Genomic DNA, 115343 nt, shown 5'->3' on the forward strand with positions numbered 1-115343 from the left:
GATAAATATCTTAATGCCGATGAGGATACGGACTTACTCGTTTATCAACCAATTAAAAATATTGCTATTAATATTGAAAACGCAACATTAAGTGGAGAAATAGATACTTATCCTTCCACCTCACTTACCCCTTTTGAAGGAAAACTCAATCTAAAATCTGGCATTTTAGAAGAGCAACAAGATAAAACCACCTCAACCTTATTATTAGAAAAATGGCAGAAAACAGAGTTTGATCTTTATTTTTCTATCGTGAATAAGTTATTTAAAGCTAATTTATTGAAAGATAAACAATCTATTTCTTGGTCATTAATTAATGATTGGCTCTATCCTGAAGGAGAACTTAACCCTTATTTAAAAGAAAACGGTGATAATTACACCATTCAAATTAAAAAAGAGGGAGATAAAACTTGGCTGAATGATGAAATATTACCGCCAATCCTAGAAGAAACCTTAACGCCAGAACAACAATAATCTCCTCTGTAAGTGCGGTGAAAAAATTGATAAATTTTCCACCGCACTTGACTTTACAAATCACAAAATCCCCCTACAATAACCGCCTTTACGCATTTGCCTTGAGTGAATGCCTGACTTGTAATCAGACACAAAGAGAAATTTATGACAACCACATTCAAACCCGAACTGCTTTCCCCGGCAGGTTCATTAAAAAATATGCGCTATGCTTTTGCTTATGGTGCAGATGCTGTTTATGCAGGACAACCACGCTATAGCTTGCGTGTTCGCAACAATGAATTTAACCACGCCAATTTAAAAATTGGGATTGATGAGGCACACGCTTTAGGTAAGAAATTCTATGTAGTGGTTAATATTGCCCCACACAATTCCAAATTAAAAACCTTTATTAAAGATCTTCAGCCTGTGGTGGAAATGAAGCCAGATGCCTTAATTATGTCTGACCCCGGTTTGATTATGCTTGTGCGTGAACATTTTCCTGATATTGACATTCATCTTTCTGTGCAAGCCAATGCCGTGAACTGGGCAACGGTCAAATTCTGGAAACAAATGGGCTTAACTCGTGTGATTTTATCGCGTGAACTTTCCATTGATGAAATCGCCGAAATCCGCCAACAAGTGCCAGATATGGAAATTGAAATTTTCGTACACGGTGCGTTGTGTATGGCGTATTCTGGGCGTTGTCTGCTTTCAGGTTATATTAATAAGCGTGATCCAAATCAAGGCACTTGTACCAATGCGTGCCGTTGGGAATATTCGGTGGAAGAAGGCAAAGAAGATGAAGTGGGTAATATTGTTGGTAATGAAATTCCCATTAAAAATGTTGCCCCAACCTTAGGCGAAGGGCAAACCACAGATAAAGTCTTCTTACTTGCCGAAAGCCAACGACCAGAAGAAAAAATGTCTGCCTTTGAAGATGAACACGGTACCTATATTATGAATTCCAAAGACTTACGCGCCGTGCAACACGTTGAAAAACTCACTCAAATTGGTGTGCATTCGTTAAAAATTGAAGGGCGTACGAAGTCTTTCTATTATTGTGCGAGAACAGCTCAGGTTTACCGTAAAGCCATTGATGATGCGGCTGCGGGCAAACCTTTTGATGAAAGCTTAATGGATACGCTTGAAAGCCTTGCTCATCGCGGTTATACAGAAGGCTTTTTACGCCGCCATACGCACGATGAATACCAAAATTATGATTATGGTTATAGCATTTCTGAGCGTCAGCAATTTGTTGGTGAATTCACCGGTGTACGTAAAGACGGTTTGGCCGAAGTGGCAGTAAAAAATAAATTCTTACTTGGTGATGAGGTTGAATTAATGACCCCAAAAGGCAATATCGTATTCAAAATTAATCGTATGCTTAATCGCAAAGGTGAAGAAGTCGAAGCCGCCTTAGGCGATGGGCATTTTGTTTTCCTCGATGTACCAGAGGATTTGGATTTGAATTATGCCTTACTAATGCGAAATTTGGTGAACACCAACACGCGTAACCCTCACGCTGAGAGCAAATAATCACTTCCATTGGCGAGCAAATTAGCTCGCCTTTTTCTTAGCTCGACTTAAATTTTAAAATTTTATTACAAATTTGTTAATAAAATGTTGCAAATAACATTTTTATCCGTATAATCCTCTGCATACCCTAAAAAGTATGACTCCAAATATTTTCAGCCCTTTCCTAGAAAGGGCTTTTTTTTCACCTTATCTCCATAAAAATGCCACAAAAAATCACCGCACTTTCATTTTGTCATCTTTTTCTACGAATAAGCCTCCAACTTTAAAGACTATTTTTTGACCTCTATCACATTTTTCAACATTTCATATTCCTTCTTTTTAAAATTTCATTACAATCTTTAACATTCCATTAACAAATAAAGCCAAATTTTATATGGAGCATCTTATGAGCTATCACTACTCTCCTCTACCCAGTGTAGAACCCGAACTTCGTAAAATAATCAGTGCGCATTATAGCTGTACAGAACAGTCTGCAGTAAGCCAACTAGTCCAAACCTTAGATTTCACACCACAACAAGAATCATCCATTGAAAAACTCGCCCGAGAATTAATCAGCAAAATCCGTAGTAAAAAGCAAAAACATTATGGCGTTGATGCATTAATGCACGAATTTTCCTTAGGTTGTGATGAAGGGATTGCCTTGATGTGCTTAGCAGAAGCCCTCTTACGCATCCCCGATGGGCAAACGCGTTATGAGTTAATCAACGATAAACTTCAACTTGGTAACTGGCAATCTCATTTAAAAAAATCAGGCTCGCTCTTTACCAATGCAGCGAGCTTAGGTTTGATGCTTGGCAATAAAATCAGTGCTAATTTAGATGAAACAGCACTTTCTTCTGCTTTGATGAAAAGTTTCTCCCGCCTTTCTGCCCCCATAATGAAAAAAGCCATTGAAAAAGCGATGGGCATTTTAGGTGAACAATTTGTTACCGGCGAAACGATAGAAAAAGCCCTGAAAAATATTAGTACAAGAGAAAAAATGGGCTATTGTTTTTCTTTTGATATGCTTGGTGAAGCAGCAATGACTATGGAAGATGCAGATAAATACTTACAAGATTATGTGGATGCCATTCACGCTGTGGGTAAACAGGCTGCAGGGCGTAGCGTATATGACGCAAATGGCGTATCGGTAAAATTATCAGCAATTCACCCGCGTTATTCTCGTTCGCAACAAGATCGTTTGATGAATGAAATCTATCCGCGTTTAAAACAGCTTTTTGTTCTGGCAAAACAATACAATATCGGTTTGAATATTGATGCGGAAGAAATGGCACGCCTTGAAATTTCGTTAGATCTGCTCGAAAAATTATTGCAAGATCCTGATCTTGAAGGGTTTAACGGCATAGGATTTGTCGTACAAGCATATTCTAAACGTTGTCCTTATGTCTTAGATTATATCATTGCATTAAACCGCCGTTTCCAACGCAAAATGATGATACGCTTGGTAAAAGGTGCCTATTGGGATAGCGAAATCAAATGGGCGCAAACAGAAGGTGTGCAAGATTTCCCTGTTTATACGCGTAAAGTGCATACGGACATCTCTTATATTAGCTGTGCAAAAAAATTATTAGATGCGCAAGATGTCATTTATCCCCAATTTGCCACTCATAATATCCAAACCTTAGCCACTATTGCTGAATTAGGTCAAGGTAAAGAATTTGAGTTTCAATGTCTGCACGGAATGGGGGAAACGCTTTACGATAACGTTGTCGGTGAGCATCAATTTAACCGCCGTGTTCGTGTGTATGCCCCAGTGGGAACCTATGAAACCCTATTAGCCTACCTTGTACGACGATTACTTGAAAATGGTGCGAACTCTTCTTTTGTTCATCAACTAGTAGATAACCAGATTTCCGTAAATGAATTAATTGAAGCCCCTTGGAAAAAATTTGCCCGTTTTAATGGTGAACCAAATAAAGCGATTAAATTACCTGCGGATCTTTTCCCGCATCGCCGTAATTCACAAGGCTTTAATTTAAGCGATGAAATTCAACTTCGCTCGCTACAAGAGCAATTAAATCAAGCAGAATATACCGATGTGCAATCACTTTGCGCCGTCCCCGTGCAAGCCGCGCAACACTATCAAGGCAGAAAACCGGCGGATACCGCACAAATGTTGCCAACGTCCACATTTATGTCGCCAAATGATGTGCCAGCCGTTTTTACGGCGATGCAATCTCACATTTGGCAAGAAAAAAGCGTGGAAGAACGCGCAACAATTTTAGAAAGAGCGGCGGATTTTTATCAAGAAAATACCGGCTTGTTACTGCGCCTTGCCATTGAAGAAGCAGGAAAAACGTTACCAAATGCCATTGGTGAACTGAGAGAAGCAGTGGATTTCTTACGCTATTATGCAGAACAAATCCGTTTGTTAGATAGCAAAAATGCTCTTGCCCCACCGCTCGGCAATGTACTATGTATTTCCCCTTGGAATTTCCCGCTTGCCATTTTTACTGGGCAAATTGCTGCGGCCTTGGCAGCTGGCAATAATGTGATTGCCAAACCTGCGGAACAAACTTCACTGATTGCTTATTATGCCGTGAAATTATTACATCAAGCTGGCGTGCCAAAAGAAACCTTACAACTAACCTTAGGTGCTGGCGATTTAGGGGCGGCATTGGTGGCTCAACCATTTAATGCCGTGATGTTCACCGGTTCAACAGAAGTGGCACATTTGATCAATAAACAACTTATACAACGGCAGGATCACCCTGTGCTAATTGCTGAAACAGGCGGTTTAAACACCATGGTGGTAGATTCTTCTGCCTTATTGGAACAAGTCATTACTGATGTATTAAGCTCTGCCTTTGATTCTGCTGGACAGCGCTGCTCAGCTTTACGCATTTTATTGGTGCAAGAAGACATTGCTGATCGCTTATATCAAATGCTTACTGAGGCAATGAAAGAATTGGTTATCGGCAATCCAGAGCAACTTAATACGGATATTGGCCCTGTTATAGACGAAGAAGCGAAAGCAAATTTGGTCAATTATCAAACTCAAGTGCGGTCATTTTCTCGCCGTTATTTTGAGTTATCATCACCCACTTTCGGGCATTTCGTTGCGCCTGCTATTTATGAAATAGATCATTTAGCGCAAATTAATCGAGAAGTATTCGGACCAATTCTTCACTTTGTTCGTTATAAAAAAACAGAATTAGGTGATTATTTACAAAAAATCAATGCAAAAGGCTATGCTTTAACAGGAGGTTGTCATAGCCGTATTACCCAAAATATTGAATTTGTACAACAGCATTTAGCCTGTGGTAATTTCTACATTAACCGTAATATTGTGGGTGCAGTGGTCGGCGTTCAACCTTTTGGGGGACACGGTTTATCTGGAACAGGCCCAAAAGCTGGTGGAGAACTTTATGTTCAACGTTTAACCAAAACATCACAATATTATTCATCAGTACTTGCAAAAAACAATGTATTGCCTAGTATTACAGGGGAATTAAATAGCATTGATTATAAAACCACCTCTGTTTTATTACTCGGTCAAAACCACGCTCGTTTAACTGCGGCTTATCAGCGGTTACAACAAGCAGGATTTAATGTTGTTGTAGAAAAAGATAATCCACTGTTGAGCTATCAATTACCTCATCTACATATCCTAAAAGAAGGACAGCATTTGCAAAAAGCCGTGTTCGTATCCCCGATTGATACTCAAACACGTCAGCGGTTTGCACAACATAATCCTGCGATTTTCTGTTTATATGATTGGACAGTCAATCAGGATCTGACCTTGCTATATAACGAATTTTCACGCAGTGAGAATATTTCTGCCGCAGGGGGCAACGCTACTCTAATGGCAATTGAAGAACAATAATTTTATAGGGAGAAAGTATGCAGAATTATCAAATCTACACAGCTTTTGGATTGTATCTCGTTATTATTTTAGGGATTGGAATTTACGCCTATATTTCCACCAAAAATTTTAACGATTACATTTTAGGTGGACGTAAAATGGGGAGCTTTGTTACCGCAATGTCGGCTGGTGCCTCAGATATGTCTGGTTGGTTGCTACTTGGCTTACCCGGTGCAATTTTCCTTACAGGCTTGTCGGAAGCGTGGATTGCTGTCGGGTTAACTGTCGGCGCTTATCTGAACTACCGCATTGTAGCAGGACGTTTGCGGGTATTCACAGAGCATTACGGTAATGCACTGACCTTACCTGAATATTTTGCAATGCGATTTCCTAAACGAGCCAAATCACTCAAAATTCTTTCTTCTTCGGTAATTTTGTTTTTCTTCACCATCTACTGTGCTTCAGGTGTCGTGGCAGGAGCAAAATTGTTCCAAAGTTTATTAGGTATTGATTACACCACCGCATTGATATTTGGTGCGGTGGCAACCATCGCCTATACCTTTATTGGCGGTTATTTAGCGATCTCTTGGAGCGATACCATTCAAGCTTCACTGATGATTTTCGCCCTATTACTCGCCCCTGTGATTGTGTTACTCAACATTAGCTGGGAAGAAATCACCCTTGCCTTAGCCGCAAAATCACAACAAACGGGCATTCCTTATTCTAATTGGCTTTATAATGTTTCAGGCATTGGTGTGATTTCCGCCCTTTCTTGGGGATTAGGTTACTTCGGACAACCCCATATTTTAGCCCGTTTTATGGCAGCCAATTCCGTAAAAGCCCTTGATAAAGCGCGTACAATCGGGATCACGTGGATGATCCTATGCTTAGGTGGTGCTTGTGCAGTGGGCTATTTTGGCTTAGCTTATTTTGAAGTCAAAGGTATCGTTTTAGATTCCGCCGAATCTGTCTTCATTGAGATCTCCAAAGCCATTTTTAACCCTTGGATCGTGGGCATTGTGCTATCCGCCATTCTCGCTGCCATTATGAGTACCCTATCGGCACAATTTTTAATGTGTTCCGCCGCTATTACCGAAGATTTCTATCACGGTTTCTTACGCCAAAATGCGTCAAGTACCGAGTTAGTTTGGATTGGCCGCGTTATGGTATTACTCATTGCCCTTATCGCCATTGTCATCGCACAAGATCCCCATTCAAAAGTGATGGGCTTAGTTTCCTACGCGTGGGCCGGCTTTGGTGCATCATTTGGTCCATTAGTGATCCTTTCCCTCTTTAATCGCAACATCACCTCCAACGCGGCATTATGGGGAATGTTAGCAGGCGCGGTCACTGTTGTGGCGTGGAAACCACTGATGCACGCCTTAAACTGGCAAGACATCGCCAACTTATATGAAATTATTCCCGGCTTTTTAGCTTGCTCTTTCGTTACCCTTACTTCGTCAATTTTCTCCCCGGTCGCTAAAGATGTGGCAGAAAAATTTGATGAAGCGGAAAAAAGCTACAACCGCCAACGATAACGAATGAAAGGGCTGGATCCCCCAGCCCTTCACCTTTCAATAAATCCCCTCTTTCACAGATTTTCCTTGTGCAATCTACAAAATCCCAATAGACTACGCCCTGTTTTAATCTTTAATAATATGATGAAAAATTATGCGTGTTTCAGATTTTTATTTTGATTTACCTGATGAATTAATCGCCCGTTATCCAAAAGCCGAACGCACTGCCAGTCGTTTATTAACATTAAACGGTGAAAATGGTGAAATTTCTCACCGCACTTTTGCTGATGTGCTGGATTTGATCAACGAAGGGGATTTATTAATTTTTAATAATACTCGCGTGATCCCCGCTCGAATGTATGGGCGTAAAGCCAGTGGGGGGAAAATTGAAGTATTGGTAGAACGCATTTTGTCGGAAGATCGCTTTCTGGCACATATTCGTTCTTCTAAAGCCCCCAAAGAAGGTGCAGAACTGTTTCTCGGCGAAGATAAATTAGGCGAAGGTAAGTGCATTAAAGCAATAATGAAAGCCCGTCACGAGAGTTTATTTGAACTAGAAATAGCTGAAAAAAATACCGCACTTTTAGACGTGTTGCAACAAATTGGACATATGCCACTGCCGCCTTATATTGATCGCCCTGATGAAGATGCCGATAAAGAACGCTATCAAACTGTGTACAACAAAGTACCGGGCGCAGTGGCTGCGCCCACTGCGGGTTTGCATTTTGATAATGATCTATTGGAAAAATTAAAAGCGAAAGGGGTAAATTTTGCCTTTGTTACCTTGCACGTTGGTGCAGGGACATTCCAACCTGTACGGGTAGAAAATATTGAAGACCACAGAATGCACGCAGAATATGTAGAAGTGCCGCAGGAAACGGTGGATGCCATTTTAGCCACCAAAGCGAATGGCAAGCGTGTGATTGCGGTGGGGACAACCTCTGTACGCTCTATTGAAAGTGCCGCATTGTTTAGCCAAGAAAATCAGCACGAACAACTGCTTGCGCCGTATTTTTCGGATACCTCAATCTTTCTTTATCCGGGCAAAAAATTCCTTATAGTGGATGCCTTAATCACCAATTTCCATTTGCCTGAAAGTACGCTGATTATGCTGGTTTCAGCCTTTGCTGGATACACTCATACCATGCAAGCCTATGAAAGTGCGGTGCAAAATGGCTATCGTTTTTTCAGCTATGGTGATGCAATGTTTATTAGCAAAAACCCAAATGTAACGGGGTTAGATTAATTTTCTAAACCCCATTTAATCACCCTCGAACTGTTTATTCGAAAAGGAAACATAATGACAATGAAATTTAAACTTCACAAAACCGATGGCACGGCACGCCGTGGTACCATGACGTTTCAACGCCCACAAGGGGAATTTGATGTACAAACTCCTGCCTTTATGCCTGTCGGCACTTACGGCACAGTAAAAGGAATGACGCCCGAAGAAGTGCGCGCCACAGGGGCAGAAATTTTACTCGGCAACACCTTTCACCTTTGGCTACGTCCGGGGCAAGATATTATGCGTAAACACGGCGATTTACACGATTTTATGAACTGGCATCGCCCTATCTTAACGGATAGTGGTGGCTTCCAAGTATTCAGTCTAGGCAAATTACGCAAAATTACTGAAGAAGGGGTGAAATTCCAAAATCCAATTAATGGTGAACGTATTTTCCTTTCTCCTGAAAAATCAATGGAAATTCAATACGATCTAGGCTCAGACATCGTGATGATCTTTGATGAATGTACCCCTTACCCAGCCACCTTTGATTATGCTAAAAAATCAATGGAAATGTCGCTTCGTTGGGCAAAACGCAGCCGTGATCGCTTTGATGAACTCGGTAATAAAAATGCCTTATTCGGCATTGTGCAAGGGGGCGTTTACGAAGAATTGCGTAAAGTGTCCGTAGAAGGCTTGGTCAATATTGGTTTTGATGGTTATGCCGTGGGTGGGCTTGCGGTTGGTGAGCCAAAAGAAGATATGCACCGTATTTTAGAATATGTTTGCCCACAACTTCCTGCGGATAAACCCCGTTATTTAATGGGTGTTGGGAAACCGGAAGATTTAGTAGAAGGCGTTCGTCGTGGTATTGATATGTTTGATTGCGTAATGCCAACACGTAATGCGCGTAACGGGCATTTATTCGTTACCGACGGTATTGTGAAAATTCGTAATGCCAAATACCGCGATGACACCAGCCCACTTGATCCAGAATGTGATTGCTACACCTGCAAAAATTACACCAAAGCCTATCTTTACCATTTAGATAAGTGCGGTGAAATTTTAGGGGCAAGATTAAACACCATTCACAATTTACGTTATTATCAACGCTTAATGGCACAAATCCGTGAAGCGATTGATAAAAATGAATTTGAACAATTTGTACAAGATTTCTATGCTCGCATTGGTAAGCCTGTTCCGCCATTGCAAAGTGAGGCACAACAAAATTCACAACCGAATGACGCACAGGGTGAATAAAATGCTTAACCTCCAACCACAACAATTTGCTAGCTGGGATGAGCCGATTGAAATGCTTTACGCCTGCCACGGCAAAGTGAAAATGTTCTGCCGTCAGCTGAATATTTTGCCTAGTTATTTGGAGGAAAATGGCAACATTCAAGCGGTGCAAAAAGATGTACAGCAAATTTTGAATTACTTCAATGTTGCAGCCCCGCTACATCACGATGATGAGGAAAAGGATTTTTTCCCTGCGCTATTAAAATACTGCCCGCAAGCCAAAGCAGATGTGGCACGCTTAGCAAGCCAACACGAAACCTTGCATCAAAACTGGGCAAGCTTGTCTGTGCAATTAGACGCCTTGCTAAAAGGCGAAATTACACAAATTCCCGAACAGCTCATCACCCAATTTATTTCGGGTTATGACAATCATATTGCCATTGAAGAACCGTTATTTGAACTCGGTAAAAGCCATATCCCGCAAGAAGAATTAACGGCAATGGGAAAAGTGATGGCTGAACGCCGAAAAAATTAGCGTGTATCCTATTACATCGTTGACGTGTCAAAGAGGAATACCACTTCACTTAACGATGAAAATAAAACCTACATTTTGGTAGGTTTTATACATTCTACAAAAATAAAGTGCGGTGCTTTTGGCTCAAATTTTTTGTGCAAAAACCTTGCCATAAATCACTGCACTTTTGTAAAAGCGCTTTGTCAATACAGGGATTTTATGCTATTTTAACGCCCTATATTTTTCATTAACTAACAAAAGGATTAAAGATGGAAGCTCAACAAGGTAGCCCAATGTCAATGTTATTTATTTTCGTTCTGTTCGGCTTGATTTTCTATTTTATGATTTATCGCCCGCAAGCAAAACGTAATAAAGCACATAAACAATTAATGGCTGAGTTAGCAAAAGGCACGGAAGTCCTCACTTCTGGCGGTATTATTGGTAAAATCACCAAAATTGGTGCTGAAAGTGATTATGTCGTTATCGCATTAAACGACACAACTGAGATTACCATCAAACGTGATTTTATCGTTGCTGTCTTACCAAAAGGTTCATTAAAAAGCCTTTAATTTATTTTAACTTTCCGCAAGGGAACAAAATCTATGTTAAATCGTTACCCTTTATGGAAGAATATAATGGTGACCCTCGTGGTCGCCATTGGTGTTTTATACTCTCTTCCAAATCTTTACGGTGAAGATCCTGCCGTTCAAATTTCAGGAACTCGTGGACAAGAAGCCAATACAACAACCCTTAGCAATGTGCAAGCTCTTCTTCGCGAAAATCATCTCACCACAAAATCCATTAAATTAGAAAACGGTTCAATTCTTGCTCGTTTTAATAACACCGATGACCAACTTCTTGCCAAAGATAAAATTAGCGAAAAATTAGGCAATGGTTATTCTGTGGCACTGAATCTTGCCCCAGCGACGCCAAAATGGCTTTCAGATATTGGTGGTTCACCAATGAAATGGGGCTTAGATTTGCGTGGTGGTGTACGCTTTTTAATGGAAGTGGATATGAATACAGCGTTAGCGAAACGTCAAGAGCAGTTGCAAGACAGTTTATTAGCTGAATTACGTAAAGCAAAATATCCATATACCAGTATTCATGCAGGAGAAAATCATAGCACTGTGGTTACCCTGAAAAACCCTGATCAACTTTCAGCGGTTCAACGTTTATTGCGTCAAGCACACCCCAATTTAGATATTCGTGAAATTTCAATCAATACGCTTTCTTTAACCTTATCCGATGCGGCATTAAATGAAGCACGCGATCACGCGATTGAGCAAAATTTGAGTATTTTACGTCGCCGTGTGGAAGAATTGGGTGTTTCTGAACCCGTCATTCAACGCCAGGGCGCAGAGCGTATCGTAGTGGAATTACCCGGCGTTCAAGATACGGCACGCGCAAAAGAAATTTTAGGTGCCACCGCAACCTTAGAATTCCGTTTAGTCAATCAAAATGCCAACCTTGATGCGGCGATGCGTGGAATGGTGCCTTCAGATTCTGAAGTGAAATTTGATCGTAATGGTCGCCCAGTGGTGCTATACAAACGTGCAGTATTAGGTGGTGAGCATATTGTCAATGCGTCATCAGGCGTTGATCAAAATTCCGCAACCCCACAAGTCAGCGTTACCTTAGATAGTGAGGGTGGCGATATTATGTCGCAAACCACCAAAATGAATCTGAAAAAACCAATGGCAACTTTATATGTAGAATATAAAGACAGCGGTAAAAAAGATGAAAATGGCAAAACCGTTCTCACTAAACACGAAGAAGTGATTAATGTGGCAACAATCCAAGGGCGTTTTGGTAGCCAATTCCAAATTACGGGCATTGATAGCCCAAATGAAGCGCTCAATCTTTCCGTGTTATTACGTTCTGGCGCATTAACTGCCCCGATCCAAATTGTAGAAGAGCGTACCGTCGGGCCATCACTTGGCGCACAAAATGTGGAACAAGGCTTACAAGCGGGGCTTTGGGGCTTAGCCATTACTGTCGTGTTTATGCTGATTTACTATAAAGTTTTCGGTTTATTTGCAAGTATGGCACTGCTTGCCAATATGGTCTTACTCGTTGGTTTAATGTCTTTAATTCCCGGCGCAACGCTCACAATGCCGGGAATTGCAGGGATCATTCTTTCTGTAGGAATGTCTGTGGATGCTAACGTATTGATTTTTGAGCGAATAAAAGAAGAAATACGTAACGGACGTAGCGTTCAACAGGCAATCAATGAAGGCTACAGCGGCGCATTTAGCAGTATTTTTGATGCTAACTTAACCACAATTTTAACATCTATCGTGCTTTATGCGGTGGGAACTGGGCCAATTAAAGGCTTTGCAATCACCCTTTCCTTAGGGGTTGCGATCTCAATGTTTACTGCGATTACAGGAACTCGAATGCTGGTAAATTTACTTTACGGCGGCAAACGCGTTGAGAAATTATCTATTTAAGGTGGCAATAATGAGCTTATTTGCAAAAGATAAAAAAGTGAATGAATATAAAGGGGTCATCTTACCATTCAAGCTTATCCCATTTATGCGATACCGCCTTGTAGGCTATGTTTTCTCATTAATTATTACCGCACTTTGTATTACAAGCATTGTCACCAAAGGCTTTAACTGGGGGCTGGATTTTACTGGCGGTACGGTTGTGGATACGCATTTTTCCCAACCTGCTGATTTAGAAAAAATCCGTGCAACGTTAAAAGAAAATGGTATCGACAGCCCATTAGTACAAACCACGGGGGGCGTGCGTGATGTGATGATCCGTCTTTCCGCTTCTGCTGGTGGTGCAGATATTGGGACACAAATTAAAGAAATGCTAAGCAAATTGGATAATGATATCCAAATTCGTAGCGTGGAATTTGTTGGCCCAAATGTCGGCGAAGAACTCACCCAAGGCGCAATTTATGCCACCTTGATCACCTTATTAATGTTGCTTGCCTATATTGCGTTTCGCTTTGAATGGCGTTTAGCAGCAGGGGGAATCGTCGCCCTTGCACACGATGTGATTGTAACACTTGGGATCTTTTCTTATTTCCAAATTGAAATGGATCTGACCTTTGTGGCAGCCATTTTATCGGTGGTGGGATATTCACTGAACGATAGTATCGTGGTATTTGACCGTGTGCGTGAAAATTTCCGTAAAATTCGCCGTATTGATACGGTAGAGATTATTGATATATCACTCACTCAAACCTTATCAAGAACCCTAATGACCTCTATCACAACCCTGTTTGTGGTGATTGCCTTGTTTGTATTTGGCGGCCCTACGATCCATAGTTTCTCATTAGCGCTCTTAATCGGTATTGGTTTTGGGACTTACTCAACCATTTATATTGCTATCAGTATCGCTTATGATCTCGGCTTAAGACGCGAACATATGATTATTCAAAAAGTGAATAAAGACGATATTGACGAATTGCCGTAAAAAACGTTAAAAATGTCACCGCACTTTTTTAGCCAAGTACAGTCTAACATTAAGCAAGATTTTAAGCCCGATTTATTCGGGCTTTTATTTATAAATGTGCTGATGAAAAGAGGAATCATCGCAAAACTCAAGTGCGGTGTTTTTTTACCCAATTTTGATTCTATTCAAGGAATGCTATGAAATTTACTCAAACTTTACTAGCCTTAAGTTTATCTTCACTTTCTCTTTTTGTATGGGGGAATGATGAGCAATCTCCCCTTTCAGAACATTCAGTCGCACAACACACGCAGCCAAAAGCACAAGAAACCCCTGATGCACAAAAGATAAATCAAGGCAATGCACACGATGAAGATAGAGATCTCGCAAAAACCCTGTTATTAAACCAACAGATACGGGCAGCTGAACGAGAAATCTATCGTAAACTTCAACAATATTTAGCCCTTTCACAAAGCGAAACGACATTAGACATTGCAAAGGCATTATTGGCTCAATTGCAAGATTACCCACTCTTACCTTATGCAGAATATCAGTTTTTAATCGCGAAGAAAGCGGACTTATCGTTTGATGAAATTCTTGATTTTACGAAAAAACATCCTGATTTTCCGTTGAACAATTTGCCTCATTATTGGTTGCAACAGCAATACGATGCACAAAATTGGCAGGCGATTTTATCTAATACCGCAATGCTGCCCAAAGAGAGCAAGTCATCTTGCATTGTGCTAACCGCACAAGAAAAAATGCCTTCAACACAAACAGAAGCACTGACTACACCTGAAAAAACTGCACAAAAAAACACCGCACTTGCAACAAGGATAAAAAATTTATGGCTCACAGGAAACAACTCGCCCAGCCAATGTCAAACGCTTTTTATGCAAGCCTATCAACAGGGCATTATTAATGACGATTTGCTCAAACAGCGCGCCTTATTAGCCGTAGAAAAAACAAATCGTGTTTTAATAAACGAATTGGCAGCATTTACGCAAAATGCTGAATTAAAAATTTGGCTTGAAAATTTAGCTAGCTTGTTGAAATCACCGCGCTTATTGCTTTCTTCGTCTAACGCATTTTATGTGGAAAATTTGCCCGTTAATGATGAAAATAAACAAATTCTACTTGCATTAATGCCTCGTTTTATTAAAAGCATTACGGAAAATCAGCTGAATGCCAGCGCACCTTTTGCCCAATTAGAGCAATGGGCAACGCGTTTTAATTTATCCCCAGAACAAAGACAATACTGGCAATCCATTTTACTTAGTCAGCTTTTTGATATCGAAAATCCCGCCATTCAGCAATGGCGAGATGAAACCGTACAAGCATTAAAAGAAGATAAACAAACCGAGCGTCGTATCCGTGTTGCATTGCGTGAAAAAACAGCGATTCAACCTTGGTTGAATTTGCTTTCTGAACAAGGCAAGCAGAAAGATGAATGGCGTTATTGGCAAGGTGAGGCCTTATTTCAGCAAGGAAAAACCGCACAAGCCATACAGATTTGGCAAGAGATGCAGAAAAATGCACGTGGCTTTTATCCAATGCTTGCCGCACAGCGATTGGGTATTGCTTATCAACCTGTAATGAAAACATTCTCGTCAAATGAACAAAACTTATCAAGCTACACCCAGCAATTTAGTCGTATTAAGGAATTACAGCAGCTAAATGATTACGTTAATATTCAGCGCGAATGGCGGGCATTATTAGATAAAACAGATTTTGCTGGCAAGCTCGCCTTAGCACAATATGCCGAACAAAATCAATGGGTTGATTTGCAAGTAGACGCCACAATTCAAGCAAAAGCGTGGGATTATATTGCCTTGCGTTTACCTAATGCTTATCAAAATTGGTTTGATTTATTCATTAATCATCAAAATTCCCAAAAAATCCACCGCACTTTTGCAATGGCTATTGCGCGGCAGGAAAGTGCGTGGCGTGCTAATGTAACCTCTTCAGCTAATGCGCGCGGGTTAATGCAACTCTTACCCAGCACAGCGAAACTCACCGCCGAGCAAGCTCAGCTACCGTATAAAAAAGAAAGCCAACTATTTGATCCCATTGATAATATTATGCTTGGCACAACTCACCTTAACCAACTTGCCGAGAAATATGGCAATAATCGCATTTTAATTGCAGCGGCTTATAACGCTGGCGCAAAACGTGTAGATGAGTGGCTCGCTCGTGCAAATGGAAAAATGACAATGGCAGAATTTATCGCCACCATTCCATTTTATGAAACCCGTGGTTATGTGCAGAATGTCTTAGCGTACGATTATTATTACCAGTTACTACAAGGTGAAAAGGCAGAAAAATTTCCCCAAGCAGAGCAGAATAGATTATACTAGTGAAGTAGTTTAATAGCACAGTGAAACGTTTTAATCCTAGGAGAACGCTATGTATGTGAGCAAAAATATGGATCAATGGCAGGCATTTATTGAGATTTTACGCACCGCGTTTGCACAGAATAAAGAACAAGAATTACTCACCCTGTTACTCACGGCTGATGAACGTGATGCAGTAGGACTTCGATTACAAATTGTGGCACAATTGTTAGATAAACGTTGCTCACAACGAGAAATTCAACAAAACTTAAACACCAGCGCGGCAACAATTACAAGAGGATCAAATATGATCAAAACAATGCCACCTGAATTTATGCAATGGGTAAAAGAACAGCTTGATGGGCAGAAAGAATAATAAGAAAAAATGGTTGCAACACATAAAACAAAGGATATTGCGCTATTCGCTTTATGTGTTTGCTACTTTTTTAGGGATTACCTTATTGTTTCGCATTGTGCCTGTGCCGTTTTCTTCCTATATGGCACAGCAGAAAGTCAGCCATCTTTTAAATGGGGAAAGTTACCCTATTAAATATCAATGGGTGAGTTTGGATAACATTTCGTGGCAAATGCAGTTGGCCGTGATTGCGGCAGAAGATCAAAAATTTGCGCAACATCACGGCATTGATTGGAACGCGATTAATAACGCATTGAAATATAATAAACAATCTACAAAAGTACGAGGTGGCTCAACCATTTCACAGCAGACTGTAAAAAATTTATATTTATGGCACGGGCAAAGTTGGCTACGCAAAGCCATTGAATTGCCAACTACCTTAATGCTAGAACAATTATGGTCGAAAAAACGGATTCTAGAAGTCTATTTAAACATTGCCGAATTTGGCTATGGTATTTTTGGCGTAGAAGCGGCAAGCCAAGCCTATTTCAAAAAATCGGCAAAACAACTTAATCAACAAGAAGCTGCCCTATTAGCGGCAGTCTTACCTAATCCAATCTTATTTAAGGCAAATAAACCCAGTGCTTTTGTACAAAAAAGACAACGTTGGATTATGCGACAAATGAATGCCTTAGATAAGGGATATTTAACACAACTGAACTAAATAGGGGGATAATATGGCAGTATTAATTACAGGTGCATCTGCAGGCTTTGGTAAAGCAATGTGCGAAGTATTCATTAAATCAGGCTATCACGTTATTGGTGCAGCTCGCCGTTTAGAAAAACTGCAAAAACTACACGCAGAATTAGGCGAAAATTTCTTTCCATTACAAATGGATATGAATAATTTAAGTGAAATTGATAATGCACTTTCGCAACTTCCCGAAGCATTCCAGCAAATTGATTTACTTATCAATAATGCGGGGCTAGCACTGGGTTTAGAGCCAGCCCATCAAGCAAATTTTGACGATTGGCTAACAATGATTAATACCAATATCATCGGTTTAACCTATCTCACCAGAAAAGTGTTACCTCAAATGGTGGAACGACAGCAAGGGCATATTATCAACCTAGGTTCAATCGCAGGGACATATCCTTACCCGGGCGGTAATGTTTACGGTGCAACTAAGGCGTTTGTCGAACAATTTAGCTTAAATCTGCGTGCTGATTTAGCGGGTACCAATGTGCGCGTCACCAATATTGAACCCGGCCTATGCGGTGGTACAGAATTTTCTAATGTCCGTTTTAAAGGAGATAACCAGAAAGCAGCAAGCGTCTATCAAAATGTGCAAGCCATTGAACCTATAGATATTGCTAATACAGTATTATGGATCTATCAACAACCTGCTCACGTTAATATTAACCGTATTGAAATAATGCCTGTAGCACAAAGCTTCTCCGCATTGAATGTGGTGAGAAAGTAAATTTAAGAAATAAAAGATAGGCACTATTGCCTATCTTTTTTATTTTGCTGTATTTGAAAAGGTCTTTGGTACAAGGAAAATTGCAGGTAGAACAAAAATCGCCATTAAGGCAAAGCTCATCTGCGCAGAAACAGGATAAACTAATCCAGAAATGAACGTAAAAAGCGCCATCATAATACAGCTAGAACTTGCAAAATAGATGCCTTGCAATTTTGGAATTCTCTCACTTGGCTGAGAGGTAATATAACGAATCATCGCAAAATGCCCCATTGCATAAGTAAATGCGTGCAATATTTGGGCGAAAATCAGCAAAGTAAAATTTGTCGTATACGCAAGGGTTGTCCAACGAATAACCGCTGCGAATGCTGAAAATAAAGTCAAATAATGAATCTTCCAAGTCCTAAAAAAACGTTTAGAAAAGAAGAAAAAGACCACTTCAGCGATTACCCCCAAGCTCCACAGCCAGCTAATTTGCGAAGTGCTAATGCCATTTGCAGACCAATAAATTGTGCCATAGGCATAACAAGCCGCGTGTGAACCCTGAATAAGCGCTGTTGCAATAATCATTCTGACCGTTGTTGGATTTCGCAATAATTCTCGATAGCTTGCGCTTACTGTCGTGTTTTGTTTTTCCTGCTGATTAAATCTTTGCGTAGGATTTAAACTAATCCCCAGCCCCCAAAAAACAAGATAGCCAATAATAATACCGATGATGGCACTTTTACCTAGCCAACCGAGCAAATAGCCTGCAGTAATTGAACCAATAATAAAAGCAAGCGAACCAAATAAACGACTTTTACCATAATCCATTCCTAACTGTTGATGCCAACTCGTTGCAATGGTATCACAAACCGGCATAATTCCCCCATTCAACATATGAAATAACGCAAGAATGGGAATTAACCACCAAAGAGACTGTACTGCCCAAGCGACAGCGATGAGAACCAATACACTAAGCCAAGTAAGAAGACGACTTAATGGAATAAGCTGATCGAGATGATGAACACTTTTAGTAAAAAAGATTGCACCAGCAAAACGGCAAAGATAACCAAGGGAAATCAATGTGCCAATTAATTCCACATCATAGCCATACTGTGCTAACCAAATTGGTAAAAATGGCACAATCACACCATAAGCGCAATAAAAACCAAAAAAGTTAAATGATGACCATTGAAAGGGAGTGAGTTTCAACATAGGGAAATCCCCAACTTTGATTTTCAGATACAAAAAAAGCCGCTCTTGGCGACTATCTTATTGATTTATTTATAACTTTAAATGGTGCCCGAGGGCGGACTTGAACCGCCACGACTCGAAAGTCGAGGGATTTTAAATCCCTTGTGTCTACCGATTTCACCACTCGGGCGTTGGAGCGGGAAACGAGGCTCGAACTCGCGACCCCGACCTTGGCAAGGTCGTGCTCTACCAACTGAGCTATTCCCGCATTTAGCTAACTTTCTGTTTCGCTAAGCAACGAGGTGCATTTTACGGATTTCAATTTATTAGTCAAATAGAAATTTACTTGATTTAGTTTAATCGACTAAAAAAAGCTCAATCTTTATCTATTCGTTTATTGTTCAAGCAATATGAGAAGATTTAAAGTACAAGATGAAAAATTTAGGGATAAAAAACTATATTCCCTATTTCGCTTTGAAATGGCTATCTCAATAACGCAATAATATTGATCATTATAAAAATACTCTTGGCTATCATTCTTCGATGACTGAATTATTATAAAAAATAAGTAAAAAAATACCGCACTTTATTATTTGATGAAGTGCGGTATAAAATAGTGAAATTTTTTTAACTGTCTAATAAATTCTCTTTTGCTGCTTTTAAATATTGTAGCATTGACCAGACGGTTAAAATTGCTGCAATATATAAAAATACGATTCCTGCGATTTCCATTAATACATTATAACGCCATAATAATCCGCCTAAAGCAAGCATTTGGGAAGCGGTTTTTACTTTACCGAGCCAAGATACCGCCACTTTACTGCGGCTACCGATTTCAGCCATCCATTCGCGTAGGGCTGAAACGATAATTTCTCTTGAGATCATCACTATCGCAGGTAAGGTTACCCAAAAACTATGCTGATACTCCACGACTAACACCAATGCGGCCGCAACCATAACTTTATCAGCCACGGGATCTAAAAACGCCCCAAAGGGTGTGCTTTGATTCCATTTTCTGGCTAAATATCCATCAAACCAATCTGTAATCGCGGCGACAAAAAAAATGGCTGTTGTCAAGAAAGGCGCCCAAGAGAATGGTAAATAAAATGCCATAACAAAAAATGGAATTAAAATGACACGGAATAAGGTTAGAATTGTAGGGAAATTTAATTTCATAGGGCGTAACAGTCACAGAAAATAGATAATCTTTAATTATTTTAAAGCATATTTTTCTAATTAGAAAATACTATTTAAAAAATATCCCTCTAAAAAGAGGGATACGCTGTAATAAATTAAAGTGCCTCAATCGCCTGATATTGCGCTTGAACTTTTGCAATGGCCTCTTGATAGCCTTGCATTTTTTCACGTTCTTTCGCAATGACTTGCTCTGGCGCTTTTGCCACAAAGGCTTCATTGCTCAATTTGTTTTCAATACGAGCAATTTCACCGTTGAGTTTTTCTAGCTCTTTAGTTAAGCGTGCTAACTCGGTAGCTTTGTCAATAAAGCCTGCCATTGGAATAAGAAGCTCTGTGTTGCCAACCAATTTGGTTACCGAGAATGGCGCTTCTCCCCCATCCTTTAACAATTCAACGCTATCTAATTTTGCTATACTTGCTAATAATGCACTGTTATTAGAAAGAATTTGTTGCTGTTCTAGCGTTAAATGACGTAATAATGCGTCTAAGCCTTTGCTTGGCGCAATATTGCATTCCGCACGGATATTACGCACTGCGACGATGATCTCTTTCAACCAACTCATTTGTAGCTCTGCTTGCTCATCAATTTGGCTTGCTTCATACTGTGGATAAGGTTGTAGCATAATGGTGTCGCCACTCACACCCGCAAAACCTTTCACTTTTTGCCAAATCTCTTCAGTAATAAATGGAATAATTGGATGAGCTAAGCGTAGCAATTTTTCTAATACATTTACCAGTGTACGACTTGCCGCGCGTTTTTGTGCCACATTACCCTGTGCAAATATTGGTTTTGTGAGTTCTAAATACCAATCACAGAACTGATCCCAAGTAAACTCATAAATGGCATTCGCTGCTAAATCAAAACGATATTGTGCAAATGCAGAACGCACGGCTTCTACTGTGCGGTTAAACTGCGAATTGATCCAGCGATCCGCAAGACCATACTCCAGCTCTCCCTCAGATAAATCTAATTTATCATTGGTCAGTACGAAACGGCTTGCATTCCATAGTTTATTACAGAAATTACGATATCCCTCTAAGCGTTTCATATCCCAGTTAATATCACGCCCATTACTTGCAAGGGCGGCCAAGGTAAAACGCAATGCATCTGTACCGTGTGCAGCGATGCCATTAGCGAACTCTTTGCGGGTCGCTTTCGCAATTTTTTCCGCTAATTGCGGTTGCATCATATTGCCCGTACGTTTCTCGAGTAAATCTTCCAGGCTAATACCGTCAATCATATCGATCGGGTCAAGGACATTCCCTTTTGATTTTGACATTTTTTGCCCTTGTTCATCACGAATCAGTCCTGTTACATAGACTGTTTTGAATGGAACTTGCGGTTTACCATTTTCATCTTTGATGAAGTGCATCGTAAACATAATCATACGTGCAACCCAGAAGAAAATGATATCAAATCCCGTGATCAACACATCTGTTGGGTGGAACATTTTCAGTTCTTTGGTCTGCTGTGGCCAACCAAGGGTAGAGAATGTCCATAAAGCCGAAGAGAACCAGGTGTCTAGCACATCTTCATCTTGTTTGAGTACAATATCAGAATTTAGCTGATATTTTGACCGCACTTCTGCTTCACTGCGAGCCACATAAATATTCCCTTGTTCATCATACCAAGCAGGAATGCGATGTCCCCACCAAAGTTGGCGAGAAATACACCAATCCTGAATATCACGCATCCACGAGAAATAGAGATTTTCATATTGCTTCGGTACGAATTGGATTTCGCCCTCTTCTACCGCTTTGATTGCCACTTCCGCCAATGGTTTTACGCTCACATACCATTGATCGGTGAGCATCGGTTCAATTGGTACGCCACCACGATCGCCATAAGGCACTTTTAGATCGTGTGGTTTAATTTCTTCCAATAAGCCTAAGGCATCAAAGTCCGCCACAATTTGCTTACGCGCTGCAAAACGTTCCATTCCACGATATTTTTCTGGAATGTCTGCCACATAATTTGCGAGAGGTTTATTATCTATGCCAATAATTTCCGCCTCATCACGAATATCCGCATTTAACGTCATCACATTTACCATTGGTAACTGATGGCGTTTACCTACTTCATAGTCGTTAAAATCGTGAGCTGGAGTGATTTTTACCACACCTGTTCCAAATTCACGATCCACATAATCATCAGCAATAATTGGAATCTCGCGATTTGCTAAAGGCAAGATCACGGTTTTGCCAATAAGAGATTGATAGCGTTCATCTTCAGGGTGAACTGCCACAGCAGTATCGCCCAACATTGTTTCAGGACGTGTGGTAGCAACTACGAGATAATCTTTACCGTCTGCCGTTTTTTCGCCATTGGCTAAAGGATAACGGAAATGCCAAAGCGAGCCTTTGCTTTCTTTATTTTCCACTTCAAGATCCGAAATTGCGGTGTGCAATTTTGGATCCCAGTTCACAAGGCGTTTGCCACGATAGATCAACCCTTCCTCGTGCAAGCGTACAAACACTTCTTTCACCGCATCAGAAAGCCCATCGTCCATCGTGAAACGCTCACGATCCCAGTCGATTGAGTTCCCTAAACGACGCATTTGCTGGCTGATTGTACCGCCTGAATAGGCTTTCCAATCCCAGATTTTTTCAATAAAGGCTTCACGACCGTAATCGTGGCGAGTTTTGCCTTCTTCTGCCGCGATTTTACGTTCCACCACCATTTGCGTGGCAATCCCTGCGTGGTCTGTCCCCGCTTGCCAAAGGGTGTTATCCCCTTCCATACGATGAAAACGAATCAGCGTATCCATTAAAGTTTGCTGGAAAGCGTGTCCCATATGCAATGATCCCGTTACATTCGGCGGTGGAATGGCAATGCAATAACTCGGTGCATTCGGGTTTTCATTCGGCTTAAAATAGCCCTGTTCTTCCCAGTGTTTATAAAGTGCTTGTTCTACGGCAGAGGGATCAAAACGATCTGCCATTTCAAATTTTTGTGTCATTGGTTTTTCTCTATTTGTAACTAAACTAAATTAAAATCTAACCGTAATAATTCTGCTAATAAATTTTCACACCAATCAGGTAATACTTGTTCAAACTGCGTAATTATTTTCGCTTTAGAAAGATGAAAAATAAGCATTGGCATTTCCGCCGAATTATCATAAATAAATATTTCATCGCACAGCGGTAAGGCTAAAATTAAATTTTGCCGACTAATTTCGTAGCGTTTACGAATTGTGGCTTCATCAATAAAATGGCCGCCTTTTCGTACTCTAGCCTGCACCCTTTTCACATTAATATCAGGATCATTGACACCGATATAATTTAGCCTTACATAAAAGCCTTTTGATTTGGCTTGCTGCATACGGTACAAAATAGACTTTCCTGCAAGAGTCGATTCCATTGAAAATGAAACCTGATTTTTTACCGCATACTTAAATAATTCAACGGCTTTTCTTCCTGCTTCAATATCGGCCAATCGTGGATTTTGTGGATTGAGTTCCATTGCAATATGATCGGAATCAATCACCACTTGCACCTGATCTTGATTAAAAGAACGTAAAGTACTTTTACCTGCCCCATTCGTACCGCAATAAAAAATGGCTAAATTATTTCGCATATTTAATCACTTCTTCTCGTCCATCAGGATAATGATCGACAATATCACCATTAGGACGCTGGAAGGTGAGAATTTCACGCTTTTTCTTATCTTCCATCCAAGGTTTGAAGCGAATAGCTAATTGCCGTTGCTGTTCAATAATTTCTTCTTTTGTCATTGGTTTCATTATTTATTCTTCTCTAACTTCATATCCAAATGCGGTATGCCGTCTTCTAAATATTCTGCCGAAGTAGGCTGAAACCCCAAAGTGCGGTAGAAATTTTGCAAATAAGTTTGCGCTTGGATTAGTACAGGTTCGGTTGTCCAATATTGTTGGCAATAAGCCAATGCGTGTTGCACCAATTCTTTGGCTAAGCCTTTGCCCCGTGCGTGCTGCGCCACTAGCACTCTGCCAATATGAATGCCGTCATCTTGTGGAATAATGCGGCAATAAGCACAGATTTTGCCGTCAAATTCTTGCCAAAAATGCACCGCACTTTGATCCCAATGATCCACTTCTTGATAAGCACATTGTTGCTCCACCACAAATATGGCGGTGCGAACTTGGTAAATGGCAAATAATTCTTGTGTGCTAAGTTCAGCAAAGGTTTTTGCATTCCACCTCATTAGGCTTGCTCCGTGCTGAGCTGCCAACCTAATTGGCGGTATTGTTTATAACGCTCTCGGGCGATAGCTTTTTTCGTTTCGTCAGCGGGAACAAAATCAATAATCTGATTAAAACTCGCAATAAAATCGGGAATTTGGGCTTGCAAGTTTATTAATAGATCACGGCGTTGTGCATTGCGTTTTTCCGCCCAGCTAATTTCAATGGGGGTGGCATATTGAGTGATTTCACCCGATAAATTATGTGGCACAAACTCTTCTGGCTCTCTTGCCCATAGGGCTTCATCAAGGCGAAAAGCCTGTTCTTCACTTTCGCAGCTAATTAGCACTTTTTTGCCTAATCGCCAAGCCTGCGCAGCCAAATCACAAGCCAAGGTTTCCATTGCAGACAATGGGGATTTTGCTTGTGTTTTGTCTAAAATGTAAAACTGTGCGTGCTTTGCCATAAAAATGCGTCTTTTACCCGTATGAAATCAGATTTTTAAACGCCTAATTTTAACGAAAAATCCGATAAATAGAAAACATTAATTTTTCCGCTGCCAAAAAATTCAAAAAAATCTTACCGCACTTTATGATCTACATCACAAAACCCAACTTTGCCAACTTTCCTTACATTCCATTCATACTTCTAAAGTGGTAAACTCAAAACGTTTTCTTATTATTAATTCAATCATTTGAGGTAACTAGAATGGAATTTCGTATTGAAAAAGACACGATGGGCGAAGTGAAAGTGCCAGCAGATAAATACTGGGCGGCACAAACAGAACGTTCCCGCAATAACTTCAAAATTGGGCCATCGGCATCAATGCCACAGGAAATTATTGAGGCGTTTGGTTATTTGAAAAAAGCCGCTGCTTACGCAAATAATGAGCTAGGCGTTTTGCCCGTTGAAAAACGTGATTTAATCGCCCAAGCTTGCGATGAAATTTTAGCCCATAAACTTGACGATCAATTCCCATTAGTCATTTGGCAAACTGGTTCAGGTACGCAATCCAATATGAATTTAAATGAAGTGATTGCAAACCGTGCGCACGTTATCAATGGCGGAAAATTAGGTGAAAAATCAATTATTCATCCAAATGATGATGTCAATAAATCACAATCATCGAATGATACTTATCCAACCGCAATGCACATTGCGGCCTATAAAAAAGTGGTGGAAGTCACTATTCCTTGCGTTGAACGTTTACAAAAAACCTTTGCTGCAAAAGCAGAAGCCTTTAAAGATGTGGTGAAAATTGGGCGTACTCACTTAATGGATGCAACACCGCTGACATTAGGACAAGAATTTTCTGCCTATGCTGCGCAATTAGATTTTGGCTTGCGAGCGTTGAGAAATACCTTACCTCATCTTGTCCAGCTTGCTTTAGGCGGTACAGCGGTAGGTACTGGCTTAAACACACCGAAAGGCTATGATGTGAAAGTGGCGGAATATATTGCGAAATTTACCGGCTTACCATTTATCACCGCGGAAAACAAATTTGAAGCCCTTGCCACCCACGATGCCATTGTTGAAACACACGGTGCGTTAAAACAACTTGCAATGTCTTTATTCAAAATTGCAAACGACATTCGCTTATTGGCTTCAGGCCCGCGTTCTGGTATTGGTGAAATCTTAATTCCAGAAAATGAACCCGGTTCTTCTATTATGCCCGGTAAAGTAAATCCAACGCAGTGTGAAGCCTTGACAATGGTATGCGCACAAGTGTTAGGTAACGATACCACCATTTCTTTTGCAGGTTCACAAGGGCATTTCCAACTTAATGTGTTTAAACCTGTAATGGCGTATAACTTCTTGCAATCTGCTCAGTTATTGGCTGATGCTTGTGTTTCTTTTGATGAACACTGTGCAAGTGGCATTGAACCCAATTACCCACGCATTAAACAGCAACTTGAAAATTCATTAATGTTAGTAACGGCATTAAATACCCATATTGGTTATGAAAATGCGGCTAAAATCGCCAAAACGGCGCATAAAAATGGTACGACATTAAGGGAAGAAGCCATAAATCTAGGCTTAGTCACGCCTGAACAATTTGATGAATGGGTACGCCCTGAAGATATGGTTGGCAGCTTGAAATAATGCCAATTTAACCTTCATCTTATTTGAAATGTTGGTAAGGAATATTCTTTACCAACATTTCTTTTCTCTTTTATAGCGAAACCGCTCAAATAAGCCAATTAGCTAAATTTCCTTCTTGATGAAAACAGTCCTTGACAAAACCCTTTTGCACTAGTTTAATAGTGCATTATTATTTTATGCAAAAAAGGAATTCCAATGACAATGCCTTTTCTCCACGTATTTTCACAAAATGTGGCTTATCACAGCGATCCAACCGCTGTTTTTGCGACATTATGCCAAGATCAAACCAATACACTCTTACTTGAATCCGCCGAAATCAGCAGTAAAAATAGCTTAAAAAGTCTTTTATTAATTAATTCTGCGTTAAAAATTAGCTGTTTAGGTCAATGCGTAACCTTTAACGCATTAAATGAAAATGGTGTGGCATTATTACCTTTGCTACAAGAAAAATTACAACATATGGCACAACGCCTTTTACAGCAAGACAATCAACTCATCGCAGAATTTGCGCCACTCAACCCTGATCTTGATGAAGACAGTAAATTACAAGCGCCCACAATTTTTGATGGTTTACGTTGCTTAACCGCGCTTTACAAAACAAGCGAAACACCCATTTTTCTTGGTGGCCTATTTGCTTATGATTTAGTGGCAAATTTTATTCCAATGGAAAATATTGTGCTACACAATGATGGCTTAAGCTGTCCTGACTACGTTTTCTATTTGGCAGAAAATTTATTGGTTCTCGATCATCAACGCCAACAAGCTCAACTCCAAACCTTCTGTTTTAATCAAAATGCGCTTTCTGCCACGGAACAAAGTGCGGTACAAATTACGCAAAAATTACAGAAAATTGAACCGCACTTACCTCTCCAATCGGCTTCAACGGAAGTGAGCGTGAACATTGAAGATGAACCCTTTAAAGAGATTATTCGCCGTTTAAAACACCACATCAACATTGGCGATGTATTTCAAATTGTGCCTTCACGCCGTTTTTCTTTAGCTTGTCCGAACAGTCTTGCAACTTACCGTCAATTGAAAGTGAATAATCCAAGCCCTTATATGTTTTATATGCAAGATGACGATTTCACGCTATTTGGTGCGTCCCCTGAAAGTGCATTAAAATACAGCCAAGATTCTCGCCAATTAGAAATTTACCCTATTGCAGGATCACGCCCAAGAGGATTTGATGCTCAAGGGAATATCGATCCCGAACTAGATGCGCGTTTAGAATTAGAATTACGTTTAGATAAAAAAGAGTTAGCAGAACATTTAATGCTAGTGGATTTAGCACGGAATGATATCGCACGGGTTTGTCAAAGTGGTACACGTCAAGTGAAAGATTTAATGCAAGTGGATCGTTATTCACACATTATGCATTTGGTCTCTCGCGTGGTGGGTAAACTTCGCCCTGAATTAGATGCCTTGCACGCTTATCAAGCCTGTATGAATATGGGAACACTCACAGGCGCACCGAAAATCAAAGCAATGCAATTAATCTATCAAGTGGAACAACAAAAACGCCATAGCTATGGCGGTGCGGTGGGCTATCTCTCATCAGATGGAAATTTCGATACCTGTATTGTGATCCGCTCTGCTTTCGTGCAAAACGACATTGCTTATATCCAAGCTGGCTGCGGTGAAGTGCTAGATTCTGATCCCCAAATGGAAGCAGATGAAACACGCCACAAAGCCAGAGCGGTAATTAATGCCATTATGCAAACCAACCAACTTGCACAATAAGGAAACTCTATGGCAAATATTATATTTTTAGATAATTTTGATTCCTTTACTTATAACCTTGTGGATCAATTTAGAACGCTTGGACACCAAGTGCAAATTTATCGTAATGATTGCAATATTGCGCTGGTAGAAAAAATGGCACTAAAGCCAAATAGTATCCTTGCTCTTTCTCCCGGACCGGGTAACCCGCAAGAAGCGGGCATTTTACTGCCACTTATTGAACGTCTTAAAGGCAACGTGCCAATGATTGGCATTTGTTTAGGTCATCAAGCATTAATCGAAGCATTTGGCGGTGATGTGGTTCATTCTGGCGAAGTGCTGCACGGCAAAGTTTCCAATATTCAACACGATGAACAAGCAATGTTTGCGGGGTTAAATAACCCAATGCCAGTGGCACGCTATCATTCCCTAATGGGAGAAAATTTGCCCGATGAATTTATTGTAAACGCTGAGTATAACGGCATTGTTATGGCAATCCGTCACAAAACGCTACCCATTTGCGGTTTCCAATTCCACCCAGAAAGCATTCTTACCGTGCAAGGAGGAAAATTGCTAGAAAACGCAATAAATTGGTTGCTTAATCGTCATTAAGGATAACACGATGATTATTGTTTATGGATTAAAAGATCGCCTAAATTCACGCAAGGCACAGCTTGCAGAAATTATTTATGCTTGCTTGAATCTTGAAATGGATATTCCAACAGGTAAACATTTTATTTATTTCCAAGGGACAGAAGCAGAAAATTTGTATCTACCTAGCGGACGTAGTCAAGATTTCACCGCCATTGAAATTAATCTTATGCAAGGCAGGACTGAATTTACTAAAAAACGATTAATTAAAATGCTTTTTTGTGAATTAGAAAATAAACTCAACCTTTCTCCCATAGATGTCGAGATCACCATAAAAGAGCAGCCAGCTCACTGCTGGGGATTTCGTGGAATGACAGGTGATGAGGCAAAAGATCTCAGTTACAGCATTTATCGTTAGCCAAACTTTGTATTTTAGTTATTATGAAATATTAAACAAAGCACCTTCGGGTTCCCTTCAGTCTTGTCCGAATGGAAGCTAAATTTTTAGGCGAAAAAAATTGTAATTTTGTGTAGTGAAACGGAACAAAATCTCTTTTTTCGCCGCCCGAAAAATTTAGTTGGAATGAGGAAAAACAAGACTGCTGGGTGTGCTTTCTTTTGCCTACTTTGCTTTGCACAAGCAAAGAAAAGTAGGTCGCCTTTAGGGCGAAAACCTAAAATAGATATACACGATTAAAATTTAAAAATAAAATTAACAGAATTGAAAGGAATACCCTATGCAAACCGAACAACTTCTTAACCAACTTTTTGATAAACAATCTTTATCCCAAGCGCAAGCAGAACAGCTATTTAATGCCATTTTGCAAGGTGAGTTAAATAACGAACAGCTAGCAGCCGCACTCATTGCGCTAAAATTGCGTGGAGAAAGTGCAGAAGAAATCAGCGGTGCGGTCAATGCCGTCCTTGCTAATGCCAATCATTTCCCAACGCCTGATTATGTGTTTGCCGATATTGTTGGTACCGGTGGCGATGGCGCAAACACCATTAATATCTCTACAGCTTCTGCCATTGTGGGGGCAGCTTGTGGCTTGAAAGTGGCAAAGCACGGCAATCGTAGCGTATCCAGTAAAACTGGGGCAAGTGATGTTCTCAGTGCATTAGGGGTCAATATTAATATTAGTGCGGAACAAGCACGCCAAGCCCTTGATGAAATTGGCATTTGCTTTTTGTTCGCACAACAATATCACCCGGGTTTCAAACACGCGGTGCCTGTTCGCCAAGCATTAAAAACACGCACTATTTTCAATATTTTAGGTCCATTATGTAACCCTGCTCGCCCAAAACATCAATTATTAGGTGTATATTCCCCCGAATTGATTGCACCTTATGCAGAAACGGCTGTACGTTTAGGGCATAAACACAGCATTGTGGTACACGGTGCGGGTTTGGATGAAGTCGCCATTCACGGCAAAACGGAAGTGGCAGAAATTCGTGATGGAAAAATTGAACGTTATAGCCTAAGCCCTTACGATTTTGGTTTTGAGCCGCAACCATTAGAAAGTCTGCGTGGCGGTGAGCCAGAAGAAAATGCAAAATTTTTGACCGCACTTTTACAAGGCAAAGGCAAAGCAGAACACGCCCAAGCGGTGGCAATGAATACCGCCTTATTAATGAAATTATTCGGCTATGAAGATTTGAAACAAAATGCTGAAAAAGTGCTTGCTGTGCTTGCCTCAGGAAAAGCGTTTGAAACCTTAATCGCATTGCGTGCAGTAGAATAATCAAGAGAAAACACAATGATCATTAACAACCAAACTCCAACAATTTTACAAAAAATTGTGCAAGATAAAGCGCAATGGGTGGAGGCAAAATCGCAAGCCTTCCCTTTGCAAACGTTTGAAAAAAAACTTGAAAAATCTGACCGCTCTTTTTATCAAGCATTAGCACAAGGTACGCATCAACGTCCGGCTTATATTTTAGAATGCAAAAAGGCCTCACCTTCTAAGGGCTTAATTCGTGCAGACTTTAACCTTGATGAAATTGCTCAAGTATATAAGCATTATGCCGCAGCCATTTCCGTGCTTACGGATGAAAAATATTTTCAAGGGGATTTTGCTTATATTCAGCAAGTTCGTCAGCAGGTTAGCCAACCTGTGCTGTGCAAAGATTTTATGATTAGCCCATATCAAGTTTACCTTGCGCGCTATCACCAAGCTGACGCGATTTTACTGATGCTTTCCGTGTTAGATGATGAAACTTATTCACAACTGGCAGAATTAGCCCACGAATTAGGTATGGGGGTGCTAACAGAAACCTCTAATCAGCAAGAATTAGAACGTGCTATTGCATTAGGGGCGAAAGTTATCGGAATAAACAACCGTGATTTACACGATCTTTCTGTCGATCTTGACCGCACACCGCCTCTTGCTCGCCAGATCCCAGCGGATCGCATCATCATTAGCGAATCAGGCATTTATTCTCATCAACAAGTTCAACAATTAAAACCTTATGTTAATGGCTTTTTAATTGGCAGCAGCCTAATGGGAAGTGATGATTTGAACAATGCGGTAAGGGCGGTGATATTTGGTGAAAATAAAGTCTGTGGTCTAACACGCCCTCAAGATGTTCAAGCCGTGTATCAACAAGGTGGTTTATATGGTGGATTGATTTTTGCTGAAACCTCAAAACGCAAATTGTCTTTACGTCAAGCGCAAGAACTTGTGACGCAAGCCCCATTGCGCTTTGTCGGTGTATTCCAAAATCAACAAATTGATTTTATTGTAAAAATTGCTTCTCAGCTGACGCTTTTTGCCGTCCAGTTACACGGTAGTGAAAAGGCAGAATTTATTGCACAATTACGTCAGCAATTGCCTACTGAATGCCAAATTTGGCAAGCCATTTCTATTCCAGTAGAAAAACAAAGTGCGGTACAAATTGAACCCATTTCATATATTGATCGCTATGTCCTCGATAGTCAACTTGCCAAGCAACAAGGTGGTACAGGGCAACCCTTTGATTGGTCGCTTATTCCTACTGAAATAAAAAATAAAGCAATGCTCGCAGGGGGCATTAATCAGGAAAATGTCGCACTTGCCCTATCACAACATTGCTTAGGTTTAGATATTAATTCAGGCGCTGAAAGCAGTGCGGGTGTGAAAGACGCCCACAAGCTCGCGCAATTATTTCAACAAATTTTAGATTATTAAGCATAAGGAAAAATTATGTCAGAAACCCAGCTTAACCCCTATTTTGGTGAATTTGGCGGAATGTATGTGCCAGAAATTTTAGTCCCTGTGCTAAAACAACTGGAACACGCCTTTGTAACGGCGCAAGCCGATCCTGAATTTCAAGCGGAATTTCAAGATTTACTGAAAAACTATGCCGGTCGTCCTACCGCATTGACCCTGTGTCGTAATCTCACCAAAGGTACTAAAACGAAACTTTACCTAAAACGGGAGGATTTATTGCACGGTGGTGCGCACAAAACTAACCAAGTTTTAGGGCAAATTTTACTCGCTAAACGAATGGGAAAAACACGCATCATTGCTGAAACAGGTGCTGGTCAGCACGGGGTTGCCACGGCCCTTGCTTGTGCAATGTTGGATATGCCTTGCCGTATTTATATGGGGGCAAAAGATGTGGAGCGTCAATCACCAAATGTGTTTCGTATGCGTTTGATGGGGGCAGAAGTTATCCCCGTCGAAAAAGGCTCTTGCTCGTTAAAAGATGCCTGTTGTGAAGCAATGCGCGATTGGTCTGCCAACTATGAAACCACACATTATTTACTTGGTACCGCAGCAGGGCCTCACCCTTTCCCAACTATCGTGCGTGAATTTCAAAAAATGATCGGCGAAGAAACCAAACGCCAAATTTTAGAAAAAGAAGGGCGTTTACCTGATGTGATTATCGCTGCCGTAGGCGGAGGATCTAACGCCATTGGAATGTTTGCTGATTTCATTGATCAACCACAAGTGCGTTTGATCGGCATTGAACCTGCGGGCAAAGGCATTACCACTGGGCAACACGGCGCGCCACTTCGCCACGGTAAAGTGGGGATTTATTTCGGAATGAAATCGCCAATTATGCAAACCGATGATGGACAAATCGAAGAATCTTACAGCATTTCTGCGGGCTTAGACTTCCCTTCTGTGGGGCCACAACACGCCCATTTACACGCCATTGGACGTGCAGAATATGAAAGCATTACAGACGATGAAGCCCTCGATGCCTTCCAAGCGCTCGCCAAACACGAAGGTATTATCCCAGCCTTGGAAAGCTCGCACGCTTTGGCTTATGCGTTAAAATTAATCCAACAAAATCCAAACAAAGAACAATTAATCGTCGTAAATTTATCAGGGCGTGGGGATAAAGATATTTTCACGGTGGATAAAATCTTAACTGAAAAGGGGAAAATGTAATGAGCCGTTTTGAAACCTTATTCACCCAACTTAATACTAAAAATGAAGGCGCATTCGTGCCATTTGTCACGCTATGCGATCCCGATTTAGCACGCTCTTTTGAGATTATTTGTACCCTTGTCGATAACGGTGCAGATGCGTTAGAACTGGGTTTTCCTTTTTCTGATCCCTTATTAGACGGCCCCGTCATTCAAGCGGCTAACAATCGTGCCTTAAATGCAGGTTGTAGTACGGCAGAAAGTTTTGAGTTACTCGCAAAAGTGCGGGCGAAATATCCTGAAATTCCGATCAGTTTATTATTATGTGCGAATTTAATTTATTCACAGGGCTTAGATCATTTCTATCAACGTTGTGCCGAAGTGGGCGTGGATGCCGTGCTTGTGGCAGATATTCCTTTACTTGCAGCTGAACCTTATATCCGTGCTGCGAAAAAACACGGCATACAACCTGTGTTTATCTGCCCACCAAATGCGGATGAAGCAACCATTAAAGGCGTAGCACAACATAGCGAAGGCTACACCTATTTAGTTTCTCGCGCTGGCGTAACCAGTGCAGAAAACCAAAGCCACGCAGCAAATTTAGATACCCTTGTAGAACAACTTAAAGTCCACCAAGCGCCGTCAATTCTACAAGGTTTTGGTATCGCCCAGCCTCAACAAGTAAAAGAAGCCTTGCAACTTGGTGCAGCCGGGGCTATTTCAGGCTCTGCAACAGTCAAAATTATCGAACGCAATCTAGATAATCATCAAAAATGCTTGAGCGAATTGGCTCAGTTTGTGAAAGCGATGAAAGACGCCACGTTGTAAGCTAAATTTCAATTCAAAACATAAAAGTACGGTGAAATTTTTGTTAATTTTTCACCGCACTTTTGCATTTAATTTTCCTAAGAGAATTAAAAATCCAATTGCTCAAGATGAAGATTTAACGCATTGGCAATTTTCTGCTTAGTGCTTTTGCGTAGGCGAGTAGCATTTTCATACTGGCAATAAGCTGATTGCGATACCCCAAGGCGAGCTGCGACCTCTGCTTGAGTAAGATTCAAATATTCTCGCCACGCCCGCACGGCAGAAATATCCTGTTTAAGTGCAAGAGCAGCAACCTCATAGGGGACACCAGTATCAAGGGGATTTTTCAAGCCTGCTTTGCTTTTTAACCATTCTAAGGTTGCAAGCGGCACAACGGCAAAAGCAGGGTTGCCTTGCTCATCGTTAATATATTGGATATTAGTAAGTGCGTTCATCGCGTTTTTTCACCTCTTCAATAGAGACCACGCTTAATGCGTCGCCAATCAACTGGAAAAATACCCGATAACGCCCCACACGGAAGCGATAAGGATATTTATGATTAATTAAGGATTTTACATTGGTGCATAAAGGAAATTGCTTTAATTCCTCACATTTATCAATAATAACAGAACGCTCGGGAATACGACGCAGTTGTTTTAAGGCTTTAGGTTGGATAATTAAAGTTTTCATTTAGACGCAATATCAGTGATTTAAACTTATCTTATAAGCTATTTTATAAGAAATCAAGAGGATTTATAACTATCTATCACAAAGGCAACTTTTATTTAGGCCGCTCTTTCCCCAGCAACTCATACCTGTTGTTTATCTCGTATAGTTTAATTTACCCTTGCCTTATTATTCGTTATACTGTGTTTTCGTTAATTTTGGAGTATTTCAATGAAAAAAATCGAGCAACTTTTCGCCAATAATTATAGCTGGGCAACACGAATGAAAGAGGAAAATTCCGATTATTTCCGTGAGCTTGCTGATCATCAAAAGCCAAGTTATTTGTGGATTGGTTGTTCTGATAGTCGTGTGCCGGCGGAAAAGCTCACCAACCTTGGACCCGGTGAGCTGTTTGTCCATCGTAATGTGGCAAACCAAGTGATCCATACCGATTTAAACTGCCTTTCAGTGGTGCAATATGCAGTGGATGTATTGGATATTGAACATATTATCATTTGTGGGCATACCAACTGCGGTGGAATTAAAGCGGCGATGTCAGAACAGGATTTAGGCTTGATAAATAATTGGTTATTACATATTCGTGATATTTGGTTTAAACATAGCCATTTATTGGGTAAACTGCCGCCAGAAAAACGTGCGGATATGCTAACTAAACTCAACGTTGCAGAGCAAGTTTACAACCTTGGGCGTTCTTCTATTGTGCAATCGGCGTGGAAACGGGGGAAAAAACTTTCCCTACACGGCTGGGTTTATGATGTGAATGACGGCTATTTGATTGATCAAGGCGTAATGGCAACGAGCCGCGAAACGCTGGAAATTTCTTATTTAAGTGCGATTTCTCGTCTTTTAAAACAAAATGAAGATGAACAAGAAAACGCTGAAACACCGACTGAACAAATAGAAAAATAAGCAAAAAATGCCCCGCACTTTCTATGCGGCATTATTTTTTAACCAACATCATCAAGGATTTTATAATGCAAAAAAGTGCTTTGTACCCTGTTATTTATGTGTTAGGTAATGGGCAACTTGGACGAATGTTACGCTATGCTGGCGCACCTTTAGATATTCAGGTTGTGCCATTGCCTTTCAATGCCCCCGTGTTTGAACTGGAAGAAGGTTGCTTAATTACCGCAGAAATTGAACGATGGGAAAACACACCTCTGACAGAAACCTTAGCCAATCATCCGCAGTTTATTAATCGTTCCGTTTTTGGCTTACTCGCCGACCGCCTTTCGCAAAAATCGCTTCTTGATGAACTCAATCTTCCCACTTCCCCTTGGACACTCATTCATTCTGCCTCCCAATGGCAAGATATTTGGCAGCAAATTGGCGATAAAGTTGTGGTGAAACGCCGTACTGGGGGATATGACGGACGTGGTCAATGGATCATCACCGAAGAAAATCAGGCGCAAATCACTCAAGATTTATATGGCGAAGTCATTGCAGAAAAATTTATTCCCTTTGATGGTGAAATATCTCTAGTGGGGGCAAGATTTAAAGATGGCACAACCCGTTTTTATCCTGTTACACACAATCTGCAACAAAACGGTATTTTACGTTATAGCGTCGCAGATAGCGCTCAGCCACAACAGGCTGTATTACAAAATCAAGCAGAAGCGATGTTAGCAAAAATAATGCACAAGCTAGATTATATCGGCGTGATGGCAATGGAATGTTTTGTCATTGGCGATAAATTACTCATTAATGAACTTGCGCCTCGAGTACATAACAGTGGACATTGGACGCAACTAGGTTGTGCAATCAGCCAATTTGAACTTCATTTACGGGCATTACTCAATCTGCCAACACCAGAACTGACTAGCACAATGCCCGCAGTGATGATTAATTTAATTGGCACAACGCATAATCCGCAATGGCTCAATATGCCATTTAGTCAATTGCATTGGTATGGTAAAGAAGTGCGTGAAGGACGTAAGCTAGGGCATATCAATTTGGCTCATCCAGATCATCAAGAACTAGTGCATTTACTGGATAAATTTTCGCAAGTACTGCCACAAGAATATCAATCTGGTTTAGCTTGGGCAAAAGACAAATTGAAATTATCTAAATAATCATCGCATTTTTTGAAAAAATATTGGCTTTCTTAGACAGAAAGCCAACTTAGTACTAATAAATACTTGCGAACAGGGGGAATTCTCAAGTATAACGTTACACAGGATTTCTTCTCTTAGAGAAATAACATTATTAACCACAAATTCAACACAACATTAGAAGGATAATCACGATGTTTGAACATATTAATGCTGCTCCAGCCGATCCTATTTTAGGTTTAGGTGAAGCCTTTAAAGCCGATGATCGTACTCACAAAATCAACTTAGGGATTGGTGTCTATAAAGATGCTAAAGGCAACACACCCATTATGAAAGCGGTGAAATCAGCCGAACAACGTTTATTTGAGGCTGAAACCACCAAAAATTATCTTTCGATTGATGGTGTTGCTGATTTTAATGCGCGTACGCAAGGCGTTTTGTTTGGCGAGCATTCAGAAATTGTAAAACAAGGACGAGCTAAAACCGTACAAAGCCTTGGTGGAACTGGAGCATTGCGTATTGCCGCAGAATTTATTAAACGTCAAACAAAAGCCCAAAATGTTTGGATTAGCACGCCTACTTGGCCAAACCATAATGCGATTTTTAATGCGGTGGGCGTAACCATTCGCGAATATCGTTACTATGATGCAGAACGCAAAGCCCTTGACTGGGAGAATTTAATCGCTGATTTAAGCAATGCAAGTGAAGGCGATGTGGTGTTATTACACGGCTGCTGCCATAACCCGACAGGTATCGACCCAACCCCAGAACAATGGCAACAACTGGCTGAAATGTCTGCTAAAAATGGCTGGTTACCGCTATTCGACTTCGCTTATCAAGGACTAGCAAATGGTTTAGAAGAAGATGCCTTTGGTTTACGCACTTTCGCAGCGAACCACAAAGAATTATTAATTGCGAGTTCTTATTCTAAAAACTTCGGCTTATATAATGAGCGTGTTGGTGCGTTCACCTTAGTTGCCGAAACCGCGGAAATCGCTACAACAGCATTGAGTCAAGTGAAATCCATTATCCGCACACTCTACTCTAACCCAGCATCTCACGGTGCTTCCAGTGTGGCGATCGTACTCGCCGATCCCGCATTAAGAGAAGAATGGACAACCGAGCTAGGGGAAATGCGTCATCGTATTAAAGAAATGCGTCACCAATTCGTCGCATTATTAAAAGAATACGGCGCACAGCAAGACTTCAGCTTTATTGAGCAACAAAACGGTATGTTCTCATTTAGTGGTTTAACACCAGAGCAAGTCGATCGTTTAAAAGAAGAATTTGCTATTTATGCTGTGCGTTCAGGGCGAATCAATGTTGCAGGTATTACCGAAGATAACATTCGTTACCTTTGTGAAAGTGTTGTAAAAGTGCTTTAATCAAAATTTGAAAAAATATTACCGCACTTTAAAGTGCGGTATTTTTTTATGGTTTTTTAGGCGCTATTTCGCTACGACTAATCTCACTTTGCAAGGTGTTGCATCTGTGGTTTGGGTGGATATCAATGTGGTATCCCCTTTCACCGTTGCCGTTGCACACTGGCTAGCCTGTTTAAGCTGCCATTTACCTTTTACCGTTAAGGTAGAATTTTGCGTCTGAGACGCGCTTTCACGCCATTGACGGGAATAAATACTAACTTCGGCTTGTTTGCCCGCTTTAACCTGATCCGCTTCAATCCCTTTATAGAAAGCGAGATCTGGATTCACAATAGATAAATCAAGTGATTGATCTTGCTGTTGTGCCATCACCATGACAGGCTGATCTGATCCAAGTATAATCCCACCTACATCATTATGCTCTGCTTCAAAATAAGCATAGGCTTCTTGTCCACTATGCTTATCTTTAACTGCGTGTAGTTTATTCGTTTGCGATAATTTTTGATAAGCTGGCATTTGATCATTTTTAGCCGCAACAAGAATAGCATATTCATATTGCCCATTTTTCGGGGCGACACCGTGATCAATAACCGCTGTGGCAAATTTCCCTTTCGTTGGTTTGTCATCACGATCATCAACAGATTCTTGCTCTTGATAAGTAAACACAACATTTTGCCCTTCTGGCACATAATAGCGATTACCAGCAGGATCCGCAAAGGTAACTGCTTGTTTAATCTCTTGTTTTGTGCCTAATGCCGAAACAGCATTTCCATTGACTAAAACAGGTTGAAGTTCTGCCACACTATGCTGGAATAAGGTGGTTTCTGTTCTATGTTGTTTATCATCATTCTGAATATCTGTCCCTAATGCAATAATTTGGTTATCAAATAGGAAATAAGATTTTCGTGCAAATAGCGAATCTTGCTGATATTTACTGTGTCCACGCAGTTTCATTGCATACATACTGTTATTATCCAAATCTGTTCCACCTGCATAGGTTTCCGTGGAAAGTAGCATTTCCTCAAGCCCCGCAGCAGGGAGTTGTAACAACTGTGCTTTTAGCTCTGGATAAGGCAGATGAATGGTTGTTGTGCCGGGGAAACGGTTCCAATCCCAACCATCATAACGATAACCACGATCATCAAAATGTTGGGGGATAATTTCTAATGCACCATAGGACATATACCGTCCATAGCGATTGTTTTTCTCGTAAGATTCATTTCCTACTAAATAACGGCTAAATCCTCGTGCAATAGCAAGCCAAGACAAGTTTGGATCATCTTGATGACGGCGTTGTATTACCATTGATGCATAGTTCATTGTCCAAGCCCCTGCGGGTTCTGCAATGGCTGGAACTTGTTCAAAGGTTGGCTTATGCGATAACGCCGCATAAATTCCTGCAAAAGTGCGGTCAATTTTTTCCCCATTTTTCTCATTACCTGCTAAGGCAAACCATTTAAATGGTGCTGCAGCAACAGAAAATTTTCCCGTTGGGTGACGCCCACTAATAACAATTGGGATATGCCCATCTTTACTATAAACCCACATTTTATATAACACATCATTTAGACGTTCTCGGGCAGCTTGATTAAGTGCATAAGGTGAATCACTCATAGCATAAATCACAGGGGCTAGCCCACCAAAGGCGTCTTTTCCGTATGCGGTGTAATGTTGTGAATGGTGGAAAATCGAGCCATCCGGCTTAAATCCCCCGGCAACCCCTTTTGATTGTAAAATGGTGGTACTCAACCAATGGGAAAATTGTTTTAACAAGCCTGTTCGTTGCTGTTCATTTGGTAACAGTAAAATACTTTTTACAATCCATTGGAGTTGCGTATTTAAAATATCCACATTTGCTTCAACAATACGTTCATCAGGCTCAAAAATACGCCCTGTTCCACTAAACCACGCCATTGCGCCTTGTGCTTGTTCAAGCAATCCTTGCTTTTCAAGTAAATCACGCATTAAGAACCACGCATCAAAAAGTTCTCGGTTTTGATAGCCCATATGGGTAACAATTTGGATACTGCTACCACGCACAAAACCTTGATCAAATAAATAACGGGTGGCAAGCAAGAATTTGGCTTCCAGCTGTTGGCGTTGTTCCTCTGTCAATTGCCCCATGCGCAAGGCTTTTGCACTTTCTAACATCACTTTACCTAGCTCACGCATTGACACAGAACGAAGTAAGAAATCTTGATCTTGCTTGCTAAACACTTGATCATTTTTCATAAACTTCTGTCGAGCAGGGAAATCAAGCATTGGACCTTGAATGACGCCCTCTTTTTCACTGATATTAAAAGCTTGATATTTTTGTAAAATTTGTGAAAAATCCACCGCACTTGGTTTATCCGTAAACACATTTAACACTTGCTCAAAACGTTGGTAAATGCTTTCACTTTGCGGATCGGAATGCAGACTTCTATTAAAATCAAAGTGCGGGTAATTTTTGCTTAACATTTGATCATACAACAGCAAACCATTCCAGTTTTTATTCACTGCCGTACTTGCAGTAGGATTAACAAAAGAGGCTTGATAATCAGGAATTGGGTAACGATTATCCACAGGAACATTGAATAAAAGCTGATCTAAATAAAGTGATCCCGCTTCATCAGGCGCTTGAATCACCAACTTGTCTAAGCTTGTCACATTTTCGCCTTGCATATCGCGAAATGGTACTGCAATACCGCGCCAGCCTGTAAAATCTAAATTAATATCAAAAGATTTTTTCACCTTGCCTTGTTGTTCAAAACTAAAGTGAAGAGGCTGTTTAACGGCTTTTTCATTATAAAGCCATAGCATAAACGTTTGCGGCAAAATATCGTCATTTTGTGAAAAATCTAAATTTTGTGAAAACACTAAGCGCCCTTTTGGCTCAAACTGCCAATGCAACGCCTGCTTCCCATCTTTGTAATGCAACGCACTCGGTGCAACTTGCCCATTTGTAACGGTTAAATAAGCTGGAGGCTGTGCATTTTCAAAAAAATCCCACGCATAATTCGTCGCATTCACACTGCCCGTGATGACACAAGCAGTTAATAGGCTTAGCTTTGGAAATAAGCTCGCTTTCATAGGCTCTCCCTTAGAATAAGAAACGGAAACCCGTGTAGTATTGATTTACATATTTATTATGCACATTCACGTTACTGATATTACGATCACGTCCAAATTCAATAAAGGTGATTAAGTCTTTGATTGGGCGATAATCAAGCCCTAAGGTGTAACCGTGGTTCACATTGTCACCCCGTTTTTCATAACGGAATTGGCTATAACCAGCAAATTTTGGTGTGATGAAATATTTTGCTGCAAGGAAATGTCTTTTTTCTTTTACTGCATTATGATCAAGGTAGTTCGCACGTTGTAGATCTTTTAATTCACCATAGTTATAAGCAACTTCTAAATTACGGTATTTCACTTCCGCCGCCACACGCCACGCAGAACGATTTACATTTTTTTCAATCCAAGATTGATTTATTCCTGCGCTATTTGGTGCAGAGAATTGATAACTATCATAGTTATCGCGAGTGTAACCTGCTCTAAAGCGTAATCGCCAGTCGTCATTCAATTTATTGGTATAATAGAGTGCAAGCCCGTAGCCATTTTTTAAATGCTTCGGTGAGTTATTCACTCCTTTTTCAGCCGAACCAAATAAATAATCCGAACCAAATTGGAACCCAGCTAATTCTACAGAACGGAAATGCAAGCCTTTATTGGCTTCTGCGGTAAGTGGATTACGTCCGCTTCCCCCTAACTGCCAATCACCTAACATAATGGCATCGCCATTGGTTGGTAAACGACCTAAATATAAACGTCCTACGGCTTTATGTTCTATACCAAGATAAAGTTGTGCCGTACGCGGATCACCAAAACCTGAATGATTGCTACCACTGGCATCTTTTCCATTAAAAACAATTCTGGTTTTACCGATTAATCGTATCTCTTCTGTCATATCTTGCGCAAAGATAAACTCCACACGCGAGCCACGATCACGCAAATCTGAACGTTGCCCTTCGGTATGCGCAAGCATTGGTCTAAATTGCCCATTAAGCTGTACGCTAGTGCCATCTTTTTTATAAATTTCTACCGCACTTGCTGTACTTGTTGCGGCAATAAGTGAAAGTGCAAGAAGGGAAAGTGATTTTTTCATATAACAATTATCCTTATTATTTATTGTGAAAAGACACCTCAAATCAAAGACGATTAATCTGAGCCATTGCGATGTTCAAGCTGGTTAGATACGACACAAAAATAACTAAAACTGAGCATTCAACCTTATCATAGGCAAATATTTCACAGGGGAAAAGCACCGCACTTTAAAAACAAGATCAAGATCACAAAAATATTAAAACAGAGTTTTGATATTTGCTTTTATGATGCCGATCATAAGGATTATTAATTTGATTATTCATAATAAAGGAAAAATCATAAGGATAGACTATGACCTTTTCTTTGATCATTATTCTTCTTTTATGCGGTATATTAACTAACCTGATGTCAGCTATTTTTGGTATTGGTGGCGGGGTGTTGATGGTACCCATTTTACATACACTTTTCCCTTATATGCCAATCCAAATGATTTCTGCCACTTCACTGACTATCGTAATGGGATCAGCGTTAATTAATCTGTTTTACTTTTATAAGCTAAATATTGAGATTGATAAGAAAAAATTGCTCCTTTGGTCACTAAGTATGATCATTGGTGTACAACTTGGCTTTCATCTCAGCTTTAATGTTTCAGATAACCTGATAATAGGGGTCTTTGTCATTACGCTGATTGTATTGGCATTAAAAACCTTTTTGCATCCGAACAATAAGAAAAAGCAACAAACACAGAAAAAAGATCGCTTACGTGGTAGCCTATTCTGCTTTCTAGGTGGGGGAATTGCTGGGATTACAGGGATCGGTGGTGGCTCAATTATGTCGCCACTAATTAGCCAGTTGCCCAGTGTTAGCATTAAAAGTGTGGCGGTTTATACCAATTATATGATGGTGATTGGCGGCATTGGCAATCTTTACGGCTATTTAACCAAGACCCCAGAAGTGATTATCCCCCATTCCTTACAGATTGGCTATGTGAGTTTCTCCATTGTACTCATTGTCGTGCTAAGTGCTTTTTTTATGAGTTTCATCAGTATGAAACTTCGTGGCATTATCAAAGAGGAAACCGCACGTAAATGGCTTAGTATGATCTTGCTTTTTATTGCCTGCTATATGCTACTATTGCGAGTAATACAAGGATAAATTATATAGGATATGGAAATGCTTAAAGCGATGAATTTTAAAAATTGTCAATATAATCATTTGGTTGCTGTTGAAAAAGGCACTCAGCTTTATCGTCAAGGGGAAACTGCCCACTCGTTTTATTGTGTAAAAAATGGGCTTATTGGCTTATATCATACCCTTGAAAATGGTAAAGAAAGTTTAGTGAGAATTTATAAAGTAGGGGATTATTTTGGATTTCGTACCCTATTTGGTGATAAGAAATACCATTGCACGGCGAAAGTATTAATGGAAGCAGAAATTATCAAAATCACGCCACAACATATTGATTCCTTCTTTCTAGAAAACCCTGAAACCATTCGCTTTCTATTCCAAATTCTTTCAAATGAACTGCGTGATGCAGAAGATCGCCTTGCTAAAAGTGCGTATTTAAAAAGTTTAGATCGTGTGATTGATAGTATTTATTTCTTAACAGAAAACTTTCCTGATTACCATTGGACACACCGAGAAATCGCTGAGTACGCTGGCTGTGAAACCGAAACTGCTATTCGCATTACTCGTGATTTAAGAAAGAAAAATTTATTATCGTAATTTCATTTTCCTCAACGGTTTATCCTGTACTTAGCGCATTGGATTATCTTGTTAAACTGACATCGCAATAAAAATGGCAGCGTCTATGCTGCCATTGCGTCAATAAATCGTTACATTAATTTTGTTCTTGTTGCAGACGATTTTCTTCTGTTTCTGGTTCAAGATCGAGTTTTGCCATTAGAAGCTGATCGCCATCTTCTTCGGGATTTTCTGTTACTAATAGCTTATCCCCATAGAAAATCGAATTTGCCCCAGCCATAAAACACATTGCTTGCATTTCTTCTGACATTCCTTGACGTCCCGCAGATAAACGGACATAACTTTTTGGCATCACAATTCGTGCAACGGCAATGGTACGCACAAACTCCGTCCAATCTAATTCCGCCGCCTCAGCCAATGGTGTGCCTTCCACTTTCACTAATTGGTTGATTGGCACGGATTCTGGTTGTGGATCGAGATTAGCTAAGCTGGCAATAAATGCGGCACGTTCTTTCCGTGTTTCATCCATCCCAACAATTCCCCCACAACATACCTTTAAACCGGCTTTACGCACTTTCCCAAGGGTATTAATACGATCATCAAATTGGCGTGTGCCAATAATTTTTTCATAATGCTCTGGTGCGGTATCAATATTATGATTGTAGTAATCCAACCCAGCTTTTTTCAAATCTTCCGCCATACCATCTTGCAATAAGCCAAACGTCCCGCAGGTTTCTAGCCCCAGATCTTTTACTGCTTTAATAATCGTGGTGATTTTTTCAATATCTTTTGGTTTTGGCCCACGCCAAGCCGCCCCCATACAAAAACGACTTGCGCCACGGGATTTCGCCACTTTCGCTTTCTCAACAATCTCATCAACATTAATTAATTGTTGATTTTGCACCCCTGTTTGATAGCGTGCCGATTGTGGACAATAACCACAATCCTCAGGGCAACCCCCTGTTTTAATCGACATTAAGGTAGAAAGTTGAATCGCCCGTGGGTTAAAATTCTCACGATGAACCTGAGCAGCACGATACACCAACTCTAAAAAAGGGGTTTCAAATAACGCTTCCACTTTACACACTGACCAATATTCTAAGGTTGGGTGCGGTGTTAAAGAAGGAATTTGAATGTTTGTGATTGTCATAAATTATCCTTATTACAAAAAGTGCGGTCTATTTTAGACCTAAATTTTTAATTCAGGTAATGATTTATCACTAATCCTACCATTTTCAACACATAAAAGGCGATCAATTTTTCCAACTAATTCATTAGGTTGATGAGTAACAATGAGCAACGTCAATGTTTTCTGCTGAGATAAATTCTCTAATAAATTCAACATTTCTTGACGCAAATGCGGATCAAGCGCTGAAAATGGTTCATCAAGCAATAAAATCGGTTTATCACGAAGCAGACAACGGGCTAAGGCAACACGCTGTTTCTGCCCGCCAGAAAGGGCATTAGGTAAGCGAGATAAAAAATCGCCTAATCCGACCGCACTTGCTGCCTTTTCCACTTGTGCTTTTTCTTCCGCACTCAGCGTTAAACTGGGCTTTAAACCTAAGGCGATATTTTCAGCCACCGTTAAATGCGTAAACAAATTATTCTCTTGAAAGAGCATCGAAACAGGACGCTGATGAGGCGCGCTAAAGGTGTGATTTTGCCCATTAAGCCAAATTTCCCCCTTGTCGGCGAGTTCAAATCCAGCAATTAAATTGAGTAACGTGCTTTTCCCCGCCCCACTCGCCCCCACTATGGCAACACGTTGTCCCGCCGAAATATGCAGTTGGAAGTGCATCGCTTGATTGGGGTAATGAAAATAAGTATTCAGTTTAATCATTATCTTGCCTAAATCATTAACGTAATAAGAACCAATATCGAACAAAAACAAAGTGCGGTGCAATTTTTTGCTATTTTCGCTTTGCTCTTGCTTTTCGCTATGCCACATTTTGCGGTTTTTCAATCATCATAAATAACAGACCACATAACCCTAATAAAATTAAGGCGGTTACGCTCGCTTCTTGCATACGATATGAGCCTAATTGCTGATAAAGCAAATAAGGCAAAGAGATGAAATCTTGATTACCAAATAAAGCAATCGCTGTGAAATCGCCCAGCGATAAGGCACAAGCCAATGCGCTAGCATACCGCATCGCTGAACGCAAAGTTTGCCATTCTACCACTCGCCAGCGTTGCCAGCCTTGCACGCCAAGAGATTGGCAAAGTCGCTCATATTGCATTGTTTGATACATTGGGGCAGAAAGCGTGCGAATCACAAAAGGCATTGCCAAAATGCCATTACAAAACGCTACAATAAGGAGAAGATGCCACGGCTGAAAATCAAGATCTTGCAAACGAATAAATAGCCCTAACGCCACCACTAAAGTCGGGATCGCAAGCACGATCATTCCTATATTACTAATGACATTGGCACAGTAACGGTGGCTTTGCCAAGCTAAGCGTCGCACGAGCAAGAGTAATGCCATTGACAATACAATAGCAAATAGCGCAGAACATAGCGCAATACTTAAGGAATAACCCAAAGCACGCCACAACTGGGGATTTTGTGCCACTTTTTGCCACGCGTCCCAATCTAATCCTGCCACCACCATATAAAGCAAGGGTAAAAAAAGAAAAATCAGCACACTGCCCACACAAAAAACTTGCCAAATTTGCACCGCACTTGTCTGCTTTTCTCGCCAGAACTGGCGTAAATCGAGCTGGCTAGGATCTTTGCGATGAAAGAAGCTGCTCATCATAAGCAATAGGACACAAAAACCGCATTGCAACAATGCTAACATTGCCGCTTTAGGTAAATCAAATTCAAATAAAATGGCTTGGTAAATCGCCACTTCTAAGGTGGTATACGCTGGCCCGCCACCAAGTGTGAGGACAATGGCAAAGCTAGTAAAGCAAAGCATAAAAATTAACACAAAGGCAGGCAAAAATTGTTGGCGTAAATAAGGTAATTCGATTAAACGAATAAATTGCCAACCGCGAATATTAAGCTGTGAACTAAGCTGACGTTGCTGATTAGGAATGCTTGATAGGGCTTGCAAAAATAGACGGCTTGCTAAAGGAATATTAAAAAATAAATGTGCGATTAAAATGCCACTTAAGCCATAAATATTGGGTTTCCAGTCAATCTCAAGGGCGGAAAATAACCTTACCAACCAACCTGAATGTCCATAAATTCCTAATAATCCTAGTACAGCCACCAAAGCAGGTAACACAAAAGTGAGGGAAAATAATTTCAAAATAAGCGATTTACCACAGAAATCTTGGTAAAAAAACGCACGGGCAAATAATAATCCGATACTCACCGATAAGAATGCCGAAAGAAATGCCTGCCCAAAACTAAAGGCAATAACGTGGCGAATATAGTTATCTTGCCAAAGTGCCGTCCATTGCTGATGATTGCCAAGATTTAACACCGCACTTAAGGTAAAGCCATAAAATGCCGCCAATAGCAATATCACGCCCATTCCCCCAAGCATTGAAGAAAGGGGGAATTTTTGCAAGTAACGGCGTATTATTGTGTTAAGCTGGCTTGCCAAGTGTTCGTCCATTGTTTTAATTGTTCTGTATTGACGCCACTTCCCAACGTGGTTTTGCTTTGCTGTGCTTGCTTCAACGCATCAAAGTGCGGTTCAATTTTTTCATCAATAACGGCAAACATAATATTTTTTTGTGAAATTTGGCGTTGCGCTTCTGGAGTAATCAAAAATTGCATAAAGGCATCAGCACAAGCGTTAGGATGATTTGCCATTCGCGCAGCGGTTTCAATTTGTAGCACTTGCCCTTCAACAAAATCTGCCGCGGCATAATTGGCATCCTTGTCATTTAAGAGATGATAAAGCGGTGAAGTGTTATAACTAAACACCAAATCTGATTCGCCTTTTAAAAATGCGCCGTAAGTTTCTGACCAACCTTTCCCTACGGTGACGGTATGGCGAGCCAATTTCTTCCACGCCGCCTCTACATCATCGCCATAAACTTCATTCATTAAGATCACTAATCCACGCCCTACGCCACTGGTACGCGGATCTTGATAAATGATGCGAAGTTGTTGATTATCAACCAACTCTTTTAGGCTTTTCGGTGGGTTTGGTAATTTTTCTTTATGATATACGAAGGCATAAGCACCAAAATCATAAGGTAAGAACACCTTATCTTCCCACTTCTCAGGTAAAGAAAGTTGCGCCATTGGCACCTGATGTTCTGCAAATAATGAGGTCTTTTTCGCTTCTTCAAGCATTGTTTGATCTAAGCCTAGCACAATATCGGCTTTGCTCTTTTTCCCTTCAAGGCGAATCCGATTAAACATTATCCCAGTGCTATCAAAAGGCACATAATTCACCTGACATTGGGGGTGAGTTTGCTCAAACAGCGCTTTCACTTTTGGACCGGCGCCCCAATCAGCACTAAAACTATCATAAGTATAAACTTGCACCTCTTGCGCGGAGCTTGGTGTCGCCATCAGACTAGTGCTAAAAAGTGCGGTAAGAAAAGTAAGAGAAAAAGATTTTTTGAATTGCATAGTGTTTCCTTCCAATAAAAAACGACCAGCAATATTGACGTGAACAGCAAAAAAATTAGTTTCCTACGTCAGTATTAACTGTATCAGGTTCACGGGTATGATCTCAGCTATCAAGCACCCCGACTAATTTGAGCCTCTAGCTCGCGTTCAGTGTAGTAATTTTCCTTTACTAATGCAATCTATGTATTTAAAAATTCTCAAAATTTCTTTATAGTTAGCAATCAGTTAATGATTGATAAGGATAACCTATGGCATTTTCTATTCCCCACCTTGACGATACGTTGAAAACACTGGCAGATTGTTTAATTCAGCATTACCCTGAACATTATAATGAAGGGCTTTACACGCAACTTGCACAGCAGAAAAATGATCCGACTAGCCCAATAGGTAAACTGGCACAAGGCATTGCAATGTCTGATTTTGTGGCAGAAACGTTAAAAAAACAACCGCACTTTTTACACCAATGTTGGCAACAATTCCCCCATTTAGAAAATAAAGCCTATTATCAACAAGCCTTGCATTCCTTACTTCAAGAAGTTACTGATGACACCCAACTTTATCGCCAATTACGTCTTTTTCGTCATCGCGAAATGGCGAAGTTAAGTTTATGTCAAAGTTTAAACTTAGCGACGGTCGAAGAAATTTTCATTGCCCTTTCACAATTGGCAGAAACCATTATTATTGCCGCTCGGGATTGGCTTTATCAGCGTGCCTGTGCTGAAATGGGTATACCAATGGATAGCCACGGCAAACCGCAACAACTTTATATTTTAGGAATGGGGAAACTAGGCGGTTTTGAACTGAACTTTTCCTCAGATATTGATCTCATTTTTACCTACCCTGCTAACGGCGAAACGCAAGGCGCAAGGCGTTCTATTGAAAATAGTGTCTTTTTCACTCGCTTAGGACAACGTTTGATTAATGCCTTAGATCAATATACCCCTGATGGTTTTGTGTATCGCACAGATATGCGTCTGCGCCCCTTTGGTGAAGCGGGGGCATTAGCCCTAAGTTTTACCGCAATGGAACAATATTACCAAGAACAAGGACGAGATTGGGAACGCTATGCAATGATCAAAGGGCGTATTTTAGGCGCTGATCCGCAAGATCCCAATATCAAAAACTTACAAAATTTACTCCGCCCTTTTGTTTACCGCCGTTATATTGATTTTAGCGTTATCCAATCTTTACGCGAAATGAAACATAAAATTGAACGGGAAGTGCGACGCCGTGGGTTATCGGATAATATCAAACTGGGCGCGGGGGGCATTCGTGAAATTGAATTTATTGTACAGGTTTTCCAACTTATTCGTGGTGGACGTGAAATTAAATTGCAACAACACGGATTGCTTCACATATTACCTGAATTGGAACAACTCGCTTTACTTAGCTCTCAAGAAGCCACTGATTTAAAAAATGCTTACCTTTTTTTACGCCGTGTAGAAAATGTGTTGCAAGCCATTGACGACAAACAAACTCAGCTTTTGCCAGAAAAAGAGCTGGATCGCCAGCGCCTGATTGTTGCTCTGCAACGTTATACCCAATGGAATACGCAAAAACAGCCTGTCCTCGTGGAAAATAGCATAACAAGCTGGGCGGATTTTGATACCTTATTACAATCGCACCAAAATAAAGTGCGGTCGGTTTTTTCGCAATTAATTGGTACAGAAAATGATCCCTCACCACAAGAAAATAGCCAATGGAACGATTTTTTAGAAACGGATCTCAATGAAGAAGACCTTCAGCTCATTCTGCAACAAAATGGCATAACATTGGCAGAAAATGCACCGCTCTTACAACGCCTTACTCAGTTTCGCAACGAACTGGCTCGCCGTCCGATTGGAAGCAGAGGGCGTGGCGTATTAAGGCAGTTAATGCCGATGCTACTTGCCCAAGTGTTTCAACATCAAGCCTATGAAAGCTTGCTCCCCCGAATGTTAGATATTGTGGATAAAATTCTCACTCGCACTGCCTATTTGGAATTATTAGTGGAAAATCCGCAAGTACTCAATCAGCTCATTGAGCTATGTTCACACTCACAGCTTATTGCTCAACAAGTGGCTCGACACCCCATTTTGCTTGATGAATTATTAGATCGCAACGCATTATTAAATCCGACCGATTTCAGCGAATATGCCAGCGAATTAAAGCAATATCTACTCCGTTTACCGCAAGATGACGAAGAACAGTTTATTGATGCCCTGCGTCAATTTAAGCAAAGCACCTTGTTACGTGTGGCAGCCGCAGATATTCTCGGCGCATTGCCCGTAATGAAAGTGAGCGATCATTTGACCTATTTGGCAGAAGCGATTATTGCTGCCGTTGTAGATCTTGCTTGGCAACAAGTTACTGCACGCTTTGGCATTCCTGAATATCTTCCGCCTAATGAGAAAGGTTTCTTAGTCATTGGCTATGGCAAATTAGGTGGCATTGAACTGGGCTACAAATCTGATTTGGATTTGGTCTTTCTGTTTGACGGTAGCAAAACAGGTCAAACACAAGGCGGCAAAAAAGTGATCGATAGCAATCAGTTTTATCTCAAACTGACGCAAAAAATCATCAGTATTTTTAGTATGAATACGAGTGCAGGGGTGCTTTATGATATCGATATTCGCCTACGCCCGTCTGGTGATGCGGGGTTACTTGGCTGCTCGCTAAGTGCCTTTGAGAATTATCAGCTTAATGACGCTTGGACGTGGGAAAAACAAGCGCTGGTACGAAGCCGTGCCGTTTATGGCGATGTTGCCTTACGCCAACGCTTTGAACAAATTCGCCGTAAGGTACTTTCTGCGCCACGGGATCTTGTCAAACTTAAGGAAGACGTAAAAGCAATGCGTGAGAAAATGTATCAACATCTTGCCCATACCAATCCTGATGAATTTAATATTAAAACCGATCAAGGCGGCATTACGGATATTGAGTTTATCGCCCAATATTTGGTATTGACTTACGCGCCGCAATACCCTAATTTAACCATTTGGTCAGATAATGTGCGGATTTTTGAGTCAATGGCAGAACTCCAAAATAGCGAAAACAAAAGTGCGGTGCTAAATGTTGATATTTCTGAACATTTGAAAAATGCCTACACTCGCCTACGCAACCGTATTCATCATTTAAACTTACTTGGCTTGCCTGCGGTGGTAAAGCAAGCAGAATATCAATCTGAACGGCAGTTTATTCGCCAAATTTGGCAAATGTTATTTGATTAGCCACAGAGTTTATTGGCTAACTGAACCATTTTTACAATCACCCTTGCTGCGTCCCACATTCCTTCGAGGGTGGTCAGTTCTTGCTTGCTATGAAAATTGTATCCGCCCGTAAATAACATTGGGCAAGGAATTTGCTTTTCCGCCAATTTTGCACCAAGATAGCCTGAACGAATCGGCGTGAGAATAGGTTCAATACCACATTGCTTCATAGCTAAATCAGCAAGTTGGAGCGATCTTGGCTGCTGTTTAATGATCTCAGCCATATTGCTATATTGATCTTCAATACTTAGCTGTGCTTTCTTTCTTAAACGTTTTTTGCGATTAAAATCCACAATCATCATCGCCAAAAATGCCTTACGTTGCTCAAAGCTCACCCGATCAAAATCACAAATTAAATAGCGCATTTCCACTTTTTCAATATCGCCCGCTAGACTTTCTAAATGAAAAAAGCCTTGCTTGCGTTCTGTTTTTTCTGGCACTTCTTGGGCGGGCAAGCCTTTTTGAAATTCACACGCTAATGTCAATGCGTTACGCATTTTATCTTTGCCTACGCCAGCTTGAATATTGCGTCCATAAAGCGTTACGGTGGCGGTAGCAACATTCACATTTTCATAGCCCAAACTGCCAACCCCTTCCCCTGCAAGACAATATGCCCAGTCGCAAGTAAATTTATCAAAAGGAAAATGTTTCATTCCTTGCCCTGTTTCTTTATCTGGCACAAAGGCGAGGCGAATATTGCAATGAGAAAGATGATTTTGTTGCAAAATATAAAGTGCGGTCAGAATTTCTGCAATTCCTGCTTTATTATCTGCCCCTAACAAGGTTTTTCCATCACTCACCACCAAGGTTTTGTTAATCAGTTTTTGCAAAAACGGATGATATACAGGGCTAATAAATTCCTCACCAACGCCAAGAGAAATATCACCTCCGCGATAATTTTCAATCACTTCAGGTAAGGTATGTTTGCTACTACATTGCGGTGACGTATCAAGATGACTAATAAACCCAATTGTTGGCATTTGGGGGCTAATATTGGAAGGCAAAAATGCGGTCAGAATACCTTGTTTACTTAATTCAATTTGTTGCAAGCCCAGTGCGAAAAGCTCTTGTTGTAGAAATTTGGCTAACTTTGCTTGCCCTATGGAGCTGGGAATGGGTTTGGCATTAAACTTTGCTTGTGTATCAAAACTCACATAGTTTAAAAAACGTTCCAGTAATCCTTCTTGATATTGCGTGCTGTTTTCCATAATCATTTTATCGCCTTACAAAAATTGTTGCATTTTATTCTAACGAGGCTGTTGGCTTGAGGTATTGATATATAACAAAATTCAACCTAATTTTTTTAGGCAAAATGTGATTAATTGCTTTTCATTGTAAGGCGTTCGCTATATCATTAGCACTTATTTTTATCTATTGATTGTTCAACCAACTTGTTAGGGAGAAAACCAAAGCTAGTGGAAAATTCAGTTCAAACCAAACCGATTATTGAGCTTCGTTCTTTAACTAAGTCTTATGGCGACAAAACGATTATTGATGGTTTAAATCTTACCATTAACAATGGCGAATTTTTGACGATTTTAGGGCCTTCAGGCTGTGGTAAAACCACTGTTTTACGTTTAATCGCAGGATTAGAAGATCCTAACGGCGGTAAGATTATTCTTGACGGTCAGGATATTACTGACGTGCCGGCAGAACGTCGCTTTGTGAATACCGTATTCCAAAGTTATGCTCTTTTCCCACATATGACGATTTTTGAGAATGTGGCTTTTGGTTTACGTATGCAAAAAGTGCCAAACGCAGAAATTAAGCCACGCGTAATGGAAGCCTTACGTATGGTTCGTTTAGAAGAAATGGCTGAACGTAAACCCACTCAGCTTTCTGGCGGTCAGCAACAGCGTATTGCCATTGCAAGAGCGGTAGTCAATAAGCCAAAAGTGTTATTACTAGACGAATCTCTTTCTGCATTGGATTATAAATTACGTAAAGAAATGCAAAATGAACTGAAAGCATTGCAACGTCAATTAGGGATTACCTTTATTTTCGTTACTCACGATCAAGAAGAAGCCTTGACGATGTCTGATCGTATTATCGTAATGAACAAAGGGAATATTGAACAAGACGGTACGCCTCGTGAAATTTACGAAGAGCCGAAGAATTTATTTGTTGCACGCTTTATTGGTGAGATCAACGTTTTTGATGCCAAAGTGATTGAGCGTGTAAGCGAAAAAACCGTAAAAGCCAATGTTGAAGGACGTATTTGTGAAATCTATACGGATTTACCGGTTCAACCAGATCAACACTTGAAAGTGCTTTTACGCCCTGAAGATATTGTGATTGAAGAATTAGATGAAAATGAGCAATCTAAAGCGATTATCGGACACGTTTCTGATCGTAATTATAAAGGAATGACGTTGGAATCTAGCATTATTCTTGATCATAATGATATGAAAGTGTTAGTGAGCGAATTCTTCAATGAAGATGATCCGCATATTGATCACTCAGTAGGACAAAAAGTCGCCCTCACTTGGCACGAAGGTTGGGAGGTTGTGTTAGACGATGAAGACAGCTAATACGGGATTTCAAAAAATTACCATTACAACCATCTTTGCTTGGTTAATTTTGTTTGTATTAGCGCCTAACCTATTGGTGCTAACAGTCAGTTTCTTAACCCGTGATGGCAGTGATTTTTATACATTGCCATTTACCTTTGAGAATTACACACGCCTATTTGAACCGCTTTATGCCCAAGTGGTGTGGAATTCACTTTATATGTCGGGTATTGCCACCATTATTTGTTTAATTATTGGTTATCCTTTTGCCTTTATGATTAGCAAAATTAAGGAAAAATATCGTCCAATTTTGCTTTTTTTAGTGGTTTTACCATTTTGGACAAACTCACTTATTCGTATTTATGGAATGAAAATTTTCCTTGGCGTAAAAGGGGTGTTAAATAGCACATTACTGACCTTAGGCATAATTAACGAGCCAATTCGTATTCTAAATACCGAAGTGGCGGTAATTATTGGTTTAGTCTATTTATTATTACCATTTATGATTTTGCCGTTGTATGCCGCTATTGAAAAATTAGATCACCGTTTATTAGAAGCGGCTAAAGACTTAGGAGCAAACAGTTTCCAACGCTTTGTCAAAGTGATTATTCCACTCACAATGCCAGGCATTATCGCAGGTTGCTTATTAGTGCTATTACCTGCTATGGGAATGTTCTATGTGGCTGATTTACTTGGCGGTGCGAAAGTGTTACTGGTGGGTAACGTGATTAAGAGCGAGTTCTTAATTTCACGTAACTGGCCATTTGGTTCAGCAATTAGTATTGGCTTAACCATTTTAATGGCGTTACTCATTTTTGTTTATTACAAAGCAAGTAAATTAATGAATAAAAAAATGGAGTTGGAATAATGAGTCGTTTACTGCGTAATATTTTTATGTTGGTGGTGTACGCTTATTTGTATATCCCAATTATCATTTTGGTCACCAATTCTTTTAATGCTGATCGTTATGGATTGAGTTGGAAAGGGTTTAGCTGGAATTGGTATGAGCGTTTATTTAATAACGATACGCTGATCCAAGCCGCATTGCACTCGGTTACCATTGCCTTTTTTGCGGCAACCCTTGCCACCATTGTGGGAGGATTAACTGCCATAGCCTTATATCGCTATCGTTTCCGCGGTAAACAAGCGGTGAGCGGAATGTTATTTATCGTTATGATGTCGCCTGATATTGTTATGGCCGTATCCCTACTTGCCCTATTTATGATTGTCGGTATTTCATTAGGCTTTTGGTCATTATTACTGGCACATATTACCTTCTGCTTGCCTTATGTGGTGGTAACAGTCTTTTCACGCTTAAAAGGATTTGATGCCAAAATGCTTGAAGCAGCAAAAGATTTAGGTGCGAGTGAAATTACCATTCTGCGAAAAATTATTCTGCCTTTAGCCTTGCCTGCCATTGTCTCAGGCTGGTTACTCAGCTTTACCATTTCACTTGACGATGTTGTGGTTTCCTCTTTCGTAAGTGGTGTCAGCTACGAAATTTTACCACTGAAAATTTTCTCATTGGTAAAAACAGGGGTAACACCTGAAGTGAATGCACTGGCAACCATAATGATTATTTTCTCACTAACTTTAGTCATATTAAGTCAGCTTGTGGCGAAAAAAGATAAATAGCCCAAAAGGGAAAATAATACTTCACAAATAAGTATAGACAAAATAGAATACGCCTTGACGTCCTCAAGGCGTTTTTTATTCGTATTTTGTTTAACAAAATATATCTCTAACCCTCTTAACAGGAGAATGATAGAAATGAAAAAATTTGCAGGTCTTTTCACAGCCGGAATGATCGCAGTGACTTTAACAGCTTGTAATGATAAAGAAACAAAGAATGCGGAAACCAAAGCACCAGCTAATGATACCGTATATCTTTACACTTGGACAGAATATGTGCCAGATGGTCTATTAGATGAATTTACTAAAGAAACTGGAATCAAAGTCATTGTTTCAAGTCTAGAATCTAATGAAACAATGTACGCTAAATTAAAAACACAAGGTGAATCTGGTGGTTACGATGTGATTGCCCCATCAAACTACTTTGTGTCAAAAATGGCGCGTGAAGGTATGTTAATGCCATTAGATCACAGCAAATTACCTGTTATTAAAGAGCTAAACCCAGACTGGTTAGATAAACCTTATGATAAAGGTAACAAATATTCTTTACCACAATTATTAGGCGCACCGGGTATTGCCTATAACACCAATGATTACAAAGGATCTGATTTCACTTCTTGGGGTGATTTATGGAAACCTGAATTTGCGGGAAAAGTACAATTACTTGATGATGCACGCGAAGTCTTTAACATTGCGTTATTAAAATTAGGTCAAGATCCAAATACCCAAGATCCTGCTATCATCAAACAGGCTTACGAAGAGTTACTCAAATTACGTCCAAACGTACTTTCTTTCAACTCTGACAACCCAGCTAACTCATTCATCTCTGGTGAAGTAACAGTTGGTCAATTATGGAACGGTTCTGTGCGTATTGCGAAAAAAGAACAAGCCCCTTTAGATATGGTATTCCCGAAAGAAGGGCCTGTTCTTTGGGTTGATACCCTTGCCATTCCAGCAACCTCTAAAAACCCTGATGGCGCACACAAACTAATTAACTATATGTTAGGTGCTAAAACTGCGGCAAAATTAACGGAAGAAATTGGCTATCCAACATCAAATGTTGAAGCATTAAAATTACTTCCTGATGAAATTACTAAAGACCCAGCAATCTATCCAACCTCTGAAGTATTACAAAACAGCTACTGGCAAGATGATGTTGGTGATGCCGTTCAGTACTATGAAGAATATTACCAAAAATTAAAAGCCGCGAAATAATTTCTCGCAATAAATAAACCTCGCTAAATGCGAGGTTTATTTTTGTCTTCTAGTAAAAAATTTATCAAAATCTTACCGCACTTAATGTACTCAAAATATAGCGAATACAATAATCCTTATGTTGCAAACGTATTCTTAAAAAGTGCGTTTTATAATGAGAAGCGGAGTAAACGGAAAAAAGTATAAAGCACGATAAACCGTGCTTTATGCAAATATGCTATCTAAAAAGAATAACCGACAGAAACATTAACTCGATGATAATGATCTTTAGCCATATCTCCAGATAAAGAAAAACGCCAATTATGATATTGATAGCCCATCCCAATGCCAAATAGTGGTTTCCAATCAGGATAGAGACGATAAGACTGCTCAATATCCACTGAGGTTGTCGCATAGCTTACGCGACCACGATTTTTATTATGTAAGGTTTTTTGTAAAGCTAAGCGACCGAATAAAGTAAGGTTTTTCAGTTTGTATTCTAGCTCTGAAATAACACCAATATTTGTCTGCTCTGTGACTAAGCGATTAATTTTCACATCATCATTTAACATTAAATGTGTTAATTGTTTATGTGTGTAATCAATATTGGCGATATTATGCCATATCCATTGGGCATTAATAGGTTGTGACCAATGAATGCCAAGGGTTGAAGCATAAGATTGAGTATTGCCTTGTGAATGGGTGTTCTGTGTATTAAATTGTTGTTGATATTTTAATTTTCCTACACCGTAGTTAAAACTTGTTAAGAGCGTCCAGTTTGGTATAAATTCATATCCATAGCCTAGACGGAATGCAACATCACGTTCATTAAACGATTTTTCAACCTCTTTGTAATGCTCTTCATATTTCTGCCGCTGCTCACTAATGCTGAAACTGAATCGGTGTTTGCCTTCCACAAGAAGACCATTAATTGCCACACTATTAAAGTGATCAGTCGTATTAATATGGCTAACATCAGGCGAGGCAGAACGATTTTCACCACTAATCCAAAGTGCGGTATGATTTTTTTGTGAAAATGATGCAATCCAATTTAAACGCTGAAAGGCCTCGTGGTTAACCCAGCTTTGCTGCTGATGTATTAATGATTGAATCCCTTGACTGAATAAATATTCAGTAAAATGTGTTCTATCTGTATTGAATAAACGGTTTGCCCATTGTTTTTGCTGTGTATTTAATTGCTGTGAAGCATAGCCTTGATCGAGTTTTTCTAAAACGCGATCGAGTAATCTTGCATCTTCCATTGCACCTAAATAAGCTCTCTGCGCTTTATTCTTTTTATTTATCGAGGACGCTTCCTCTGAATGACCAGTTGATGCGGATTCAGTTGTATTATCTGTTTCAACAGTAGAAGCTGTTTCAGTGGTTGCTGGAACAGTTGTTTCTTCGGTTGTTGATGTTTCCTCTGAATGTCCAGTTGATGCGGATTCAGTTGTATTATCTGTTTCAACAGTAGAAGCTGTTTCAGTGGTTGCTGGAACAGTTGTTTCTTCGGTTGTTGATGTTTCCTCTGAATGACCATTTGATTCGGACTCAGTTGCATTGCCCGTTTCAACAGTAGAAGCTGTTTCGGTCGTTGCTGGAACAGTTGTTTCTTCGGTTGTCGATGTTTCCTCTGAATGTTCAGTTGATTCAGATTCAGTTGCATTGCCCGTTTCAACAGTAGAAGCTGTTTCAGTGGTTGCTGGAACAGTTGTTTCTTCGGTTGTTGATGCTTCCTCTGAATGTTCAGTTGATACAGATTCAGTTGTATTGTCAGTTTCAACAGTAGAAGCTGTTTCAGTGGTTGGTGGAACGGTTATTTCTTCAGTTGTCGGTGTTTCCTCTGAATGACCATTTGATGCGGATTCAGTTGTATTATCTGTTTCAACAGTAGAAGCTGTTTCTTCCGTTGGAGGCGTGACTTTATCGTTAATTACAGGTGTTTCTGGTGAATGCCCATTTGAAGTATCTTGATCTTCTAAGGCTTGCTGAACGCTTTTACGCTGTAATCCTACATAAATCTCTTTTTTATTCTCATCGAAAACAATTGTGTTTGCCACATCAATTAAAGCAGGATTTAAATTAAGTTGAATACCATTATTAACTAACCCATTGGCACGCAATAATACTTCACGTCGGCCGTTTTGTGGCACATAGTATGGAGCAATTTGATCGACATTCATTATGCCTCCAAGGTTTGCTATACCGCTCACATTAATGGTTGAACCAATTGCTTTATTAATTACGCCAGTCGCGTTATTAATTAAATTACCATTGATATTCCAATCTGTTTGATTAAGTGATTCTATTATTCCAAAATTGTTTACACTACCAGATGTTATCGGTTGAGCTTTTTGATCTTTTGATGAAAGCTTAACTAATGTTCCAGATGCGAGTGTTCCTCCTTGTTTTACGATAAAATTGGCTTGATTCGAGCCGTTTAGAGTTAGTTTACCCTGTTCAATGATCCCATCACCCTTAAAGCTATTATTACCATTGAAAACGAGTTCTTTTTCACCTAATTTCGTAAAACCGCCATCACCCTCAATATCATTATTAAAATAATAACGTTCTGCAATACCATTGACAGTAAGTCGGTTATCATTTTGGGAATCAAAGCGCCCATATCCCATTAATGCTTGAGATTTATTAATTACGCCAACACCCCAAGTTTCATCAATACCTGGGGTACCTTTATCAATAGCTGTTGTAAACAGTGTGTTGCGTATATCTTTAGCTTCAAACCAATCATATTTTTGTTTTACTGCAAGGGCTACTCCACTGGCATATGCCGTAGCACTAGAAGTACCACCGGGACGACTAATTTCACGATATCCTTTATCAGGATTAAAATAACTAATTTGCGTATCCACATTAGATGTTATACAGAAGTTTTTAGCTTTTCCACAAGGACGAAATACTTTTTGTCCATTGCTCTTCACACCTGTTACCGCAATAATTGTATCTTTAAGTGAGGTCAGCAAATCCCCAGTATTATTATCAATAAGCGCGATGATTGTACGCCCTGGTTGAGTACCGGCTTCACTGTGATATTCACTGCTTTCGTTACCTGTTGCGAAAAGCTGTAAAGAACCTTGTTCTTTTATATTTTGTACTTGATTGATGTACTCTTGATAATTTTGTATTTCTATAAAATCTTTCCAAATATTTCCAATAACGGGAGCAGCCTTTTGAGTTTGTTGTTGTAAACGTTGGTTTGCAGCATAACTGGCAGATAAGATTGAACGCCAAGAACTATTAGGAGCCCGTACTCCCTGAGTGATATATAATTGACCCGTTCCTGCGGTATTAAGCAAAATACGTCCCATTTTTGAACCATGGAAGCTATGATCATTCACATCTGGCTGAAAGTAATGTTGTACTTCAAAACTCGGTGTTTGATTTGGTTTAGCCGCAACGCTTTCAGGATAAAGTTCCCCTTCTTTGAAGGTACGAGGATCCACTCCTGTATCAACTAACATTGCGATAGCTGGTTTATGAGAGGATGAGGTTGTTGGATAACGATCTGTATCTGTCCAATTCGGAAAATAGTTTTTTTCTGCTTCAGGTAAATCTGCTAAATTTATTACCGCACTTTCTGAATGAGCGGAAACTGTTGTATCCGTTTTTTCTTTATTTGTTATAACTGTATCCGTCGGCGGAGATGGTGGAGTGATCGTATGGGTTAAATCATCAAGTGCCTCGCTAATATTTTTACGTTGTAATCCAACATAGATTTGTTTTTTATTTTGATCAAAGGCAATGGTATCCGCGATATTAACTAATGCAGAATCTAAGTGTAAACGAATGCCATTATCGACCAATTCATTTGCTCGCAACAGCACTTCTCTCCGCCCCGATTGTGGAACATAGCCCTGAGTAATTTGGCTGACTCGCATTACGCCATTTAAAATTGCCTGCCCACTCACATTGATGCTTGAGCCTATTGCCGTATTGATCTCACCTGTTTCCGTATTGGTAAAATCCCCCTCAATATATAATGGTGAAGGATTGATAACTTCAAGACGCCCGCTGTTATAAAGGCTTCCCGTAGAGATTTTATTTGGGCTTGTTCCCGTTGCGAGTGTTGCACCTTGTTTAATTTCAAATTGCGCAGTATTTGTTCCGTTAATGGTGAGTTTTCCTTGTTCTATTACCCCTTTTCCCTGAAAACGATTATTACCATTAAGAACAAGTTCTTTATCACCGCGTTTTGTGAAGCCGCCATCGCCCCCAATATCATTGTCAAAATAATAGCGTTCTGCGATACCATTTACATCAAGCACATTATTATTTTGGGCATCAAAACGTCCATAGCCATTTAACGCTTTTTGTTTATTGATTTCACCTACACCATAAACGACATCTATACCGGTCTCACCTTTATCATTTGCCGTGGTAAAGAGAGTGTTACGAATATCTTTTGCTTTAAACCAATCGTATTTTTGTGCAATAGCAAGCGCAACGCCACTCGCATAAGCGGTTGCACTAGAAGTGCCATTAGGAATATCCGCATAAATCCATTGCTTTAGAATCGGATCAAAATAGTTGATTGGTGTATCTGCATTTGCCGCCAAACAAAAATTTTTCGCTTTTCCACAAGGCTGATATTTTTGCTTACCCTTCGTAATCGCTGTAATGGCGATGACGTTATCTTTTAAACGTTCATCAAGTTGTTCAGAGTTCGGGGCAAGCATTCTTGAGACAGAGGAATAAGGTTCATTAGGAATCGCAGGATCAAGTGGTTCATTGCCATTTGCAAAGAGTAACAAAGAACCTTGTTTTGCAATATGAGCAAGTTTTTCAATATATTCAGGTTGTGCATATTCTGAGATGCCTTCTACCCAAATATTGGCTACAACAGGAGCCGCTCGCCCTGTTTGTGCAATGCTTCTTTCATTCGCCACCCCCATTGCTAATAATCGGTTTCGCCAATGGGGAACTGGCTCACCTCTTTTTCTTACTAAGCCTTGTACTGGATAAATTGAACCACCGCCAGCAGTGTTTAATAATACACGCGCCATTTTTGTTCCGTGCATTTCTGGACCATCGTCTATCATATCTGGGCTAAGTTGAGTGGTAATGTGGTGACTAACAGGATCATAGAAGGAAAAGCCGTGAGCAACAATGCTTTCAGGGTAAATTTCATCTTTTTCAAAGGTATGAAGATCCACTCCCGTATCCACTAACATCGCGCGTAAAGTCGTCAGTTTATCCTGATTAATATGATTATGATCTGTATCTTGCCATTGATGTGGTTGAGCCTGTGCTTCGGGTAAATGTGCTAATTTAGCCACGGCGTCTTGGCGGTTTTCTGCATCATTTTGGTTTCCTTGTGCTAAGTAAGGAAAAAGTGCGAGCGTAATCGCCATCGCCAATGGTGAAAGCGAGAAAAGACGAGGTGAGTTCATTATATGGATATCCTTTAATTATTTTTTGATGTAAAAAGAAGATTGATACGTCTTAGAATGAAAGTTTACTCCAAATTGCTCTAATAGTGTATCTCTTTATGTCAGAATTTTAATCGTAATAGAAATAAAGCTAGCTAATTGCATATTCAGTACAAGATAGTATAAGCCTTGCCGTTCTACTTGAGAAGCCAGATTACAGAGAATTTACTCACAACTTCGTGCGCTTACTTACTTTTAAGCGTACAACCAAAATAACCTTCATCTGCGTTAATCTCATCATCAAATATTTCTAGCTGTAAACTATTTTAGGTCATCCCAAAATATTTTTATCACGCAATAATTCACCCAAGTTACAATAAATGCGCAAAATAACGAGCATTTACTTTTTCAATACATATGAAAATAATTACATTACTAAAAATAACAAAACAAAATAAACAAAAACCCGAATTATACAAAAACCCTTCCAAAATCAATATATTGAAAAAAAAAAAAAAAAAAAAAAAAAAAAAAAAAATAACATTCACTCCACTTGAAATTGTTATTTATGCGCCTATACTCAGTAGCAAATAGCTATTTTACCTCTCGACAAATAATCTATTTCATAAATAAGGAGTTAATAATGAGTCATACCCCTGATATTCTAACTAATCCCCTAACCAATAAAGGCACGGCTTTTACGCTTGAAGAACGTAATAAGTTAGGTTTAACCGGGCGATTACCCGCTGCTGTGGAAACCCTTGATGAACAAGCCAAACGTGCTTATGAGCAGCTTTCGCGTTATGAAAAACCAATGGAAAAATACATTTTCCTTGACCAACTACATAATCGGAATGAAGTGCTTTATTATCGTCTTCTTACCGATCATCTCGCCGAAATGTTACCTATTGTTTATGACCCAACCGTAGGTGATGCAATAAAACAATGGAGTCGTGATTATCGCCGTTCTCGTGCTGTTTATTTAAATGTGAACCGTCCAGAAGATATTCGTGCTTCTTTTGAAACATTAGGGCTTGGCGCAGAGGATGTTGATCTCATAGTCTGTTCTGATGCAGAAGAAATCCTTGGTATCGGCGATTGGGGCGTGAACGGAACGGATATTTCTGTTGGTAAGCTTGCCGTCTACACTGCCGCCGCGGGTATCGATCCAAGCCGTGTCATTGCGGTGAATTTAGATGTTGGTACAGATAACGAAGCATTGCTAAATGACCCAACTTATCTTGGTAATAGACACGCTCGTGTGCGTGGTGAACGCTATGATCACTTAATTAATGAATATTTAAAAATAGCAAGTGAAATGTTCCCAAATGCCCTCTTGCACTTTGAAGATTTTGGCCCTTCCAACGCACGTCGCATCTTAGTTGAAAATCGTGAAAAATACCGTATTTTCAATGATGATATGCAAGGCACTGGCGCAATTGTTATGGCAGCAGTCATTTCAGGTTTAAAAGTTACGAAACAAACATTCGCTGAACAACGCCTTGTCGTCTATGGGGCGGGAACTGCGGGAACAGGAATGGCAGATCAAATTAGTGCCGCAATGGAACGTAATGGACTTTCGCGCGAAGAAGCCAAAAAACGCGTATGGCTCATTGATATTAATGGCTTGGTCACTGATGATATGCCAAATCTACCGAATTACCAGCAAGAATATGCGCGCTCTGCGACTGAAGTGGCAGATTGGCAACGTTCAGAGGGTAAAATTGGTTTGTTAGAAGTTGTAAAACAAGTCAAACCAACCATTTTAATTGGCACCTCCACAGATCACGGTGCATTCACTGAAGAAGTCATTAAAGCACTTTGTGAAGGCGTAGAACGTCCAATTTTATTACCGCTCTCTAATCCGACTGAGCGTATTGAAGTGATGCCGCAAGATGCAATCCCTTGGTCAAAAGGTAAAGCCTTAATCGCAACGGGTATTCCAGTATCTCCTGTGCAATATAACGGAACGGCTTTCTATATTGGACAAGGTAACAATGCGCTGCTTTATCCCGGCTTAGGATTAGGTGTCATTGTATCAGGGGCAAGCCAAGTCACTGACGGAATGTTGCTCGCTGCCGCTGAAGCTGTTGCAAGCCAAGTCAATCCACAAGATTTAGGGGCGGCGTTACTTCCCCCAGTAGATAATTTACGCGCTTCGTCAGCAACGGTGGCTGTCGCCGTCGCCAAACAAGCAATAAAAGATGGTGTTGCAACCAAACAGAGTGATAACTGGGTACAAAGCGTGCAAAACGCAATGTGGCAAGCCGTTTATCGCTAAATACGCCTATGCCGTCTGAAAATCAGGCGGCATTTTTATAAAAAAGACGGCGCTTTTATTAATTAATCTCACAAAGCGCTTTCTAAATAATCCTAAAAAAGAAATTATTCCAACAGAGGAAAATATAATGCTTTTTCTCACCGCACTTGAAAGTGTCTTATCTATCGTTCTGATTATTATATTAGGCTTTTATTTACGCCATAAAGGCTATTTTGCAGACAGCTTTGCTGGCAATATTTCTAAACTCATTATGAATATTGCCCTCCCGGCTTCTATTTTTATTTCTGTGCTAAGTTACCTTACTCGTGAAACATTATTTTCGCTATCAGATGGATTAATTTATGGTACTGCTGCAATATTCTTAGGTTATATTATTGCGTGGTTAATGACAAAAGCCTTCAATATTCAAGCTGGGCGGAAAGGCGTTTTTATTAATACGATAGTAAACGCTAATACCATATTTATCGGCTTACCCTTAAATATTGCATTATTTGGTGAAAATAGTATGCCTTATTTTTTGGTCTATTATGTACTAAATACCATTTCCACTTGGACTTTCGGCGCTTGGCTGATTGCACGAGATAGTAGCCAATCACAATCATCACCACATCGCTTATTTAACTGGAAAAAACTTTTACCTCCACCGTTACTCGGATTTCTTGTTGCCCTCATTTTTTTACTCATCAATATTCCTGTACCAAATTTTATTCATAGCGCATTAAGCTATATAGGGGCAATGGTTACGCCACTTTCACTCATTTATATTGGCATCACGCTTTATGATGCGGGATTAAAAAGCCTCAAATTTGATAAAGACACCATTACCGCACTCATCGGCAAATTTGCTATCGCCCCAGCGATTATGGTATTTCTCATTTTTATAGGTAAAACCGTGCTACCATTGCCAACGATTGAGGCACAAACGCTGATTCTACAATCCTCCGTTTCTGCTCTTGCCATATTGCCTATTCTTGCCAATGAATCCAAAGGTGACGTGTCTTTTGCTACCAATATTGTTACCACAAGCACCTTATTATTTATTCCTATTGTGCCACTGATTGATGGTTTACTTGGGCTTTTAAACTAAATTTACGAAAAAAGCACCGCACTTATAAAAATGCTGTTTATCTGATTTAAACAGCATTTTGTATCATTTTATTTTTTCTACGTTCTTTTGTTACTTAGAGATAAGTCTTATAAAATCCTATTAATCTCTCCATAAATCAAAATAATCAAACTCATCCTATTCCACTTTAATTTCCCTCATTATTTTTCTAAATAAAAAAATAATATATCTTGCACTTCCCCAGCTTTCCTTTTACTCTAATTGAGCTACAAATTAGTCTAATAAGGAGTTCCTATGGCACACATTTCAACGATTCATTACACTGGCAATTTGCACAACGATTTAATCCATTTACAGAGTGGAAACAAAATTTCCACTGATGCCCCTGTGGATAATAATGGTAAAGGTGAAGCCTTCTCACCAACAGATTTACTTGCTGCTTCACTTGCCGCCTGTGCAATGACAATTATGGGAATTCGAGCAAGAGATCTTGGCGTGGATTTGCAAGGCACACGCATCGAAGTAGAAAAAGAAATGGCGCTCAACCCACGCCGAGTCGCACGTATTGTATTAGATTTTTATCTTAACAAAGCGCTTGATGAACGCACGCGTACCACGCTCGAAGCCGCGGCTCACACCTGCCCTGTCGCCAAAAGCCTCAGTGCAGATTTAGTACAAGAATTTCGTTTTCATTACGAATAACATATAAAAAAAGCCTTATTTTCATAGAAAATAAGGCTCTCACTTTCAATTATTTAAACCAGTCTTCAGAAAACTGCTGTGGAGAAATCGGATTAATGTATTCTTGTAAACATAAGATTTAGTTCTCCAAAAACCTTTCCCTTAACTGATGCAACTGATCACGTACCGCAGCGGCTTTTTCAAATTCCAAGTTTTGGGCGTGTTTGTACATTTGTTGTTCCAGTTTTTTGATTTGTTGCTGAAGTTCTTTTGTACTGGTTGGTTGATAAAGTGCGGTAGGTTCTGCCACTGATTTTTGTTTTTGCTTGCTTTTTGCTTTGTTATTGGTTGCACTTTGTCCAATATCAAGCAATTCGCCGACTTTTTTATTCAACGCTTGTGGCACAATGCCGTGTTCTTCATTGTATTTCATTTGTTTTTCACGGCGGCGGTTGGTTTCGTTAATAGCTTTGTCCATTGATTTGGTAATACTATCAGCATACAAAATGGCTTTACCATTTAAATTTCGTGCCGCACGTCCAATAGTTTGGATCAATGATCGTTCGGAACGCAAAAAGCCTTCTTTATCGGCATCTAAAATTGCAACTAAAGACACTTCGGGAATGTCTAAGCCCTCACGTAATAAGTTGATTCCGACCAATACGTCAAATTCCCCTAAACGTAAATCTCGAATGATTTCTACCCGTTCTACGGTATCAATATCAGAATGCAAATAACGCACGCGCACACCGTGTTCTTCTAAATAATCGGTCAGATCTTCTGCCATTCGTTTAGTGAGTGTAGTAACTAAAACGCGTTCATTTTTATCCGCTCTTTGGCGAGCCTCGGAAAGTAAGTCATCCACTTGAATCGCTACGGGGCGGATTTCAATTTCAGGATCGAGTAACCCCGTTGGGCGTACGACTTGATCGATAATCTCACTACCTGATTTTTCTAATTCGTAAGGGCCGGGCGTCGCTGAAACATAAATGGTTTGCGGAGCAAGGCGTTCAAATTCTTCAAAACGTAATGGGCGATTATCCAACGCGGAAGGCAATCGAAAGCCATATTCTACCAAGGTTTCTTTACGTGAACGGTCGCCACGATACATTCCGCCAATTTGTGGCACAGTAACGTGAGATTCATCAATAATTAATAAGCCATCGGCGGGAATATAGTCAAATAACGTCGGAGGTGGCTCACCTTCTTTACGCCCAGATAAATAGCGAGAATAATTTTCAATGCCTGAGCAATAACCCAATTCGTTCATCATTTCAATATCAAACTGAGTGCGTTGGGTAATGCGTTGTTCCTCTAGCAATTTATTTTCTTTGATGAAATACTCTCGGCGCTGCGCCAGCTCCGCTTTGATTTGCTCAATGGCATCTAAAATCCGTTCACGCGGGGTAACATAGTGGGTTTTCGGATAAATGGTGTAACGTGGCACGGCACCGAAATTGGCGCCAGTGAGCGGATCAAATAAACTTAAACGTTCAATTTCATCATCAAATAATTCAATACGAACCGCTTGATCATCAGATTCCGCTGGGAAAATATCAATAATTTCTCCCCGCACTCTGAATGTCCCGCGCTGAAATGCCTGATCATTGCGGGTATATTGCAACTCCGCTAATTTCGCTAAAATTTGTCGCTGGTTAATAATCGCGCCCGTTTGTAAATGTAACATCATCTTCAAATAGCTATCGGGATCACCCAAACCATAAATAGCAGAAACGGAGGCAACCACAATGGTATCACGCCGTTCTAAAAAGGATTTTGTTGCAGACAGACGCATTTGTTCAATTTGGTCATTAATAGACGCATCTTTTTCAATAAACGTATCACTACTTGGGACATAGGCTTCTGGCTGATAATAATCGTAATAAGAAACAAAATATTCCACCGCATTTTCAGGGAAAAACGTCTTCATTTCAGCATAAAGCTGAGCTGCAAGGGTTTTGTTCGGTGCCAACAACATTGCGGGGCGATTAAGTTTGGCAATGACATTGGCAATGGTAAAGGTTTTACCCGATCCCGTTACGCCAAGTAGCGTTTGATGAGCCAAACCATCATTAAGATTTTCGCTCAGCTTTTCTATCGCCTGAGGTTGATCGCCCGAGGGAGAAAAATCGGAATGCAGAATAAACGGTTTGCTGTGAATTTTGTTACTCATAAAAAACGCCCTATTAGAAAAGTGCGGTCAATTTTAGCATAATTTTTTCCTTTCGGCTTGAACAAAACATTAAGTTTTACACAGAGTTATATTTGTCAAGATTGAAATCTCACAAAATCAAAAAAAATTTTAAAAAAATTTCTAGATTTTTATTAACCAATTGATAAATAAGAAAATGTTATTTTACAATCAATTTTATTGCTAATCAGTAAATACCTAGTTTTTTCAAGGGATCAGCGATTTTTTCAAATAAGAACCCACAGACTTATCCACAGGCACTGTGGATATAAAAAAAGAATATAATTTTTCAACATTTTTTTAATTTCACTGTTGACAAAGGAAAGACAGATCATTATCATCTGCGACCAATTCCTTGTGATACAGAATTATTCCTCCTTAGTTCAGTCGGTAGAACGGCGGACTGTTAATCCGTATGTCGCTGGTTCAAGTCCAGCAGGAGGAGCCAATTTTCTCTTTTGGCAGTTTTTATTTGTCTCCTTTTATAAAAGCTATTTAATTCCAAAAGAGCTTAAAGCCCATATCCTCCTTATGGGCTTTTATTTTTTCTAATTAACCTTTCATAAGAATGATAATATCCGTTACTTTTCATCATTTATAGGACAAACAAATGTTTTTATCTTTTCTCGCTATACTTATCGGATTAGTGATTTTAGTCTGGAGTGCAGATCGTTTTATTGATGGTGCCGCTTCTCTCGCCAGCTATTTAGGGATGTCGCCCTTATTAATTGGTATTGTTATTATTGGGTTTGGCACCTCTGCGCCTGAAATCATTGTTTCTGCCCTTTCAGCCCTCAACCACAGCCCGGGGATTGCACTGGGCAATGCTTATGGCTCAAACATCACCAATATTGCGTTAATTTTAGGTGTCACCGCCATTATTAAGCCAATTATCGTCAATTCACAAGTGCTAAAAAAAGAATTGCCCGTGTTAATGTTTGTTACCCTACTTTCTGCTTGTTTAATTTATGATGCCACCATTTCTCGTCTTGATGCCGTGATTTTATTGGCAGTCTTCACACTCTATATGGGCTGGACAATTTGGCAAGGCACAAAACATTCAAGCGATAGCCTTGGGCAAGACATTACCGATGAACTCAAAGAAAAATCACGAATGCCGTTAAAAACCGCCTTATTATGGTTAGTCATTGGATTGGTATTATTAATGGGCAGTTCGCAATTATTAGTGTGGGGGGCAGTAAATATCGCCACTTATTTAGGTGTGAGTGATTTAATTATCGGCTTAACCATTGTTGCCATCGGTACGTCATTACCTGAATTAGCAGCTTCTATTATGGCAGCGAGAAAAAATGAATTAGATCTCGCTGTGGGCAATATTATTGGTTCTAACTTGTTTAACACACTTGCGGTAGTAGGGATTGCAGGTGCTATTACCCCAATTCAAGCAACGTCCGAAGTGTTTAGTCGAGATATGCTCGTTATGATCGCCTTGACGGGCTTACTGTTTTTATTTGGTTATGGGTTCAAAGGACGAACAGGGCAGATTAACCGCCTTGAAGGGCTAATGTTATTTCTCGCTTATGTGGCGTATAATTCTTTGCTTATTTACACCGCACTTTGATTTGAATAATAAGACAATCAAAAGAAAAAAGGGGTGATCTTTCACCCCTATTTTTCACCGGAAAGATTATCCTCCAAATAGCACCGCGCCACCACGCATAGGCAAGGTTGTGCCATAAAAAAGTGCCGTAGCAAAGAAAATCACCACGCCGCCTGCGATCAATTTCACGACAATCTCAGCATAAGGCGAATTTTCCGAGCTAAAATACCAACGCCCCAACTTCACTGCGGTTTGCCTTGCGTATTGCACAATCAACGCAAATAAAGAGAGTGTCATTCCTGTGCCAACCGCCATTGCCATCGCGGCTGCGATTCCCCACTTATAAAGATTGAGCATATAGGAAAGAAAAAGAATAAAAATCGCCCCTGAGCAAGGTCGCATACCAATCGTTAAAATCACAAGCAAGCGGGATTTAAAATTTGTGGCGTGATCTAATTGCTGTGAACTGGGTAAATGTTGATGCCCACAGCAGCAACCTTTTTCGTGATCACAATGGATTTGTGCAACCTGAATGGGGTTCTCCAATCTATTTTTTGCCGAGGTAGGCTTAATAGAATGAATTTTCCCCAGTGAAGCAGTGCGTTTACTCTGACGAAATTTGTGCAAAAATTTCACCGCACTTTGATAAATCCAATAGATGCCCAATAAGAACATCAAAATAAACGCAGAACGTTCAAGCCAAAGCTGGCTCAATTTGAAATAATGGGAAGACAATTGCAACCCCGCCACGAGAATAGATGTTGCCACCACTGCCACCAAGCCCTGCATTAAAGAAGACAATAAGGTGAGCTGAACACTGGTTTTTAATTGAGATTGATGGGTAGATAAATAACTGGCAATCACAAATTTACCGTGTCCGGGGCCAAGGGCGTGTAGCACCCCATACAAAAAACTTATCAGCATTAAGCTTAACCCCGCTTGCACGGGATAGTGATTGATTTGATGTAAATATCCAGAAATACTTTGGTTAAACGCCTTCTGCCAACTCATCGTTTGACCAAACAAATAAGGTAAGACATAAAACCCCAGCACCACCAGTAACAGCAATATTGCGAGGTACTTAATCCCTCTTTTTGTGTGCTTTTTTAATTGCATACAATCTCCACTTTTTGGCTAAACACTTCGCCAAGGGAACTGTCCTCATTACGCTGACTGCGATCTAAAGAAGCTGCATATTCGCGCACCTTCTGATCCACATTCGGTTCAACTACTTTGCCCGAACATTGCGCAGGAAGTTGTGAAAAATCCACCGCACTTTGTTTGTTATTAAGTGTTGGATACGTCATTGCCACAAAATAAGTGGGATCGTATGTTGCTAATTCAAACTGATTTCCCTTTAGCAGTTGGGGGTTAGACAACAAAAAATCAAAATAGTACATCACTTGTGTGCCATTTGATTTCATTCCATAATGCTGTGCCTGTGCTTTATATTTGATCTTGTTCTTATTTTTATCAAAGAGATAGCTAAAATAATGCTCATTCACAATATTTTTCATTGCCTCATCAATCAACTTTTGCTTATCACTCGGCTGAGTGGATTGCGCTAAATCATAAATAATACTGGCGGAACTTGCTTCATCCAACACCCACTGCATTGAAAAGCCCACTAATCTTCCGTCTTCTACCAATACTTTGTTGTGCATATCAATAAAAGCGTGAGGATGGGCAAAACAAGATAAAGGCAATAACACCAACACACTTAAGCACTTTCTTAACATAACTGACCTTAATAAAAATTATTCTCAAAAAACGAATCCTATCACTAAACCCCATTTGAAACAAAATGCTCGCTGGAAATTCACTTGCTTAAATAGTATAAAAAAACAGTATTTATGTGATTTACATCAAAAAAATGTAAGTTGATCATTTCTTTATACACAATTTCTTTGTAGTATATACACCGTCAAGTGACAGCTTGATATTCATAAAGTTCCTAAATAAAATAATCAAAATAAATAGCTAAACTACTTTCCTACCTCCCGTTTGGGAGGTTTTTTTTCGCTTTCAATTCGCCAAAAACAAAAACATCAAGTAAAATAACCGCACTTTTTACAGCTAAGAGAACAATTTATGTCATCACAATTTGTTTATACTATGCATCGTGTCGGTAAGGTTGTGCCGCCGAAACGTCATATTTTAAAAGATATTTCCTTAAGTTTTTTCCCGGGTGCAAAAATTGGTGTGCTAGGGTTAAATGGTGCAGGGAAATCCACCCTGCTTCGCATTATGGCTGGCGTGGATAAAGAATTTGAAGGAGAAGCGCGTCCACAACCCGGAATTAAAATTGGTTATCTCCCACAAGAACCTAAGCTAGAACCACAACAAACCGTACGCGAGGCCGTGGAAGAAGCCGTTGCCGATGTAAAAAATGCCTTAACACGTTTAGATGAAGTTTATGCGCTTTATGCCGATCCTGATGCTGACTTCGATAAACTTGCCGCCGAGCAAGCACAATTAGAAGCTATTATTCAAGCGCACGATGGGCATAATCTAGAAAACCAACTTGAACGTGCCGCTGATGCGTTACGTTTACCGGATTGGGATGCCAAAATCGAGCATCTTTCAGGGGGAGAACGCCGTCGCGTAGCACTTTGCCGCTTATTGCTTGAAAAACCAGATATGCTGTTATTAGATGAGCCAACCAACCATTTAGATGCAGAGTCAGTCGCTTGGTTAGAGCGTTTTTTACACGATTACGAAGGGACTGTGGTTGCCATTACCCACGACCGTTACTTCCTAGACAATGTCGCAGGTTGGATCTTAGAGCTTGACCGCGGTGAAGGCATTCCTTGGGAAGGCAACTATTCTTCGTGGTTAGAGCAAAAAGAAAAACGCCTTGCCCAAGAAGCGGCGGCAGAATCTGCTCGTCAAAAATCCATTGAAAAAGAGTTAGAATGGGTTCGCCAAAATCCAAAAGGCCGTCAAGCAAAAAGCAAAGCCCGTATGGCGCGCTTTGAAGAATTAAATAGCGGTGAATATCAAAAACGCAACGAAACCAACGAATTATTTATTCCACCGGGTCCACGTTTAGGGGATAAAGTCATCGAAGTGAGCAATTTAACTAAAGCTTATGGTGATCGAACATTAATTGATGATTTATCTTTCAGTATTCCAAAAGGTGCGATTGTTGGGATTATCGGGGCGAACGGTGCAGGAAAATCGACCCTTTTCCGTATGCTTTCTGGGCAAGAACAACCTGATAGTGGAAATATTACGCTTGGTGAAACCGTGGTGCTTTCTTCTGTGGATCAATTCCGTGATGAAATGGACGATAGTAAAACAGTATGGGAAGAAGTCTCGCACGGACAAGATATTCTGCGTATTGGTAACTTTGAAATCCCAAGTCGTGCTTATGTTGGACGTTTTAATTTTAAAGGCGTCGATCAACAAAAACGTGTTGGTGAATTGTCTGGTGGGGAACGTGGGCGTTTACATTTAGCCAAGTTATTACAAGCTGGGGGAAACGTGCTGTTATTAGACGAACCAACCAACGATCTTGACGTGGAAACCCTACGCGCCTTAGAAAATGCGATCTTAGAATTCCCGGGCTGTGCAATGGTAATTTCCCACGACCGCTGGTTCTTAGACCGTATCGCAACCCATATTCTGGATTACGGCGATGAAGGCAAAGTTACTTTCTATGAAGGTAACTTCTCAGACTATGAAGAATGGAAAAAGAAAACATTCGGTGCTGATGCACTACAACCGCATCGTATTAAATACAAACGTATAGCAAAATAATGGCATTAAAAAAGGCGAAATGATGATTTCGCCTTTTTGTTATAAACGGTATATAAAATCAACGCCCTGAATCAATGGAAAAATTTGAAAATCGTAGATACCACGCCAATTTCCAACTCAAATATGTAGCAACCAGTTTAATACGTCAGTCTGTCTACTTTTCTGTGAAAACTCTACAAGAGACATCCAAATAATTACGCTAATTTACTACAATGCCAGCTTTGAAAAAATATATTTAAATTTTAGCCCTCAAAAGTAGGATCAATACCTACTTTCGAGCTTAAAAACTTGCTACTCCCACTCAATCGTCGCAGGTGGTTTTCCGCTGACGTCATAGACTACGCGGGAAATGCCATCAACTTCATTAATGATACGATTGGAAATTTTGCCGAGTAGGTCGTAAGGCAAATGCGCCCAATGTGCGGTCATAAAATCAATGGTTTCTACGGCACGAAGAGAGACAACCCAGTCATATTTACGTCCATCGCCCATTACACCGACAGATTTTACCGGTAAGAATACCGTGAACGCTTGGCTAACTTTATAATACCAACCTGAGTTGTAAAGTTCCTCAATAAAGATAGCATCGGCACGACGGAGTAAATCACAGTATTCTTTTTTCACTTCACCAAGCACGCGTACGCCTAAGCCCGGACCGGGGAATGGATGGCGGTTGAGCATTTCAGCTGGTAGCCCGAGAGCTAATCCGATTTTTCGCACTTCATCTTTGAATAATTCGCGTAATGGCTCTACCAAACCAAGTTTCATATAATCCGGCAATCCGCCTACGTTGTGATGCGATTTAATCACGTGTGCTTTGCCTGTTTTACTTGCGGCAGATTCAATCACATCAGGGTAAATCGTGCCTTGTGCTAGCCATTTTACGCTGCTGAGTTTTTTCGATTCATCATCAAACACATCAACGAACACTTTACCGATCATTTTGCGTTTCGCTTCTGGATCATCAATGCCTTTTAATGCACTTAAAAAGCGATCTTCCGCATTCACATGAATGATATTTAAGCCAAATTTATCACCAAACATTGCCATTACTTGCTCTGCTTCATTAAGGCGTAGCAAACCATTATCTACAAAGACACAATGTAAGTTTTTACCGATAGCACGGTTTAATAATAAAGCCGTAACGGAAGAATCCACACCGCCTGACAAACCTAAAATGACTTCATCATTACCAACTTGCGCTTTGATACGAGCGATCGCATCTTCAATGATATTTTCTGGTGTCCAGTTACGTTCACAACCACAAATATTCACCACAAAATTAGTTAAAAGGGCTAAGCCGCTTTTTGTGTGGGTAACTTCAGGGTGGAATTGCACACCATAAAAGTGGCGATTTTCATCGGACATTGCGGCAATAGGACAAGTTGGCGTAACACCCACAATTTGAAAGTGCGGTGGTAATTGGGTAACTTTATCGCCGTGACTCATCCAAACATCTAATTTATGATCACCGTCATCTAAACCGGCGAAAAGTGCGGTTGGATTTTGCAAAGAAACAGAGGCATAACCAAATTCACGGTGGTCAGAGGTTTCAGTTAAACCACCTAGCTGCATTGCCATTGTTTGCATTCCGTAGCAAATCCCTAATACTGGCACGCCCGCATTAAACACATATTCAGGCGCACGCGGACTGTTTTCTTCCGTGGTGCTTTCAGGTCCGCCTGAAAGAATAATGCCTGTTGGGTTAAATTCACGGATTTGTTCTTCCGTTACGTCCCACGCCCAAAGTTCACAATATACGCCAATTTCTCGTACACGGCGTGCAATAAGCTGGGTATATTGTGAACCAAAGTCCAAGATTAAAATTTTATGGTTGTGAATGTTGTTCATTGTTTACCTTTAATGTGTTACACCCTTATTAGGGTAAATAAAAAATTAGGGGCTGTCCTAGATAACTAGACTAAACTCCCTTTAACTAGTTGTTTTAAAATGGAAATTTGAGTTTTTATGTCACTGTAATTAAAACGCCATTCGCATTCCTTTAAATAAAGCTCAAAATGGGCTTTAGGAATACCATTAAATTTGCGTAAATGGCGTTTTGCTTGGCTCCAAAAATTCTCAATTCCATTAATGTGGTTATGATTTTCAGCAAAATGTGTGCTGTGGTTGATACGAAAATGGCTAAATTCACTCACATCAAGCACATCATAACTACGATAAGTATCGGTGTAAACAATACTATCAGGCTTTACTTTCTCTCGAATAATAGGTAACAAGGTGGCTGATTGAGTATTCGGAACCGCAACGGTATAAACCTTGCCATTGCGTTTAAGGAGCCCGAATACTGCGATTTTCCCTGCCGCGCCACGACCACGTTTACCTTTGCGGGTACCACCAAAATAACTTTCATCGGCTTCAATTTCACCTTCAAACATTTCTAAGTGTAGGCTATTTTGATAGATGAGCAGGCGTAAACGATGAAAGTAGTATGCTGCTGTTGTTTTGTTTACATTGACCAACTCCGCAGCAGTCCTTGCTGTAATCCCTGCGACAAATAGCTCAATGAGTTTATTTTGTTTATGCTGACTTAGACGACTTTTTCTCATTGGTTCATTCTAACCTAAATAGAGTTTTTAGTCGTTATCTAGGACAGCCCCAAAAATTATTTTCTCAATGCGATAAAACAGCCTGACATCACAAGTAACATTGCAATAACTTGAGTCATATTAACGGTTTCACCAAGTAAAATAAAACTGATAATCGCTGTTGAAATCGGTACTAAGAGTTGCAGAATATTAAAAAAGACTAATCCTTGTTGTTGTACAATATAGAACGCTAAAAACATTCCCGCCATTAAGCAATAAATTCCGGCAAGGACTAAGATAATTAACATCGTGGCTGAGGTTTCTGCTAATTGAATAATGACGCCATCATCTATTGCTAAGCAAAGATAAATAATGCCTGATAGTATTGCTGTTGAGGCACTAATAACAATCGGGTGAAGCACAAGTGCGGCTTTTTTTACAACAAGATTTTGTAATGGTTGTACAATAATCCAACCTGTGAGAAGTATAATTCCTGTCGTTAAATTACTGCTTTCGCCTTGATGTTGCCCCAATAGTACGAAAGCAAATGAGCCAATAAGTGCGATAATTGAACCGATGTAAAAAGTCCGTGAAGCTAAATGATTACGCTCATCTTGATAGAATATTGCTGCCATTATTGTTGCCACAGGCATCATAATGATGCCAAAGATACTTCCCGTAAGTGCTGTCGTGTATTTTATTCCTTCCGTAGAAAGATAAATATTAAGCACCATAATCACAGCAATTAAGATTAAATAGCCAACTAACTTCGGCTGCTGAGCAATGAGTACCAGTTGTTGACGATATTTCCATAATACGATTGCAACAAATATCACACCCGCTGAAAGTAGCCTAACCGCATTATTATTTAGAATGTGAAAAGACAAACTCACATAGCGGATAATGGGGAATGCAAGCCCTATCGCTAAAATATAAATGATTGCAATAAGATATTTATTATTTAACATACTTTTACAAGTTTATAAAACAACCAACAAGTCCAGTATATCACAATACTAATTTATGCATCTTTTTCATTTTTCTATAATTTTATAACTTAATTAATGATATCAAGACAGATTTTATTCAAGTAAACTTTGAGAAATAATCTGATCAGATCTAATATCACCAAACATTTTCATTAGACATTTCGGCAATAGGGCAAGTTAACGTAATGCCTGCGATTTGAAAGTTCGATGGTAATTGGGTAACTTTATCACTATTGTTCATTCAAACACCTAATTTATGATCCCGTAATCTAAACCGGAGAAAAGTGCGGTTGGATTTTGCAAAGAAACGGAGACATAACAAACTTCACGGTGGTCAGAGGTTTCGGCTAAACCACCTAGCTGCATTATCACTGTTTGCATTCGCTATCAAATCCCTATAATACAGGTACGCCTGCATTAAACACATATTCAGGCACACGCGGACTATTTTCTTCCTTGGTACTTTGGGATCCGCCAGAAAGAATAATACCTGTTGAGTTAAATTCACGGATTTATTCTTCTTTTACATCCCACGCCCACAGCTCTCCTACCCAATTTCCCGCATACCGCGAGCAATATTACGAACCAAAGTCCAAGATTAAAATTTTATGATTGTGGATGTTGTTCATTAAATTGATACCTTTTGATATATTTATATTTTAGCTAACCAGTCCATTACTTTTCCACGCAATTTCAGAAGTTCTCCAATTTTATCAGTAAGTCCATGACCATTTTGATAAAATCTGATACTATCCCATCCATTAGATGAAGTTAATGATAATTTCTTTCTTAGTTTCTTTATATAAGATGGATCATATTCTTCTATTCCAAAGCGACCTTTCAGAATAATTTTGGTATAAAATTTATTATCCGATTTTCTATAAATTTCTCCGAATTTTTCAACAATCTTTATTTCAAATCCAGCTAAATCAAGTAATCTCTTTAAATCAGAAAAAGATAGCGGTTTATTGCTTTTTATTGTTTTTCTTGCATTCCTTTTAAAGAAATCCCGTATTATTTTTATTTCATCACTCCTTTCTTTTGAAATTTCATGAGCTGCCACTTTCCTTGTAAATTCAAATAATTCTTCATCTGAACATTTATCAATCCAGTAACCATTCAAATCTAAGAAACACATAGTAAGAAGTAAAGCTGTTCTTTTATTTCCATTATGAAAACAATGATTTGAGATTATTCCATGAAATAATGCAGCCGCTTTATCCCATAATGTAATATATGCATCTTTTCCTCCTGCAGTCATAAAAGGGCGATTTATGGCAGATTCAAATAACCCCTTATCTTTAATTCCCCTTGGTCGTATAGGATCTTCTGATTTCTCATAGAAATCAGCTAAATACTCATGTACTTTAATGGCGTCTTTATTTGAAATTAAACTCATATTATCACCCCATTCTATAATTCGGTGCTTCTTTGGTGATGGTAACATCATGCACGTGGCTTTCTTTGATACCCGCACCACTGATTCGAACAAATTGGGCTTTGGTGCGAAGATCTTCAATAGTGGCACAACCTGTTAAGCCCATACAAGAACGTAAACCGCCCATCTGTTGGTGGATAATTTCTTTTAGGTAGCCTTTGTATGGGATACGCCCTTCAATGCCTTCTGGTACGAGTTTATCTGCAGCATTATCACTTTGGAAATAACGATCTGATGAGCCTTTACTCATCGCACCTAAGGAACCCATTCCACGATAAGATTTAAATGCACGTCCTTGGTAAAGTTCAATTTCTCCCGGTGCTTCTTCTGTCCCCGCAAACATTGAGCCAACCATCACACAGCTCGCGCCAGCGGCAATCGCTTTGGCAATATCACCAGAATAACGAATACCGCCATCGGCAATAACAGGAATACCACGATCTTTTAGGGCTTCGGCCGCATCGGCAATGGCGGTAATTTGTGGCACACCCACGCCAGTAACAATACGTGTGGTACAAATTGACCCCGGACCAATACCAATTTTAACTGCACTAGCCCCCGCATCCGCAAGGGCGATGGCACCTTCTGCAGTGGCAACATTACCCGCAATAATTGGTAAATTTGGATATTTTGCACGGGTCTCACGTACACGTTGTAACACGCCTTCAGAATGTCCGTGAGAAGAATCAATTAATAATACATCCACCCCCGCTTGCACAAGCGCTTCGATACGTTCTTCATTGCCCGCCCCAGCGCCAACAGCCGCACCTACACGCAAACGACCAAATTCATCTTTACAAGCATTTGGTTTTTGTTCTGCTTTTTGGAAATCTTTGACTGTAATCATTCCTTTCAGTTTAAAGCTATCATCCACCACAAGCACTTTTTCTACGCGATGGTTGTGCATTAATGCTAAAATTTCTGTACGAGCTGTGCCTTCTTTTACCGTAACAAGACGTTCTTTTGGCGTCATCATTTTTTCTACTGTTTGGCTAAGATCGTTAACAAAACGTGTGTCGCGTCCAGTAATAATTCCTACTAAATTCCCTTTGCTATCCACAACAGGGTAACCCGCAAAGCCATTTTTTTTCACTAATTCAGCCAATTCTGCTAAAGTGAGATCTGGTGAAACCGTAACGGGTTCAGAAACAATGCCACTTTCAAATTTTTTCACTTTACGTACACGATCAGCTTGACGTTCAATGCTCATATTTTTATGAATAAAACCAATACCACCTTCTTGCGCAAGAGAAATGGCAAGTTTTGCTTCAGTAACGGTATCCATTGCCGCTGAAAGCATAGGTATATTTAAACGAATGGTTTTAGTTAATTGAGTGGATAAATCGGCAGTATTTGGTAATACGGTAGAATGTGCGGGAACAAGTAGCACATCATCAAAAGTAAGGGCTTCTTTTAGTACGCGTAGCATAGCAATATTCTCTCTTTTTATGAGGTTAATGTTAAAAAATATTGCGGCGAGATTATACAGAGTTTATGCTGATTTGGGAATGGCAAATTATAAATATTTTTTTAATTAAAAAAATTCTATATAAGGGAAGAAAATGTTTAAGCTTTTAACGTTGTTAGCCGATGGTAAGAAAAATTCTCGCCAAAATTTGACCGCACTTTTACATTGCGATGAACGCGAAATGAATACGCATATTCAAGCGTTAAGTGAACAGGGCATTCACTTTGAATTGAATGGTGATGAAATCCAGCTCAAGCCCGAATTGCCGTTGCTTTCAGCCGAGCATATTAAACAGCGTCTTGCCCCTTATCCTGTGGTGGTTAAACCCGTGATTCATTCCACAAATCAATTCTTGCTAGAACAGATTGAACAGTTAGAAAAAGGGCAGCTTTGCTTGGCAGAATATCAATATGCAGGGCGAGGAAGAAGGGGGCGCGATTGGCTTTCCCCTTTTGCTGGGCAGATCATTCTCAGTGCCTATTGGACATTTCCACCGAATATTTCCCTTAATGGGCTAAGTTTAGTTATCGGTATCGCCATTGCGGAAACCTTACAAACCTTTGGCGCGCAAAGCATAGGGTTAAAATGGCCAAATGATGTGTTATTACAAGGGCGTAAACTGGCTGGTGTGCTTGTTGAAATCGCCAATCGTAAAAATGGTTTACTGAATTTGGTTATTGGTATTGGCATTAATCTTGCCTTACCAAAACAAGCAAACATTAATCAACCTTGGGCAGAATTGAGGGAAATTCTACCGCACTTTGATCGTGATGAAATCATCATTGCTTTGGTACAACGACTTTACCACTATCTTGACCTGTTTGAACAAGAAGGAATGACATTCTTCCATTCACGCTGGGCAGAGTGGGACGCTTTTCTTAACCAGCCGGTGAGTATGATCAGCGAAAATGACAGCCAGCACGGTATTGAACGAGGTATAGATCGCGAAGGTTATCTTTTATTAGAAACAAAACAAGGCATAGTGCGGTTTAATGGCGGTGAGGTGTCATTACGCCGAAAAGTATAAATATAGAAAGCAACAAATAAGGAGAAGCGTTCCCCTTATTGCGTCAATTTATTAAACCACCCTTTGCACTAGCGCTGAAATATCTTCCGCAAAACATTCTTGCGCAGCCATTTGTTCAATTTGTTGCGATGTATATTTCTTTCCGTTATACACGACCACAATGCTCACATCATCAGGCTGCAAAAAATGACTTGTGCCAAATTCTGTATAGCGGGTCGCGCCAATACTGACAATGGCTTTGGTTGGATAATTCGCTTTCTTTAAGAATTCTGTAATATCATTCATTGGTCCAAAATCAGGCTGATGATTCATTTGCTCCACAATCCAATCTAGCAATCTCTGATGAAAATAACTGTATCCCAAGGCTGGACTATCCACGCCATAAGTATTCATCTCACCACGGCGTTTATGAAAGCAAGCAATACGGTAATCATCAATTTCACTGCCTAATGTAAAAGAAGTGAGCGGAATCGTTTTTTCTGCTAAACCTTTGGTTTCCTCACCCCAGTTTTTCTTTTCACAAATTTTATTGGCATTAGGACGGCGGATAGAACAATCGTTATAAGCGGCAAAGGCATAAGGTAAAAGTGCGGTTACTTTTTCGTTAGAATATTGAATATCGCACAATAATGCAATTTCAGGCTCAATCTGCAAATTATCTGCGCCTGCTTGCGGAAAACGAATATGCGTGGCACTTAACGGATTTACCGCCAAAAAGTCATATTCCCCCAAATTCTCTGCTGGTACATAAAAAGGAAAAATCGCTTTCGGCTGATGCCTTTCTGCTGTTTCTACTTGCTCAAAATCCTTCGCCTCACCCGCTTGCTCTAAATGCCCCGCAAAATTGCCTGCGACACCAAGGCCGATAACGTTTTTTGTCATTTTATTGCTCCTTTTATGTTGATCATCTCTCTCAAATCCTACAAGGTTATAAGGGATTTTCAAGAAGAAATTGAAGGGATTTAATCATCCATAATGGGAATAAAATAAAAGCGAGAAACTCTCGCTTTTATCTTTTAAATTAGGCAGTTAAATCTTTAATTTGGGTAGTTGGTGCGTTGTTCATCACTGATTTTACACCATTTTTTGCCCCTTCTTGAGAGGCATAATATTGGCTACGCCCAATTTCTTGATGGTTTTTTGCTTTCAATACAAAATAAGGTTTATCATTTTTCGCGACGCGAAACTCAAAATTTGCCTCATCACTACCATTTTTTTGCACAGACTCAATGCCGTTTAATGCAGATGCTTTGGTTTTGTACAATTCACTGGTCAAGATAATTTGTGAATTTGCTGCATATAAATTAAACATAAATTGACCATCGTTTGCTTGTTTTAGTTCATACCAACCTAATGCCATAATATTTTCCTTCTTAATAAGTCGTGGGATATTCCACGCGTTCATCATAAGCTTTTTTTCTGTTTTTTCAATGCGTTTATTAGAAACCTTAATTCACCCGATTAGGTGATATTACCAAAACTGAAACCAAGGTAAATGTAATATGCCAACGAGGTCTAGGATTATCAAATTAAAAAATCATCACTTTTTACCCTATACCTCTCCCATTCTATCTAGTTGCCTTACTTCAACGAGCGAATTTTATTAATCACATTACTACTAGAAAAACCATTTTCAAAATTTAACACTTTTACTTCACCGCCGTTGGCGATGACTTCTTTGCCACCGGCAATCTCTTCTGGTTTGTAATCACCACCTTTGACTAATAGATCAGGTAGCACTTCACTGATTAAACGTTGCGGTGTGTCTTCAGTGAACTCAACAACCCAGTCCACCGCTGCAAGTCCTGCGAGAACAGCCATTCTGGCTTCTAATGGATTGATTGGGCGACTTTCCCCCTTTAAGCGTTTTACCGAAGCATCGCTATTTACTGCCACAATCAGACGATCACCAAGCTTACGGGCATTATCTAAATAAGAAATATGACCGGGGTGAATAATGTCAAACACGCCATTAGTCATCACGATTTTTTCGCCGCGCTGTTTAGCTTGAGAAACCACTTCTTTTAACTGTTGCTCATTCATTACCCCAAAGCCTGTGGTGGTACGGCCGTGAATGGCGTTTTCTAGTTCCACATTAGACACCGTAGAGGTTCCCAATTTTCCAACCACAATACCCGCCGCGACATTAGCTAAATAACACGCCTCCTCAAAGCTACGCCCATCTGCCAATGCCGTTGCTAAAACACTGATTACGGTATCGCCCGCCCCAGTCACATCAAACACTTCCTTCGCTTCTGTTGGCAAATGGAATGGTGGTTGTTCAGGGCGGAGTAAGGTCATTCCTTTTTCTGAACGGGTAACCAACAAAGCACTTAATTCAATATCTTGGATTAATTTTAAGCCTTTTTCCACAATCTCATCTTCGCTATGGCATTGACCGACAACCGCTTCAAATTCTGACATATTTGGGGTTAATAAAGTTGCACCACGATAGCGTTCAAAATTCGTGCCTTTAGGATCAATTAACACTGGCACCTTAGCTTGACGGGCAATTTGAATCATTTTTTGCACTTCATTAAGTGTACCTTTACCATAATCAGAAAGGATCAAAGCGCCAAAATTTTGCACCGCACTTTGTAATTTATCCAACAATAAATCGTTTTTTACATTGTGGAAATCTTCTTCAAAATCAAGGCGTAATAATTGTTGATGACGCGACAGCACACGGAGTTTAGTAATCGTTGGATGGCTCGCTAATTGCACAAAATTACAATCAATGCCCTGTTTTTCTAACATTGTTGAGAGTGCGATACCTGCCTCATCTTGCCCTGTTAAACCAAGTAACTGAACAGGAACATTCAGGGAGGCAATATTCATCGCCACATTGGCTGCACCACCAGCACGCTCTTCATTTTCTTGCACTCGCACCACTGGCACAGGGGCTTCAGGAGAAATACGATGCGTTGCACCAAACCAATAGCGATCTAACATCACATCGCCAAGCACAAGCACTTTTGCTTGTTGAAATTGAGTAGAATATTGCGCCATTTTGACCTCATTCTTTTCATTAAATGACAAATTTTTGCAGATTTTACCATAGGATAAATGCTATTTACTAAAATTTCCGCTAAACTAGCCCTTTAATTAAACCAATTTTAACAAATAGCTCTTTTTTAATTATGGCAAATTCATCACTTCCAAAATTTCAACTCGCATTTCTTGCTCCAAAATACTGGGCATTTTGGATTGGTTTAGCCATTTGGCGCCTTATTCTTTTTCTCCCCTACCCTATTTTATGCAAAATTGGCAATGGGCTTGGCTGGCTATTTTCTAAATTATCTGTTGGCAAACGAAGAATGAAAATTGCCAAACGCAATCTCACCCTTTGCTTTCCTAATTATAGTGAACAGCAAATTAATGAAATTGCACAAGCGAATGTGAAAGCTACGGGAATGGCCATTATTGAAACAGGAATGGCGTGGTTTTGGTCGGATAAGCGCATCAAAAAATGGTCAAAAGTGGAAGGGATTGACTACCTAAAAACCCACCAAAAAGATGGCGTCATTTTGACCGGGGTGCATTTTCTTACCCTTGAGTTGGGAGCGAGAATTCTGGGGCTTTACACACCGGGTATTGGCGTTTATCGCCCAAATGATAATCTACTAATGGATTGGCTACAAACTTGGGGGCGACTACGTTCTAATAAAGATATGCTCGATCGCAAAGATTTACGTAATATGATCAAAGCATTACGCCGTGGTGAAATTATTTGGTATGCCCCAGATCACGATTACGGCAGAAAAAATGCCGTTTTCGTCCCTTTCTTTGCAGTGAAAGAGGCGGCCACCACCACGGGCAGTTATTACTTATTAAAATCCTCACCGCAAAGCAAAGTCATTCCTTTTGCACCATTACGCAATAAGGACGGCTCAGGCTATACCGTCAAAGTTTCTGCCCCAGCGGATTTCTCAAACCTCAGCACTGAAATAGAAATTGCCACTCGGATGAATCAAGTGGTTGAACAAGAAATTTTGCAAGGTGTGGAACAATATATGTGGCTACACCGCCGATTTAAAACCCGTCCACAAGAAAGTGATGCGAGTTTATATGATTAGAAAATGAAGGGTGAAGCAATACGCTTTCACCCTTTGTCATAAATATTACCAAATATAAAGTGCGGTAAAATTTTCACAAATTTTTCTTACTCTAAAGGTTGGAATGAAATATTCAGGCTAAATAAGGCTACACGACATCACCTAATTCTTCATAAAACCGCTAAGATTGCTGTTCTTCCAATTCATCAGCCATCGCAGAGAGAATTTCCCGTGAGAGAAAGGCAAGTGAGCGATAAAAAGGTAAATTTGCTTGGGTTTCTACTAAATTTAAGAATTTAGTCGCACAAGGTAATAAAAATTCAGCAAACAAGGTTTGTTGAGCCTCAAGAGAATCAAGGTTATCTTCAATCCAAGACGCGGTGAGAAAAATTAGCGGAAAATTCACCGCACTTTGTTCCAGTTCTGGCATTCCCCGTTCTTGACGAAAAGCGATGAAATCAGCCGATTTAAGATCATAAGCGTCAATATTCATTGGCACGAGAGCATTTTTTCCGCAGAATAAACGCTGATATTCTTGATCTAATAAGGCTAAATCAATCTTCATTTGCAATGTCTCAAGGGCTTGTTCGCTTTGTTTATCTGTTTCTAACGGCCACAGTTCATTAAGAGGTTTTTGTTGCAACCACGCAAAAACATTTTGCAACGTGGCATCTTGTGGTGAACGATAAAAGAGATTGCCAAATAATCGGCTAATTAACGAAAAATGGTTAAGGCTGTTTTCGTTGTTCATTATGCGCTTTCCTTGCTGTTTAAGGTTTCTTGAGTGGATAAAAGTGCGGTTAAATTTTGTGAAGTTATTTGTTCCACTTCTTCAAGCATTTTTTGGCGAGCATTATCATCAATAATATGAATATCACCAAAAAATTTATGCTGAATATCTTTAATTCCACAGAAATTAAACAACCCATCTACCAAGCAATCACGCAAGGATTTATCAATACCAAACTGTTGATATTTTTCAACATTACTGCCGATGGTAATAAATTGTTGCATTTTTTTCCCTTGTAATAAGCCCACGGATTGTCCGTTTTCTGTCTTGTAAGCGAAACCGTGGCTTAACACGCGATCTAAATAGCCTTTCAAAATTGCTGGGAACCCCATCCACCATAGGGGATAAATGAGCGTGATTAAATCGGCCTCACGAATTAACTGATGCTCATAACGAATTTCTTCTGGCGTAATCCCTTGATTCGCACTTTGTAATTCATTCCACGAAATCACAGGGTTAAAGTTAAGCTGATATAAATCACGTACTTGCGTTTCTACCGCTTGCTTTTCGCTTATGTGCTTTACGCGGTCTAAAATGCTACGATTAAAACTGCTCTGCCCATTTGGATGGGCAAAAATAATTAAATGTTTCATTTACTCTTCTACTTTCTTAACAAATAAGGTGATCCCTTCCACGTTATACACTTCAATCACATCATTCACTTGTAAATGCTTACCTTGAATTCGCCAAGTCGTATCGCCAAAATAGCCTCGACCAATGCCGTTTTCATTGATTTCTTGCACGATCCCTTTTGTCCCAAGCATTGCGTGATCTCGTTGATTTAATGAGGAATGTGATTGATCTTGCAGATCTTTACCGTGTTGGTATTTCCACCAAGAAAAACTTAAAATAATGGCTAAAATGGCATAGCCAATCACTAAAAAAGTTAAGGATAAAGTTGCAAATAGTGCCATCACTCCAGCGATAATAATCGCGGCTAAGCCCCACCAGAGTAAAAACACGCCCGGAATAAGAATTTCGGCAATCAATAAACCGAAACCTAAAATAAGCCAATGCCACACTGACCAAGTTGCGAGCCATTCCATACTTATCCCCTTATTTTATGTATTGAAAGGGGCAAATGCCCCTGATAATGATTGGCAGATTTACTGCTTTTCACCTTTTAACAACTCAGCAATACCTGCCACAGAGCCAATTAAATTACCAGCTTCAAGTGGCATTAATACCACTTTACTATTATTCGCGCCGCCGATTTCTTTTAACGCTTCAGTATATTTTTGGGCAATAAAGTAATTAATCGCTTTGGTGTTTCCACCTGCAATCGCCTCAGAAACCATTTGTGTGGCTTTGGCTTCTGCTTCCGCCGCACGTTCACGCGCTTCGGCTTGTAAAAAGGCTTCTGCCCGCTCCCCTTCGGCCTTGAGAATACGTGATTGTTTCTCCCCTTCCGCACGTAAGATTTCAGCTTGTCGAATCCCTTCGGCTTCTAAAATTTCAGCACGCTTATTACGTTCCGCTTTCATTTGCGCATTCATTGCTGCGATTAATTCGTGCGGTGGACGCACATCACGGATCTCAATGCGCGTTACTTTAATTCCCCAAGGATTCGTTGCTTCATCCACAATAGATAACAAACGTCCGTTGATATTATCACGCTGTGAAAGCATTTCATCCAATTCCATTGAGCCTAGCACGGTACGAATATTGGTCATCGTTAAATTAATGATCGCTTGCTCTAAATGGTTCACCTCATAAGCCGCACGGCGAGCATCGATCACTTGCACAAAACACACCGCATCAATGGAAACATTGGCATTGTCTTTCGAGATCACTTCTTGCGAAGGAATATCTAACACTTGTTCCATCATATTAATTTTGCGACCGACACGATCAACAAAGGGAACAACAAAATTTAACCCGGGGGTAAGCGTACGAGTATAGCGACCAAAACGTTCGATCGTCCAATGATAGCCTTGTGGCACAGTTTTAAGGGTAGAAAATAAAACTACGCCGACTAAGATTAAAAAAATAATGGCGGCCGTTGGCAACCCCTCTAATAATTCCATCTCTTTCTCCTACTATAATGATAAATAGTTATGCCGAAGTCTAACAATTACACTGGCTTTTGTATATAGTCGTATCCGCCATTTTTATTAACAAACTCAAATAAATGAGTGATACAGCTTGGCACATCTTGCTCTTGATGTGAAACAAACAATAATTGCGTTTCGCTATTCATTACCAGCTGATCAATAAAGTGTTTTACCAGTTTACGATTTACCCCGTCTAACCCTTGCAAGGGTTCATCTAAAATCAATACAGATGGGTGTTTTACCATTGCTCTTGTAATCAGTAATAAACGCTGCTGTCCCCAAGATAAAGATTTAAACGGCTGATTTGCTTGTGCGGTTAAATTCAATCGGGCAAGCCATTCCATTGCTTTAATGTGCAAAGCATCTGGCACTTTTTGATAAACACCAATACTGTCAAAAAAGCCAGAAAGGATCACATCACGCGCTGAGCAATTCACCCGATAGTCCATATGCAATTGGCTACTGACATACCCCATTTTTTGTTTGATCTGCCAAATGGTTTCACCAGAACCACGTTGATTGCCAAATAAACGCACTTTATTAGCATAAGATTGTGGATGATCGCCACTAATCACGGAAAGCAAGGTCGATTTTCCTGCGCCATTTGGACCTTTTATCCACCAGTTTTCCCCCCGCCTTACTTGCCAATTGAGCTTATCCAGAATTTTTTTCTCACCATATTGAATGGTTACCTGCTCTAATTCAAAGAGCGGTTGATTTTCGTCAAGTTTTATCGCTGGCATCGCACGTTCAGGTAAAGGAATATGTTGCGCAGAATCCGCATAGCGAAGTTGTTGATAAAGGCTTTGTTGCTCAATGGTATTGCGTTCCCCCTGCAAAATCACTTCTTGATGTTCTAACAAGGCAAGATGATCGGCTTCATCAGGAATATCATCAAAGCGATTTAATATCAGCAAAATAAACCTGCGCAACATAACCGCAACAAAAAAAGCGAGATAAATTATTTTTCTCGCTTTTTTCACATTATGTAACAGCGTTACATTTTCTTAGAATTTATAAACCAAATTATCTTCATATTTCCCTGAATAACTTGCTGATGCATTCACCACAATTCTTGTGGCATTTTCAAACACCTGCCAATTATCTACTTTATCCTCTTGCATATACTCAATAAACCGAACAAACTCCGACTTCGTCGAACTGAAGAAAATATAAGGTGGTCGGGTGATATTCACTAACCGTAAGAAATCAATCAGGTCAAAATACGTTGCCTGTTTGTAGCTTTCCTGACGTGTGCATAGATAAGGTGGATCTAATACAAACAACGCCTTAGGGTTATCAGCGAACTTTGGCAACAATGTGTGAAATGAATCACGAATAACTTCTACACCGTCTAAATAGCCTCCAGCCGTTGGATAATCAGACTGGCGGACACAATGCCAAAAATCATGTTGGAATAGCTCTTCAAGCGTTGCAACCTGTTGACCACTAAATAGTAGCCAGCTTGCTAGGCAGTTTAAGTCTTTATAACCATCAAAATTTTGAATGATTTTGACGAGTTCTGCCTTACACTCCTTCGTCATTCGTTTGTTTTTTGGCGTAGCGTTACCGACGGCTGCATAAAGTTGAGAACGCAATGCGTTAATTTCATCAATATGGACTAGTCGCTCGGCATAGCCGTCAAAATCGTTATAAATCACGCGTGCTTTCGGTTTGATACGTTTTGCAGCGTGACTAAGTAAACCACTGCCGCCGAACGTATCAATAATCGTCCAGCCTTCGCCATCACCTTCGATGTTTTCGTTGATAATGTTCTCAAAGTGTTTCAAAAACATTCTCTTTTGCCCCACAAAAGGTAGCGGAGCTTGTTTGAATTGAATTAGGCTTTGTTTGTTTGTTTGTTTGTTTGTTTGTTTGTTTGTTTGTCATTATTGTGTCCTTTCTTTTAAAATCCGTGCAAGTCTATTCGGGCTAATAGCCTCTTTCGGTGCTTGACCAAACACCGCCTCATAACACCACTCACTGCAATAATATCGGCTTGGCTTTTGGCGAAGCGGTAAGACACAGCCTATAGCCCCGATAAAATCATATTTTTTGCCCTTAGTCTTTTGGTAAAACGCTGTCGCTTTTTGACCGCTTATAGCAAGAGGGATTAAGTCCCATTTGTCGGCAGACAAATGCATCGGTTTAGTGCGCACGCCACCATCACGAGGGCTTGAGGAATAGCATTGATATTTGTCGCCAAACTGAATGGCAAGCTCACAGTGAGAGTAAGGCTTGCCTGTAAATAATCGGATAATCTTATCCACCCAGTTGCCACGGGCTTTATACATTGCCAGATAAACCTTACTCATTGCCTGCCTCCGCAACATAATCCGCATACGTTTGAGTCCAGCCCGTTGAGTAGTCATACTCCAACGGATTATCCACCAACATCACCGACTCTTTGTGCTTGATTGCGTTGGCGTGGTTGGCTTGTTTTGCCTGCAGTAATGCACCCACAATCACGGCTAAAGTTTGGCGGTTGATGGTGCTGCTGGTGTTATCTGCCCACGTCCAATCAATCTCCATATCACCTAAAAGGTCAAGGCTGGCTTTAACGCCTAAGATGTTTTGATAGGCTTTATCGTCTGAATCAACCCATTTGCCAATTTGTGTTACAAACACACCGCTTGCATCGGTTTGGTCTCGCTTAGCGTTGATAGCTTGGCGGATTTGTTCACGTTGTTGTGCGAGTAGCTCAGCTTGTTTAGCTTTGTCTAGTACCCACGCTTTGCCACTCCACTTATGAGCAGGGCTTGGCTTAGGCGTGGTAAGCGATAACTTGTTATCCTTGCCCACAATAATCTCACAACCGTTAGCTCGCCCATCAATGATGGTTTGATAGTCATCATCACTTACCGCAATTGCTGTATCGGGGATTGTATGGATACCCTCGACTAAAAATGTTTGTTGTGATTTGTCGAAAAAATAAGTCATCGTTATCTCCCTATGGCGATCATCGTAAATGCGCCAATCGCATTATTAGCGATAATGCTAAATTGTGTATTGGTCTCACCTGTCACTGTGATGTTATGCACCTGTGAACCATCATGATTTCGGTCAGCACATTGCACAACAAACGGTGTTGAGTTGAAAGCAATAGGATAGTTAAATGTTGTCCCGTGTTTAGCATCGTATCTGCCCCACTGCAAAATAGAACCGTCTGCCTGTTTTGTCCAGCCGTTATTAGCCAAGTGGCTAGAGGTCAAATTTTTAACCCACTCGGTATTGGCGACTTTTTTGCTTTTATCATTTTCAGCTGGCGTATCAACATACACCGCCTCCCATAAGTTTGTTGGTTGACCTAAACTGTGAGCCTTATTGCTGTATGGAATAAAATTACCATTGCTATGTAAGCCGCATTTAGGTTGCTGCGTGCCGTCGCTGTCAAAATGCCCCAACCACAACGCCAAGCCATCTTTGACTAGGTGCCGCATACTGTTGTTTGTTGATGTGACTCGCATTAGGCTATCAGAAAAGTTACGATACTCTTGCCACAACGCTGTGTGACTGGTCGAGATAAGCTCGCTCACGGCTTGCGTGTTAGATGCCGCACCCATTACCGACAAATGCTGGCGATAACTTTTGGCGCTCAACATCATCGTGCCGAATTTGTAAATGTGACCGTAATTTTGACCGCTTACACTATCCAAATCCGTGCGCTTAATAAGGTTGGTTGCAGCACTGCCAACAAAGATAGCGTACTGGCTCACATCAAATTTTGACTCAGCGTAAACACCACTTACCCGCAAATCTGTTGGGCAATCAGACGGCACGCCGATTACATTTGCACCAGAACAATCAACGGCTTGTACATTTTGCAAGGAGATGCCACGCACGCCTTCAGCACTGCTTAGCATATAAATATGCGCTTGCGTAGCTTGGCAACCTAACAACTGCATATTGTTGATGGCGATATTCCGACAATTTTCGCCAATCAACACATTTACCGTGGTTTTTGTTGTCTCATCAATGCCATTGTTAATCACACGACCAGCATAAGGCAGCATCTCATCAGTTACTTTGGCTAAAATACCGCCTGCGGTGGTATATAACGGCTGGTAGTCTGACAAATCCACGCATTTGATTTGACCATCTAAATGCCAGCCAATAGCCGTGAAATTGTTTATTGACACACCAGTAAAGTCTTGGATAAGTAAATCACGGATTGCACGCTGGTTAATACGCTCCTGCTTACGAGTGAAAATTGAGATGCAGTTATTTAACTCAACACCGTAAGCCTCACTGTATTGACCTTTTTTGATAGTTTGTGCGCCATACAGCCAAAAGCCATAGCCGCAAAATTGTGCGATACAATTATTAAGCTGAGCAGATGAGCTAGGTTTTGCACCATCGTGTCGTTTAACCACAAAGCCACATTGCTCACGCACAGCAATGCAGTTATCAAGCACCACGTTGCGGCTGCCGTCGTCCACCTCGAAACCGTTCTCTGCAGAAAATGATTGCGCTCCATATCTAGCGTAACAATGCTTAAAAGTAATATCTGTTGAGTAATGCGTGGTGTAGCCGTCATCGCCGTGATACTCCACAAAGCAATCTGCAACCAAGATATTATCCGACGGTTTAGTCTCCCAAGTGCCAGCTAAATTAGCCATATCGCTAATATGCCCCTCACTCGCATCGGCAATATCAATACCGTGAAACCCAGTCCAAGCGGTTTTTACCCGCTCAATCACCGCACCCGAAACGTGTTTCAAGCAAACCCCTGAGCGGGTCATTTGTAGCTTGCTATCTAAATCACCTCGCAAATAGAGGTTTTTAATCGTGATATTTTTATTCCCTTGATTGCCGTTAATCAGCTCTACCACTTGCTCGTCCGTTTTACCACCGACAATGTAATCGCCTTGCGCATTGACAATCATATGGGCATAACGTGGCATATCGTCCGTGCAGTTAATTTGACTTGTCCAGCCATCGCCAACCAACGCCGTATCACTTGGCACAGGGATTGAGCGATTGATGAAATACTGACCTTTTGGTAAGCGCACCTCACGACTAAAAATCAATGCTGCCTCAATCCCTAACAGGTCGTAAGTGTCTGTTAATGCTCGGGCAGTCGGATAACGCTTTTGTGCTTGCAATAAATCATTAAAATCGGCATTAAGACGACGGGCAATACCGTCTCCCATAGCCCCAAAATCAAAAACGGATACCTCCGAATAAACCCGCAACCACCGTTTCCCACCGTTGGTCACAATCACCGTCCCACCATTATCCGCCGTTGCCGTATCCGCAAAATCTGCCACAAAATACCCACCGCCTTTGATGCTGTTGGTGTAGTAGCCTTTGACGTAAATCATTTGCTTATCTTGTGTCGGTTCGATGGTGCGGAGTTCTTCAATGCTATTGCATTGTTGTAGCTCAATCTGTTGTTTTAGCCACTCTGTCCGATCTGCCAACTCCATCGGTGCTTGGTTACTAATGCCGCCTTCACCACCGACCACAGGGTCGGTGCGTTCGATTTGATAGATTTTGTCGTGCCATTTGGCGTTTTTGTCAAAATGTCCCATATGTCGTCCTATGCAGCACCGTGTCCCCAAGTGCCGTCGTAAGTGATTGTGTCGTTATATAAATGTGCGTGTGCGGTGTAATCTAAGCCTTCAATTTCGCTGCGAGCAGGGGCGAAGGCTTGAATATATTTTCGGGCTTCTTTGCCTTGTGCTAAGGTCATCACACCATTCAATAAAATGCGGTAGTATGCCCATTCATTTTCGCGGTCGTTTTTAATGCGCAGGTTTTCTTCGATTCCAACTGCTCCTAATCCTAACTTGGCGCAAATTTGCTTCACCGCCCATGGTGTGCCTTTGTATTTGTGCAATTCCACGGCGGAGCTAATCAGCGTGCGTTTTGATTTAATGTCTTCAGCCAATAAATAGCCATCGTAGCCTGTCACACTCCATTTCTCGGCGACCAACTCAATATATTTTTCATCAAGCAAATCAATCAGCGAGGTCATAATTTGCGATTTGTCGAGCTGGTCGAGCCGATTGGCTAAATCGGCAAGCGTGGTGAATTTCACATCTTGGCGAATAATGTCAGCGTAAATCAGTTTAGCCATGGGATTCTCCCACCACGTTTAAGGTAATGCTTTCACACACCGCCCATTCGTTTTCCAACACCTCGGTTAAATGCGGCTCTACGATTTCCACGTTATATACCCCCGAAACTTTCAGCGTTGCTGCAATCGTAAGTGGCACAATATCTACGCCTAGCGTGAACGGATCTTTTGCCAACAACTCCTGAATAGCTTTTAACGCACGGCTTTTGGTCTCCGTTGGATTGGCTGAGGTATAAAGCTCAAGATTTGCCACAATGTGGTAACTCACTTTTTTCGCGGGTGAGACAATCACCGTATCATTGAGCGGTCGGCGTTTATCTGCACTCAAATAGGCTTGGATTTTGTCAATCAAAAGAGGTTGTGGCACACCACGTTTGGTCAGCACCGTCATTTCTACTGAGCCAGCCTTTGGGCGTTGCACGGCAACATCATTGATAAAAGGGGTTACGCTGCGGGTGTGATAGTTATAGGCTTCAAAAGTGCCACAAACGGTAAAGGCTTCAGGGGCAAGCAAAATGCGTTTGCGGTAATCTTCATCGTTTTCTTCAGCAACACCACCATCGGTTTCATCAATGTTGCTGACCGTTAAAGTGCCTTGATAATCCACCGCACTTTCCAGCGTTTTCACCCGTCCTGCCTCCCAGCCATTGCCGATTTCGCCCGTGAGGTTTGCCACACCAATTACATCAACAAAGCTGGCAAATTTTGAGATCACCGTTTCTGTTTGCGTGGAGAAATAAAGGTTATCGGTGGCACGCACCATTGTGCCTGCGGGGATCACAATTTCATCGTGGTCAGTTTCTTCCACACGAAAGCGCAAAGTGGTTTCCGCAGGCTGTGCCGCAAGGCGAATACAACCCATTTGTTCACCGCATAAATCCAACGCTTGCCCCGTTGCTGTTTGCGGAAAGGTTTGGCGAAAGGCTTCGTTAATCCCTTTACGCATCAACAGCTCACGGTAGGCATATAAGTTGATAATCAATCGCTCAATATGCGCAGGCTGTAAGGTTTTGCCTGTGCGCTCTTCATATTGCGCAATACAATCGGCAAGGATTTTTGCCACATCTTCATCAACAATTTGGACGTCTTCACGTTTCAAGGTCATAGTTGATACTCCGTTGCATAAATTTGACGAGCGACATCTTCAGCCACACACCACTTCACCGAAAAATGAAACTCGGGGGCTTCGCCTGTAATCAAGACTTCTTGCACCACAACACGCTTTTCCCATTTATCAATCGCCGTAAAGACTTCACGCACAATGTTTGGGATCGCAATATCTTCGGGTTGGTCGATATAATCAAAATGGTCGGAGCCAAAATCAGGGCGAAGCACGTCGCTGCCTTTTCGGGTGGACAGAATGTTGAGAATGCACTGATGCAAATCATCTTCGCCTTGAATGGTGGCGACATCAGTGGGGGCTAATTGCCAGTGAGTGTGTTGGATAGCATTTTTCATAGCCGTGAGTGTAACGGCTATGAAAGAGAAAGGATTTTAAACTGATTTAAAGAATTACTGTGGACTGCCTGATACATCTCGCCCACCTTGCACACCGCTGTGAACGTGTGAGCCGAGAGAAATTGCCCCTTGTTTAACACTTGGTGCGGAGACTTCTTTATCAGAAGTAATTTCGCCGCTGGCGTGCAAGTTACCGTTGATAGTGGTGTCGCCATTGATTTCTGTTGTGGCATTTACCACCGCATTGCCTGCAGTAACGGTGACCGTGCCTGAAGTTTTGACCACCACATCACCTGTTTTGCGATGGTGGGAAATTTCAGTGCCATTACTGAATTTATGTAACCATATTTCACTATCTGCAACAGGCACAGGGTCTTGGGCATTGTAAATTGCGCCTAAAACACAACCGCTTTCACCGCGTGCATCGAGCAGCACTGCAACCAATTCGCCCACATCAGGCAGGCAGTAAAACTGGTTGCCGCCTGCATTCGGGGTAACAAAAGCCAGCCACGCCGTTTCAAAATCTTCAAGGGCGGGAATGATCGCTTTAATACGGTGGGTTTTCGGATCGACTTGGCTGACAATGCCTTCTTGATAGGTCGCCACAAAGTTATGGGTTTGCAGTGGCTTTTTCATCTTTTGGCAGTTCCTCACTAAATTCAATCATTTTAATTTCAAGGTCGGTTAAGTAGCCTTGGTTCTTGTCTAGGCTATGGCGTGCCTGTTTAATTAAGTATTTACCGCTAAACATACCCACGTTGGTCAACCAAATGGTATTACCTGCCACCAGTTTGGGGTTGCCAATCACGGTAATGTTGCCCGCTTGCTGGTCGTCATTTTCAGCCAGTGCGGCATCTGCACGCGCATTGATTTGCGCTTGGCTTTCACCACGGGTCACGATTTTTAAGGTGTCAGCACTGTTTGCCGCCGCTTGCTTTTTACTTGGGCGTTTGGCTTTGTGCTTTTTAGTAGATTTCAACGCCTTTTTCTCGTGCTGATTAAAGCCTGTCACTTCCACTTTTGCCACGGTGTCTTTAATACGGTCGCGCAGACGCAAACTTTTCACTTCACTGTAATCAATCACCGCAACAGGCGTGCGTTCTTCAAGGCTTGCCATAGTGGTGAATACTAAGGTTTGATTGACGATTTTAAAGCTGTGATGATATTCGTGCGCCAGCCGTGTTAAAAATTCCACGTCCCGTTCTTGATATTGGGTGGCGCGCTGAATCGGAATATCTGCCACCGTGCCTGTTACCTTGAGTTTCAACCGCTTTGCCACAGTTTTCACGATATTCGCCAGCGTGGTATTTTCGTAAGATTTCGGTTTAAGCGTGCGGTTCGCCTTGGTTACGCCCGTGCTAAGGGCTTTGAGTGAGACGGCTGAGCCTCGGTCGGGCGACCATTGCCATTCGATTTCGTCTAACTCAAAACCGCCTAAATTGACCAACGGCTCGCCTTTGTAACCCAGTTGCAGGCTTAATTTATCACCTTGGGTCGGGAACCAACTGCCCACCCATTTGCGTTCAATATCTTCAAATTCCACCTGTAATTCGTCCGATTGGTCGGAGAGATAGTCGGTATAAGTGAGCCGCAACAAATTCGGCTTCACATATTGGGTGATTTGTTTTGCTTCATATAGCAATTCAAAATCGGGGGTTTGGACTTGCATTAGTTATCTCCTTGCAACCACGGCGGCAAATCACTGTTGTCGGTGGTTTTCACCTCTAACACAGGCACTTTTAAGGTTTCGCCCATGGGTAACATTTCACAAAAGGGAATATGCGGATTGGCATCAATCAGGCGGTTGATTTCGTTGACCGAGCCATAATAATGATAGGCAAGGTTATCCCAACGCTCGCCCTGTTTAACCGTGTGTAAAATAATGGCATTACTCATCGTTATCCTCCCCACTGTCGGCACGAATGGCGATCCAAGCGGTCATTTTTGCTGAGTTTTTTGCAAGGGATTCCGACACCACATCAGCCGATTCAATCGCTTTTACGCCTAAGTCAAACCATTCGCCCAACTCATCGCCCTCGATGCCTGATTTAAATAGGCTATAAGCGGTATTTAAATGTCCTGAAAGGGTGGTTAAATCTTGCATAAAGCCCGCCGCACCTCGCACGCCTTCAGTTAAGCTGGCAAAGGCATTGCCTAAACCGACCATTTCAGCCAAACCACCAAAAGAACCGCCTAAGGTATTCACAATGCCACTGATTTCAGACAATGCCGCAAGCGGGTTATTTTTCAGATTTTTTACAATTTCGACCGCACTTTTCACATCAGATACGACCTGTTTCACTTGGCGCGCTACCGCAATGCCTTTGCTCATCAACTGATTGGCTTGGCTGACAAAATTGCTTAATCCTTTCGGAATAATAGAAGCCAAGGGCGAATTACCTGCAAGGGATAACGCTGCACCTAAAATGCCCGCTTGTGGATTGCCAACAAATTCACGCAAGGTCAAACTTACATCACGGGCAAGGGCATTGCCTTTTTCATCGGTAAACAGCACCGTACTAGAGACTTCTGTCACCACAAAATGCCCCGTAAACTTAGAAAAACCCAACACTAACGCCAAGGCTTCTTGGCTTTCTTGTGCCGTGAGTAAGGCTTGATAGCGACTTTCCACAGGGGCTAGTTGATGATGCAGTTGCAGCTGTAACGTGATTTCAGCTAATGCCATACCCATCGCCTGCAGCTTTGGCTTGCCTGATAGTACATTATGCTCGGCAAACACTGCCGAACGGCGTTCATCAAAGCCCGTTGGGGCAGACAGTAAATCAAAGGCGATATTGCCTAACAGTGCATAATTTGCCATTAGTAAGCCCTCCGTTGTCGTTGGTCTAATACTCGGTTGAGTAATTGCTCAAACTCATATGCCCCCATTTGCAAGGCGTTTTGTAGTTGGTCGGTGACGCTTTGTGGTGCATTGCCGTTCACAGTGATATTCGGGCTAAAATGCACCACAATGCCACCTGCATTTTGCGTAGTTTCATTATGTGTAACGGTGTTTCTGTTTAGGGGCTGATAATCAGCAAGCCAATTGCCTTGTGCCGAACCGTCAAACCCGACAGAATCCGACAAGGCATCACTGGCTTTTTCTGCAAGTGGTAGAGAATTATTCATACCAATCGCCAAACCTTCCACCACGTTCACACCATAGCCTTTAAACACTCGGCTTGGCGAGTGAATGCCAAGTTTTTCCGCAAACCAGCCTTTAATGCCATCGCCTAAATCAGAGACGATTTGTTTTGCACCCTCCCACGCGTTTTTGATACCGTTTACTAAGCCGTCGATCATATTGCGCCCAAACTCACTAAATTTACTCGGCAGGTCAATACCGAACCAGTTGAGAACCGATGAAAAAATATGAACAAATAATGAAAGCGGATTGAAATTGAGAATAATGCTACCTAGAGCAGAGAAATTACCACTAAATAAACTTTTTAGACTATCCCACAAGCCCGTAAACCAACTGACAACCCCGTCCCATACGGCTGACCAAAAGCCCACAATACCATTCCACATTCCACCAATGAATTGGATAAAAGTCTCAAAATAAGGCTTAATAGGCTCCCAAAGAGTAAGAAAGAACTTTTTAATGGGTTCCCAGTATTGATAGACGAACAAGGCAATCATACCAATAGCCATCAACGTGCCAAGTGGACTTGCTAACATTGCTCGCCCCATAACTAAAAAGGCTTTACTAATCCCTATCACGGCTTTTAGGAACATTCCCCCAAGAATTTTTCCTAGGACAAAGGCGGCTGAATATGTCATTTTTAAGGCAACCATAAAACCTTTCATCAAGCCCATATTGATTTTGATAAAGAGTTTGGCAAAACTTATCCCTAGATCTAATAATCCTATACTTAGGAATGTTGTGATTTTTGTTAATGCCCACGCAATCTTGAAGAAAGTCGCAAAACCTTTATAAACTCCAAATCCAACAAACATTACACTAGAAAGCACGGTTTTTAAGGCAAAAAAACCAACAGAAGCAGTTGCAAGCCCAGCACCTACCATCAAAATCTGATTGACCAGTTCTTGATTTTGTCCAATCCAATCCACCACACCATAAACAAGCGGTTTGATGTCATTGATCACATTGTTAATCAATGGCAAAAACTTAGCCCCAATGGTAATGCCTAATTCAGTGAAGCTATTTTTCAATAGTTGGAGGCTGTTTTCTGTGGTTGCCGCACGCGCTGCGAACTCTTTTTCCATTGAGCCAAGGTATTTAGGCTTGCCATTTTCATCGGTTTCTTGCAAGGTCTTGATGCTTTTTTCCAGCAATTCCACATTCCCTGCAATCGACGACACATCATCGGCATATTCTTTACCGAATAAATCTACCAACACACCTGTCCGTTTAGCTTTTGGTAATTTTTCTACTCGTTTTAGGAAATCAACTATCGCACCTTCACCATCTTTGGCGATATTCTTTTTCAGTTGTTTTGCTGAAATACCCACCTCTTTTAATGCTGCTTGGAACTTTTTACCGCCTTTGTCTGCAGTATTGAGTGAAGTAAGCATTCCATTGATCGCAGTACTTGCCACTTCAGGAGATTTACCAAGAGAAATGAAAGTATTCGCTAAAGCTGCAGCAGCATTTTCAGTTAACCCAAAATCTTTAGAAACACCTGCAATTCGTCCCAGAGTGTTCACAATATCAGATGCCTTAGCCGGCGAACTGTTTGATAATTCATTGATAGCATCACCTAAATTACCAATGTCTTTAATCGGGATTTTGTACACATTGGCGAGTTTCGCCATCGAATCACCGCTTTGTTCAGCCGACATATCAAAAGCGACCGACATTTTCGCAATCGTGGTGGTGAAATCTTTGAGATCTTCTTCAGCCACACCCAACTGACCACCTGATGCGGTAATGGCTGCGAGTTCTTCGGCTGTCATCGGTAAGGTGCGTGTCAGTTCAAGAATATCTTTGGATAGTTTTTTAAATCCTTCAGGCTTTTTGAAATCAACCACTTTTTTCACATCTGCCATCGCACTTTCAAAAGCAATCGCAGGTTGAGCCAATCCCATTACAGAAGAACCGACTAAAGATGTCATTGAAACTACGCCACCTAAACTTTTTACAACGCCTTTACCAAGTTGCCCAAATTTGGCTGATGTACTCAATTCGCTATTTCTTAGAATACCAATCTCATTGCGTAATCCTTTAATAGCGGTAATCGCGCCTCCTACTGAGGCACCAATGACTAAAGATATTGCTAAATTTGATGACATCGTTTATAGTCCTTTCAAAATAAGGGGGTAAAAATGTATAAATTATTTGATGAATTTATAGGTCTGATTGGCTATGCGCTTGCAGGTGTTTTAGGCTTTATCATTCTTGCGGTTGGCTTTACCTTTTACCCAGTTTTCACATTGATTGCGCTAGGTTTATTGCTCATTGCACCTTTAGCCCCAATGCTTGAAAAAATCGCAAAACGCCTTGAGGCTCGAATGATTGAAAAATCGCCGACGATTAAATTAGCAAGCAAAGCGAAACGCTCTTTCAAAAATGGCTTAAACAAAGCCTTCAATAAATAACAATAAAGCCGCTTAAATAGCGGCTTTCGTGTAATTGCCTTTTATCTGCCGTTGGGCTTGATTGAGCCACCGTTCAATTTCATCAAGCGTCATTTCTTCCAGTTCTGAATGCGAAAATCCAAACCAAAACGCTAAATCAGCTAACGCCGCATCAAGGGCGGTTATTTCGACTTTCCCTTTTGCATTTCTTTCAGGGCTAATTGCACTTTTTGATAATCGGCGACATCTAATTCACCTACATCTTCCATCACCAAACCTGTTAAGCGGGCAACGAGGAAAAATTCTTGATCGGCTTCATTCTTTTGGCTTTGTGCTGCACGCAAATCTTTTGCTTTGGCACGACGAAGGTGTAATTCAGTAATGGTTTTACCTTCACCATCTGTGATTGGGTAATCAAGAGAAATGATAATTTCAGACATAAAAAACTCCTTTGTGAGATTATTTAACTTTCACAAAGGAGTTTACTTAAATAGGCTTTAAAGGTCGTTTAAACTGCTTTAAAGATTATTGCCCGATATTTTTACGGTAAACTTCTAACACGTCTTGACCTGCTACGCGCCATTTGTTGGTGAAGGCATCAAAATACAAAACCTCTTTGCCATCAAGTGATTGTTTAATCATTGTGGCTTGGTAGGTCATACTATATTCTGTCGCTTCCTTCGGCTTGTATTCGCCTAGTGGGGTTTTGTTGAAGTTGCAATTTAACATCATCACCAACGGCACTTCTGTGGCACGTCCTGCGGCGTTATACACGCTCACATCGGCACGCACTTGCAGTTGTGCGGTGCGGTAAGGATTGTTGGCAATGGCTGCCACTTCATGGTAAAAGCCGTCCCACACAATTTCGCCTTCAAGGGCATTCACGCCACTTGGTAATTTAATCGTGCCGACCAAACCGAGATTTTTATGCTCGGTCATTTCCACTTCAAATTCAGGCAGTTTGATGGATTTCGCCTTGCCTAAAAAACTGTTGCCGTTGATATAGACATTGGCGTTATCAATTTTGTTAATCGCGACACCGCTCATTATTGACCTCCACGGCTGGTTAAGTTAACAAGATATTTGCGGGTAACCACGCTCTTATTGCGGATTCGCTCCGCAGGAATTTTCGGCGTGAAATCATATTGCAATGGCACTAAACCTTGACTGAAAGCGTCCACAAGGTCGGCATCAGGGTCGAGTTCTACGCTGTAACCCACGATTGATTTAAGCGTTCCCATATAGGTTTCAATTGTGCCTAATAGGCTATCTAGCAAGGCATCATCAATCGGGCGGTCGTTATATTGCAATTCTGCTTGGGCAATGCCTTCATCAATCAAGTCTGCCGTGCGTTGCACCACTTCAAATTGGCTAATATGCGTACTGGTTGGGAACGCTGCTAAACGGTTGCCCCACAAGCGATAGCCTGTGCCATAGCTGTTAAACACGGTGGTAATACCACGAGAGTTGAGCTGATTGGTTTCACTTTGCACGTCGTTCACACGCGCGGTGAGTTTGACTTCTACACCTTGCACGCCTTTGAGTTCACGGTTTGAGGTGGAGAACCAATAGCCGTGATCTACATCGGTTTTCATACGCAAGCCCGCGGCGTGGGTGGCAAGGCTTTCCAGCGTGCCACGTTCGCCAATCACATGCGGATAAAACAGATGCACACGGTCAGAACTGGTGTAAAAGTTAATCGTGCCATTGCTACCACGTCCAGCCACGGCTTGCGAAAGGGTTGTACCTTTCGGGGCGTTGATGTAAGCAATCGCATTGAGTTTTTCTGCGAGTGTGACAAGTGAGGTCATCACGCCTGCTTGTTGGTCGAACTCAGGGCAAATCACAATTTTGGCATCGGCACCAAATTCGATAAAGCCCATTTTCAGTAACTCAAAGCCCGTGCGTTTACCTGTCGCGGAATCAATCCCACCACGAATATCGCCTTCCGTTACTTTGCTTGGGTCGGCATAGGTATAAGTTGCTGTCAGTTCCGTTTGCGGGCGAATAAAGATGATTTCACCTGTTAATAGATTCGCCGTGTAATCTTTGCCCGCGGTTAATGCGGTCGCACCTGCTTTAATGGTTAATTCGAGCAAGCCCGCTTTTGCGGTTTGCGCTATTAAGGTATCTGCATTTTGCGCAAGTGGTTCATCGGTAACACTGGTGCGGTGTTTTTTCGGGTCTAATACGTTGATCACATAGACGGTTCCCGCTTCGTAGCGTTTGATAATGTCTAACGCATCACAAATGGTATAACCTTTATCTAACACATTGCCGAATTGAGCAAAATGTTTTGCCGTTTGGCAAAGGGTAATTTCATTGGTTGCACCAATCGGGGCTGAGCCAATTAAGCCAATAATCGCCCCATCAATTTGACGGATAGCTACCGTGCCACCGTTAATGCGTTCGGTTTCAGAACCGTGGTGAAAGGCAACTGCCATATTATTCTCCTTGTTTGGTTTTCAACCGTTTATCTAACGGCTGTGTGGTTGAGCGTCTAATTAAATGTGCAAATTTCGGGGCAGAATTGACCGCTTGTTCTTGGCATTGCTGCACTTGCATTGTGTCGGTTTGCAAAATCAGTTGATATTGCCAAATCCCTGTTTCTTCATCAGCGCCGTTAAAAAATTCATTAATCAACCAGCATTCACTGCAATTTGATGGGCGAAAGCCCACAATTAAAAGACGTAGTGCATCTAATAAATTTAATGCACCGACATCATTATGCAAATCACGGGTGATCACTGTTAAAGCAATTTGCACATGGCGAGATTGTGTTACCGCACTGGTTGGGCGAGGGCTATCAAACTTGCTGGCAAGATAGCTAATCAGCACCGCCCCGTTAATATGAGAGAGCGAATAGCTGCTTGGGTCATTAGGGAACAATTCCACGTCCCATTCGGGTAGGTTATCTTTTAGGTGACGTTCAATATCACTTAAAATCAACTGGGTTGCAGACATAGTCCCTCTCAATATCCTTCAGTGTTAATGCGTTGTGCTGCTCGCACGGCATATTCACTGTTATCAGGTAATAAATCATCGCTGAGTTCTATTGCACTTTCAGCTAAACCGAGGTGCAATTTACCTGTGGCGATTTGCTCAAGCTCCTTCACTGCCTGCGTGTAGGTTTCCTTCACGGTCTCTGGCATTTTCGTTTCAGGTCTTCGCGCATAAAGCCAATAACGGGCAAGGGTTAAAGCGTGCTGACTAATGAGTGTAGGCACTTCCACTAAAGGCAAGGTGTAGCGAGAACGCAGTGCTGCATCAATACGTTCATTTGCCACTTTGATTGCCGTGTCTAGCACCGCTAAATTTGGTTCCATTGCGGTGGGTTCATCATTGCTTAACTGCACCAACGTTTTGCGGCTAAATGCGGTATAAAGCTCGCCCGTTGTGATATACATTATTCACCTACTTTATCGCTAATTTCGGCTTTTTTATTGCCCTCAGACTTCGCTTTTTTAGCGACGTTGTTATCCTCACCATTTTTGACGGGTTGCACGTCATCAAGATAAAGGGCAATCTTGGCAGCTTCAGTTTCATCTAGTTCAATTGTGGTGCCGATGTCATAGCGTGTGCCGTTATGAATAATCGGGCAGCCTTTAATGGTTGCGGTGATTTTTGCCATCTTTGTTTCCTTATGTGTAAAGTCGTTTCATTTTGAACTGTCAACTTATCGCTGACAGTTCGAGGTGTGGTTATACAGCGGATTTAATTAAATAGCCTGCTTCTGCCATCAACATATATTCTTTGTTAATGTCTGTGGTACGCACGTTATATACTTTGCCGCCGACTTCATCGTATTTATCGACCACTAATGCACCTTCACGGCGGAAGGTATAACCAAATGATGGGTTGTACATAAAATGTTTGCCGTTGGCATCAGGTTGCGCAACGTGTGCCATTACAATGTCGTTTGCCCAAATTGGGGTATCTACGCCATCAAGGGTGGCGCGATAACTTGCACGACCAATGGAGATGTTAAGTTTTTGCCCATCATCGGCGAGCAGTTCAGCGAGTAAGGCTGGCGTTAAACGTTGTAAGCCACGGCGTTTTAATACGTCCACAATTTGAGCGTGTGAACGCAATGCTACCCACGCATTCGCAGGAATAATGATGGTATTCACTGCACCTGCACCCGCTTTACGCACCGCTTCAAAACCGTCATCAAAGACACCAAAAATATCAGAACCTTTAGCACTGAACTGGCTTGAGCCTGATAACGTCACTTTATTACTTGCCGCATAAGAGGCTTCATTGGTTACAAGGGTGGCAATACGTTTTTCACGGTTGAGTGCCATTTTTTCAGATACAATGCTGACGGCATATTGTTCATAAGCAAAGTCAGCTTCTTTGTTTTCACGGTAGTCGATTGGGTATGCCAAGTCTTTTTCGGTTAAAGCAATGTTGTCTGTGGTGACCTTCGCGGGGGTAATTTTGTTGCTTGCCGCATGAAGTTCACGTTCATCACTTTCTACCACAAAGGCTTCTTTACCAAATTTAGGGAGACGCGCCCCTTCTTTTGGAATTTCGACGATAGGGAGAATGTTTGTCCCGACAAATTCTTCATTACGATAGCCAAGGGCTAATGATGTCAAAACGGGATCGGTAAGGCGTTGTTGAACTACTTGTCCTGCCATTGTTTTATCCTTTTTAAGAGTGTTGAAAATTCAGTTACAGTACTGCCGCTAAAGCGGTGTTGTAATCTACATTGTGTTGTTTCATATGCTGGCGCACACGACGGTCTAATTCGATGCGGCTTGGGTCATCGCTTTCGGCATATTCCACTTCATCAGGTTGTTCGTTGTATGCACGGTCAGCGGTTGCCACCTCGGCAAACTCAATGATTTTCGGGTTCGCAGATAATGCAGCTTTAAATTGTGATAACACATCTTCGCCTTCGTTAAATTCAGGCTCACGACCTGCTTTCATTTCCGCAATCGCATCTAAGGCTTTCACCATTTGTTCTTTTGCCACTGGGGCAAGCTTGCCTGCTTTGACTAAGCCTTCACAAAATTCAGCATTCGAGGCTTTATCAGCATTTAATGCTTCTTCGGCTTTTCGGGCTTCAATTGCTGCTTTTTCCGCTTTGAGTTTTTCATTCTCAGCTTTTAGGGCTTCGATTTCTTCGGGGGTCATTCCAGTTTCTCCTTCGGTCTTTTGGGGTTCATTAAAAATAGGTTGTTCGGTTGGGTTATCTTGTACTTGCTGTTTTACTTGCTCACGCATTGCATCTTCTTTTAGCCAATCCACTTCATAAGACGGTAATGCCTTATCTGCTTCTTCGATGCCAAATTTCCCAATAATCCATCCACGCATTCGGGCAAACAAACTAGCTTGTCCCCAGTCGGAAAACTCAACGAAGTCTTCTGCCTCGTTAAATTCCACTTGTTTTAAGCCTTTCACCGCAGGGGGCATCGCACCAAGAAAACCGACATGGCGTAGCGACAGCACACCTTTATGCGGGTTATTCGGACTATCAGGGAGGTAGAACGCAGCGGAAACTTTTTTAAATTTGCCGTCACTTACCATTTCGGCAAAATCAGGATCAATTTGGTTGACATTGGCAACTAGCACATCACCTTGTAATGCGAGACTTGCTACCCAGCCCCAAGCGGGGTTGTTGGATTTTGGGTGTCCGATAACCAAAGGGGCTTCATGATATTCGGGGTTATAGGTTTCTACTGTTTGAGCCAGTTGGTCGGTGGTGATTTCAATTAGCTTGCCATTGGCATCGTAACGTTTGCCAGCTTTAAAAATTTCAATTTGGGTCATATTGCCTCCGTTATGGGGCAATCATAAAAAATAATGGGGTGTAGCTCTTTTAAACTAATTTAAAGAATGAGAAAGAAAAATGAGGAGGTGATTGGTATGAGAAGATAAAAGGGGCGTTTTTGCGTGTTTACGGGTGTTTATAAACACGCAAAAAACAAGGGAAGCTATCATTTATCGAAGAACAAACAAAAACGCACAGAGGCGATTTTACGCGTTAAATTGCATTTTTAAGTTTAACCTATCTGACCGACCACTTTAGCAAGATGATTTCGGGCTTTTTCCAGCAAGTAGTTCTCATCTTTTTGCCCGACTCCGAGCCAAGGGCGTTTGGGGACGGTTACCTTTCCTCCTCGTCCTGCCTTCCCACCGAATTGGTGCAAACGGGCATAAATTTCTGCCGAGCCAAATTCCACGTTATTATTAGTCACGTTATACGCCGTTTTATCTGCAAGATAGCCATCTTGGCGTAGGATTTTTGTGCTTTTACCTTTCTTTCGCTTACGCGCTAAGGTTTTCGCAGAAAGCGGTTTCCAATTATTCCCTTCGGAATCGACTTCTTTCTTAAAGCGTTCGGTGTGAATTTTTTTAAGCGTTTCGCCCAGCACACCATAAAGTTTGCGAGGCTGTTGTAGTTGGCTTGCAATTTGTTGCAAGGATTTCACCGCTTGCGTGTCGTCTAGGGTAATTTTAATCATAACCTTGATCTCGTAGAATAAAAGCGTGGTAATGTTGCCACGCTTTATTTAAGGAATTTATTATGCAAAAAGAAATTCAATTACTTGAAGACATTTTAGTTGCTGAAGTATTGATACTTGCAAAAACCATTGAACTAGAAAAGAAGCAAAATGGTGGTTGGTCTTCTGATGGCTATGTAAACGATGCCATGAATGCTATCGTGCAGAAGCGAACTTCCATTCTTGAACGGTTGCTTCAAAAACAGCAGGATCAGGCTCAAAGACTTGCAAGTTCAACGCCTGCTGGTTAAGCATTTCGCTGACACGGCGAATATCATTTAAGTTAAAGCCTTTGAGTTGTTCGAGCAATTCAAGGGCTTTTACCATTAATTCATTATCAGTTTTCATTTTGTTTTCTCCTATTGATTAAAAAATAAGTTGGGCGTATAGTTAAACCATTGCAGTAGGGGTTACCAACTGGAAAGGGTCCAGGGTCGGAAGACGGCTGATTATCCTGTTCGAATCAGGCAAACTACTGCAATGAACCCCACAACACGTCATATGTTCCAAGTTGGGTAAAATCTTCAACTGTACTGGCAGTTCTTACTACATTTAATTTCCAAGTGATTTTCTTACCGCTTAATTCATCTTTCACTTTCACTTCATAATCTAATTTGATGGCAACCTTGCCTTTCTCGGTATCATAAATAAATAACAGCACATCGTTGGCATTTTTGTTGCGTTGTTGTTCTTTCGCTTGTAACAAAATCGCCTTAGGATTTTTCAACTTTTCAGGCAAGTCTTCCCAAAACTCAATCGGCAGGTTAATGCCTTTGGCTTGCTTGGTATCACGCAAGGCATGTAATACATCATCATCTCGCACCGCAATCACTGCACTTTGTGGAGCTTTACCTAGTTCGTTTAATTTATCAATCACTTCATTGGGTAACACGCCCACATATTTCATATTGCCCCGAGCCATTTTCTCTATTGCGACTTGGCTCACCATTCCTTTCATCGCCGTATTTAACATCTGTACGGCATTTGGGTGCTTTGCAAAAATATCTTCAAGCAACAAACTAGCAAACTTAGGTTCAGCCGTAACCAGTTTTTGCATAAGTAAGCTATCAATGCTTTGATTTCTGCCAGCCTTGATATTCTCAAAATTATGCGGTGCAAAGCCGACATCGACACCTTTGGCAACCGTCACCACACGAGGATTGCCCAAACGAACACCCACAGTTTTTTGCTCCATCTCAATCGGTGGGGCTTCGCCCAGTTGTTTGCCGTAATAGGTCAAGTCTGCCTCATCGTGAGCGATAACCGTGCAATGGCAACCATAGGCTTGAATGGGGTAATGATAACGCCACCACGGGTCGTCATAACGTAAGACTAAACCGTCCCACGCAACATGCTGTGGGCGAGGGTGGGCGTTGTCATTATGTTGGTATTCCCAATAAGGCAGTTCTTCGGCAAGCTCTAAATGTTGTTGCAACCGTCCGCGATTGTAGGCAGTATAAACGTTGGTATCGTAAATAATACGGGTTCGCCAGTTTCTACCGCCGTGGTAACTCCAGCCTGTATTTGCCACGATTTCATCAAAGCGTTTGCGAAAACTTGCCAGCGTTTCACCGTTGAGAATGGCATCATCTATGGCTTTTCTGAATTCAGTTAATACTTCATTACGATTGGCACCTGCTACCACGAAAAAGTAGTCGTGTTCTTCGCCCAATACGTCCAAGTAGCTATTGGTTTTAAGGTTGAGCTTCTTCTCAAAGTATTTAGCTTGCTCTTCAAATGTAAACTTATTCATCACCTTTTACCTTGATGTCATCTTTTACCGATTGACGACCAGCCAATTCAGCCACTGTCGAACCAAGAGCAAGTAGCTGTCCATATTCCGCAAAACTGAGTTCAGGGATTAAGCTGTCTAACTGATTTCTAAAATCTTCTAGGCTTTCGGCTTGGCTTAATTGGTCTTTCACACTCTGCAACCAATTATCGACGAGGCTTTCACCTTCCATTTCTAATTGCTCAATAATGCCATCGGCAATAGGGTGTAGCCCTTGGTGATCGTGTTCGGCAAATGCTGAAACTTGTGGATTTTTCACCGCACTTTGTTCATCAACCTGAACCTCAATGTCGCCTTCTTCAAAGCCATATTCACGTTGGAAGTATTCTTTGCTAAAACGCACACCCATTGAATGTAATTTGGTATCACGTTCTACTTGAGCGGTGTTGATCTCTTCTTGCTGATAAAACTCAAAGGTTGGCAACTGTTCCACAATGAAATTATGTTTCACAATCCATTGCAGCAACTGGTTAAAGGTCGCTTCAATAATGGCTTGGTCGTCACTGCAGATACTGTCTAACACTTCAAGCCCAGCAGTAGCCGAGGCACGATTGCTTTCTTGCTCGGTAGTTTGGTTTTGCCCGAGCAACGCAATGTTGATTTCGGCTTTACAGAAATTGAGGAATTTTTCAAAAGCATCTGTGCTGGCTGATTTTCCTGCCGCTTCTTTAATATCCACGGAACTGTCTTCAGGAATAACCGCAATGGCAGAGCCAATCATTGCCTCAAGGCTGTCTGCAAGGCGGTCTTTTTCTGTTTGGTTTGCTTGGCGTGGGTGTTTGCCAATCAACCACGGACTGCCGTATTTTTCGGTAAACTCAAGCCAAAACTTCAAACCGCCTTTTTTGAAGGTCGCAGCCCAAAAGCATAATGAGAGATCACCTAAGCCGTAAGGGTTGTCCTGTGTCGCTTCTTGCGTGGTGAGCAAGAATTTCTCCTCAGTCAGCAATTCCCCATTGACCCAGTCTTCTTTAGTGCGAAAACGCAGTTTATTCTCTTCATCGAAAACAAACCATTCAGGCTTTTTGCCAATAATGTTGACTGGCACAAACAAGCCATCACGCTCGCCCCATATGACTTCAGAAACCTGATAGCCATATAACGTGGCATTCAGCATTTCAGTGATAATGTTATTCAGTGGCAAGCGGTCGAAAATTTGCAGAATTTGCTCGTCCACTTTTTCATTATTGGTGGTAGTAATGCGCCACTCTAAATTTTTGATTGCCGCTTTACGACGGCGCACACCTGCACGCACCTGCCCATCGGAAAGCAATTCGCGGTAAACGGCAATGCTTTTGCCCATTTTCTTCAAAATAGGATCGGGATTTGGCAAGTAATAGCCAAATGCCCAAAAATCAATACTTCTCGCGCGGGTAGCGATTTCAGTGACGAGGTTTTTATTTTTCATTAGTCATATCCTTGAATAAGTTTGGTGCTTTTTCGTGGTCTACGGCTCACTGGCTCAACGGGCATTTGTACTAATTGACGACTTGCATAATGAGCAAGCAATAAAGAAATAGCGGTATCGCCGTGGCGTTTGTTTTTACCGTCTGCACTCTTAGTACGTTTATCAGGAATGCGTGGTACGCCTTTCACGACTTGAAACGAACGCAAGTCGGCAAGAATATCGGCATCTTTGGGAATGCTATCCAGTTCTCCATCTTCCAATGCGGCTTTAAATGGGGCGGTGTGTTCTCGATACCATTTTTCCGATAATTGCACGCAATCGACTAATGAACCGAATGCATCACGGGCGGATTCTGCTAAATAGCCACCGTTCCCACGAGCGTCAAAGGCTGCACCCGCAAAACGTGGTAAGTGCTTGAGCATAAATAGCACAATTTGTTCTTGTTGCTTGTAAGGCATATTGCCTAGCTCCACTATCAGCCGCACGCTTTTGGTTAAGTTTTGCTGTTGGGCTAACACCACAAAGGAAGTCATATCACCACTACGAGCAAAGTCTTCGCCTAAAAAATGTAACTGGGTTTCATTTAATGTTTGCAAAATTGGCTGAAGCGCGGTTTCGCACCAATCCTGTATTTCTTGATAACGTGTCGGCTCAGGCACAAGACTAAAACCATCTTTTGCCGTCATTCGGATAACAGGCGTGCTTTCACTCATTTGGCGTTCAATTAAGGCACGCGAGAGCCATAAGCCTGTGCCGTTTTTCGGCACGCAGTAGTATTCTTCTTCCGCATCTTCTTTCGTTGCCGTATCATTGAGTAAATTTTCTTTCCACTCGGCTTCTTTTTCAGGTGTCCATTCTTGTTTGCTTACTTGGCAAATGCGTTGATATAAACCTTCCGCACAAGCATCATCAAGCGTAATGGTATGCACCGAGTAACGTTTTTTTCCTGCACGGCTATCTAAGATCAACTCGTTGAATAGGTTATCAGCCCCATTATGGGTCGAAATCAACCGCACTTTTGCTCCCCACATTGTGAGAGCGAGAGCTGCTTTCAATACTTCAGCAAGGTATTCGTGGAAGGCTGCTTCATCAATCACCACCACGCCTTGCATACCACGCAAGTTTTTCGGATTGCTAGAAAGGGCTTTCACCTTGAAGCCTGAGGCAAAATAAATTACATAGGTCAGAATATCCTTGTCTTCATCTTGCAGTACTTCTTCTTGAATTTCACCAGCGGCATAGTTAAACGCCCTTGCCCACATTGCTACGGCATCAATAAATTCGCGTGCCATCTCTTTGTTAGAGCCAATGTAGAACACATCAGAACCACCGTCTTTCTTGGCAAGGCTTGCAATCAAAGCATCATCGGCAGCTTCTGCCCACGTCAAACCTGTTCGGCGAGACTTTTCAGCAATTTTAAGCTGGGATTTATCTGCTACCCAACGTTTTTGATAGCCCAACAGTAGCTCGTTTGGGTCAAAGGGAATGAGATCTTTCACTATGCAATACCTAAAATTTGCTGTTTGATTTTGTCGGCAGTTTCAGCAGATAAACCAGCCTGAATAACAATTTTTTCTGTTTCTTCAGCAGCAAGCTCGGCTCGTTTTCTTACATCAGCTTGATAGACTTTGAGCTTGGTGCTTGCCTGAATAAGAGATGCCACATTTTTTCCCGCAAAACTCAAGGCTTGGAATTTCTCCATCGGGGTCATCTCATCATCTTTGGCTTCTTCGATGTCCACAAGTGCATCAAATAAGGACGACTGCAGCATACCCATTAAGGCTTCACTGCGTTTGTCTTCTTTATCTTCCGCCCCTTCAGCAATAATGCGAGCCGCTTCGGTACTATCTTTGATTGCCTTAAAGCGGCGTTCAATCTTCTGCCCATAACGATGAATCGCCGATTTACTGATGGAATAGCCTTTCTCACGCAATAGCGTTTCCAATTCCACATAACCCGAAAATCCGTTCTCAGTTAAGGCTCGTTCCAGCCAGCGGCGGACATCTTCGGGCAGTTTTTCAATACTTGAACGAGGTGCCATTGTCTTTTTTCCTCTCTTGTTTGCTCAAGGCTGTCTTACGCCCAATACTTTTCAGGACGGGCAATACCTGCTTGGCAGTCGATGGTGTATTCCACAATGTCCACGCCTAAGCGGTTGATGTCGGCAAACCATACGCCGTGCGGCTGTTTGTCGACTTCCACCAGTCTGCGGTCGGCGAGGTATTCCAGTTGCTGACGTACTTCAAGGGCGGTGACATTCGGGTAAATGCCACGCATCACATCAAGCAAAAACTGCTCGCTGGTGGTGTAAGGCATTGCTTTATGTAACACGTTGAGCAACTGCCAACGCATACCTTCGCGGCGTGCTTTTTCCATCATTTTGCACTCTCCATTTTGTATAAATCACTAAGGGTTTTATGCAATGCGTCCATCTTGGCTTCTAGCACTGTTTGCCCGCGAATGTAGTCATCGCGCAACACATACACGAGCGGCAAGGACGATTGCATTTGGTTGATTTGCTTTTCCAGTTCTTCAACTTTGTCGTTGACCTTGAGCTGGTTTTGATGCCGTTCACTCAAACTGTTCTGAAATTGAGCCACCAAGATTTTGGCAAAGCCAAAACAGCAGCCTAAAAACGAGAGCAACAACCCAACCAAGTGCCAAAATTCGACGTTAATGGTCATCGGTTTGCTCCTTGCAGATGTCGCGATAGGTGGCGTTATGCACTGCAATTTGCCGTAAAGTTTCGGTGGTGTCTTGACGGCTTGCGGTGATAATGCCAAAACCTGCACAGCTTGGATTAATCACGGAGATCGCCTTGTTGCTGCAAGCGGTCAAGCAAAGCAGTGCGGTCAGTATTACGGCTGTTTTCTTCATTCTTTTTCCTTGTTTCAAAATGTTTCACTTGGGTTTCGGCAACGGCTTTTTGGTTTTGTAGCTCGTGGTTTTCTTTAAACAAGCGGTCGATTTCTTGCCCCGCTTTGCGAATTTTGTAGTAAGCCACACAGCCACCTAGCAAGACCAAGCCTGAAAAGCCTAAAATGAGATAAAAAATCACGCTTGCCCCCTGTTGATTGCGTTGGCAAAGCCTTTGGTTGCGGCTCCGCCTGCCGCGAAAATGGCGAAGGTCATAAACAGCTCAGGCACATAAGGGCGGTCGAGCCATACGCAAAAACATAAGATGCCAGCCATTAGCAACGCCCCGAAAAATTGGATAAAGGCGGTGGTGCTGAGCCTGCCGTTGTCGTTGGTGATGAGTTCTTTGATTGCCACGTTGTTCTCCTTGTTATGCCTAGGGCTTTCGCCCTAGGTTAGGCATAATTCAGCCCCTTTGGGGCTGGGTTAGTTTTTAAATAAATGGTCAAAATTGATTACCTGCTCTGAATCCAGCCACGTCCACACATCAAAGCACGGGCAAGCCTTGATCCATTCATTCGGTTTGATGGTGCCATCGCCGTTGAGGTCGGGGCTTAAATCACGATGTCCACAAATGCGAGCGCTGGGATATTTCGCTTCTAATTGGCGTAATAGTTTGTGTAGTGCCTGCCATTGTTTTTCGGTGTATTCACCGTGGTTTTTGCCGTCTTTGCGGATACCGCCGACTAAGCAAATGCCGAGACTGTTAAGGTTATGCCCTTTAACGTGTGCCCCTGTTTCGCCCTCTTTGCGACCTGTTTCAACGGTGCCATCGGTATCAATCACAAAGTGGTAGCCAATATGTTGTAAGTGCGGGTTGAATTGCTTGTAGTTGCCTGCTAAACGCTGAAAGCCACGCTGTTTGTGCCAGTCGTCGATACGTTGTGCGGCGGTTTGAGTGGTGGTGCGGAGCTGCTTGCCGTTTTGGGTGGCTGAGCAGTGGATCACGATTTTGGTGATGGTGGGATTAGCCATAAAAAAACTCCAGTTATTAGGTTTGACTGATAACTGGAGTTTAGGGGAAGTAAGGAAAATTTAATTTTAAACTAATTTAAGGAAGATTGGATTTCTTTATCGTAAAGCTCATCAAGAGTTTGCTGGTATTCATGAATTTTTCCCAATTTTTCTTGCTTTTTAGGATCGCTATCTGCAAGGCATTGGCATTGCATAGTTAACCTTGCTATTTGTTTGTTAATTTTTCGCTTAACTAAAAGTAAACCAACATCAGGTGGATCAATCCAAATAACCAATATGGTTGTCAGGTAACTTAATCCACCTGCAATAAGCCCAATAATTGCGGGTAAGGCTTGAAAATTTACCTGAAA

At 41.1% G+C, this 115343-nt stretch carries 106 protein-coding genes, 3 tRNA genes, 2 pseudogenes and 1 riboswitch (2 of these 112 running past the window's edge); of the genes and pseudogenes, 41 read left to right on the forward strand and 70 right to left on the reverse strand.

The window, feature by feature from the left end:
* From L4F91_RS06330 to L4F91_RS06395, 14 genes are all read left to right on the forward strand, one after another.
* Positions 1-471, forward strand: the 3' end of a protein-coding gene (locus L4F91_RS06330) for a hypothetical protein (protein ID WP_395895448.1). It extends 1560 nt beyond the left edge of the window; 471 of the gene's 2031 nt are visible here — the last part of the coding sequence; the start codon falls outside the window, past its left edge; it ends in the stop codon at positions 469-471.
* Positions 472-615: 144 nt separating this feature from the next.
* Complete coding sequence (gene yegQ / locus L4F91_RS06335) at positions 616-1986, forward strand: tRNA 5-hydroxyuridine modification protein YegQ (RefSeq protein WP_395895450.1); 1371 nt, start codon at positions 616-618, stop codon at positions 1984-1986.
* Between the two features lie 385 nt (positions 1987-2371).
* Positions 2372-5812, forward strand: a complete 3441-nt coding sequence (gene putA, locus L4F91_RS06340) for a bifunctional proline dehydrogenase/L-glutamate gamma-semialdehyde dehydrogenase PutA (protein ID WP_395895452.1) — start codon at positions 2372-2374, stop codon at positions 5810-5812.
* Between the two features lie 17 nt (positions 5813-5829).
* Complete coding sequence (putP, locus tag L4F91_RS06345) at positions 5830-7329, forward strand: sodium/proline symporter PutP (protein WP_395895454.1); 1500 nt, start codon at positions 5830-5832, stop codon at positions 7327-7329.
* Positions 7330-7462: 133 nt separating this feature from the next.
* Positions 7463-8554: a tRNA preQ1(34) S-adenosylmethionine ribosyltransferase-isomerase QueA gene (queA, locus tag L4F91_RS06350; protein WP_395895456.1), complete on the forward strand. Its 1092-nt coding sequence runs from the start codon at positions 7463-7465 to the stop codon at positions 8552-8554.
* A gap of 60 nt (positions 8555-8614) precedes the next feature.
* Entirely contained in the window at positions 8615-9793 is a 1179-nt protein-coding gene (gene tgt, locus L4F91_RS06355; protein ID WP_265763032.1) for a tRNA guanosine(34) transglycosylase Tgt, read from the forward strand.
* Between the two features lies 1 nt (position 9794).
* Positions 9795-10307 (forward strand): hemerythrin domain-containing protein, encoded by a 513-nt coding sequence (locus L4F91_RS06360; RefSeq protein ID WP_395895458.1) that lies wholly within the window; start codon positions 9795-9797, stop codon positions 10305-10307.
* Between the two features lie 248 nt (positions 10308-10555).
* Positions 10556-10855: a preprotein translocase subunit YajC gene (yajC, locus tag L4F91_RS06365; protein WP_250350019.1), complete on the forward strand. Its 300-nt coding sequence runs from the start codon at positions 10556-10558 to the stop codon at positions 10853-10855.
* A 33-nt stretch (positions 10856-10888) separates the two neighbouring features.
* On the forward strand, positions 10889-12739 hold the full coding sequence (gene secD / locus L4F91_RS06370; protein WP_395895460.1) for a protein translocase subunit SecD: 1851 nt from the start codon (positions 10889-10891) through the stop codon (positions 12737-12739).
* Positions 12740-12749: 10 nt separating this feature from the next.
* Positions 12750-13718, forward strand: coding sequence for a protein translocase subunit SecF (secF, locus tag L4F91_RS06375; RefSeq protein WP_250350017.1), 969 nt, complete (start codon positions 12750-12752; stop codon positions 13716-13718).
* 176 nt (positions 13719-13894) lie between these two features.
* On the forward strand, positions 13895-16051 hold the full coding sequence (locus tag L4F91_RS06380; RefSeq protein WP_395895462.1) for a transglycosylase SLT domain-containing protein: 2157 nt from the start codon (positions 13895-13897) through the stop codon (positions 16049-16051).
* A gap of 49 nt (positions 16052-16100) precedes the next feature.
* Positions 16101-16403: a trp operon repressor gene (gene trpR, locus L4F91_RS06385; protein WP_103852641.1), complete on the forward strand. Its 303-nt coding sequence runs from the start codon at positions 16101-16103 to the stop codon at positions 16401-16403.
* A complete protein-coding gene (gene mtgA, locus L4F91_RS06390) occupies positions 16387-17106 on the forward strand; it encodes a monofunctional biosynthetic peptidoglycan transglycosylase (protein WP_395895465.1) in 720 nt (239 codons plus the stop codon). The genes trpR and mtgA overlap by 17 nt, the downstream gene beginning before the upstream one ends.
* A gap of 13 nt (positions 17107-17119) precedes the next feature.
* Complete coding sequence (locus tag L4F91_RS06395; protein ID WP_395895467.1) at positions 17120-17866, forward strand: SDR family oxidoreductase; 747 nt, start codon at positions 17120-17122, stop codon at positions 17864-17866.
* Positions 17867-17905: 39 nt separating this feature from the next.
* On the opposite strand, the gene L4F91_RS06400 is transcribed toward L4F91_RS06395, so the two are convergent.
* From L4F91_RS06400 to L4F91_RS06440, 9 genes are all read right to left on the reverse strand, one after another.
* Positions 17906-19060: a 3-phenylpropionate MFS transporter gene (locus L4F91_RS06400; RefSeq protein WP_395895469.1), complete on the reverse strand. Its 1155-nt coding sequence runs from the start codon at positions 19058-19060 to the stop codon at positions 17906-17908.
* Positions 19061-19142: 82 nt separating this feature from the next.
* A tRNA-Leu gene (locus L4F91_RS06405) sits at positions 19143-19229 on the reverse strand.
* A gap of 2 nt (positions 19230-19231) precedes the next feature.
* Positions 19232-19307 (reverse strand) — tRNA-Gly (locus L4F91_RS06410).
* Between the two features lie 359 nt (positions 19308-19666).
* Positions 19667-20215, reverse strand: coding sequence for a CDP-diacylglycerol--glycerol-3-phosphate 3-phosphatidyltransferase (pgsA, locus tag L4F91_RS06415; RefSeq protein ID WP_250349838.1), 549 nt, complete (start codon positions 20213-20215; stop codon positions 19667-19669).
* 116 nt (positions 20216-20331) lie between these two features.
* Positions 20332-23196, reverse strand: coding sequence for a valine--tRNA ligase (locus L4F91_RS06420; RefSeq protein WP_395895471.1), 2865 nt, complete (start codon positions 23194-23196; stop codon positions 20332-20334).
* A 20-nt stretch (positions 23197-23216) separates the two neighbouring features.
* Positions 23217-23813 carry a zeta toxin family protein gene (locus L4F91_RS06425; RefSeq protein ID WP_395895473.1) on the reverse strand — a complete coding sequence of 199 codons (597 nt, stop codon included), beginning with the start codon at positions 23811-23813 and terminating at the stop codon, positions 23217-23219.
* Positions 23803-23970: a hypothetical protein gene (locus L4F91_RS06430; protein ID WP_250363315.1), complete on the reverse strand. Its 168-nt coding sequence runs from the start codon at positions 23968-23970 to the stop codon at positions 23803-23805. The genes L4F91_RS06425 and L4F91_RS06430 overlap by 11 nt, the downstream gene beginning before the upstream one ends.
* Before the next feature lie 8 nt (positions 23971-23978).
* Complete coding sequence (locus L4F91_RS06435) at positions 23979-24419, reverse strand: GNAT family N-acetyltransferase (protein ID WP_395895475.1); 441 nt, start codon at positions 24417-24419, stop codon at positions 23979-23981.
* Positions 24419-24862 (reverse strand): DNA polymerase III subunit chi, encoded by a 444-nt coding sequence (locus tag L4F91_RS06440; RefSeq protein ID WP_395895478.1) that lies wholly within the window; start codon positions 24860-24862, stop codon positions 24419-24421. Before L4F91_RS06440 ends, L4F91_RS06435 begins: the two co-directional genes overlap by 1 nt.
* A gap of 242 nt (positions 24863-25104) precedes the next feature.
* Here L4F91_RS06440 and fumC point away from each other — a divergent pair, with 242 nt between their 5' ends.
* From fumC to trpA, 8 genes are all read left to right on the forward strand, one after another.
* The gene (gene fumC, locus L4F91_RS06445) at positions 25105-26499 is read left to right on the forward strand and encodes a class II fumarate hydratase (RefSeq protein WP_395895479.1); all 1395 of its coding nucleotides are present in this window, start codon (positions 25105-25107) and stop codon (positions 26497-26499) included.
* A 195-nt stretch (positions 26500-26694) separates the two neighbouring features.
* A complete protein-coding gene (gene trpE, locus L4F91_RS06450) occupies positions 26695-28239 on the forward strand; it encodes an anthranilate synthase component I (protein WP_395895480.1) in 1545 nt (514 codons plus the stop codon).
* A 9-nt stretch (positions 28240-28248) separates the two neighbouring features.
* Positions 28249-28830 carry an aminodeoxychorismate/anthranilate synthase component II gene (locus tag L4F91_RS06455; protein WP_395895481.1) on the forward strand — a complete coding sequence of 194 codons (582 nt, stop codon included), beginning with the start codon at positions 28249-28251 and terminating at the stop codon, positions 28828-28830.
* A 10-nt stretch (positions 28831-28840) separates the two neighbouring features.
* Positions 28841-29227 (forward strand): tautomerase family protein, encoded by a 387-nt coding sequence (locus L4F91_RS06460; protein WP_250349829.1) that lies wholly within the window; start codon positions 28841-28843, stop codon positions 29225-29227.
* A 319-nt stretch (positions 29228-29546) separates the two neighbouring features.
* Positions 29547-30551: an anthranilate phosphoribosyltransferase gene (gene trpD, locus L4F91_RS06465; RefSeq protein WP_250349828.1), complete on the forward strand. Its 1005-nt coding sequence runs from the start codon at positions 29547-29549 to the stop codon at positions 30549-30551.
* Positions 30552-30566: 15 nt separating this feature from the next.
* Positions 30567-31976 carry a bifunctional indole-3-glycerol-phosphate synthase TrpC/phosphoribosylanthranilate isomerase TrpF gene (gene trpCF / locus L4F91_RS06470; RefSeq protein ID WP_395895482.1) on the forward strand — a complete coding sequence of 470 codons (1410 nt, stop codon included), beginning with the start codon at positions 30567-30569 and terminating at the stop codon, positions 31974-31976.
* Positions 31977-31991: 15 nt separating this feature from the next.
* Positions 31992-33188: a tryptophan synthase subunit beta gene (gene trpB, locus L4F91_RS06475; protein WP_250363323.1), complete on the forward strand. Its 1197-nt coding sequence runs from the start codon at positions 31992-31994 to the stop codon at positions 33186-33188.
* Positions 33188-33994: a tryptophan synthase subunit alpha gene (trpA, locus tag L4F91_RS06480; protein WP_395895484.1), complete on the forward strand. Its 807-nt coding sequence runs from the start codon at positions 33188-33190 to the stop codon at positions 33992-33994. Before trpB ends, trpA begins: the two co-directional genes overlap by 1 nt.
* A gap of 86 nt (positions 33995-34080) precedes the next feature.
* Here trpA and L4F91_RS06485 read toward each other — a convergent pair whose 3' ends face one another.
* Together L4F91_RS06485 and L4F91_RS06490 are read right to left on the reverse strand one after the other, a co-directional pair.
* A complete protein-coding gene (locus L4F91_RS06485) occupies positions 34081-34428 on the reverse strand; it encodes a helix-turn-helix domain-containing protein (protein ID WP_250363325.1) in 348 nt (115 codons plus the stop codon).
* On the reverse strand, positions 34412-34663 hold the full coding sequence (locus L4F91_RS06490) for a type II toxin-antitoxin system RelE/ParE family toxin (RefSeq protein WP_395895487.1): 252 nt from the start codon (positions 34661-34663) through the stop codon (positions 34412-34414). Before L4F91_RS06490 ends, L4F91_RS06485 begins: the two co-directional genes overlap by 17 nt.
* 207 nt (positions 34664-34870) lie before the next feature.
* Between L4F91_RS06490 and can the strand changes: the two genes are divergently transcribed.
* The 3 genes from can to L4F91_RS06505 all read left to right on the forward strand — a co-directional run bounded on the left by can (position 34871) and on the right by L4F91_RS06505 (position 38096).
* Positions 34871-35569 carry a carbonate dehydratase gene (gene can, locus L4F91_RS06495; protein ID WP_250349824.1) on the forward strand — a complete coding sequence of 233 codons (699 nt, stop codon included), beginning with the start codon at positions 34871-34873 and terminating at the stop codon, positions 35567-35569.
* Between the two features lie 65 nt (positions 35570-35634).
* Positions 35635-36732 carry a 5-(carboxyamino)imidazole ribonucleotide synthase gene (gene purK / locus L4F91_RS06500; RefSeq protein ID WP_265777202.1) on the forward strand — a complete coding sequence of 366 codons (1098 nt, stop codon included), beginning with the start codon at positions 35635-35637 and terminating at the stop codon, positions 36730-36732.
* A 173-nt stretch (positions 36733-36905) separates the two neighbouring features.
* On the forward strand, positions 36906-38096 hold the full coding sequence (locus L4F91_RS06505; RefSeq protein ID WP_395895490.1) for an amino acid aminotransferase: 1191 nt from the start codon (positions 36906-36908) through the stop codon (positions 38094-38096).
* A 63-nt stretch (positions 38097-38159) separates the two neighbouring features.
* Here the strand turns inward: L4F91_RS06505 and L4F91_RS06510 are convergent, their stop codons facing one another.
* Both L4F91_RS06510 and L4F91_RS06515 read right to left on the reverse strand, forming a co-directional pair.
* A complete protein-coding gene (locus L4F91_RS06510; RefSeq protein WP_395895492.1) occupies positions 38160-41165 on the reverse strand; it encodes a chondroitinase family polysaccharide lyase in 3006 nt (1001 codons plus the stop codon).
* A 10-nt stretch (positions 41166-41175) separates the two neighbouring features.
* On the reverse strand, positions 41176-42240 hold the full coding sequence (locus tag L4F91_RS06515) for a porin (protein WP_395895494.1): 1065 nt from the start codon (positions 42238-42240) through the stop codon (positions 41176-41178).
* A 290-nt stretch (positions 42241-42530) separates the two neighbouring features.
* On the opposite strand from L4F91_RS06515, the gene L4F91_RS06520 reads away from it, so the two are divergent.
* Both L4F91_RS06520 and L4F91_RS06525 read left to right on the forward strand, forming a co-directional pair.
* On the forward strand, positions 42531-43334 hold the full coding sequence (locus tag L4F91_RS06520) for a sulfite exporter TauE/SafE family protein (RefSeq protein WP_395895496.1): 804 nt from the start codon (positions 42531-42533) through the stop codon (positions 43332-43334).
* A 12-nt stretch (positions 43335-43346) separates the two neighbouring features.
* Positions 43347-43904 carry a Crp/Fnr family transcriptional regulator gene (locus L4F91_RS06525; protein WP_395895498.1) on the forward strand — a complete coding sequence of 186 codons (558 nt, stop codon included), beginning with the start codon at positions 43347-43349 and terminating at the stop codon, positions 43902-43904.
* 115 nt (positions 43905-44019) lie between these two features.
* Here the strand turns inward: L4F91_RS06525 and bioB are convergent, their stop codons facing one another.
* From bioB to thiB, 4 genes are all read right to left on the reverse strand, one after another.
* Positions 44020-45033, reverse strand: a complete 1014-nt coding sequence (gene bioB / locus L4F91_RS06530) for a biotin synthase BioB (protein ID WP_250349817.1) — start codon at positions 45031-45033, stop codon at positions 44020-44022.
* 39 nt (positions 45034-45072) lie between these two features.
* Positions 45073-45726, reverse strand: a complete 654-nt coding sequence (gene thiQ / locus L4F91_RS06535) for a thiamine ABC transporter ATP-binding protein (RefSeq protein ID WP_395897848.1) — start codon at positions 45724-45726, stop codon at positions 45073-45075.
* 97 nt (positions 45727-45823) lie between these two features.
* Positions 45824-47383, reverse strand: a complete 1560-nt coding sequence (gene thiP / locus L4F91_RS06540; RefSeq protein ID WP_395897850.1) for a thiamine/thiamine pyrophosphate ABC transporter permease ThiP — start codon at positions 47381-47383, stop codon at positions 45824-45826.
* Positions 47384-47418: 35 nt separating this feature from the next.
* A complete protein-coding gene (thiB, locus tag L4F91_RS06545; RefSeq protein ID WP_395895500.1) occupies positions 47419-48426 on the reverse strand; it encodes a thiamine ABC transporter substrate binding subunit in 1008 nt (335 codons plus the stop codon).
* Between the two features lie 43 nt (positions 48427-48469).
* Positions 48470-48558: riboswitch (TPP riboswitch) on the reverse strand.
* Positions 48559-48674: 116 nt separating this feature from the next.
* On the opposite strand from thiB, the gene glnE reads away from it, so the two are divergent.
* Positions 48675-51635 (forward strand): bifunctional [glutamate--ammonia ligase]-adenylyl-L-tyrosine phosphorylase/[glutamate--ammonia-ligase] adenylyltransferase, encoded by a 2961-nt coding sequence (gene glnE / locus L4F91_RS06550; RefSeq protein ID WP_395895502.1) that lies wholly within the window; start codon positions 48675-48677, stop codon positions 51633-51635.
* On the opposite strand, the gene pepT is transcribed toward glnE, so the two are convergent.
* Positions 51632-52888 carry a peptidase T gene (pepT, locus tag L4F91_RS06555; RefSeq protein WP_395895504.1) on the reverse strand — a complete coding sequence of 419 codons (1257 nt, stop codon included), beginning with the start codon at positions 52886-52888 and terminating at the stop codon, positions 51632-51634. The genes glnE and pepT overlap by 4 nt on opposite strands.
* A 201-nt stretch (positions 52889-53089) precedes the next feature.
* Here pepT and potA point away from each other — a divergent pair, with 201 nt between their 5' ends.
* The 4 genes from potA to L4F91_RS06575 all read left to right on the forward strand — a co-directional run bounded on the left by potA (position 53090) and on the right by L4F91_RS06575 (position 57031).
* Positions 53090-54205, forward strand: a complete 1116-nt coding sequence (potA, locus tag L4F91_RS06560) for a spermidine/putrescine ABC transporter ATP-binding protein PotA (RefSeq protein WP_250349814.1) — start codon at positions 53090-53092, stop codon at positions 54203-54205.
* The gene (gene potB / locus L4F91_RS06565) at positions 54192-55052 is read left to right on the forward strand and encodes a spermidine/putrescine ABC transporter permease PotB (protein WP_250363335.1); all 861 of its coding nucleotides are present in this window, start codon (positions 54192-54194) and stop codon (positions 55050-55052) included. Before potA ends, potB begins: the two co-directional genes overlap by 14 nt.
* On the forward strand, positions 55052-55819 hold the full coding sequence (gene potC, locus L4F91_RS06570) for a spermidine/putrescine ABC transporter permease PotC (RefSeq protein ID WP_250349812.1): 768 nt from the start codon (positions 55052-55054) through the stop codon (positions 55817-55819). Before potB ends, potC begins: the two co-directional genes overlap by 1 nt.
* Before the next feature lie 135 nt (positions 55820-55954).
* The gene (locus tag L4F91_RS06575; RefSeq protein ID WP_395895507.1) at positions 55955-57031 is read left to right on the forward strand and encodes an extracellular solute-binding protein; all 1077 of its coding nucleotides are present in this window, start codon (positions 55955-55957) and stop codon (positions 57029-57031) included.
* A gap of 221 nt (positions 57032-57252) precedes the next feature.
* Here L4F91_RS06575 and L4F91_RS06580 read toward each other — a convergent pair whose 3' ends face one another.
* On the reverse strand, positions 57253-62421 hold the full coding sequence (locus tag L4F91_RS06580; protein ID WP_395895509.1) for a S8 family serine peptidase: 5169 nt from the start codon (positions 62419-62421) through the stop codon (positions 57253-57255).
* Between the two features lie 622 nt (positions 62422-63043).
* Here L4F91_RS06580 and L4F91_RS06585 point away from each other — a divergent pair.
* The 3 genes from L4F91_RS06585 to L4F91_RS06595 all read left to right on the forward strand — a co-directional run bounded on the left by L4F91_RS06585 (position 63044) and on the right by L4F91_RS06595 (position 66449).
* The gene (locus tag L4F91_RS06585; RefSeq protein WP_395895511.1) at positions 63044-64681 is read left to right on the forward strand and encodes an NAD-dependent malic enzyme; all 1638 of its coding nucleotides are present in this window, start codon (positions 63044-63046) and stop codon (positions 64679-64681) included.
* Positions 64682-64808: 127 nt separating this feature from the next.
* Positions 64809-65768: an AEC family transporter gene (locus L4F91_RS06590; RefSeq protein ID WP_395895513.1), complete on the forward strand. Its 960-nt coding sequence runs from the start codon at positions 64809-64811 to the stop codon at positions 65766-65768.
* A 273-nt stretch (positions 65769-66041) separates the two neighbouring features.
* Positions 66042-66449, forward strand: coding sequence for an OsmC family protein (locus L4F91_RS06595; RefSeq protein WP_395895515.1), 408 nt, complete (start codon positions 66042-66044; stop codon positions 66447-66449).
* A 118-nt stretch (positions 66450-66567) separates the two neighbouring features.
* Here L4F91_RS06595 and uvrB read toward each other — a convergent pair whose 3' ends face one another.
* On the reverse strand, positions 66568-68601 hold the full coding sequence (gene uvrB, locus L4F91_RS06600) for an excinuclease ABC subunit UvrB (protein WP_250349806.1): 2034 nt from the start codon (positions 68599-68601) through the stop codon (positions 66568-66570).
* Positions 68602-68991: 390 nt separating this feature from the next.
* Between uvrB and L4F91_RS06605 the strand changes: the two genes are divergently transcribed.
* Both L4F91_RS06605 and L4F91_RS06610 read left to right on the forward strand, forming a co-directional pair.
* Positions 68992-69067: transfer RNA gene (locus L4F91_RS06605), tRNA-Asn, on the forward strand.
* A 162-nt stretch (positions 69068-69229) separates the two neighbouring features.
* Positions 69230-70201, forward strand: coding sequence for a calcium/sodium antiporter (locus L4F91_RS06610; protein ID WP_250349805.1), 972 nt, complete (start codon positions 69230-69232; stop codon positions 70199-70201).
* 66 nt (positions 70202-70267) lie between these two features.
* Here the strand turns inward: L4F91_RS06610 and zevB are convergent, their stop codons facing one another.
* Together zevB and zevA are read right to left on the reverse strand one after the other, a co-directional pair.
* The gene (gene zevB / locus L4F91_RS06615) at positions 70268-71296 is read right to left on the reverse strand and encodes a zinc transporter permease subunit ZevB (RefSeq protein WP_250349804.1); all 1029 of its coding nucleotides are present in this window, start codon (positions 71294-71296) and stop codon (positions 70268-70270) included.
* On the reverse strand, positions 71287-71919 hold the full coding sequence (gene zevA, locus L4F91_RS06620) for a zinc transporter binding subunit ZevA (RefSeq protein ID WP_250349803.1): 633 nt from the start codon (positions 71917-71919) through the stop codon (positions 71287-71289). Before zevA ends, zevB begins: the two co-directional genes overlap by 10 nt.
* Before the next feature lie 352 nt (positions 71920-72271).
* On the opposite strand from zevA, the gene ettA reads away from it, so the two are divergent.
* Positions 72272-73942 (forward strand): energy-dependent translational throttle protein EttA, encoded by a 1671-nt coding sequence (gene ettA / locus L4F91_RS06625; protein ID WP_250349802.1) that lies wholly within the window; start codon positions 72272-72274, stop codon positions 73940-73942.
* A gap of 291 nt (positions 73943-74233) precedes the next feature.
* On the opposite strand, the gene guaA is transcribed toward ettA, so the two are convergent.
* From guaA to guaB, 6 genes and pseudogenes are all read right to left on the reverse strand, one after another.
* Positions 74234-75793 (reverse strand): glutamine-hydrolyzing GMP synthase, encoded by a 1560-nt coding sequence (gene guaA, locus L4F91_RS06630; protein WP_395895519.1) that lies wholly within the window; start codon positions 75791-75793, stop codon positions 74234-74236.
* A gap of 65 nt (positions 75794-75858) precedes the next feature.
* The gene (locus L4F91_RS06635; RefSeq protein ID WP_395895521.1) at positions 75859-76509 is read right to left on the reverse strand and encodes an IS1595 family transposase; all 651 of its coding nucleotides are present in this window, start codon (positions 76507-76509) and stop codon (positions 75859-75861) included.
* Between the two features lie 56 nt (positions 76510-76565).
* Positions 76566-77456, reverse strand: coding sequence for a DMT family transporter (locus L4F91_RS06640; RefSeq protein WP_395895523.1), 891 nt, complete (start codon positions 77454-77456; stop codon positions 76566-76568).
* 166 nt (positions 77457-77622) lie between these two features.
* A pseudogene (locus L4F91_RS06645) lies at positions 77623-78106 on the reverse strand (hypothetical protein); the annotation flags it as partial.
* Positions 78107-78129: 23 nt separating this feature from the next.
* A complete protein-coding gene (locus L4F91_RS06650) occupies positions 78130-78876 on the reverse strand; it encodes a type II toxin-antitoxin system death-on-curing family toxin (RefSeq protein ID WP_395895525.1) in 747 nt (248 codons plus the stop codon).
* A gap of 4 nt (positions 78877-78880) precedes the next feature.
* A complete protein-coding gene (guaB, locus tag L4F91_RS06655) occupies positions 78881-80344 on the reverse strand; it encodes an IMP dehydrogenase (protein ID WP_250349799.1) in 1464 nt (487 codons plus the stop codon).
* Between the two features lie 133 nt (positions 80345-80477).
* Between guaB and birA the strand changes: the two genes are divergently transcribed.
* Positions 80478-81410: a bifunctional biotin--[acetyl-CoA-carboxylase] ligase/biotin operon repressor BirA gene (gene birA, locus L4F91_RS06660; RefSeq protein ID WP_395895527.1), complete on the forward strand. Its 933-nt coding sequence runs from the start codon at positions 80478-80480 to the stop codon at positions 81408-81410.
* A 51-nt stretch (positions 81411-81461) separates the two neighbouring features.
* On the opposite strand, the gene L4F91_RS06665 is transcribed toward birA, so the two are convergent.
* The 3 genes from L4F91_RS06665 to hldE form a co-directional block, all read right to left on the reverse strand.
* Entirely contained in the window at positions 81462-82292 is an 831-nt protein-coding gene (locus L4F91_RS06665) for a DUF5718 family protein (RefSeq protein ID WP_395895529.1), read from the reverse strand.
* Between the two features lie 139 nt (positions 82293-82431).
* A complete protein-coding gene (locus L4F91_RS06670) occupies positions 82432-82770 on the reverse strand; it encodes a YegP family protein (RefSeq protein ID WP_265762743.1) in 339 nt (112 codons plus the stop codon).
* Positions 82771-82991: 221 nt separating this feature from the next.
* A complete protein-coding gene (hldE, locus tag L4F91_RS06675; protein ID WP_395895531.1) occupies positions 82992-84419 on the reverse strand; it encodes a bifunctional D-glycero-beta-D-manno-heptose-7-phosphate kinase/D-glycero-beta-D-manno-heptose 1-phosphate adenylyltransferase HldE in 1428 nt (475 codons plus the stop codon).
* Between the two features lie 131 nt (positions 84420-84550).
* On the opposite strand from hldE, the gene L4F91_RS06680 reads away from it, so the two are divergent.
* Positions 84551-85486: a Kdo(2)-lipid IV(A) acyltransferase gene (locus tag L4F91_RS06680; RefSeq protein ID WP_395895533.1), complete on the forward strand. Its 936-nt coding sequence runs from the start codon at positions 84551-84553 to the stop codon at positions 85484-85486.
* A 160-nt stretch (positions 85487-85646) separates the two neighbouring features.
* Here L4F91_RS06680 and L4F91_RS06685 read toward each other — a convergent pair whose 3' ends face one another.
* From L4F91_RS06685 to L4F91_RS06765, 17 genes and pseudogenes are all read right to left on the reverse strand, one after another.
* On the reverse strand, positions 85647-86216 hold the full coding sequence (locus tag L4F91_RS06685) for a molecular chaperone (protein ID WP_395895536.1): 570 nt from the start codon (positions 86214-86216) through the stop codon (positions 85647-85649).
* On the reverse strand, positions 86216-86848 hold the full coding sequence (locus L4F91_RS06690; protein ID WP_395895538.1) for an NAD(P)H-dependent oxidoreductase: 633 nt from the start codon (positions 86846-86848) through the stop codon (positions 86216-86218). The genes L4F91_RS06685 and L4F91_RS06690 overlap by 1 nt, the downstream gene beginning before the upstream one ends.
* Positions 86849-87301 carry an NfeD family protein gene (locus L4F91_RS06695; RefSeq protein WP_265777922.1) on the reverse strand — a complete coding sequence of 151 codons (453 nt, stop codon included), beginning with the start codon at positions 87299-87301 and terminating at the stop codon, positions 86849-86851.
* A gap of 60 nt (positions 87302-87361) precedes the next feature.
* Positions 87362-88282, reverse strand: coding sequence for an SPFH domain-containing protein (locus tag L4F91_RS06700; RefSeq protein WP_250349790.1), 921 nt, complete (start codon positions 88280-88282; stop codon positions 87362-87364).
* Positions 88283-88329: 47 nt separating this feature from the next.
* Positions 88330-89229 (reverse strand): annotated as a pseudogene (gene modF, locus L4F91_RS06705) (molybdate ABC transporter ATP-binding protein ModF); the annotation flags it as partial.
* A gap of 87 nt (positions 89230-89316) precedes the next feature.
* The gene (locus L4F91_RS06710) at positions 89317-90105 is read right to left on the reverse strand and encodes a hypothetical protein (protein ID WP_395895541.1); all 789 of its coding nucleotides are present in this window, start codon (positions 90103-90105) and stop codon (positions 89317-89319) included.
* A 93-nt stretch (positions 90106-90198) separates the two neighbouring features.
* Positions 90199-90624, reverse strand: coding sequence for a hypothetical protein (locus L4F91_RS06715; RefSeq protein ID WP_395895542.1), 426 nt, complete (start codon positions 90622-90624; stop codon positions 90199-90201).
* Complete coding sequence (locus tag L4F91_RS06720) at positions 90617-91249, reverse strand: DUF4376 domain-containing protein (RefSeq protein WP_395895544.1); 633 nt, start codon at positions 91247-91249, stop codon at positions 90617-90619. The genes L4F91_RS06715 and L4F91_RS06720 overlap by 8 nt, the downstream gene beginning before the upstream one ends.
* 2 nt (positions 91250-91251) lie before the next feature.
* Positions 91252-93843: a right-handed parallel beta-helix repeat-containing protein gene (locus L4F91_RS06725; protein ID WP_395895547.1), complete on the reverse strand. Its 2592-nt coding sequence runs from the start codon at positions 93841-93843 to the stop codon at positions 91252-91254.
* Positions 93844-93851: 8 nt separating this feature from the next.
* On the reverse strand, positions 93852-94391 hold the full coding sequence (locus tag L4F91_RS06730) for a phage tail protein (RefSeq protein WP_395895549.1): 540 nt from the start codon (positions 94389-94391) through the stop codon (positions 93852-93854).
* A complete protein-coding gene (locus L4F91_RS06735; protein WP_395895551.1) occupies positions 94384-95496 on the reverse strand; it encodes a baseplate J/gp47 family protein in 1113 nt (370 codons plus the stop codon). Before L4F91_RS06735 ends, L4F91_RS06730 begins: the two co-directional genes overlap by 8 nt.
* On the reverse strand, positions 95493-95849 hold the full coding sequence (locus L4F91_RS06740) for a GPW/gp25 family protein (RefSeq protein WP_395895553.1): 357 nt from the start codon (positions 95847-95849) through the stop codon (positions 95493-95495). The genes L4F91_RS06735 and L4F91_RS06740 overlap by 4 nt, the downstream gene beginning before the upstream one ends.
* Positions 95850-95903: 54 nt before the next feature.
* Positions 95904-96485: a phage baseplate assembly protein V gene (locus L4F91_RS06745; RefSeq protein WP_395895555.1), complete on the reverse strand. Its 582-nt coding sequence runs from the start codon at positions 96483-96485 to the stop codon at positions 95904-95906.
* Complete coding sequence (locus tag L4F91_RS06750) at positions 96460-97518, reverse strand: phage late control D family protein (RefSeq protein WP_395895557.1); 1059 nt, start codon at positions 97516-97518, stop codon at positions 96460-96462. Before L4F91_RS06750 ends, L4F91_RS06745 begins: the two co-directional genes overlap by 26 nt.
* A complete protein-coding gene (locus L4F91_RS06755; protein WP_395895558.1) occupies positions 97518-97745 on the reverse strand; it encodes a tail protein X in 228 nt (75 codons plus the stop codon). Before L4F91_RS06755 ends, L4F91_RS06750 begins: the two co-directional genes overlap by 1 nt.
* Entirely contained in the window at positions 97738-98670 is a 933-nt protein-coding gene (locus L4F91_RS06760; protein ID WP_395895560.1) for a phage tail protein, read from the reverse strand. Before L4F91_RS06760 ends, L4F91_RS06755 begins: the two co-directional genes overlap by 8 nt.
* Complete coding sequence (locus L4F91_RS06765) at positions 98670-101105, reverse strand: phage tail tape measure protein (RefSeq protein WP_395895562.1); 2436 nt, start codon at positions 101103-101105, stop codon at positions 98670-98672. The genes L4F91_RS06760 and L4F91_RS06765 overlap by 1 nt, the downstream gene beginning before the upstream one ends.
* Before the next feature lie 33 nt (positions 101106-101138).
* Between L4F91_RS06765 and L4F91_RS06770 the strand changes: the two genes are divergently transcribed.
* Complete coding sequence (locus tag L4F91_RS06770; protein WP_395895564.1) at positions 101139-101411, forward strand: hypothetical protein; 273 nt, start codon at positions 101139-101141, stop codon at positions 101409-101411.
* A gap of 12 nt (positions 101412-101423) precedes the next feature.
* Here L4F91_RS06770 and L4F91_RS06775 read toward each other — a convergent pair whose 3' ends face one another.
* The 22 genes from L4F91_RS06775 to L4F91_RS06880 all read right to left on the reverse strand — a co-directional run.
* Positions 101424-101642, reverse strand: coding sequence for a GpE family phage tail protein (locus L4F91_RS06775; RefSeq protein ID WP_395897852.1), 219 nt, complete (start codon positions 101640-101642; stop codon positions 101424-101426).
* Positions 101573-101830 (reverse strand): phage tail assembly protein, encoded by a 258-nt coding sequence (locus L4F91_RS06780; RefSeq protein ID WP_395895566.1) that lies wholly within the window; start codon positions 101828-101830, stop codon positions 101573-101575. The genes L4F91_RS06775 and L4F91_RS06780 overlap by 70 nt, the downstream gene beginning before the upstream one ends.
* 85 nt (positions 101831-101915) lie before the next feature.
* Positions 101916-102437: a phage major tail tube protein gene (locus L4F91_RS06785; RefSeq protein WP_395895568.1), complete on the reverse strand. Its 522-nt coding sequence runs from the start codon at positions 102435-102437 to the stop codon at positions 101916-101918.
* Positions 102437-103834: a phage tail sheath family protein gene (locus tag L4F91_RS06790; protein ID WP_395895570.1), complete on the reverse strand. Its 1398-nt coding sequence runs from the start codon at positions 103832-103834 to the stop codon at positions 102437-102439. The genes L4F91_RS06785 and L4F91_RS06790 overlap by 1 nt, the downstream gene beginning before the upstream one ends.
* 1 nt (position 103835) lies before the next feature.
* Positions 103836-104354, reverse strand: a complete 519-nt coding sequence (locus L4F91_RS06795; RefSeq protein ID WP_395895572.1) for a Gp37 family protein — start codon at positions 104352-104354, stop codon at positions 103836-103838.
* A gap of 8 nt (positions 104355-104362) precedes the next feature.
* The gene (locus tag L4F91_RS06800) at positions 104363-104797 is read right to left on the reverse strand and encodes a gp436 family protein (RefSeq protein WP_395895574.1); all 435 of its coding nucleotides are present in this window, start codon (positions 104795-104797) and stop codon (positions 104363-104365) included.
* On the reverse strand, positions 104797-105021 hold the full coding sequence (locus L4F91_RS06805; protein WP_395895576.1) for a hypothetical protein: 225 nt from the start codon (positions 105019-105021) through the stop codon (positions 104797-104799). The genes L4F91_RS06800 and L4F91_RS06805 overlap by 1 nt, the downstream gene beginning before the upstream one ends.
* A gap of 70 nt (positions 105022-105091) precedes the next feature.
* Entirely contained in the window at positions 105092-106033 is a 942-nt protein-coding gene (locus L4F91_RS06810; protein WP_395895578.1) for a hypothetical protein, read from the reverse strand.
* A gap of 34 nt (positions 106034-106067) precedes the next feature.
* Positions 106068-107168 carry a peptidase gene (locus L4F91_RS06815; protein ID WP_395895580.1) on the reverse strand — a complete coding sequence of 367 codons (1101 nt, stop codon included), beginning with the start codon at positions 107166-107168 and terminating at the stop codon, positions 106068-106070.
* Between the two features lie 233 nt (positions 107169-107401).
* Positions 107402-107863 carry a phage virion morphogenesis protein gene (locus tag L4F91_RS06820; protein WP_395895582.1) on the reverse strand — a complete coding sequence of 154 codons (462 nt, stop codon included), beginning with the start codon at positions 107861-107863 and terminating at the stop codon, positions 107402-107404.
* 195 nt (positions 107864-108058) lie between these two features.
* On the reverse strand, positions 108059-108250 hold the full coding sequence (locus L4F91_RS06825; RefSeq protein ID WP_395895584.1) for a hypothetical protein: 192 nt from the start codon (positions 108248-108250) through the stop codon (positions 108059-108061).
* A gap of 124 nt (positions 108251-108374) precedes the next feature.
* The gene (locus L4F91_RS06830) at positions 108375-109655 is read right to left on the reverse strand and encodes a phage minor head protein (protein WP_395895586.1); all 1281 of its coding nucleotides are present in this window, start codon (positions 109653-109655) and stop codon (positions 108375-108377) included.
* Positions 109648-111102: a DUF935 domain-containing protein gene (locus L4F91_RS06835; protein ID WP_395895588.1), complete on the reverse strand. Its 1455-nt coding sequence runs from the start codon at positions 111100-111102 to the stop codon at positions 109648-109650. Before L4F91_RS06835 ends, L4F91_RS06830 begins: the two co-directional genes overlap by 8 nt.
* Positions 111102-112601 carry a terminase large subunit domain-containing protein gene (locus L4F91_RS06840; RefSeq protein WP_395895590.1) on the reverse strand — a complete coding sequence of 500 codons (1500 nt, stop codon included), beginning with the start codon at positions 112599-112601 and terminating at the stop codon, positions 111102-111104. Before L4F91_RS06840 ends, L4F91_RS06835 begins: the two co-directional genes overlap by 1 nt.
* The gene (locus L4F91_RS06845) at positions 112601-113143 is read right to left on the reverse strand and encodes a DUF3486 family protein (RefSeq protein WP_395895592.1); all 543 of its coding nucleotides are present in this window, start codon (positions 113141-113143) and stop codon (positions 112601-112603) included. Before L4F91_RS06845 ends, L4F91_RS06840 begins: the two co-directional genes overlap by 1 nt.
* 35 nt (positions 113144-113178) lie before the next feature.
* A complete protein-coding gene (locus tag L4F91_RS06850; protein WP_395895594.1) occupies positions 113179-113481 on the reverse strand; it encodes a hypothetical protein in 303 nt (100 codons plus the stop codon).
* On the reverse strand, positions 113478-113786 hold the full coding sequence (locus L4F91_RS06855) for a hypothetical protein (RefSeq protein WP_395895596.1): 309 nt from the start codon (positions 113784-113786) through the stop codon (positions 113478-113480). The genes L4F91_RS06850 and L4F91_RS06855 overlap by 4 nt, the downstream gene beginning before the upstream one ends.
* A complete protein-coding gene (locus L4F91_RS06860; RefSeq protein WP_395895598.1) occupies positions 113776-113910 on the reverse strand; it encodes a hypothetical protein in 135 nt (44 codons plus the stop codon). Before L4F91_RS06860 ends, L4F91_RS06855 begins: the two co-directional genes overlap by 11 nt.
* Positions 113903-114160 carry a DUF2681 domain-containing protein gene (locus L4F91_RS06865; RefSeq protein ID WP_395895600.1) on the reverse strand — a complete coding sequence of 86 codons (258 nt, stop codon included), beginning with the start codon at positions 114158-114160 and terminating at the stop codon, positions 113903-113905. Before L4F91_RS06865 ends, L4F91_RS06860 begins: the two co-directional genes overlap by 8 nt.
* Positions 114157-114375, reverse strand: a complete 219-nt coding sequence (locus L4F91_RS06870; protein ID WP_285096587.1) for a DUF2644 domain-containing protein — start codon at positions 114373-114375, stop codon at positions 114157-114159. Before L4F91_RS06870 ends, L4F91_RS06865 begins: the two co-directional genes overlap by 4 nt.
* 69 nt (positions 114376-114444) lie before the next feature.
* The gene (locus tag L4F91_RS06875; RefSeq protein ID WP_395895604.1) at positions 114445-114993 is read right to left on the reverse strand and encodes an N-acetylmuramoyl-L-alanine amidase; all 549 of its coding nucleotides are present in this window, start codon (positions 114991-114993) and stop codon (positions 114445-114447) included.
* 71 nt (positions 114994-115064) lie between these two features.
* Positions 115065-115343 carry the 3' portion of a hypothetical protein gene (locus L4F91_RS06880; protein ID WP_395895606.1) on the reverse strand. The gene runs 48 nt beyond the window's last position, so the window shows 279 of its 327 coding nt (coding positions 49-327); its start codon lies off the right edge, out of view; it ends in the stop codon at positions 115065-115067.

Source organism: Avibacterium sp. 20-126 (genome assembly GCF_044358625.1).
Lineage (GTDB): Bacteria > Pseudomonadota > Gammaproteobacteria > Enterobacterales > Pasteurellaceae > Avibacterium.

Coding starts and splice junctions, on each gene's coding strand:
- L4F91_RS06755 (WP_395895558.1), bottom strand. CDS start 97,745: ATGAGTAATGCCATTATTTTACACACGGTTAAACAGGGCGAGCGTTGG.
- L4F91_RS06575 (WP_395895507.1), top strand. CDS start 55,955: ATGAAAAAATTTGCAGGTCTTTTCACAGCCGGAATGATCGCAGTGACT.
- L4F91_RS06710 (WP_395895541.1), bottom strand. CDS start 90,105: ATGTTTTTGAAACACTTTGAGAACATTATCAACGAAAACATCGAAGGT.
- trpE (WP_395895480.1), top strand. CDS start 26,695: ATGACAATGCCTTTTCTCCACGTATTTTCACAAAATGTGGCTTATCAC.
- L4F91_RS06835 (WP_395895588.1), bottom strand. CDS start 111,102: ATGAAAAATAAAAACCTCGTCACTGAAATCGCTACCCGCGCGAGAAGT.
- thiB (WP_395895500.1), bottom strand. CDS start 48,426: ATGCAATTCAAAAAATCTTTTTCTCTTACTTTTCTTACCGCACTTTTT.
- L4F91_RS06510 (WP_395895492.1), bottom strand. CDS start 41,165: ATGAAAGCGAGCTTATTTCCAAAGCTAAGCCTATTAACTGCTTGTGTC.
- L4F91_RS06595 (WP_395895515.1), top strand. CDS start 66,042: ATGGCACACATTTCAACGATTCATTACACTGGCAATTTGCACAACGAT.
- L4F91_RS06610 (WP_250349805.1), top strand. CDS start 69,230: ATGTTTTTATCTTTTCTCGCTATACTTATCGGATTAGTGATTTTAGTC.
- L4F91_RS06435 (WP_395895475.1), bottom strand. CDS start 24,419: ATGAGGTGGAATGCAAAAACCTTTGCTGAACTTAGCACACAAGAATTA.
- yajC (WP_250350019.1), top strand. CDS start 10,556: ATGGAAGCTCAACAAGGTAGCCCAATGTCAATGTTATTTATTTTCGTT.
- L4F91_RS06680 (WP_395895533.1), top strand. CDS start 84,551: ATGGCAAATTCATCACTTCCAAAATTTCAACTCGCATTTCTTGCTCCA.
- L4F91_RS06460 (WP_250349829.1), top strand. CDS start 28,841: ATGATTATTGTTTATGGATTAAAAGATCGCCTAAATTCACGCAAGGCA.
- L4F91_RS06810 (WP_395895578.1), bottom strand. CDS start 106,033: ATGGCAGGACAAGTAGTTCAACAACGCCTTACCGATCCCGTTTTGACA.
- guaA (WP_395895519.1), bottom strand. CDS start 75,793: ATGAACAACATTCACAACCATAAAATTTTAATCTTGGACTTTGGTTCA.
- zevA (WP_250349803.1), bottom strand. CDS start 71,919: ATGTTAAGAAAGTGCTTAAGTGTGTTGGTGTTATTGCCTTTATCTTGT.
- trpR (WP_103852641.1), top strand. CDS start 16,101: ATGTATGTGAGCAAAAATATGGATCAATGGCAGGCATTTATTGAGATT.
- pepT (WP_395895504.1), bottom strand. CDS start 52,888: ATGATTATGGAAAACAGCACGCAATATCAAGAAGGATTACTGGAACGT.
- secF (WP_250350017.1), top strand. CDS start 12,750: ATGAGCTTATTTGCAAAAGATAAAAAAGTGAATGAATATAAAGGGGTC.
- L4F91_RS06770 (WP_395895564.1), top strand. CDS start 101,139: ATGTATAAATTATTTGATGAATTTATAGGTCTGATTGGCTATGCGCTT.
- L4F91_RS06400 (WP_395895469.1), bottom strand. CDS start 19,060: ATGTTGAAACTCACTCCCTTTCAATGGTCATCATTTAACTTTTTTGGT.
- L4F91_RS06745 (WP_395895555.1), bottom strand. CDS start 96,485: ATGAAAAAGCCACTGCAAACCCATAACTTTGTGGCGACCTATCAAGAA.
- L4F91_RS06830 (WP_395895586.1), bottom strand. CDS start 109,655: ATGAATAAGTTTACATTTGAAGAGCAAGCTAAATACTTTGAGAAGAAG.
- ettA (WP_250349802.1), top strand. CDS start 72,272: ATGTCATCACAATTTGTTTATACTATGCATCGTGTCGGTAAGGTTGTG.
- L4F91_RS06845 (WP_395895592.1), bottom strand. CDS start 113,143: ATGGCACCTCGTTCAAGTATTGAAAAACTGCCCGAAGATGTCCGCCGC.
- L4F91_RS06820 (WP_395895582.1), bottom strand. CDS start 107,863: ATGATTAAAATTACCCTAGACGACACGCAAGCGGTGAAATCCTTGCAA.
- L4F91_RS06670 (WP_265762743.1), bottom strand. CDS start 82,770: ATGGCATTAGGTTGGTATGAACTAAAACAAGCAAACGATGGTCAATTT.
- L4F91_RS06740 (WP_395895553.1), bottom strand. CDS start 95,849: ATGAAAAATGCTATCCAACACACTCACTGGCAATTAGCCCCCACTGAT.
- putA (WP_395895452.1), top strand. CDS start 2,372: ATGAGCTATCACTACTCTCCTCTACCCAGTGTAGAACCCGAACTTCGT.
- potC (WP_250349812.1), top strand. CDS start 55,052: ATGAGTCGTTTACTGCGTAATATTTTTATGTTGGTGGTGTACGCTTAT.
- L4F91_RS06650 (WP_395895525.1), bottom strand. CDS start 78,876: ATGAGTTTAATTTCAAATAAAGACGCCATTAAAGTACATGAGTATTTA.
- L4F91_RS06515 (WP_395895494.1), bottom strand. CDS start 42,240: ATGAAAAAATCACTTTCCCTTCTTGCACTTTCACTTATTGCCGCAACA.
- secD (WP_395895460.1), top strand. CDS start 10,889: ATGTTAAATCGTTACCCTTTATGGAAGAATATAATGGTGACCCTCGTG.
- L4F91_RS06640 (WP_395895523.1), bottom strand. CDS start 77,456: ATGTTAAATAATAAATATCTTATTGCAATCATTTATATTTTAGCGATA.
- L4F91_RS06425 (WP_395895473.1), bottom strand. CDS start 23,813: ATGCGAAATAATTTAGCCATTTTTTATTGCGGTACGAATGGGGCAGGT.
- zevB (WP_250349804.1), bottom strand. CDS start 71,296: ATGCAATTAAAAAAGCACACAAAAAGAGGGATTAAGTACCTCGCAATA.
- L4F91_RS06765 (WP_395895562.1), bottom strand. CDS start 101,105: ATGTCATCAAATTTAGCAATATCTTTAGTCATTGGTGCCTCAGTAGGA.
- guaB (WP_250349799.1), bottom strand. CDS start 80,344: ATGCTACGCGTACTAAAAGAAGCCCTTACTTTTGATGATGTGCTACTT.
- L4F91_RS06855 (WP_395895596.1), bottom strand. CDS start 113,786: ATGACCATTAACGTCGAATTTTGGCACTTGGTTGGGTTGTTGCTCTCG.
- putP (WP_395895454.1), top strand. CDS start 5,830: ATGCAGAATTATCAAATCTACACAGCTTTTGGATTGTATCTCGTTATT.
- L4F91_RS06590 (WP_395895513.1), top strand. CDS start 64,809: ATGCTTTTTCTCACCGCACTTGAAAGTGTCTTATCTATCGTTCTGATT.
- L4F91_RS06665 (WP_395895529.1), bottom strand. CDS start 82,292: ATGACAAAAAACGTTATCGGCCTTGGTGTCGCAGGCAATTTTGCGGGG.
- L4F91_RS06790 (WP_395895570.1), bottom strand. CDS start 103,834: ATGGCAGTTGCCTTTCACCACGGTTCTGAAACCGAACGCATTAACGGT.
- L4F91_RS06525 (WP_395895498.1), top strand. CDS start 43,347: ATGGAAATGCTTAAAGCGATGAATTTTAAAAATTGTCAATATAATCAT.
- L4F91_RS06440 (WP_395895478.1), bottom strand. CDS start 24,862: ATGGCAAAGCACGCACAGTTTTACATTTTAGACAAAACACAAGCAAAA.
- L4F91_RS06815 (WP_395895580.1), bottom strand. CDS start 107,168: ATGACCCAAATTGAAATTTTTAAAGCTGGCAAACGTTACGATGCCAAT.
- L4F91_RS06825 (WP_395895584.1), bottom strand. CDS start 108,250: ATGAAAACTGATAATGAATTAATGGTAAAAGCCCTTGAATTGCTCGAA.
- L4F91_RS06430 (WP_250363315.1), bottom strand. CDS start 23,970: ATGACAAAAGAAGAAATTATTGAACAGCAACGGCAATTAGCTATTCGC.
- L4F91_RS06725 (WP_395895547.1), bottom strand. CDS start 93,843: ATGGGACATTTTGACAAAAACGCCAAATGGCACGACAAAATCTATCAA.
- hldE (WP_395895531.1), bottom strand. CDS start 84,419: ATGGCGCAATATTCTACTCAATTTCAACAAGCAAAAGTGCTTGTGCTT.
- L4F91_RS06735 (WP_395895551.1), bottom strand. CDS start 95,496: ATGACCTTGAAACGTGAAGACGTCCAAATTGTTGATGAAGATGTGGCA.
- L4F91_RS06360 (WP_395895458.1), top strand. CDS start 9,795: ATGCTTAACCTCCAACCACAACAATTTGCTAGCTGGGATGAGCCGATT.
- L4F91_RS06805 (WP_395895576.1), bottom strand. CDS start 105,021: ATGGCAAAAATCACCGCAACCATTAAAGGCTGCCCGATTATTCATAAC.
- trpCF (WP_395895482.1), top strand. CDS start 30,567: ATGATCATTAACAACCAAACTCCAACAATTTTACAAAAAATTGTGCAA.
- L4F91_RS06695 (WP_265777922.1), bottom strand. CDS start 87,301: ATGGAATGGCTCGCAACTTGGTCAGTGTGGCATTGGCTTATTTTAGGT.
- L4F91_RS06455 (WP_395895481.1), top strand. CDS start 28,249: ATGGCAAATATTATATTTTTAGATAATTTTGATTCCTTTACTTATAAC.
- L4F91_RS06490 (WP_395895487.1), bottom strand. CDS start 34,663: ATGAAAACTTTAATTATCCAACCTAAAGCCTTAAAACAACTGCGTCGT.
- L4F91_RS06850 (WP_395895594.1), bottom strand. CDS start 113,481: ATGATGGAAAAAGCACGCCGCGAAGGTATGCGTTGGCAGTTGCTCAAC.
- L4F91_RS06715 (WP_395895542.1), bottom strand. CDS start 90,624: ATGAGTAAGGTTTATCTGGCAATGTATAAAGCCCGTGGCAACTGGGTG.
- L4F91_RS06750 (WP_395895557.1), bottom strand. CDS start 97,518: ATGCAAGTCCAAACCCCCGATTTTGAATTGCTATATGAAGCAAAACAA.
- pgsA (WP_250349838.1), bottom strand. CDS start 20,215: ATGAAATTAAATTTCCCTACAATTCTAACCTTATTCCGTGTCATTTTA.
- trpD (WP_250349828.1), top strand. CDS start 29,547: ATGCAAACCGAACAACTTCTTAACCAACTTTTTGATAAACAATCTTTA.
- L4F91_RS06795 (WP_395895572.1), bottom strand. CDS start 104,354: ATGTCTGCAACCCAGTTGATTTTAAGTGATATTGAACGTCACCTAAAA.
- L4F91_RS06395 (WP_395895467.1), top strand. CDS start 17,120: ATGGCAGTATTAATTACAGGTGCATCTGCAGGCTTTGGTAAAGCAATG.
- L4F91_RS06875 (WP_395895604.1), bottom strand. CDS start 114,993: ATGGCTAATCCCACCATCACCAAAATCGTGATCCACTGCTCAGCCACC.
- L4F91_RS06720 (WP_395895544.1), bottom strand. CDS start 91,249: ATGACTTATTTTTTCGACAAATCACAACAAACATTTTTAGTCGAGGGT.
- L4F91_RS06420 (WP_395895471.1), bottom strand. CDS start 23,196: ATGACACAAAAATTTGAAATGGCAGATCGTTTTGATCCCTCTGCCGTA.
- queA (WP_395895456.1), top strand. CDS start 7,463: ATGCGTGTTTCAGATTTTTATTTTGATTTACCTGATGAATTAATCGCC.
- L4F91_RS06780 (WP_395895566.1), bottom strand. CDS start 101,830: ATGTCTGAAATTATCATTTCTCTTGATTACCCAATCACAGATGGTGAA.
- uvrB (WP_250349806.1), bottom strand. CDS start 68,601: ATGAGTAACAAAATTCACAGCAAACCGTTTATTCTGCATTCCGATTTT.
- L4F91_RS06485 (WP_250363325.1), bottom strand. CDS start 34,428: ATGAACGCACTTACTAATATCCAATATATTAACGATGAGCAAGGCAAC.
- birA (WP_395895527.1), top strand. CDS start 80,478: ATGTTTAAGCTTTTAACGTTGTTAGCCGATGGTAAGAAAAATTCTCGC.
- potB (WP_250363335.1), top strand. CDS start 54,192: ATGAAGACAGCTAATACGGGATTTCAAAAAATTACCATTACAACCATC.
- L4F91_RS06580 (WP_395895509.1), bottom strand. CDS start 62,421: ATGAACTCACCTCGTCTTTTCTCGCTTTCACCATTGGCGATGGCGATT.
- trpB (WP_250363323.1), top strand. CDS start 31,992: ATGTCAGAAACCCAGCTTAACCCCTATTTTGGTGAATTTGGCGGAATG.
- bioB (WP_250349817.1), bottom strand. CDS start 45,033: ATGACAATCACAAACATTCAAATTCCTTCTTTAACACCGCACCCAACC.
- L4F91_RS06635 (WP_395895521.1), bottom strand. CDS start 76,509: ATGAGAAAAAGTCGTCTAAGTCAGCATAAACAAAATAAACTCATTGAG.
- trpA (WP_395895484.1), top strand. CDS start 33,188: ATGAGCCGTTTTGAAACCTTATTCACCCAACTTAATACTAAAAATGAA.
- fumC (WP_395895479.1), top strand. CDS start 25,105: ATGGAATTTCGTATTGAAAAAGACACGATGGGCGAAGTGAAAGTGCCA.
- thiP (WP_395897850.1), bottom strand. CDS start 47,383: ATGCTTGGGGGAATGGGCGTGATATTGCTATTGGCGGCATTTTATGGC.
- yegQ (WP_395895450.1), top strand. CDS start 616: ATGACAACCACATTCAAACCCGAACTGCTTTCCCCGGCAGGTTCATTA.
- L4F91_RS06380 (WP_395895462.1), top strand. CDS start 13,895: ATGAAATTTACTCAAACTTTACTAGCCTTAAGTTTATCTTCACTTTCT.
- L4F91_RS06700 (WP_250349790.1), bottom strand. CDS start 88,282: ATGGAATTATTAGAGGGGTTGCCAACGGCCGCCATTATTTTTTTAATC.
- L4F91_RS06800 (WP_395895574.1), bottom strand. CDS start 104,797: ATGTATATCACAACGGGCGAGCTTTATACCGCATTTAGCCGCAAAACG.
- purK (WP_265777202.1), top strand. CDS start 35,635: ATGCAAAAAAGTGCTTTGTACCCTGTTATTTATGTGTTAGGTAATGGG.
- L4F91_RS06520 (WP_395895496.1), top strand. CDS start 42,531: ATGACCTTTTCTTTGATCATTATTCTTCTTTTATGCGGTATATTAACT.
- glnE (WP_395895502.1), top strand. CDS start 48,675: ATGGCATTTTCTATTCCCCACCTTGACGATACGTTGAAAACACTGGCA.
- L4F91_RS06730 (WP_395895549.1), bottom strand. CDS start 94,391: ATGGCTAAACTGATTTACGCTGACATTATTCGCCAAGATGTGAAATTC.
- L4F91_RS06585 (WP_395895511.1), top strand. CDS start 63,044: ATGAGTCATACCCCTGATATTCTAACTAATCCCCTAACCAATAAAGGC.
- tgt (WP_265763032.1), top strand. CDS start 8,615: ATGAAATTTAAACTTCACAAAACCGATGGCACGGCACGCCGTGGTACC.
- L4F91_RS06760 (WP_395895560.1), bottom strand. CDS start 98,670: ATGGCAAATTATGCACTGTTAGGCAATATCGCCTTTGATTTACTGTCT.
- L4F91_RS06685 (WP_395895536.1), bottom strand. CDS start 86,216: ATGAACAACGAAAACAGCCTTAACCATTTTTCGTTAATTAGCCGATTA.
- can (WP_250349824.1), top strand. CDS start 34,871: ATGAAAAAAATCGAGCAACTTTTCGCCAATAATTATAGCTGGGCAACA.
- thiQ (WP_395897848.1), bottom strand. CDS start 45,726: ATGATTAAACTGAATACTTATTTTCATTACCCCAATCAAGCGATGCAC.
- L4F91_RS06785 (WP_395895568.1), bottom strand. CDS start 102,437: ATGAGCGGTGTCGCGATTAACAAAATTGATAACGCCAATGTCTATATC.
- mtgA (WP_395895465.1), top strand. CDS start 16,387: ATGGGCAGAAAGAATAATAAGAAAAAATGGTTGCAACACATAAAACAA.
- L4F91_RS06690 (WP_395895538.1), bottom strand. CDS start 86,848: ATGAAACATTTAATTATTTTTGCCCATCCAAATGGGCAGAGCAGTTTT.
- L4F91_RS06505 (WP_395895490.1), top strand. CDS start 36,906: ATGTTTGAACATATTAATGCTGCTCCAGCCGATCCTATTTTAGGTTTA.